Raw genomic sequence first — 115,343 nt, forward strand, 5'->3', positions numbered from 1 at the left:
ACTGGAACTCGCTTCCGAAATTATAAAATCTTTCGGAACTGCCGGAGCAGAACACACCATGACTGCTTTTAACGGGAAATAAACAGTTATTCACAAAGGCAAAAACAATAAAAAAAACTCAAAACCTTACAATCAGTAAGTCTTTGAGTTTTTTTATTGTAATGAACTGCCTAAATAAAAAATAAGGTTGCCATCTCGCATTTTTTAAACATTATGCCATTTCATGTTTTAGAACAATCTGCTCTTCGATTGCATCCCAGAGAGCTATTCTTTTTTCTAAAGCCAAAATTGAAACATTTTGCACATCCGACCACTTTTTTGAATCTTCACCGCAAAGTTCTTTTATCATTGTCATAGCCATTGGACCATGTTCATCTGCATCTAATTCAATATGTCTTTCAAAATAATAAAGAAGTTTATCTAATTTATAATCTGGAAATTTAGACTGAAATTGCTTCAAAATTTCCGTGAACATAGTTGGAATCAAATCTTCTCGTCCAAAAGTAAATGCAGCAGCTATTTCATGGGGTTTTCCCTCTTCAATAACTTTAAACGTAAAATCTAGAAACGCTTTTATGTTTGGATGTAAATCACTTTTTTTAATAGCCACAAATATATTCTGAAGTGAATTAACTTCTGACAAAAACTGTTCTATATAAATTGTTTTTGCCCCGCATTCTTCCATCGCCTCCATATACATTTCAAAATGGCTTAAATGCCTGCCATCAATGCTTAAATCACTTTCTTCTGCCAATACAATTTCATTGATTAAATATCGGGTCTCAGGATATGGTGTCGCAAACCAAGGCGTTGTTGTACAGGTTAATTTGCTTTGTAATGCCTTTAATAGCGACATAAAATCCCAAACAGCATACACATGACACTCCAAAAAAGAATGCAAATCATCAATTGTATTTATTTTTTTATATAATGAATGATTTAATAATTGTTCTTTTTGAGTTTGGATATTATTGTTGATTGTTGCAATATTCATTTGGGGGTTGTTATTTTTGTGTAAAAGTAAAAAAGCTTCCTGTTTACAAGAAGCTTTGATGTTAATTTTATAATTATTTTAGTATTTGTATGATTTTATTTAAAAGCTGAAATTCCAGTAACATCCATTCCAGTAATCAATAAATGAATATCGTGAGTCCCTTCATAGGTAATTACAGACTCTAAATTCATCATGTGGCGCATGATGGAATACTCTCCAGTAATCCCCATTCCACCTAGCATTTGTCTGGCTTCACGTGCAATATGAATAGCCATATCAACATTATTTCTTTTGGCCATAGATATTTGAGCCGTAGTAGCTCTGCCTTCATTTCTTAAAACTCCAAGCCTCCAAGTCAATAATTGCGCTTTGGTGATTTCAGTAATCATTTCAGCCAATTTCTTTTGTTGCAATTGTGTTCCTGCGATAGGTTTATCAAACTGTATTCTTTCTTTAGCATAACGCAAAGCAGTGTCATAACAATCCATTGCAGCACCAATTGCTCCCCAAGCAATACCGTAACGAGCCGAATCCAGACATCCAAGCGGTGCACCTAATCCAGATTTGTTAGGCAGCAGATTTTCTTTAGGAACTTTTACATTATCAAAAATCAATTCTCCTGTCGATGATGCACGAAGCGACCATTTATTGTGAGTTTCTGGAGTCGTAAAACCTTTCATCCCTCGTTCTACAATCAAACCATGTATTCTTCCTTCTTCATTTTTTGCCCAAACGACTGCAATATCTGCAAATGGAGCATTGGATATCCACATCTTGGCACCATTCAAAAGATAATGATTCCCCATATCTTTAAAATTAGTAATCATACTCCCAGGATCTGAACCATGATTAGGTTCTGTTAATCCAAAGCATCCTATCAATTCCCCAGTGGCTAGTTTTGGTAAATATTTTACTCTTTGTTCTTCGTTTCCGTATTTCCAAATTGGATACATTACTAATGAAGACTGTACAGATGATGTCGAGCGAACTCCTGAGTCACCTCGCTCTATTTCCTGCATAATTAAACCATAAGAGATTTGATCTAATCCAGCACCGCCATATTCTACAGGAATATAAGGGCCAAATCCCCCTATTTCTCCCAATCCTTTTATGATTTGTTTTGGAAATTCAGCCTTTTGAGCGTATTCTTCTATGATAGGTGAAACTTCACGTTTTACCCAAGCACGGGCAGAATCACGAACGAGTTTGTGTTCTTCACTTAATAAATCATCTAGATTGTAATAATCTGGGGCTTGAAATAAATCGGGTCTCATGATATTTTTTTTAGTCAATACAAATCTACATAAAGAAATATAACAAAACCAATATATAATGTTATAAAAAATAATTTTACTTAAATTTTTATTTTCAATAAAACCACAACATCCACAAAGGGTGAGTTATTTTAATCATTCTTTTTTTTAAAATAATTTAGCTGATTATTGTTTACGCTAAAAGCTTATTGTTTAAAAGAAATCCCAATTATCATAAAATTAAGAAAAAAATCATTTAAGCTCTAAGATTATTAACCAAAAAAATCATTTTTAATAAAAAAAATATTATCCTTTTACATATTTCATTTCAGTTCAATATTTGTTTCCCCGCAAGGAAAATTATTCGAAACTCAAAAATTGGCCAGCAGATGAAAAGTCTGATTTTTTTAAAGACTATTATCCAAATGCAATCAATAAAATAATAATTGAAACGAACAACTTTTTGCAATTCTACATCAAAAAGGGAAGGGTAAAATATTGGATAGAGTAATACAATTTTGTAATATTGCGTAAATAAATTAATAGATATTAATCAACTGTTTTACCCCAAATCAGTCTAAATTAAAATTATGAAAAAACAAATACTTATTTTATTATTATTAGCTGGGTCAATAGGATACTCACAAACACTGGATTGCAGTAAACTTAAAAACATCAAAGCGTATAATCCTGATTATCCTAAAAAATCTTTTGTGATAAAAGGCGCAACTCAAGAAAGTTTTGACAATGGAGTTCTTCAGCTAGTTTGGAGCGTAAAGTGGCTGAGCGACTGTGAATATGAAGTAACTTGTGTTAAAAAGCTTGTAGAGTCGCAGATGGAGGTCGGAGACAAAATTGTCATGACCATTATTAGCATCGATGGTGATTGTTTTACAATAAAAAGAACTTTCCATGCCAAAAACTTTCCAGATGGCGATGTAGATCCAGAAAACACCTATTGTATAGCAAAGTAACTGACTGCTTCACAAATTAACTTAAATAAAAGTTCCAGTAATAGCGTGATTTTTGAATCTCAAATTACTGGAACTTTTTTATTATTACCAAAGCCACTATTTTATTTTAGTATTTGAATATTGTCCCCAGCTCTTGGTACGCTTTGCACGAGATAAGGGGAATAAAGATTGTCTGCAGCAAATTTATTATAATGAGCTATACTATACACCAATCTAAAATGAGGCCTCGCCCAAACATCTCTTTCCGCAGTTGGAACAAATGTTGGAGCAATTGTAAATTTGGTCATCTGACCAAAGTCTTGCGTACCATCTTTCTTCCAAACCAAATCAAATTCATGGAGTAAATACAACCAATCTTTTATGTACCACGTTCCTCTAGCTCAATGTCATTAAGTTAAGGATTAAATGATAAAATGATTGCTGATTTTTGATTAACGATTTCTGATTTCAGATGTAATACGCCTTGCAAAATCGACAATCTAATATTTAGTCACACCAAATCTGAAATCTGAAATCGTTACCCGAGCCTGAAAGGCGAACAGGCGAAGCAATCCTCAATCTAAAATCCCTTAACTTAATAACATTGGTCGTAAGCTATTCCCGCACGTCCATAACTCCCAAAGAGAAATTTTTGTTAAAAATACTCGGAGCCTGAGCTAATAAATGCAATAAAAATAAACATAAGGATTAAGAAGAAAGAATTTTTTTGGAGGGAGAACGGACTATGTTCGAACAAAAAAAGTCAGCCAACAAGATTTTCACTCAATAAAATTGAAAAATCTACTTTTGCCATAGAAAAAAAACAAGTCTTACATTTTTAAATAAAAATCCTTTGTAAGTTCAACATATTGGGGAGTATAAATATGTCGGGCGGTTTCGATAATTAATTCATCAATAAGAAAAGAAGTAATTTCATTTCGGCTAAAAGCCAATAAACTGCGTTTAGTTTCCGTGATAGGAGTTCCTTTTACACGTGTAATTTTTAGGGGATATAATTCGTATTCTTTTGCAATAGCCCTAAATTTTTCTTCTTCTTTAAAAGGAATTATAACAGAAAAAATTCCACTCTCAGAAAGCAACAAAGCAACTGCCTCAATCAAATCTTCAAAAGGCATCGCCTCTTGAAAACGTGCCAGATCTCGTTGTCCGTTTTCAGATTTATAATCTTCGCCATAAAAAGGAGGATTAGAAACAATTAAATCATACTCATCTTCTGGCTCTTCGACAAATTCATCTAAACCAGCATGAAAACAAAACAAACGGTCATTCCAAGGGGAATTTTCAAAATTATCTGTAGCTTGTTCGTAAGCCTCTTCGTCAATTTCTAAAGCATCAATTTGTTGCGAGGCACTTCTTTGTGCCAGCATTAAAGCAATTATTCCCGTTCCTGTTCCAATGTCCAGAATACTGAAAGGATTGTTTTCTATCGGAGTCCAAGCACCTAGCAAAACACCATCAGTACCAACTTTCATTGCGCAACGGTCTTGTTCAATGGAAAATTGTTTAAATTGAAACATATAGAATTTTGATTTCAGATTTTTTTTAAACTAAATACTAAACGTTTTCTACAAATACATTTCTATAAGACCCTCTGGCAAATCCATAATGATTTTTTTGTTTTCTCTATCAATTTTCACCAAGAAATGATCAATCATCGGAATCAAGATTTCAGCATCTCCTTTAAGAACTTCAAAAAGAGGCTGAGCAGTGGTATCATTGATAGACTGAATTTCTCCAACATAACCCAAGCGTTTGTCCTCTACTTCAAAACCAATTACTTCATGAAAGTAGAATTTATTGCCCGTAAGTTTGGGCAGCATTTTTAGAGGAAGATAAAGATCGCTTCCTAAAAGTGCATCCGCTCCTTCTTCAGTATTTATATCTTCAAAACGAATACGGAGGAAATCGTTTTTGTGAAGTGAGCTGTTTTCAATAAAAAAAGGAACCAGGTGTTTGTTGCATTCAACAAACACTGATTCCAAGTTTTCGTATAACTCAGGTTCGTCTGTGTCTAAATAAGCTAAGACTTCCCCTTTGAAACTAAATTTTTTGGCGATTTTACCCAAATAGAAACAATCTTCTTTACGCATTTTCGCCTACTAAATTATGCTTCAGTTGTTTCGTTATTTTCTTCTGCAGCAGGAGTTTCTTCTGCTTCAGCAACAACTTCTTCTTCTTCAACAGCAGGAGTTGCAGCAGCAATAGCATCAGCTTCTGCTTGAGCAGCATCAGCCAAACGTTTTGCGTTTACAGCTTGTTCTGCTTTCAAAGCTTTAGCTTTAGCATCAGCTTGCGCTTTAGATAAACCGTCTTTTTTAGCATCAACTTTTCCAGCTTTAGCTTCTAACCAAGCTGCTAATTTTGCATCAGCTTGTTCTTGAGTCAAAGCACCTTTACGAATACCTCCATCAAGGTGGTGTTTCAATAAAGCTCCTTTATAAGAAAGAATAGCTTTTGCTGTATCAGTAGGCTGAGCACCATTGTGCAACCATTTTACAGCACTATCAAGATTTAATTCGATAGTTGCAGGATTTGTGTTAGGATTGTAAGTACCAATTTTTTCAAGGTATTTACCATCTCTTTTTGAGCGAGCATCTGCTGCTACAACCCAGTAAAACGGTTTTTGTTTTTTACCGTGTCTTTGTAATCTAATTTTTACTGACATAATCGTATGATTAAATTTTGAGGTACTCGACCTCTATTAATTAAGGGTGCAAAGATACATCTTTTATCGAAACAATCTAAAAAGTTTATTATTTTAATGATTAATAGTTCATTAGCTGTATTTTTATTTTATTTGACATGAGAAAAAGCCCTAATGAAATTAAAAATCCTCTATTTTTGTGATTCAAAATTAAAATATATGCGCAGATTTATTTCAGTTATAATACTTTTATTTAGTTTAGTGTCTTGTGAAGATCAAGTTAAATTCAACAATCCCGCTGTACAAGGATTAAAAGACAACGTCCTTTGGAGAGCCACTTTAATGAATGCTCTTCAGTCTACTGATGGTTCACTAACAATAACTGCTTATCAAAAAAATGATGCTTTAATATTAAAAACTGCAAGTACTACAGTTAAAACCTATCTGCTTGGAATGGATATTACTAATAAAGTAATAGTAAAAGAAAAGACTAATGAAATTATTACTGTTTTTTCAACGGGCAAAAACTGGGGCGATGGCCAAATTGTAATTACAGAATTTGATGCCATAAACCACACAGTTACTGGAGAGTTTAAATTTAATGCAAAAAATGAATCCGTTGATCCTTTGACCGGAACTAATGTGAATTTCCAAAAAGGGATTTTTTACAAAGTTCCAGTTACCATTGAAACTAATTCACCAAAACAACTTTAGCTATTGTTTTTTTTGAATTGTATTGTTTAGGAAATTAAGACATAGCTAAACTCCAAAAGCAAAGTTCATAAAGCTCCTTATTTTATCTGGCAGATTCTATTTGCGTTGATTCTTAAATTAATAATAGCACAGAAGACGGTTTTTAAATGTTAAACTAGAAGAAGAACAACACAACGAAACAGAGCTTTTTCATAAAATATCTGATAAATAAGCTAATTCATAGTTGATTAGAAAAAAAATAGAGTACATTTGTTCTAATTATTATAAATAAGTACTTATGAATATTTTTGTTGGAAGCCTTCCATTCAGTATTGAGGAAGCAGATTTAAGAGAGTCTTTCGAGGCATACGGAGCAGTTGATTCAGTTAAAATTATCACAGATAAATTTACAGGAAGAAGTAAAGGATTCGGTTTTGTTGAAATGACAAATGATGATGAAGCTCAAAAAGCAATTGACGAATTGAACGGAGCTACAGTTCAAGGACGTGCAATCGTTGTTAACAAATCTGAACCAAAACCAGAAGGCGAAAGAAGAAGTTTTAACAACAACCGTGGAGGTGATTCTCGCGGAGGTTATGGTGGAAACAGCCGTGGTGGAGATAACCGTGGTGGTGGAGACAGAGGAAGATATTAATATTTTTTTCAATCATATATAAAAAAGCCGTTTCAATAATTTTGAAACGGCTTTTTTATATATGATTTTGATTAGATTATTTACAAAATATCAATCCAAAAAAATCAAATCATTATCTGAGAAATCCAAAATTTCAGAAACCGAGGCAAACTTAACGATTTCGTCAATTCCTTTCTGAACTCTTAATTCAGTAGTATATTTTCTACTTAAAGCAAAAGGCGCTTCATCTAAAAACAGTCTGAAAAAATATTTTCCTCCTGCTGATTTATGCTTTTCAAAAGTCGCCAAGCCAATATTCCTTTTAAAATATTCAATCGCTTCTTCGCATTCAAATTTAAGCTCATACTTCATGCTCGTAAAAATCACTTTTCCTTTTCTTGAAGTAAACACAAATTTATACTGATCATCAAATCTTTTACTAACTACAAAGGCCCCCATTTGATTTTAGATTAAGAATTAGATTGCAGATTCCAGGATTAAATCATTTGACACCAAACTGATTTATCATCATATTTTTAAATAAAAAAAGCTCCAAACATAGTTTGAAGCCTTCTTGTACTCAGAGCGGGACTTGAACCCGCACGAACATTGCTGTTCACTGGATTTTAAGTCCAGCGTGTCTACCAATTTCACCATCCGAGCATAACACGATGAGCGAAAAACGGGGCTCGAACCCGCGACCTCGACCTTGGCAAGGTCGCGCTCTACCAACTGAGCTATTTTCGCATTTCATTCTTAAAAAGAACCACAACACTTGATTAGTATTGCGGTTGCAAATTTAGAACTTTTATTCAATTACACAAACCTTTTTTTTAAAAAAATTAAAGATAAAAATTAATGTTCTGACAACGATAACTTTAAACCCGTAAAAAATTTATTTTCTAGTCAGCATTCTTTTAATCTCATTAAGCTTCATCAATGCCTCAACCGGAGTAATAGCATTTATATCCAAATTTACAATCTCTTCTTTGATTTCTTCCAACAAAGGATCGTCAAGATTAAAGAAACTCATCTGCATCTCTTCATTGGTCGATTTTACACCGTTCAGCACTTCGCTCGAATGGTTTTTTTCTAGCTTTTTCAGCATTTTTTGCGCTCTTGAAATAACCAATTGAGGCATTCCGGCCATCTTGGCCACATGAATACCAAAACTGTGAGCACTTCCTCCTTTTACCAATTTTCGAATAAAAAGCACCGTATCTTTCAGCTCTTTTACCGATACATTGTAATTCTGGATTCGAGGCATCGTCTCGCTCATTTCATTCAATTCGTGATAATGCGTCGCAAATAATGTTTTGGCTTTGGATGGATGCTCATGCAAAAATTCGGCTATTGCCCAAGCGATGGATATTCCGTCATAAGTACTGGTTCCCCTTCCAATCTCATCTAACAGCACTAAACTCCGGTCGGAAATATTATTCAAAATCGAAGCCGTTTCATTCATTTCAACCATAAAAGTAGACTCCCCCATCGAAATATTATCCGAAGCCCCTACTCTGGTGAATATTTTATCAACAATACCCATTCTAACGCTTTCCGCAGGAACAAAACTTCCTATTTGAGCCAGCAATACAATCAAAGCCGTTTGACGTAAAATAGCCGACTTACCCGACATATTGGGTCCAGTAATCATAATCAGCTGCTGTGTTTCTCTATCCAAGAAAACATCATTGGTAATATATGGGACACCAACTGGCAACTGCTTTTCAATCACAGGATGCCTCCCCTCTTTTATTTCAAGTTCGAATGTTTCGTCAATTTCTGGGCAAACGTATTTATTCTCAATTGCTAGTTGTGTAAAACAGCACAAACAATCCAGTTGAGCTACTAAATTAGCATTCATCTGAACAGGTTTTATGTACGTAGCCACCCAACTTACTAACTGCTCGAATAAATCGCTTTCAATTTTCTGAATTTTCTCTTCAGCTCCCAGAATTTTAGTTTCATATTCCTTAAGTTCTTCCGTGATATAACGCTCTGCACTAACAAGTGTCTGCTTTCTGATCCACTCTCCAGGAACTTTATCTTTATGCGTATTCCGTACTTCAATATAATATCCGAAAACATTATTGAATGATATTTTTAATGAAGAAATCCCTGTGCGTTCCGATTCTCTTTTTTCGATTCCTTCCAAAAACTGCTTCCCAGAAGTGGATATTGCACGTAAATCATCCAACTCAGCATTAATACCTTTAGCAATAGCATTTCCTTTGGCAATTGCCACTGGCGCATCCTGATTTAAGGTTATTTGTATTTTTTCGCGAAGCAGATCACAACTGTGCAAGCTGTCTCCAATTACTTTTACAGCTTCCTGCGGACTTGACAAAGCCAAAGTTTTTATCGGAATAATAGCGTCCAGTGATTCTTTCAAATAAACCACTTCGCGAGGAGAAACTTTCCCCGTAGCAATTTTGGAAATCAAACGCTCCAAATCTGAAATCTGTTTGATTTGATTCTGAATGTTTTTTAAAACATCTTGATTCTCTTTTAAATAAGAAACCACTTGATGACGGCTTTTTATCTTATTACTGTCTTTTAATGGCAAAGCCAGCCAGCGTTTTAACAAACGTCCACCCATTGGCGAAAGCGTTTTATCAATTACATCCAATAGCGTAACGGCATTAGGATTGTAACTATGGTACAACTCTAAGTTCCGAATCGTAAATCGGTCCATCCAAACATAAGCATCCTCAGCAATTCGATGAATTGCCGTAATATGCTGCACTCTATTATGCTGTGTTTCGGATAAATAATAAAGGATGGCACCCGATGCAATGATTCCCTCCCTTAATTCTTCGATACCAAAACCTTTTAAAGATACAGTCTGAAAATGTTTCGTCAACGTTTCCAGAGCATAATCTTCTTTGAAAATCCAGTCTTCCAAGTAAAAATTATGAAAATCCTCTCCGAAAGTTTCACGGAATTCATTCTTATTGTTTTTTGGAACCAAAATTTCACTTGGATTGAAATTCTGAAGCAGTTTATCTATATATTCGGCATTTCCTTGAGCAGTAAGAAACTCACCCGTAGAAACATCCAAAAATGAAACGCCAATCATCTTATTGGCAAAATAAACCGCGGCCAAAAAATTATTGGTTTTAGAATGCAAAACCTCGTCATTCATAGAAACACCAGGCGTAACCAATTCGGTTACTCCGCGTTTAACAATCGTTTTGGTCATTTTTGGATCTTCCAATTGATCACAAATAGCTACTCGAAGTCCCGCTTTGACTAATTTAGGCAAATAGGTATTTATAGAATGATGCGGAAAACCGGCAAGTGCAGTCTCAGTTTCGGAACCTGCCCCTCTTTTAGTTAACGTAATACCCAAAATCTTTGAAGCCCGAATTGCATCTTCTCCAAAAGTTTCATAAAAATCCCCAACACGAAACAACAGGCAAGCATCAGGATATTTCCTCTTGATTTCGTTGTACTGTCTCATTAATGGAGTCTCTTTAACTATCTTATCTTTTGCTGCCAAAATTGTTGTATTTGAGTGAATAAAAAACTCAGCGAATTTATAATTTTATACAGCAAAAAACTAAGGTGAAAAAAAATTAAATTAGTTTTAAGAAAAATTTACGATACAATTTTGTTAATTTGTATAAATTTGTCAATCAAATCTAAAAAGACTATGAAAAAAATACTTCTATTAGCGATGCTAACTGTTTTAGGAACAACAATTTCTAACGCCCAAGAGACTTCTAAAAAAGCAAAAAAAGCAAAAACAACTGCAGTTGCTGCATTACCAAAAGTAGATGGTGCAGGAATGGTTTTTGAAAATGAAACTATTGATTATGGAACTATCGCTCACAATGCAGAGCCTAACCGTCAGTTTGTATTCACTAATAATGGTAACAAACCATTAATTATTACAAATACACAAGGATCTTGCGGATGTACTGTCCCTACTACGCCAAAAGAGCCAATTGCTCCAGGAGCAAAAGGAGTTATTGGAGTAAGATATGCTACAGACAGAGTTGGTCCCTTTACAAAAACAGTAACTGTAACTTCAAATGCTGAAGGACAGCCAACTAAAACACTAACGATTAAAGGTACTGTTTTGCCAGATGCCGCACCAGCTGCGACAAAAAGCTAATACTCTTTTTATAAAATAAAAGAAAGGCTTCCTGATTTTTAGGAAGCCTTTTTTATAAACACTATTTACATGAGAAAACTTGAAAACAGTGAACTGGAGAGAAAATCAATAGATGATTTTAAGAAATCTAAAAAGACCCCTTTAATTTTAGTTTTGGATGACATTCGCAGTTTGCATAATATCGGATCTGTTTTTAGAACTGCCGATGCTTTCCTGATAGAAAAAATAATTTTGTGCGGTATTACCGCTTCTCCACCCAATAAAGAAATTCATAAAACTGCTCTAGGTGCTACCGAAACAGTAACTTGGGAACATCACGAAAATGTACTTGAAGTTATTACAAATTTAAAAAAAGAAAAAATTGTTACTCTTGCCATTGAACAAGTAGAAAGTTCGATTTTCCTGCAAGATTTTAAAGTCGATAAAAATCAGAAATATGCTTTATTATTCGGAAACGAAGTTTATGGCGTGGCGCAGGAAGCTGTAGCTTTATGCGACGGCTGTATTGAAATTCCGCAACTGGGAACAAAACATTCGTTGAATATTTCAGTAAGCGCTGGGATTGTCGTTTGGGATTTATTTAAACAATTTAACAACTAAAAGCTAATTTGTGCTTAAGCAGTATTTTTATCTAATAATCTTTTAACCAAAGTTTTGCGTTTTGATATAAAAGCTTATTTTTATAAAATGAAAATTAGATCTCTCTTCACTATAACACTACTTTTTGTGCTTTTTGTTTACACTTTTAGCTATGCAGTTCCTGCACCTAAAAAAACATTTAAAGCATTCAATAATTCTAAACATTCTTTAGCCAATGCAGCTCCTGTACTAACTGCAACTGGCAATCAAACCTATTGTCCTTTAACAAGTGTCAATATTGTTACCACTATTTCTATAACCGATCCTGACGACACAAGTACAGATGCAATTTATATTCAAATTTCATCTGGTTACATAAATGGGGAGGATCAATTAACCTTAAATAATCCTTTTGCACATTCCACAATTCAAAGTAACTGGAATGCAAACGAAGGTAAGTTAACGCTAAAAAGTCCAACTGGAATACCTGTATCCTATACCGATTTTGAGAATGCTATAAAAGAAGTTCAATTTAGCAGTTCATCAGCTACCCCTAGTGGAGTTCGTAACTTTTCAATCAGCATAGGGCAAGCTAATTATTTACCACGCAATGGTCATTATTATGAATATGTACCTAACATAGGAATTAGCTGGACTGACGCAAGAGTAGCTGCAGATTTAAAGACTTATTATGGATTGAAAGGCTACTTGGCCACCATTACAGCTGCTGATGAAGCTCAGCTAGCAGGAAAACAAGCTCCAGGCGCAGGCTGGATTGGAGGATCTGACCAAGAAACAGAAGGAACTTGGAAATGGATGACAGGTCCAGAAGCAGGAACCATTTTTTGGAATGGCACTTCCAATGGATCAACCCCTAATTTTGCCTTTTGGAACTCAAATGAACCCAATCAATTGGGCGATGAAGATTATGCCCATATTACCGCTCCAGGAGTTGGAATAGCAGGTTCTTGGAACGATTTGAAAAATGCAGGTGATCCCAGTGGCAATTACCAGCCTAAAGGCTATATTGTTGAATATGGCGGAACAGCTGGAGATCCTGTTTTACAGCTTTCAGCAAGTACTACTTTGACAATCGTCGCCATATCTAGCACAACACCTGCATCAAGATGTGATGCTGGAACCGTAACACTTCAAGCAACTACTTCAACTGGAACAATTAATTGGTATGATGCGGCAACAGCTGGAAATTTACAAGGAAGCGGAACAAGTTTTACAACCCCAATATTGACAGCAACTACATCCTATTATGTAGATGCAGGTTGTCCTAACTCAAGAAAAGAAGTAATTGCAACTGTAAAAACAACACCATCTATAACACAAACCAACTCACCTGTCACAAGATGCGGACAAGGAACACTTACTTTATCAGCTACAACTTCGGCTGGAACAGTAAACTGGTATTCACAAAATAACGGCTCCATTGTAGGATCTGGCTCATCTTTTACAACTCCAATTATTACCGCCAACACTATTTATTATGCCGAGACTGTTAATAACGGTTGTGTCAACACCCAAAAAACTGAAGTTAACATAACTATTTATCCGCTTCCCCCTGTGAGTGATCAAACTCGCACAAAGTGTGTTTCTCAAACTATTACTTTAGACGCAGGTATACAAAATATGACTTACTTGTGGTCAACTGGCGCTGTAACACAAACCATAGATGTTATAGACAAAGGGAATTTTACAGTAGATGTAACCAGTCCTGCCCCTGAAAGCTGTACTAGCAAAAAAACAATCGATGTTGTAGAAAACAATAAACCCGAAATAAAAAATGTAACAGTTGATGAAACAACAGTTACTATAGAACTAGTTCAAAACGAAAATTATTTTGAATTTTCTATAGATGGAGTTAATTATCAAAGTTCTAATGTTTTCACGAATGCGCCAAGCGGACTGCAAACTGCGTATGTTCGAGAAGTTAATTTATGCAGTATTGACCAAAAACCATTTATTGTTATTATTGTTCCTAAATTTTTCACCCCAAACAATGATGGCTATAATGATATATGGGAAGTAAAAGGTTTGATAAATTATCCATCAGGCGAAGTAACTGTTTTTGACCGTTATGGAAAATTAATCACTCTGCTTAATAGTTATAACCATACTTGGGACGGTACTTTTAACAAAAATCCATTACCCGCTTCCGATTATTGGTATGTACTAAAATTAGACAAAAACAGTCCAGAGTTAAAAGGTCATTTTTCGTTAAAGAGATAATATTACAGATTGTTTTTCTCCTGAATTTTATTTAAAACAAAAAGATAATCTTCTTGATTGCTTACAAAATCACGATCGGAAACATCAATAACCAAGACATTCAAATCAGTTTGAGTCTTGATGTATTCCAAGTAACCTCTGTTTATTTTTTCCAGATATTCAGCCGTAATATCCTGTTCATAGCTTCTGCCGCGGCTTTTTATATTCTGCAGTAAACGGTCTGTATTTTGGTACAGATAAATATACAAATCAGGTTTTGGCATTTCTTTATAAATGATATCAAAAAGTGTTCGATACAATCTAAACTCATCAACTTCTAAAGTAATTTTAGAAAACAACAGCGATTTAAAAATATGATAATCGGCAATAATAAAGTCTTTAAACAAATCAAACTGTGACAAATCATCTGATAATTGCTGGTATCTGTCTGCCAAAAATGACATCTCAAGTGAAAAAGCATACCGGCTTTGATCTTCATAAAATTTAGGCAAAAAAGGATTATCTGCAAAACGTTCCAAAACGGTTTTAGCATTAAAATCCTGAGCCATTTTTAGCGCCAAAGTAGATTTCCCAGCACCAATATTCCCTTCAATAGCAATATAATTATACTGATTTAAACGAATAGCATTCAATGGGCTTGCTAATTCCTGAACTACTTCACAAATACTATCATCAGGCGTTATCTGAATTAACTCGGGAATTGTTTTTCTCAAAACAGGATGAACCCAATCTAAATTTAAATCCTGAAAAGGCAGCAAAACAAATTTTCGGTTTTGCATCAAGGGATGTGGAATTTGAAGATGATCAACATTAATGATTTCAAAGTCAAAAGCAATCAAATCAATATCAATAATTCTGGATTGATATCCCGCATTTTCATTGCGGATACGGCCTAATTTTTTTTCAACTATCAAACATTTCTCTAAAATCTTCTCGGGTGTTTTAGAAGTATGCAAAACCAAAGCGCAATTATAGAACGCCTCACTTTCAAATCCCCAGGAAGGCGTTTCATATAAGTTAGAAACTTTTATAATAGTCCCAACTTCCTGATGAATTAACTCCAAACACAATTCGATGTTTTTCAATCGGTTGCCCTGATTACTTCCTAGAGATAAAATGACTTGATGCTGTAGTTCCATATTAAGCACAAATTAACTAAAAGAATTTTAGAATAACAGTATATTTGCCCACTGTGTTGCATTTTATTTTCATTCATCACTGTAACAAATCAACACTTTTAAATACTTATCAATAAAATAGAATTTATGAGATTTTTAGGAAATGTAATGGCTACCATCATTGGTATTTTTGTTTTTTTCATGTTGTTTTTCTTTGGCATAGTGCTCATCGGAGCATTTTTTGGAGGTGAATCTGAAGGAATTGAAGTCAAAAGCAATTCGGTTATCGAATTGAACTTGGAAGATATATCAAATGACTATGCCGGAAAATACAAAGACCCTTGGATGGATGTATTTTCAGAGAAAAAAAATGTCGGCCTTACCGATATCATCAATGCTATTGGAGCAGCAAAAACAGACAGTGACGTCAAAGGAATATCTATTTTAAATCAAAATTCTTCTTTAGGTTTAGCCCAAAGCAAAGAACTTAGAGAAGCCTTGAATGACTTTAAAAAATCTGGAAAGTTTGTTATGGCCTACGCCAATGATTATTCCCAGAGAGATTATTATTTGAACTCTGTAGCCAATACCATTTATTTAAATCCGGCTGGAGATCTTGACTTTAAAGGATTATCGACTGAGATAATGTTCTTTAAAGACCTGCAGGAAAAATCAGGAGTAAAAATGGAAGTTATTCGTCACGGAAAATACAAAAGTGCCGTTGAACCTTTCCTTGAAAACAAAATGAGTGATGCCAATAGAGAACAGACCACCGCTTTGTTAAATTCTGTTTGGAGTTCAGTCCTAGCAGACATCTCAGCAAGCCGTAATATATCCATCGCACGATTAAATGAAATTGCTACCGGCTTATTAGCCCGTACTCCAGAAATGGCCAAAACCAATAAACTTATCGACATTGTCGCTTATGAAGATGTATATCATCAGGCTATCAAAAAAGCGTTGAATGTAGCCACTGATGAAGATTATAATAAAGTATACGTTACTGATTATGCTCAGAAAATAGCAACAACTTCAATACTTTCAGAAACAGACAATCAGATTGCAGTAATCTATGCGCAAGGCGAAATTCAAAGCGGTGAAGGTGATGTTGATGTAATTGGTGAAGGTTCAATGCGCCGTTCATTTCAAGAAGCGAGAAAAAACAAAGACATTAAAGCCATCGTGCTTCGTGTAGACAGCCCTGGAGGAAGTGCCCTGACATCTGATTTAATTTGGAGAGAAATTGAATTGACCAAAAAAGTAAAACCAGTTGTGGTTTCCATGGGGAACTATGCAGCATCTGGCGGCTATTATATTGCCTGTAATGCCAACACCATTTTTGCCGAAAAAAACACTATTACTGGTTCAATTGGAGTATTTGGAGTTTTACCGAACTTCAGCCAATTGTCTACCAAAATTGGAATTAACACCGAACAAATAACAACAAATGAAAATGCAAATTACAGCCCATTTGTCCCTTTGAAAGAAAAATATAAAAAAGTAACTCTGGAAGGAATCGAACGCGTATATAAAACTTTTGTAACACATGTTGCTGAAGGCAGAAAAATGACTTTTGCTCAAGTGGATTCGATTGCGCAAGGCCGTGTTTGGACAGGTACAGAGGCTAAAAAAATTGGTTTAGTAGATAAAATTGGAAATTTAAATGACGCTATAAAAGAAGCTGCTTCATTGTCCAAAATAAAAGACTACTCTACTCAAAACTTCCCAGAATATGAAAAAGATTTCGCAGATATATTTGCCAAACTTCCTTTTGCCAAATCAAAAGAAGCTTTAATCAAAGAAGAAATAGGTGAAGAAAATTATTTCCTTTTACAGCAAGTTAAAAAAGTACAGCTTCAAAAAGGAATCCAAGCCAGAATGCCTTTTGAAATTTCGATACAGTAATTTTTTTAAATAATAAAACCCATACCCTTTCCGTTTTAAACGGAAAGGGTTTCTTTTTATGAAAATTTTACAGAGCAACTAATTAATAAACGCTTATTTTTGTAAATAATAACCCAAATTACTAAATCTATATGCTAAAGAAAATTTTAAAAATCGTTGGAATTGTATTGCTTCTGCTTACAATATCTTTATTTGCAATTCCTTATTTCTTTAAAGATCAAATAAAGGCTAAAATTACTGAGGCCATCAATGAAAAAGTGGATGCCAAAGTTTCTTTTGCAGATGCGGACTTGAGCTTATTCAAAAATTTCCCAAAAGCAACTGTAACCTTAGACAAATTACTGATTATCAACAAAGCTCCTTTTGAAGGAGACACATTGGTTTCTTTAGGCGAATTGAATTTAAAAATGTCAATCAAAGAATTGTTCAAAGGCAAGGAAGAAGCTATGGAAATTGAAGGAATTACTTCAAAAAACGGTTTTATCAATATTATATTCAACAAAGATGGAATTGGTAATTTCGATATTGCTTTGAAAGACAACAAACCCAAAGAAGACACCAAAAGTGAACCAATGTCATTGAAAATCCAGAAATATCAAATTGAAAATTTCAAATTTCAATATTTCGATGAAGCTTCACAAATGAGAATGGTCATTGACAGCTTAAATCATGAAGGAACAGGGGATTTTAGTGGTTCTAAATTGGATTTAGACACTAAATCAACGGCTAAAGTTTCATTTGATATGGGCAAAATCAATTACATGAAAAATATTGCCTTGTCACTGGACGCAGTTCTTGGGATTGATTTAGAGAAAAGCAAATACACTTTTAAAGAAAATAAAGCCTTAATCAATCAGTTACCGCTAGAATTTGACGGTTTTATTCAAATGGTTGATGCAGGACAAGTGTATGACTTGAAATTCAAAACACCTACTTCTTCATTCAAGAACTTCTTGGGATTGATTCCTGCTGCTTATTCTTCCAGTTTAGAGGGTGTAAAAACGACTGGAGATTTTACGGTTAACGGTTTTGCCAAAGGTATGCTTACAGACACGACCATTCCTAAATTCAACATCGCCATTGCTTCCAATAACGGATCTTTTCAATATCCTAACTTGCCAAAATCGGTTCAAAGCATTGTAATCGATACTAAAATTGTAAATGAAACGGGTATCATGAATGACACTTATGTTAATCTGGACAAACTTTCTTTTAGAATAGACCAAGATGTTTTTGATGCCAAAGCCAATATAAAAAACATAAGCACCAATGCGTTAGTTGATGCCGCTTTGAAAGGAACAATTAATTTAGCCAATCTTTCTAAAGCGTATCCAATAAAACTGGACAAACCGCTTACAGGTATTCTTAAAGCAAATGTAACTACCAAATTTGACATGGCTTCGGTTGAAAAAAGCCAGTATCAAAACATTAATAATGCAGGAACTATTGGCTTAACAGGATTTAATTATGACGACGGAAACGGTAAAAACATGACCATCAGCAATGCCTTGGTACAATTCAATCCAAGTCAGGTACATTTAAAACAGTTCAATGCCAAAACTGGAAAAAGCGACCTTAGCGTAACTGGAGTTTTGGATAATTTTTATGGTTTTATGTTTAGAAAACAAGAATTGAAAGGAAATTTCAACTTGTCTTCAAACCAGCTTGCTGTTAGTGATTTCATGACAACCAGCACTGCTCCCGCTGCAACAGCTGCAACAACTGAAACTAAACCTGCACAATCAAAAAAATCTGAACCACTGAAAATCCCAGCCTTCTTAAATTGTACGCTTACCGCAAAAGCCAACACGGTTTTGTATGACAACTTAACACTAAAAGATGTTTCAGGGAAAATGATTATCAAAGATGAGAAAGTAACCTTAGAAAATGTAAAAACATCCATTTTTGGAGGAAATATAGGTGCAAGCGGTTCCGTTTCCACAAAAGGAAAAACACCAATTTTCGACATGAATCTTAACTTAAACCAAGTGGATATTCAACAAAGTTTCACCCAATTGGATATGTTGAAAAAAATAGCTCCAATTGCTGGAATCATAAATGGAAAAATAAACACCGCCATCAAATTAAACGGAAATCTTGATGCAGCTGAAATGACTCCAGATTTGAAATCAATTTCAGGTGATTTGATCGGGCAATTGCTTTCTACTACCGTAAATGCTAATAACTCGACATTATTAAAAGCCTTGAATTCAAATCTGAAATTTATTGATTTAAACAAAGTAAACCTCAATGACATCAAAGCAGCTTTGACTTTTAAAGACGGGAAAGTAAACGTAAAACCATTTGACATAAAATATCAGGATATAAAAGCAACAATTGGCGGTACGCATGGTTTTGATCAAAGCATGGATTACAACATTAAGTTCAATGTTCCTGCTAAATACTTAGGCAAAGAAGCGAATGCCTTTATAGCGAAAATGTCTCCTGCTGACGCAGCCAAATTTGACAATATTCCAATAAATGCATTAATGACTGGCTCATTCAGCAATCCAAAAATATCAACAGATATGAAAGCAGCTATGACCAACTTAACTATGCAATTGGCCAAACAGCAATCGGATAAACTGCTTAAAAAAGGAACTTCAGAATTGGATAAATTGCTAAACAGCAGTAAAAAAACAGATGCTGACACTACTAAAACAAGCGCTCAAAAAGAAGATATTAAAAAGAAAGCTGGCGATTTAATCAACGGATTGTTTAAAAAGAAAAAAACGGCAGAACCTACAGAACCTGCAAAACCATAAATTATTAAAACTAAAAGCCGTCTCACAATAACAAATTGGAGACGGCTTTTTAATTTTCACTTTATTTTTCTTTTCCAATTCTATAACACTCCATCAATTGGTTCCCAAAGTTCTATTTTATTTCCTTCGGAATCCATGATATGAATAAATTTTCCATATTCGAACGTTTCCATTTCGTCAAGAATAGTCACTCCATTTATTCTTAGATTTTTCACAAGTTCTTCAATATTTTGGACTCTGTAATTAATCATGAATTCCTTTTTGGATGGCACAAAATATTCGCTTCCGCTTTTAAAGGGACTCCATTGGAGTTGATTTACTTCGTCAGGTTTGGCTATATTTCTAGATTCAAAAGTTGAACCCCATTCATTGACATCAAAACCTAAATTTTTAGCATACCATTCTCTGGTTTCAGCTGGATTGTCCGAAAAAAAGAAAATTCCACCAATTCCTGTTACTTTTGGGATTGTATCTTCTGCTTTATTTTTTGAATCTTCCATAATGTTTTTGTTTTTATTTATTCAATTTTTATTTCTTGAATGTGGTTTTTATTTCTAGAACTCCATAAGGCAAGCTAATTATTATCTGTAATAATAAAATGATTTGAAATTAATTTTGATTGCAGTTTTATTCGTTTCTTCATTTATTCCAAGCAAATTAAATTACCATTATATTTATTTCTTGAAAAATAATCATTAACATTATTTTTTTTATGACTATTGTGAAAATTGACTTTTATCGTTTTAGTGTAAAATGTCCAGAAAGAACATCCTTATCATCAAGATTAGTCTTAAACCAATAATCATCAGACGGCATTTCTTTTCCATTATAAAAACCATTCCATCCTGAATCATTAGAAGATAATACTATCAATAACTTCCCGTATCTATCAAAGATCGATGTTTTAGAATTCGGATATTTTCTTATGCCTTTTATCTGCCAAAAATCATTATATCCATCATTATTTGGTGTAAAGAACTTTGGATAATCAATTACAGTAACTTCTTTTGAATCTTCACCACAACCTCCTTTATCTCTTACAAAGGCAATATAGTTTCCTCCTTGAATATTATAAAAATAATTACTGGCTTGATAGTTTATACCGTCTAAAGAATATTCAAAATCACCATCATCTGCTACAATAATTTCAATAAAATTATTTTCTGATAACTCTTTATATTTTACTTCTGTAATAGTTGGAAGGGCTGACCGAATTAATTCAAATTCAAAACTATTTTCACAAGAAATATTATTTTGAAATTTGCTAACTGTAAGTACATAATTTCCAGCATTAACCAAATCTGCCTGATAAGTATTTGAAATAATACCGCCATCTTGAAATTTCCAACTATAACCATCTAAATTATTATCAACGTTTACATTTAACGAAGTCTCCAAATTACATAAAATATAAGTTTTATCGATTTTTACATTGGGCAAGTCATTTACTATTATATCGAAACTTGTTTCAGCATTACAAAGACTGTTCATTTCGTTCTCAACCTTTACTTTTATAGTTTGGAATTTTGATTGCGTATTTTTAAACACAGTTGGCAAGGGACTTGGCAAATGATTTCCAGTACTATCAAAATACATTATTTTTAGACCTAATTGATTTCCTAAAATTTCAGTTTCTATATTGGACATATCAAAACTGGCAAAACCATTACCTTCGTCGCAAGCGTATCTATTAGCTGGCTTATTAATTCGTGGCTGAGAAGCTGTTTTTAAAACTAATGGCGTTTCTGCATAGCAATTAGTCAAACTATTAGTTACTCTAACGGTAATCGTTTCCTTGCTATTAATAGTGTTTGTGTAAGGATTGGGCAATGGACTTAGTAATTGATTTCCAATGGCATTAAAATAAGAAACTTTCATTCCTGTTTGATTCCCTAAAACTGTCGACTCAATATTTGAAGTATCAAAATATTCTGAAATTCCATCATTATTATTATCACACCCTAGAAGTTCTTGTAAAGGATTTGCTGTTGGCAACGTCCTTACTTTTAATTTAAAAGTTGATTCGTTATAGCAATTTGTATTTGTATTGATGGCTTTTACTTTTACTATTTCTTCTTTAGCAATTAGATTCGTAATTACATTTAATGGAGTTACTATTTTTTGCCCGTTTTCATGATAAAATTCAACTTTTATATCTATTGAACTTCCTATAATTAATTTTTCTAAGGGCTTTAAATTAAATTGCCCAAAACCATCTGTATCATTATCACAGACAATTAAATCAGAAACAGTTGATAAGTTTGGCATTGGATTTACAATTAAATCAAAAGTGGTTTCAGAATAGCAACAAAGATTATCTTTATGACTTACTCTTACCGTTATTGTTTCTCTATCTTTAATAGTATTGGTAAAAGGATTTGGTAATGACGTATATTTATTTCCTTTACCGTCAATGAAAGTAACAACCTTATCGATTTGACCTCCTAAAACCTGTTCTGTAATCGCCGAAACATCAAATGATTTCGAAATCCCTGTACCCGCAACACTTTCGCATGCATGGATATTGTTAATACCATGAGCTTTTGGCGGTTCTTTTGCATCAATTGTTTCAGTTAAAGTTTCAATTGTTCCATCTTTTGCCGTGACAATAGCTGTAACTGTATATGTTCCATCTGCAGAAAAATCATGAAACGGAGATAAATCTGTAGAGGTATTATTTACTCCCGAAGCTGGGTCTCCAAAATCCCAAACAATTGAAGCTACTTTTGACTGATCATCGACACTAAATTCCTTTAAAAATTCAGAACAGATATTTGAAAAATTCATTTCAAAATGGTTAGAAATATTTTTTACATTTCCCGTTACATTGATGTAAAAATTTGCATCGGGTTTTCCAAATAAGGCGGTATTGACATATTCATCATAACCGAATGTTGGACCACCTGCAAGATTTGTACATCCTCTCTGCCATGAAATACCATTATCTTGCGCTGAACCAGATATAAATGCTATTCCTAGTGAATTAGGCACAAGTCCTTTATAAGCTTCAACTAAAATTCTCTCGACACCTGCAGGAATAACTATTGGTGTATTAAAATCTACTTGTATAACTCGAGAATCTCTAGTACTGCCTAAATAGGGAACACTTTGTGTTTGACTACTTCCTATTAAATCTGCAGTCGAAAACGAAGCTGGAAAATTATCGTCTATTTTATAAATATTAAAGGTTACTTCTGTACCCCAGCTTGTGTTATTAATTCCTACTTGTCCAGAAGTAATTACAAATTCTTCATTGTTTGATATACCGAAATCTTTTAAAGCAAAGTCTCTTGCCCAAAACATTGCACCTCCCGAACAAGTATGAATACCTGTTTCTATAACATCATCGCATATATTATGCGACAATCTAGTTACTAACCCTGAGGTCTTTACATCAAAAGCATCACCAGTTACAGTTATAAAAAAATTGGCATTTGGAACAGGAATAGCTAAATTTTTAGTAGAAACTGTAGTATATCGCGTACTACAGCCATAATACAAAGATTCTCCTTTATCTACTTCCGTTCCTGCAACAAGAACTTCTGCAAATGTTGGGTTATAAATGTCTTTAGATTTCGATATAGTTACCAAAATTCTATCAATCCCAGCAGGAACGACTATTGGTGTCTCAAATTCTGCCTGGACAATTTGAGGTGCACCAGTAATGATTGGCGTTTTCCCAAGACTACCAGTTCCCAATATCTTTGTATGATATGGAGTAGCGAGAAATTCTGGATAATCTGCATCAACACTATACACTGTTACATATAAATCTGTCTTAATATTCGATTTACTAATTCCTATTTGTCCCGATTTAATGATAAATTGTTCATTTGGTTTTATGCCAAAATCCGATAATTTAAATACTCTTGACCACCCCTCAGATTCATCACAAGAAACCATATCCGTCTTTACAAGTGTTGTCCCAACATTATTGGTCAGCGTTATTTGAGCATTTATATATTGAAAGGAGAGAAAAATTAGAAGTAAAATTGTATTTTTTAACTTATTTTGGAGATGCATTATCATTCTTTTATATTGTTTTTTGCTTATTTTCAATTTGTATATACACAAAAAATTTCTCGCGTATATAAAAAACGAGTAGTTTAATAAAGATTCATTTTACTTATTACTCCTCAAATATATTAATTTATTCCTACAAATAATCTCGTCATTACCGTAAACTGCTTGAGGGACAGCAATGAAAAGCCCGACCTCGTTAAAAAAAAGTTTTTCCATTTTTTTAACGAGGTCACGCACAAATACTATTACTATTTTCTAAACATCAATCGAAACTACATAGCCCTCAAAACCGCGAACATTGAAAACAGTTCCGTCTTCAAAAATGAGGTACTGTCCTTTGATACCTGTCAGTTTACCTTTGAAATGAGGCGTTTTATCCAGACTTAAGCTGGCTATTTTTTTGGGGTAATTCAAAACCGGAAAATGCATTTCGTACAAGTCGTTTTTATCTAAATGATAAAATTCATGAACCTCAGCTGGAATAAGGTTTTCCACTTTTAATTTCTCGGCGATTAAATCGGTCGGCACGACATCATTCTGGAGCATTTTACGCCAATTGGTTTTATCGACATAATGATTTTTGAGCGCCACCTCGGTAATTCCTGCCAAATATCGGTTGGGTACTTCTACAATTGAAATTGCCTGCGTAGCTCCTTGGTCAATCCATCGCGTTGGCATTTGCGTTTTGCGGGTCACTCCTACTTTGACCTCGCTGGACAAAGCCAAATAAACAATATGAGGCTGTAATTGTACTTTCTGTTCATAGTCTAAATCACGGTCGGCAATACCAAGATGTGCTGTACTCAATTCGGGCTTCATAATCCAATCCCCCACCGCTGGACTTGAATAAAAACAGTCATAACAGAATCCCTGACGGAATATTTTTTTCTTTTTACCGCAGTTCAAACACTGATATCCTTCAAAATGAATTTCAAGCTCTTTGTTTAAAAGCTGATTCATGTTTAAAAAACTGTTTTCGAAAACCAGATAATATTGGATGGGATTCCCAAATTCGGTTTGCATTTTAGAAAGTACTCCTTGGTATGTCATTTTAGATTGCAGATTTTAGATTATAGCCCGCAACAGGCAAATCTATATTTATGAGTTAGAATATTTGACCCAAATAGAATTGTTTTTTATAAAAAAACACTATTTTTGGTATTATCGCAAAGTTAGTATTTGTAAATCTCTTTTCAAATCTAAAATCTACTATCTAAAATCATAGATCTCCATGCCCTTAGCAATTATAAATTCTATCGCTTCTTGGTTCTTGAAACAAAGAATTCACCAGATTGAGCTTTTCCTGAAATATCCTAATGAAGTTCAGGAAGAATTGCTGATGAATTTAATCCGTTCCTCTGAAGAAACAGTTTATGGCAAGCAATATGATTATGCTTCGATAAAATCATACAAAACTTTTACTGACAGAGTTCCTATTTCTTCCTACGAAGATTTGGAGCCTTATATTGAACGCACCCGTCAGGGAGAACAAAATGTGCTTTGGGAAACTCCTATAAAATGGTTTGCCAAATCGAGCGGTACTACTAATGCCAAAAGTAAATTTATCCCCGTAAGCAGTGAAGCGCTCGAAGACTGCCATTACAAAGGAAGCAAAGATTTGTTGTGCCTGTATTTGAATAACAATGAGGAATCTGAAATGTTTGTGGGCAAAAGTCTGCGTTTGGGAGGCAGTTCACAGATTTATGAAAACAACAATACTTTTTTTGGGGATTTGTCTGCAATTTTGATTGAAAACATGCCTATTTGGGCAGAATTCAGCAGTACCCCAAGCAGTAAAATTTCTTTAATGAGCGAATGGGAAACCAAAATGAGCGCTATCATCAAAGAAACCATAAATGAAAATGTAACGAGTTTTGCTGGTGTTCCTTCTTGGATGCTGGTCTTAATGAATAAAGTCTTGGAAGAAACCGGAAAAACAAACCTGATGGAAGTTTGGCCCAACTTGGAAGTGTACTTTCACGGAGGTGTAAGTTTTGATCCCTACAGAGATCAATACCAAAAAATATTGCCGCAAAACCAATTCAAATATTACGAAATATACAATGCTTCCGAAGGCTTTTTTGCCATTCAGGACTTGAATAATTCCAGTGATTTATTGCTGATGCTGGACTACGGAATCTTTTATGAATTTATTCCTATGGATACCTTTGGCACACCAGACCAAAAAGCAGTTCGGCTGGCAGATGTCGAATTATTCAAGAACTATGCAATGGTTATCACAACCAATGGCGGTTTGTGGCGCTATTTAATAGGCGATACTGTTCGATTTACTTCTCTGAATCCTTACCGCGTTCGGGTAACGGGGCGCACCAAACATCACATCAATGTTTTTGGCGAAGAATTAATGGTCGAAAACACTGATCAGGCTATTGCCAAGGCCTGCAAAATTACTCAAACCGAAGTCGTCGATTATACGGTTGCTCCCATCTTCATGAAAGACAAACAAAAAGGAGCTCATGAATGGATAATTGAATTTAAGCAAGAGCCAAAAGATATTGTAGCTTTTCAAAAAATTTTGGACGAGACTTTACAGTCCTTAAACTCCGATTACGAAGCCAAACGCTATAACAACATGACTCTTAATCCGCTAGTACTTAATGTTGCTAGAGAGCGATTGTTTTATGATTGGCTCAAAAAAAATGATAAACTGGGAGGTCAGCACAAAATTCCAAGATTATCTAACAAAAGAGATTATCTCGAACAATTAAAGAAGATGCAAAATTTAATTAACTCCTAATGAAAAAACTATTCTTTCTACTAATGATCATAATCATTGCCTCATGTTCCTCCAATCGCGTTTGTGGCGGAAGCGGTGGGAAACGCTGCGTACAAACAATCAGTACATTCAATTTCCAAAACTTTTCTTAACTATTTCTATCCACTGTTGTAACATTTTTTGATTTTGAAAGTCTTATGCAATCATCAATCAAAATCATTTAATTCATGAAATCAACAGTATTAACGGTATTGCTTCTTAGCACAACCTTTATTTTTGCTCAAGAAGCGACGCCAAATCTAGAGACTTCTCCAAAAGTCGAAAAAGATTCAATCAAAGAGAAAATCAATGCGCTTAAAGATGTAACTGTTACAGTTCAAAAAAAATACATCAAAGTAGATTCAGACAAAACTACAATCAGTGTAAAAGACAACGGTATGCTCAACAGTGGCAGCAGTCTTGAAGCTGTAAAAAAATTACCTGGTGTAATTACTTCACCGACTGGCGGTATCTCTCTAAACGGAAAAGCAGTAACCATTTATATTGATGGCGCACCAAGCACATTATCCGGCAATGATTTACAAAACTACCTGAATACTTTACCTGCCAACGCCATCGAAAAAGTAGAACTCATCTATAATCCGGGCGCTTCATTTGATGCCAGTTCCAGCGGTTCGGTAATAAATATTGTTACTAGCTCAAAAAGAATGAAAGGCATTAACGCTAGTTTCAACATCAATTATAATTTTAATAAATACCAAAAGCCAAGTCCGCAAATCCTTTTAAACGGAAAAGAAAAAGACTTAAGCTGGCAGACTATGCTTGGGTATAATTACATTGACAGCGACTCTAAAACCAGCAATCTGCAGGAGTTTACCGCTTTTAATCCGATACAGAAGCTAATACAGGAAAACTTTACCGTAAATACCAACAGAAACTTGTATTTCCGATTAGGAACAAATTACAAACTGACCGAAAAATCAAATTTATTATTCAACTACAACGGAAACTACGCCAATGACAGATCTGTTTTTGACGCGACAACATTGGGTGACGATATTGATTATTCCAATCAGGGAACAACTAAAAACAAGAATAAAAATCACGAAATCAGTTTGCAGTACAAAACCAAACTTGACACTTTAGGACGAACGCTTGACATTACTGCATTCAGTAATTTATTTGATAAAAAACCAATTACAGAATCGAATGCGGTTGATAATATTGCCAATTCAGGCTCATTTGTGAACAGTAATCTTAATTTTGATTTAAAAAATTATTACCTGAAATACGACTTTGCGATTCCGTTCAAAAAAATGGATTTTTCGATCAATACGGGAGGAAAATTCAATGTACTGGAAGTAAATGATATTGGGAATTATTACACCAATTCAGCAACAAACACTATTGATTTTGATTACTCCGAAAACAATTTGGCCTTCTATGCCGAAACTCGGAAAAAAATCAAAAAATTTAATTTTACAGCAGGACTGCGTTTTGAAGATTACCACGTAGAAAGAATCACGAATACCTTAACGGAGCCTATAAAATTCAAAAACACTAATTTATTCCCAAATGCCAGTGCTATTTATGAAGTGAATGATAATGTAAATATTTCGGCTTCGTATTCTAAAAAAATCAATCAGCCCAATTACAATAATTTAGACCCGAATAACAGCAACGCTTTTGACCAATACAATACTTCACAGGGAAATTTATTTCTAGATCCAACATATTTAAACAATTATGAGTTTAAAATCACGGCGATGCAGTTTATACAATTGGGAATGAACTACACTGCATCAAAAGACAACAACCTTTTTGTATTCAGCGCCGATGCTGACGCAACTAAACCTGTGAGCAATCAGACTTATCAGCAGTTTGACCATTTTAACACCTTTAGTGCTTATGCTAATTTCCCAATTCCATTGGATTATATCTTCAAAGGAAAAGAGGAATTTAAGAAACGAATGGGCAACATCGACGAGATGAATTACATTTTTGTAAACTTTAATTATATCAAATCAGATATAAAAGGCTATGATTTCCCATACCAAAACAAAGCAATCTTTAATTATGCCTTCCAATCGCAGATTATGTTACCTTGGAAAATTAAGAACTCTATGATGTATTTCTACCTGCCTCCTGGAAATTGGCAGATTTACAAAATAACCAAGCCTATTCAGCAGTTTGACATTTCATTCAACCGAGATTTTATGGATAAGAATTTAAAAATTGGACTGCATTGTTTTGATGTTTTCAATCAAAATGAAGTAAACGCATTAATTGCCGGCGAAAATTTAAATACTTCTTTTAGACAAAAACAAGATTCCAGAACGTTCCGTATATCATTAACCTATAATTTTGGAAACTTGAAAATGCAGAATGAAAACACCAATATTGAAACCGAAAAAGTAAAAAGTGGTGGCGGAATGATGAAGTAATTATAAAGTTCAACCATTAGATTCACAAAGCTTTGCGAACCTTGCGGTAAAATTTAAGTGAGCAATAGTTTAAAACAGAAAAGAGGCTATCCAAAAAGGGTAGCCTCTTTTGCTTTATAAAAATTTCAAAATTAAGGTTGGCTTTCCAAAATATTTTTCACATTAGCTAAATTTTGTGTTTGATCCTTTTTGATAAAATCTTTAAACACAAAAGACATCAGATTGATAGGATAATCAGCACGTCCATAGAATTCACTAGTTAGTTTGGTTTGATTATCCGAAAGTGCTTCCACAATTGTGGCCGCTGAATTATCGCCCTTCATCGGTTTTTCAAAATGTAGATCAACATCAATTCTATTATCGGTAATTTTTGTGATCTGCTGTGAACCAACGCCCACATTATCGTCCATACTTACCCAAGACGATTTGGCGCCAACAGTTCCATCAATGCCAGTATATTCAATTTTTACATTTGGGTCTTTCATTACCCAAACACTGTACTTTTCCTGATTTTTAATCATTTTGACATAATCAAAAACCACTACTTGCGGTTTATTGATTGTTGTAGAAACCGATACCGTGTAATCTTTTGGAACAATCATTGCTACAATCAAAAGCAAAGCAATAAGCCCGACTATTCCAATCCCTATAAATTTTAGTACTTTCATATCTAAAGCCTTTTAATTAGCAGGATTTTCATCAAAATTAACCATCCAATGAATCCCGAATTTATCCACAAACATTCCAAAATAAGCACCCCAAAAGGTTTTATTCATTGGCATGAAAGGATTTCCTCCCGCTGACAGTCCGTTGAAAATCCTATCGGCTTCTTCTGTACTTTCTGTATTAATAGAAACAGAAAAATTTGATCCAAAAGCAACATTGCCGCTAGCATCATTACTGTCGCTTCCCATCAAAACGGTATTACCAATCGGTAAGCACACATGCATGACTTTGTTTGCGTCAGCATCTGATAATTTTGGACTGTTCTCGTCCGAAGGCATATCACTAAATTTACCGATATACGGAAATTCTCCTCCAAAAACAGATTTATAAAATAGAAATGCTTCCTCGCAATTCCCATTAAAAATTAAATACGGATTAACTGCTGCCATAAGTGTTTAAGTTTTAAATTGTTTTTATTTAGTCTCCAAGATTCTGAATTACTTAGAAACTAAGATTCTAAGTGTCTTAGTTTCTAGTTTATTTTTTCCTAAAAGTTCTTTTATTTTTTCTAATGCATTGGGGGGAAATTTCCTCAAAGTAATTAACATATATTTCGACTATATCCATGGTTTCTTCCAGCAAAGTTCCATTTCATCTTAATTTATTTAGGTAATTTACTAAAATCCATATACAAAACATTCCAGCGGTGTCCATCCAAATCAGCAAAGCCACAACCATACATCCAGCCTTGATTTTCGGCAGGTTCTGCAAAAACATTACCGCCAGCTTCTCGCACTTTAGCAGCAAATTCATCAACTTCTTCTTTGCTTTGGGCATCAATTGAGATTAACACTTCTGAACTTTTTTGAGTATTTGTCAATCTGTTTTGAACAAACCCTTCAAATAAACTTTCTTCAAAAAGCATCACTACAAAATTAGATTCTCCCACCAGCATACATGCTGAGGATGCTGTTTCCTGTTCAATTTTAAAAACAAAACCAATTTTAGAAAAAAAGGCTTTCGCTTTTTCTACATTCTTTACAGGCAAATTAAGCCAAATCTGTTTTGTCATCACTGTTGATTTTTTATGTTAAAGTCCCTCTGCATATTTTTCGAAATTATCCAAAATCGCTTGCCATCCTTCACGCTGCATTTCTTCAGAATTTTCATTTTCAGGATCGAAGCTCTCAATAATTTCTACTCCATCCTCCAAACCTATAAAATAAATATCTACTTTTCGACCGTCAGCCAATTTATATTCTATAAAGGAATGATTTTTTACTTCTGTGTATTCTCCTTCAAAATCGAAACTCATGGTTCCATCTTTTGAAGCCATCGTTGACCTGAATTTTCCGCCGACTCTCAAATCATTTTCAGCATAAGGAGTATGCCAATCCTCAGAGGCATTATTCCATTTTGTAATGTGTTCTGGAGTAGTCCAGAATTTCCAAACTTCTTCAATTGAAGCTTCTACTTTGCATTTAACCGTTATCATGACAAATTATTTTCCCATAAATTTAACGAATAATTCAAAATAAAACACTTTTTTAAACAATAAAAAAGCCATCTATAAATTATTTAGGATAACAAAAGATCACATTAAATATTATTCTAAGCAACGTTTTATTTGTTCAACTTCATTGCCATTTGCAATTTCACCCGAACCAATAATCGCTGAAGAATGGTAAAATGAAGCATTTATTTTTTGATCCAATAGAACAATATTTGAAGACCTCAATCCGCCACCAGGCATAATCACAATTCTTCCATTAGCTTTTGCAACCAAACTTCTTAAAACTTCTATTCCTTCCATCACATTTTTTCCTTGTCCAGAGGTCAAAACCGTTTTAAACCCACAATCTATCACTAATTCTAGAGATTCATAAACATTTGCAACAACATCAAATGCACGATGAAAAGTACAAGGAAAAGAGCTTGCAAGTGTCACTAACTCCTTATTTCTTAAATTGTCAAAATTATTATTTACATCCAAAATTCCGAACACGAATCCATCCACATTAATTTTTTTGAATAGCCGAATCTCTGACTTCATCTGTTCAAACTCGGCATCATTATAAACGAAACCGCCTCCTCTTGGACGAATCATTACATTCATTTTTATACGCAGCTCAGCACGTACTTTTCGAGCAATTTCAAAATTTGGAGTGGTTCCTCCTTCCAGCATATTATTACATAATTCAATTCTGTCTGCACCATGCTGCTGAGCTATAATTGCAGATTCCAGATTAAAACAGACGACTTCAAGATTCTTATTTTTCATTAATACCAATTATTTCAGAACTGAATACAAAGTACAAAAAAACCTGCTCTATTAACAAAGCAGGTTTTAGTATTATTTATTTATTGTTAAACTTATGAAGCAATCTCCAAACGTTTCAATAAATTTTTATTCAATGTTTCTTTGGCATATTCCATATCAATTTCCAATTTTTTATCATCGGAGCTTGGTAATTCATACATCGCATCGGTTAGGATGGCTTCGCATAAAGAACGCAATCCACGAGCACCCAATTTATATTCCAATGCTTTTTCCACAATAAAATCAAGAGCTTCATCTGTAATGGTGAAATCTACCTCGTCCATCAAAAATAACTTTTGATACTGTTTGATTAAAGCATTTTTTGGCTGCGTCAAAATGGCACGCAAAGTTTCTCTGTCTAAAGGATCCATGTGTGTCAAAACTGGTAAACGCCCAATGATTTCAGGGATTAAACCAAAATCTTTAATATCTTTTGGAATAATATACTGCAACAAATTGTCTTTATCAATATTATCCACATTTTTAGAAGTCGAATAACCTACAGCTTGACGATTTAAACGTTTTGAAATAATGCGTTCCACTCCATCAAAAGCACCACCGGCAATAAACAAAATATTCTGAGTGTTAACCTCAACGAATTTTTGGTCAGGATGCTTACGACCTCCTTTTGGCGGTACGTTAACAACTGTTCCTTCCAATAATTTCAACAAGGCTTGCTGCACTCCTTCACCCGAAACATCACGGGTAATAGAAGGATTGTCACTCTTACGGGCAATTTTATCAATTTCGTCAATAAATACAATTCCTCTTTCCGCTTTAGTAACATCATAATCGGCTGCTTGTAAAAGACGAGTCAAAATACTTTCAACATCTTCCCCAACATAACCAGCTTCGGTAAGAACTGTTGCATCAACAATAGCAAGCGGTACATCCAGCATTTTGGCAATCGTTTTGGCTACCAAAGTTTTTCCTGTACCAGTCTGCCCTACCATGATAATATTGCTTTTTTCAATCTCTACCTCATCGTCCAATTGCTGTTGCATTAAACGTTTGTAGTGATTGTAAACCGCAACGGACATTACTTTCTTTGTTTGTTCCTGTCCAATTACATATTGATCAAGAAATGCTCTGATTTCTTTTGGTTTCTTTAAAATTAAATCACCAACCAATTTCGAACCTCTATTTGTTTTTAATTCCTCCAGAACAATTCCGTGTGCTTGTTCGATGCATTTATCACAAATGTGAGCATCGATTCCTGCAATCAATAAATTGGTTTCTGGTTTCTTCCTTCCACAGAAAGAACATTGTAATATTTGTTTTGCCATCTTTTTAGATTGCAGACTTCAGATTGCAGATTTCAGATTGCAATAAACTGCTATCTAAAATCTGTTACCTGTTATCTAATTTAACTTCTTCTCAATACCTCATCAATCATTCCGTATTCTTTGGCTTCGTCAGCAATCATCCAGTAATCGCGCTCGCTGTCTTTGTGTACTTTATCAAAAGTTTGTCCTGAATGCTGTGAAATAATTTGGTATAATTCATCTTTCAATTTCAGCATTTCACGCAAGTTGATTTCCATATCAGTTGCAACACCTTGTGCTCCTCCTGATGGTTGGTGAATCATTACTCTTGAATGAGGCAAAGCCGAACGTTTTCCTGCAGCTCCCGCACACAAAAGAACAGCTCCCATAGAAGCAGCCATTCCGGTACAGATAGTAGCTACATCTGGTTTGATGTACTGCATCGTATCATAAATTCCCAAACCTGCATAAACGCTTCCTCCAGGTGAATTCAAATAAATCTGAATATCTTTGGAAGCATCAGCACTTTCTAAGAATAACAATTGAGCCTGAACGATGTTTGCAATTTGGTCATCAATTCCTGTACCAAGGAAAATAATTCTATCCATCATTAATCTCGAAAAAACATCCAATTGTGAAATATTCAATTGACGCTCTTCTATAATATAAGGAGTCATATTTTTTGGATTCATCGCAGCTACTATTTTATCATAGTACATTGCATTTACCCCTTGACCCTTAATAGCAAATTTTTTGAATTCTTTTCCGTAGTCCATTTTAAAAAGTTTATAAGTTTATAAGGTATAGTTTCTAATGTTTTTTTCTGTCTAAATGCTAAAGCAAAGGTTGTTCCTTTTTATTTTTTGTGACAAACTGTCTCATTTTTCATCCTTTAATGGACAAACACAACTCTTTTTTCAAACCATTTTCATTAAATCAGTACCTATTCAAACAAAAGAGCGTCAAAACAAAATCTTTTGACGCTCAAATATACTTATTTTTTTATAAATTATTCTCCGTAAGAAGCTGCAATAAATTCTTCGTAAGTCACTTCTTTCGTAGTAGGATTTGCTTTTTCTTTGAATAAATCAAGTAATTTAGCTGCAACCACTTGGTCAGAAAGTCTTTTCACTTCTTCTTGGTTAGACAATACTCTTGCCACAATTCCTTGAACTTCTTCGTCAGTAGGATTTGTTTGTCCAAATTGAGCCATTTGTTGTTTGATAACATTTGTTGTAAACGCTTTCAAATCTTCAAAAGTGATTTGGATATTACTTGAAGCCATTGCTTTTCCTTCAATCAATTGGAAACGCAAACCTCTTTCTGATCTTGCATATTCTACGATTGCTTCTTCTGGAGTCAATTGTTTTTCTCCAACAGTCTGCAGCCATTTGATTAAAAATTCAGATGGCAAATCAAATTTTGTATTTTCAATCAAAAATTCCTGAACATCAGCCAATAATTTTTGGTCTGCTTGTTGAGCAAATTGAGACTCAGCATCTTCTTTGATTTTTGCTTTCAAATCTTCCAATGAAGCAACATTTCCTTCTCCGAATAATTTATCAAACAATTCTTGATTCAATTCAGCTGGCTCAGAAACATTGATAGCGCTGATAGTGAAATCAACATCTATAGCTAAATCGTGTACATTATCGTGACCCACTTTCAGGTAATCCATTAATTGGTGATCGTCTTGAAACAAACCTTTTGTGTTTACTGTCACAACATCTCCAACTTCTTTTCCGATGAATAAATCAGCAGTCGCTTTATCTTTAAAAACATCTAAAGAGAAAGTCGTTTGGTTATCAATTCCATTTTCAGCATTTACAAAAGTACCAGCGATATCAGCATCAGCAGTAACTTTTTCAACTGGATTTGCATTTCCAAATTGTTTTTGGATACGCGCTACTTGACCATCAATTAATTTATCATCAGCAGTAACAACATATTTTACGATATCATTTTTAGCTTCAAGATCCAATTCAAAACTTGGCACTAAACCAATTTCAAATTCAAAAACCAATTCTTCAGCATCCCAGTTCAAATCTTCATTTTCTTTAGCAAGAGGAGTCCCCAAAAGGTTCAATCTTTCAGACTGCACAAAACGCTCCAAAGCCAAATCCACTACTTTTTTAACTTCTTCTTTCTTGATCCCTTTACCATATTGTTTTTCAACAAGATCTTTAGGCACAGCTCCTTTTCTAAAACCTTTTACAGTTGCCAAAGGCATTTTTTCGTTTATTCTTTTCGCTACTTGTCCTTTGTAATCCATGTGAACAACTGTCATTACAATCGTTTCATTCACAGCGTTTATTGCTACTCTTTTGATATCCATCTTCTTCTTTAATTTACATTATAAAATTGGGTTGCAAAATTATGAAATTTTTACAACTCAAACAAGTATTTTACCATTTTGAATTTTATAGTGATTTGTTATGATTTTTAGACGTTTATCCCACAAATCCAATCGTTTAAATAATTTGGGCGTACCCCTGCGTAAAAACTTCGTGTCAAGCTTTTCGCTTCTAACAAAGTTCACTGGATACAAATTAAAATAAAATGTATAATTTTACGCAACCGTTTTGAAATTCAAGCATCTAATTATAAAAGATAATTATGAAAAAAATAATTTGTTATTTCATTCTAGCTTTAGGAATAATTTCTTGCAGTTCTGATGATAAAACTATACAAGGAGAATTTGAATTCATTAGCCAATACACAACAAACGTAACAGTTGGCGGTGTCGTTGGTGTACATGAACGAACTTTTGAAAAAGGAGAAACCTACAAAGGAACAGACGAAGGAAAAAAAACGATAACAATACGAATAACTGACCATTCAGAATTAAATTCTAATTGCCCAAACAGTTTGTGCTCTCAGGAACTTTTAGAAGTTCCCCGAGAATTTTTAAAATTTGTTAAATAATTCACTAAAACAAAGTAAATCTTACAAAAACCCTAAGTATATTTATAAACAATATCTCTAAAAATCAATTAAAATTAAAAGATTGGCTAAGTATTTAAAATATCTCATTTCGTTTTTTCTGGCATTTGGCCTGATGATAAATGATGGTACAATACATTCTCAATCAAATTCAGCAGCGTATTATCAAGTTTCATACGTTAAGACTAGAAATGAATTCAGTCATACGTCTTCCAAATTATACCGATTCCATCAGATAAATTTATCTAAAAGAATTGTATCACCAATTCTTTTGGCACACCTCAAGCTTCAAGATGCTTACAGTATTCAAACCCGAATACTTCTAAAATTACAAATTATACTTTATCAAAATATAAGCGCAACGAAAACACAGCACGTTTTTTTGAGTAAGATAATCACATCAAGCAACTACCATTCTATTTTATACATAGCCTAGAAAATTTTATTTCTAAGCATTTATGCATTCTCAATGCATGGCGATGATAAAAAATGTCTAATCATTTATCATTTACAAAATGTATAAACACAATAACAAAACACGTTTGGAGAAGTCCAAACAACTGACTCATTGGTTAAAAAGAAAAATCATGATAATTATTACGGCATTCATGATCGGAATGTCAAACGGTATGAATACTGGAGACAACATAACTGTCAAAAATCAAAATCATACTGAGCAGCATAAAAAAGATTGATTTAAATTTTACCGCAAAATTCGCAAAGAAAAAAACGCAAGACACACAAAATTTTGTAAACCTTGCGTTTTTTTCGATTATTTTTTATTATGACTCAACACTCTTATTTCATCACCAACTGAAACAATACCTAATCCCAATCCAATCACATTTTGACCAAACAGCACTTTGTTGCCAAAATTTCTATATTTGGCTAACGTTTTCAATGGATCTTTTCCTGAAAACACTCCTTTTTCCTGATCAACTGTGGTCATCACACAGCGGTCACAAGGCTTTACACCAACAAAAGAAACGTTTCCAATTTTAAATTCTCTCCAAGTATCCTCTTCAAAAACCTCCCCATTAGTAAAAACAAAATTCGGTCGAAAGCGATTCATCGAAACCTTAACTTTCAATCGTCCGTTCAAATCATCCAACGAAGATTGTCCTATAATCAAAAAAGGATAAGCATCCGAAAATGAAGTGATTTCATCGCCTGTAATTGCATATCGCGCATCCAATTTTCGTTCGCTCTCATCAGGCATATACACCAACCGCACCGAAAATCCTAAGAGTCTTGTAAACCAGTCGCTAATCGTTTCACTTACTTCACACGCCTCAATCGTATCGTCCCAAACTATAACTTCAATTTTAGAAATTTTATCCGAAAAAACAGGACGAAGCGGAATATCAATCGATTCCAAAAGAACTCGTTGTGTAATTTTCAAAAAGTCTCCCGCAATTTCTGGCTTAAAAAGAGCCAATTCAGGATATTCCCGTTGTGACAAAAATCGTCCATTATCATCTATCAAAAGCCAGCGACGGTCCAATTCCAATCCACGATCTGTAACTTTTGACTCCTGTAATTGAATTCCGCCTAATGATTTTACAGGATAAACCCAAATTTCTGAAAGCTGCTGCATAACATTCTATTTTTTTCAAAACTACAAAAAATAAAATCTTAACCATTCTTGATATAACACACAAAAAAACAGCCTTATTAAAAAAGGCTGTTAGATAAACCGTTGCTATTTATTTACTTTTTTTCAAACTTACTTTCGGTCAGTGCCATTCCGCATTTTGGACATTTACCAGACTTATCCGCCACAGATCTATCCATAGTACAAACATATTTACTTTTTACAGCTTTAATTGCTTGAGTTTCTTTTGCAACTGTTTTGTATATTTTCTCTTTACTTACTACTAAATCCATTCCGCATTCAGGACACTTTCCTTTTTTCTCAATTAATACTTTTGAATGCATTGGACAAGTGTACATTGTTTTTTGAACTTCTTTCTTAGGAGTAACAGCAACTGTTTGAGCCACGGTATTACCCATTGTAAAGAATAATGTTAATGCAATAAATAATGTTTTCATAATTTTTATTTGTTTTTATGTTATTAAAATTTCTGAAATATTATCACCATAATTTAAAAGACTTTTTAAAAAACAAAAGCCGTATTTGATATCCATAAAGAATCCAAATACAGCTTTAATTTATATGACTATTCCTTTTTTTAATTCAATTGAGATTTTCAATAAAGCTATAACATCTGCAATGTTATAAGCAATAATACAACTGACAAATCATAATCTATTTATTTCCTCCTATAACTGAATAAGCAATTGACTGGGATATAGATAATATTATACTAAAAAACATCGCTACCCAAAAAGTATCAACAGTAAAACCTCCAACGATTTTGGTACAGAGTACTATAACCAAAGCGTTTATCACCAACAAGAATAACCCTAAAGTCACTATAGTGAAAGGTAAAGTCAACAATACCATTATTGGTTTAATAAAAATATTAAGCAAACCCAAAACAACTGCTACTACCATTGCTGTAAATGGACCAGCTACATGAACACCCGGCAAAAAATGAGCAATCACAAAAACTAATCCTGCGGTAATAATTATTCTCAAAATTAAATTCATAACTACATGTTTTAAATTTTTTATAAATATAATAAAAATTCTATATATTACTATATTATTTTAAAAAATCACTTACAAATTTATAAAACATCTTAGGGTTTTCGGCATGCAGCCAATGTCCAGCATTAGGAATAGTTACTACTGTTGAAACCGGAAAATGTTTTTCAATACCTTCAAAATCGCTGTCAAGAATATAATTAGAGCTTCCTCCTCGAATAAAAAGCGTCGGTTTTTCAAAAATTAAATCAGGAGCCAATGCCTTGCCTATTTCTTCAATTTTATTATTAAAAACATTCAAATTAAATCGGAAAGCCAATTGCCCAGGTTCTTGCCAATACAAACTTTTCATAAGGAATTGGCGGGTTCCAAAATCAGGTATATGATTTTTCAGTATTTCTTCAACTTCATTCCTGCTTGGTTTAAGCGAAAAATCAACCGCATTTAAACCAGCTAAAATATCCTGATGATGAGGAGCATAATATTTTGGACCAATATCAGCCACTATCAATTTATCGACTAAATTAGGATAAGACGCTGCCAAAAGCATGGCGGTTTTTCCTCCCATTGAGTGACCAATAACATCAATAGATTCAAGACTATTTGCCTTGCAATAATCCAAAACATCCTGAGCCATGACTTCATAACTGAAATTATCTGAATGAAAACTGCGCCCATGATTCCGGAGATCCAATAAATGAACCTGAAACCCATCGGCAACAAATTGAGTTCCTAATGTTTTCCAATTGTCGGACATTCCAAGAAAACCGTGAATTATGACTAAAGGCTTCCCCGAACCTTCTATTTTTGAGTAGAGCATTATAATTTTAGATTGCAGATTTTAGATTTTAGATTGCAGAATTCAAATTCTACATCCCAGAATCATTAATCAATTAAAAAGTATTTAATTCGCTTAAAAGCTGAGCAAAGATATAAAAAATGAAACTTCAAAAAAAATTTAGGAATTTTATTACCATTTTAACATTAATATCACCAAAAGTGGGTATTGTATAACAAATTACAACAACCTATTTTTGCCAACTCAGAGATGGTCACAGTTCATCTTTTAAATTAAAAATAACAAAAAAATACTTTCAAATACAATAAGCTGCTAAACAGACATATACCAAAACAAATTTTCTAAAAACTTTACTTTATTAATATTAAAACAAAAAAAATGATTAAAAAAATTCTTTTACTTTCAGTTGTTATTTCTCAACTTACAATTTCCTGCAGCAAAGAAGACTCACCAGCTGTTTCAACAGAACAAAGTTTAGACACACAAATTGCCGAAATCGTAAAACTGCCTTATTCTTCATTAAAACCGGAGCAGCAAAAAATAAAACTCGAAACTGAAGCAAATGATATGCTGCTTCAAATGGATAAATCAAAAACATCTGGAGCGGTAGAAGCCATTGAAAACTTAGGAAACTTGTTAAGCATAAATACTGTTGACATTTTTGACGGCAAAAACGATAATCAAATTGCAGACGTTTTAAATGTTTCAGGAGTTTATGGTATTTATACTTGGAACAGTACTAAACAAATTTGGGTTAAGTCTGCATCAACAACAGAATTGAAATTTATTTTCCCTGCAAAGAAGAATCAAACAACAAATAACGCCAGCTTATCATCTAAGAGCATTTCATCTGACATAAAAGTAGCGTTTTCTAATACAGATCAGATTTACCTACCAACTTCAGTAGACGCAACTTTAACTATTGATAATGCTCAAGCTGCTACATTTGCAGTAAATTCAAAATATTCAAATGGAAAACAATCTCCTGACGAATCAAGCTATAAAATGGTTTTAAATGACGGATACACATTCGAAATCAGTGGTAAAAAAGCACCTGTAGCAGCTAAATCTGCATTTACATTTAATGGAAAAAACATAATCGAATTTAATTCTGGAAGTAGTGCTAATATAGATGAACTACTTAAAGACAATTACCTTAACAATTATTTAGGTACAGCAAATGGTCTTATCAAATTGATGGACAATTTTGTAATAGTGGTTAATACAGATAATGCAGGGTTAGCAAATGACGAGGCTGCTTTAAAAAAATCATTAGTATATCCAGATTCCCAATCTAAAACGTATTACACTGATTTAAATACTTATAACAAAAAATTCTCAGAGGGAGAAGTTACTGCTAACAACAAAAATGTAAAAATGATTCTTGTTTCTAAAAAAGACGGAACTAAAATCGCAGATGTAATTCAAAAATCAGAAAAAGGAGACAGCTATAACTCTTCCCATGTATGGGTAAATGATAATACAGTAAAAAATTACGGAGGATACTGGAATTGGAGCAGTAACCCTGGAGTTTTAGTTCAAGAATACGATGAAGTTTTATACTTGAAATTCAATGACAGTACAGAAGTTGAAATGAGCACCTATTTTTCAACTGGATTTGATAATCTAAACACAAAATTTGAAGATTTTTTAAAAGCTTTTGGAAACTAACTCTTTTTAATTTTCATTAAAAAAAGGGACAGTCTATAGTTTTAGACTGCCCCTTTTTTATTAGAAACCTATGTAACAATTTCACCAAACAGGTAATACCGTTTATTTATACCAAACAAAAATATAATAAATACCAATTTTGATAATTGTTTTTTTTAGATTACATTTGGACTATATTATAACAGTGATCATGGCACATCCAAAAATTTTGGTAATTAAGGAAACTGAAAAAGAGATTAAAAATCTACTTAAGCAATCTATTCCATTTATTGGACAACGCTTGAGAGTACTTTTAATTTTGAAGCAAAATGAAGAAACAGGGATTTCTAGACGTGAAGTTGCTAAATTAGCAGGGGTTGACCCAAACAGTGTTCAGAAATGGCGGACATTATACCTCAATTCTGGAATTGATGGTTTGATTAAACATGGAAAAACAGGCTTCAAGCCATCTGTTTTTAATGCTGCTGAACACACGATGTTGGAAACAAAACTCAATAACCCTCAAAATGGGCTTCAAGGTTATGTAGAATTAAAAGATTGGATTGAAAAAGAAACTGGAAAAAGCTTTAATTACAACACCTTGCTTTATTACTGCATCAGAAATTTTAAATCAAGTGTAAAAGTTGCCCGCAAAAGTCATGTCAAAAAAGATGAAGACCTAGGAAGCTCTTTTAAAAAGACTTCGGAAGAATCTGTCAAGAAACAGCACTAAATGCTGTAGGCGATTTTAGCTCTGTAAATTTATATTTTCAAGATGAGTCACGTTTTGGCTTATTTACTCGAAATGGAAAATCAGTTACTGCAATTAGGGTTAAACCAATTTGCACTTTCCAACAAGTTTTTAAATCAACATGGCTTTCTGGGGCTTTTTCGCCCATAACAGGGGATCATTTTCAATTAATACTTCCACATTGCAACACTGATAATTTTCAAATTTTTCTAAATAATTTTTCAAAAGAAAACCCCAAAGAACTCAAAATAATGGTATTGGATAATGGGCGATTCCATAAGGCTAAAAGATTGATCGTTCCAGAAAATATTGTTTTGGTTTTCCTGCCACCATATAGCCCGGAACTTAATCCAGCCGAAAAAATGTGGGCAAAATACAAAAGAGAATTTTCTAATAAATTTTATAATTCAATCGAAGATGTAGAAGATTTCATTATTACTGCAGTTAAAAACACAAGTAAAAAAGAGGTAATGAGTATCTGTGGTTATGCCTACGTCTTTTTAGATCAAATTTGGTCTAAAAATTAAATGCGTTTGGTATTAGATGTTTGCATTAAAATTGTACTTTGCCCATAACCTTGCCAAATACCGATTCCTCCTTTAATATTCGATTTCAAGCTAGAATTAGCCGGAAATATAGGGCTTCTGCCATTAACAATTTCATTCTGCCAACTATTCCAAAATTCAAAACCTGCCTTACTCATCGTTCGTAATTTTATATAAACTAAATCGCCATCTGTAAAATAAGGCTTATACTTAGTTTTAGAAAAAACATAAATTCCTCTAGTTATTTGCAACGAAACCGATGAAGAAATAAAATTTTCATCATTCAGATTACCATACAAAGCTGGTACAAAAATGGGTTCAACATTATCCAGGCGAGTCTCTATCTGGTAATAATTCTTTTCTTTAACAAAATCATTAAACTCTATATGAACAAAACCTGTTGTATCTGCTGGATTTACTTTTACATACGCTGCAGATTTTATAGGAACTACTGAAGGAATACTTGTTGTTGCCTCTATAACCCTGTCCAAATACTGCACTTTCAAAACATAGGCCTTCCCTATCTCTCCTAACATTTTTGATCCTGAATAGACATAAGGCGGTATTCTGCCATTCTCATTCTTTACGCTTAAAACCTCTTCATTTTCACCATCTGAAACAGTGACTTTAGCTGAACGGATAAAATAATTAAAAATAGTTGTAGAATCAATAGTAGCATTTATTGGAATACTGCGGGATAGAATTACCTGAGGAACATCTCCCTGTTCAATCCACCCTTCAACAACTATTTTAGATTCCCCTTCTACGCTTTCTACATAATTTTCTCTACTGCAGGAAACCATAATGATTAGCAATAATGGCAATAATAACAAACAAATCTTCTTCATGGCTTAGAATTTAAATCTCCAACTAATTGACGGCAGTATCAAGTACATTTTTTTCTCATCGGTATCAACACTTATTTTTTTACCATCCACAGTTACGCGCAGAACAACATAAATAGGATTATCAATATTAAACGTATTAAAAACAGAAAAATTCAAAACACTTTCTTTTTTTGAAGTCTTCAAAAAAGAATAATTTACCGAAACATCTGTACGGATGTAATTTGGCATTTGTGCATTATTATAGTTTCCAAATTCCCTTACAGGCGTATTATTCACAAAATACCAAGAAGTTGGCATTGTAAACCGATTTCCAGAACTAAAGAGCTGCGTTAAGCCAACATTCCATTTATTATTAAAATTGTAAGTTCCTACAAGAGCAAGATTATGTCTTCTGTCATATTTTGAATAAAACATTTCTCCATTGTTAAGCTCATCAAATTGACGAATTGACCAGCTCAAAGTATAACTTATCCATCCATTAAATTTTCCATTGTCTTTTTTTAACATCCACTCTAGTCCATATGCTTCACCATCACCAATCAAAATATCATTTTTTAAAGTAGTTGTTTCATTAAACTGAGTAAGTCCATAAGGATATTCTATTAAATTATTCATAGAACGAAAATACCCGTTCAAACATGTACTAATTTGTTTTGAAATTATTTTATTGCATCCTATCGAGTAATTATTAGACGATTGAGATGGAATACCATCTGAAGCTGCAATCCAAAAATCGGTTGGAATACCAACACTAGAGGCCGTTATTAAATTAATATATTGATTTTGGCGGGTATAAGATGCAAAAAAGGAAAGATCCTTTTTGGGAAAATAATTAAGCATTATTCGGGGCTCAAAATCTAAAAAAGAAGTTTTTGAATCGGAAGTATAATAATTCATTCTAAGTCCTAATTCAGCACTTAATTTATCCGAAAATTTAGGTTTAGCACTTGTAAACACTGAAATATTAGTAGCCAGAATATTTGATGCTTGCATATCATTTACAATAGAGCTTAAATTATCAGCTTCAATTTTTTGAGGCACTAAATCATGTAAAGCATATTCAATCCCCGACTCAAGAAGAACCTTTTTTACAACATATTGAATTGAACCCGCATAGCCAATATCTTTAATGTAAGATGAAATCTTCATCTGGATGTCCGACTGATCCATAGCTAAAACATTCTCGTATCGAGTAAAATAAAATGAATTTTTCAAAATAGTAGTTTCATTCAGCAAGCATCTCCATGTTGGAGAAATTACTTCATTACTCCATTTTAAATTAGCATTTAAAGAAGATTTCGAATCAACAGCCTCAAATTTATCCCCGCTTAAAAAAGCATCAATCGTTAAGGTGTTTTTTTTAGAAATTTCAGTAATAAAAGTCAAATTACTGTCGAAAAATCCATATTTGAAAACGTCATTTTCTTTTTTTCCGTTTTTACTGTCTGATTTTAAAAGCGGGCCGACAATTTCATCAATATAAGTTTTCCTTCCTGAAATATAAAACCCCGTTTTTTTACCAATAGGCAAAGAAAATGTTACTTGTGAAGACAGTAAACCTAAATTTCCCTGAACCGAAAATTCCTTCGGAACGACTTGATATGGCAGCACATATACAGTAGAACTCAAACGCCCCCCATATTTTGAATTTAAATTATTTCTGTCAAATTGTACCTCAGTAACATGATCTGCATTATAAAAAGGGAAAACACCTAATAAATGAGCCATTCCATAAACTGGTGTATCAGCATACAACATTAAGTTATGTCCTGGATCTCCACCACGAACATATAAATAACCATTTGCATCACCAGAATTTTGTACACCAGGAGTCAATTGCAGTAATTTTATAATATCTGGTGTTCCTGAAAGAGATGGAACATTACTCAATTTTTGAGGACTAAAAGATAATTTTCCTCCAACCCCAATTGTAATTGGTCTCTTTATATCGTTCTTAATTACTACTTCTTTTAATTCAAATTCACTTTTATTCAAATGAAAGAAAAGAGATGTATCTTTTTTTATTTCAAGCTGCAAAAACTCTTTTATATAACCAATATTTTCAACATCAATCTTAACTGTTCCACCAGGAATTACAATTGAGAACTTCCCTAAAGTATCAGTAGCAACATTAAAATTTAGATTATCATTTGTCAAAAAAGAAACATCAGCACCAACTATTGTCTGCTCATTATTATCTTTTACAAAACCATTAACTGTAACTTTTGATTGTGCGGTTAAATTAGAAAAATAAAATAAAAAAATAAAAAGAATGGGTTTCAAAATACAATATTATTTAAGACAAAAAAATAGACAATCCAAAACCAATCCTATTAACTACTGACTCCTCAATCCTCTAAAATACTAATTTATAACTATTTTAATTTTTGCAGATACATATTCACCACATTATCCAAACCAAGGTAAATCGCTTCGGAAATAAGAGCATGTCCAATGGAAACTTCTAATAATCCTGGAATATTTTGTTTAAAAAATACAATATTATCCAAACTCAAATCATGTCCTGCATTAATGCCCAAACCTAATTCGTTAGCAAAAACTGATGATTTAACATAAGGATCAATTCCATTTTCATTTCCTAAACTATACTGATGTGCAAACGCTTCGGTGTATAATTCAATTCTATCTGTCCCTGTTTTTTTGGCTCCTTCAATCATTTCAAGAATTGGATCAACAAAAATGGAAGTTCTAATTCCGTTTCGTTGAAATTCCTGAATAACTTCGACTAAATAGGATTGATTTTTTATAGTGTCCCATCCTGCAGAAGAAGTGATTGCACCAATGGCATCTGGAACTAAGGTTACCTGATCTGGTTTACATTCTAAAACTAAATCAATAAAATTATGCTGTGGATTTCCCTCTATATTATATTCCGTATAAACTATCGATTTTAAATCTCGTGCATCCTGATAACGGATATGACGCTCATCCGGTCTCGGATGAATCGTGATTCCTTGTCCGCCAAACTGCTGAATATCCGCAGCTACTTTAAGCAAATCAGGCACATTTCCGCCACGGGCATTACGCAAAGTGGCAATTTTATTTATATTAACGCTAAGTTTTGTCATAGAAAAAAGTATTAATCGAATGTATTATTTTGAAATGACAAAAATACAAAGTAAAAGGTAGCATATTTAGCATATTTTTGATTATTTTGCGTCGTTTATTGAGCAAAACTTTATGACTGATTTAAAAGATTACATTACTAACGACTACAAAGCGATTGACACCCAAGAAACTATTGGGGCAGTTCAAGATTTTTTTGATGATCTGACCTTTTCTCATTTTCCAATTATTGAAGAAGGAATTTTCATTGGAAGCATTGCCGCCGATGATATTGAAACTTTTGACAGTGACAAAAAAGTTGCTGAATACAGATATGCTCTTGAACATTTTTTTGCCAGAACCAATATGATTTGGTTAGATGTTCTAGAGGTATTTGCTAAAAATCGCACTAATTTGGTTCCAATTTTAGATGAAAACAATAAATATATCGGATATTATGAAATTCAAGATGTTATTAAATTTTTTCATGAAACCACCTTTTTAAAAGAACAAGGAGTCATTATCATAGTAAGCAAAAACACTATAGACTATTCGATGAGCCAAATTACACAAATTGTAGAAAGCAATAACGGCAAACTTTTAGGTCTTTTTATATCAAATTCAGATGTAAACACCACCGAAGTTACTCTTAAAATAAGTGTTGGTTCATTAAACGAAATCATTCAAACTTTCAGAAGATACAATTACGATATCATTTCGGAACATAACGAAGACAATTACATTAACAGCCTGAAGGAACGTTCAGATTATTTAGATAAATATTTGAATATGTAGTTATTGAATATAAAACCCCAAATCAATAACAAACAACAAAATATCAAAAAAAATGAAAGTAGCTATTTATGGCCAATATTATTTGGTAAGCACAGAACCAATTATAAAAGACATTTTTGTGTTTTTCAACAATAATAATGTAGAAATGGCCATCGAATCCGATTTCTTAAACATGCTGTATGAAAAAAAATCATCGAAAAAGAATACAAAACTTTTTCCTCGCATGATGTTTTAGATTCCAGTTTTGACATGCTAATCAGTATAGGCGGTGACGGAACGATGTTAAGAGCTGTAACACTCGTACGGAATTCCGGAATTCCAATATTGGGGATAAATGCAGGCAGATTAGGATTTTTGGCAACGGTACAAAAAGAAAACATAGCCGCCTTTATGCAGCTAGTTATTGACAAAAAATATAAAATTTCAAAAAGAACACTTTTAAGCATAAGCTGTTTACCTGAAAACACAGCTATCGAAGGACTTAATTTTGCATTGAATGAAATATCAGTCAGTCGAAAAGACACTACATCAATGATAACTATTGATACGTATCTGGATGATGAATTTTTGAATTCGTACTGGGCTGACGGCCTAATTATTGCTACTCCTACAGGAACCACCGGTTACTCTCTAAGTTGTGGCGGTCCTATTTTGACTCCAGATGTAAAAAGTTTAGTAATTACTCCAATCGCACCGCATAATTTAAATGCAAGACCACTTGTCGTTCCCGATACAACCGAAATCAGATTAAAAGTATCCGGCCGGGAAGAACAATATTTAGTCTCTTTGGATTCAAGAATTATGAGTCTCAGAAATGATTCTGTTTTATGCATAAAAAAGACTGACTTTGAAATAAATATGGTTGAAATTCCAGGAGAGACATTCTTTAAAACCCTGAGAACAAAACTGCTTTGGGGAGAGGACAGAAGGAATTAAAAAACCACATACCAATTTATCAGTTTTATCGTTACTATTACGAGATTCGTATCCTAAAAAAGAGATCTCGTCTAAAAAAAGACAGTATTCAGCAGATGCGTGCTGAATACTATTGATTATTATTATATTTGCAGGCAACTTATTAATTTTATGAGCAAAATTTTCATTTCTTTTTTATGCATTTTTACGTTTAATTCCATTCATGCACAAATTCATGAAATTGGGATTTTTCTTGGAGGCAGCAATTATATAGGAGATGTAGGCTCGACAACTTATATTGCCCCAAATGAACCTGCTTTTGGAATTCTGTACAAATGGAACAGAAGTCCAAGGCATGCGTATAGATTTTCGTATACCCAGTCACAAATTTCAGGTAATGACAGTGATTCAAAAGAACCAGGCCGTTACAATAGAGGGTATAGTTTTACTAATAACCTAAAAGAATTATCAGCTGGAATAGAATTTAATTTTTTTGATTTTAATTTACATCAGGAAAGACCAAAATTCACACCTTATGTATATACAGGCTTAAGTTATTTTTTTTATGACAACCTATATATAGGATCAGGAGAAACAAAAAAAAACAATTCAAAGAGTACGATTGCTATACCGATAACCTTAGGTGTTAAAACTAATTTGTCAAGGAGTTTTATTCTAGGGTTAGAAGCAGGAGCAAGATATACATTTACAGACAATATAGACGGCAGTAATCCTAGTGATAACAATCTGCTAAAATTTGGAAATATAAATAATAATGATTGGTACGTCTTCACAGGTATAACATTAACTTATACTTTTGGACAAAAACCATGTTACTGTGCAGATTAAAGAAAGATGCTAAAAAACGAAATAAATACAGATAATATTCCCAATCACGTAGCCATTATCATGGACGGAAATGGCCGTTGGGCAAAACAGCAAGGATTTCTGAGAACAATTGGACACGAGAGTGGCTCAGAATCTTTAACGAAAATCATAGAAGAATGCTCCAATTTAGGCATTAAACACCTAACGCTTTATACTTTTTCTACCGAAAATTGGAACAGACCTAAATATGAAGTAGAAGCTTTAATGAAAGTATTAGTACGATCATTAAAGAAAGAGCTCAAATCAATGCTGGAAAATAACATTAAAATGAATGCTATTGGAAATATAAACAAACTGCCCTTAGCTGCTCAAAAAGTAATATTTGATTGTATTGACAAGACCAAAGAAAATACTAAAATGACATTGACCCTGGCTTTAAGCTATGGATCTAGAGAAGAATTAACACATCTAATAAAAGAAATAAGCAATAAAGTTAAAAATAATATAATTTCAATAGACACTATTGACGATTCAATTATTAATGAGCATCTTTACACGCATAATTTACCTGATGTAGATTTATTAATAAGGACTGGTGGTGAACATAGAATAAGTAACTTTATGTTATGGCAGATAGCCTATTCAGAATTATATTTTACTGATGTGTTATGGCCGGATTTTAAAGAAGAAGATTTACATGAAGCTATCATTAGTTATCAAAAAAGAGAACGTCGATTTGGAAAAACAAGCGAACAAATTAAATAATTTTTTAGTGTTACATAAAAGCATAAAACTAGTCCTTACCTTTATAATATTAGGAACTTTTACCCAAATTAAAGCACAGGACAGAGTGCCATTTGACCAAGGTAAAAAATACATATTAGGAGATGTAAAAGTTGTTGGAGATATTAGTTTCAATCCACAAACTGTTGTTACATTTGCTGGTTTAGAAAAAGGACAGGAAATAACAATTCCTGGCGAACAAATTAGCAGTTCAATAAAAAAACTAGGGAAACTTGGTCTTTTTGATGAAATCTCTTTTTATATAAACAGAATAGAAAACGACAGTATTTTCTTAGATTTAAACATCAAAGAGTTACCTAAAATAAATCAGGTAAAATTTGTCGGAGTATCTAAAAGCAAAACCGAAAGTTTTATTAAGGACAATGGTCTTACTAACGGTAAGATTGTGACCGAAAATTTAATTACAACTACCAAAAATTACATTGAGAAAAAATACAAGAAAGATGGTTTTTTCAACACGAAAGTTCACATAACGACAACAAGAGATACCTTAAAGTCCAACGAAGTAAACATGCTCGTAAAAGTAGATGTTGGCGACAAAATAAAAGTATACAAAATTGTTTTTGAAGGAAATAAGGAAGTCCCCAGCAAAAAACTATTAGGTTCAATGAAAAACACAAAAGTTAAAAACTCCATTAACTTTTTAAAAAGATCAAAATTTATTGAAGACAAATACCAAGAAGACTTAGAGAAAATAGTTAACAACTATAAAAAAATAGGGTATCGTGACGCTCGTATTGTAAGTGACTCTGTTGCTTACAATGAGAAAAAAAACGCAATTTACATTAAAATCAAAGTTGAGGAAGGTCTTAAATATTATTTTGGTAATATTAAGTTCATAGGTAACACGGTGTATTCTGATGAGTTATTAAAAAGCTTCCTAGGAATTAATACTGGAGATGTATATAACGGGGTACTATTGCAGGAAAGAATTGCAGACAAGTCAAAACCAGATGGCGAGGACATAACCAATTTATACCAAAACAACGGATATTTATTCTCGAACATTAATGCTGTAGAAACCAAAACTACAGATAATAAAATCGATTTTGAAATCAGAATTACTGAAGGGCCAATTGCCTATTTCAACAAAATTACTGTTGTAGGAAATGACAAGACAAATGATGAAGTTATTTATCGTGAGTTAAGAACAAAACCAGGAGAAAAATACAATAAAGCAGAATTAGTCAGAACCATTAGAGAGATTGGTCAATTAGGCTTTTTTGATCCCGAAAAAATAGATCCAAAATTCAAAAATGTTGATTCTGGTGCTGGTACAGTCGATATTGAATATAATGTTGTAGAAAAAGGAGCCAGCCAAATAGAACTTCAAGGAGGATATGGCGGAGGTGGCTTCGTAGGGACTTTAGGACTGTCTTTCAACAACTTTTCGGCCAAAAACATATTTAATAAAGATGCTTACCGTCCTCTTCCAATGGGAGACGGACAAAAAGTAGCATTGCGTTTACAAGCAAGTTCCTATTACAAAACCTATAGTTTATCTTTTTCGGAACCTTGGTTTGGAGGAAAAAGACCTGTTTCATTTAGTACTTCATTTGCTTTTAGCCAACAATACAGCTCTAATTATCAAACGCAAAGAATTGACAAATCAAAATACATCAACATTATGTCGTTATCTGTAGGTATGGCAAAAAGGTTGACTGTTCCAGATGATTTTTTCACACTTTCTCAATCGCTTAGATTCCAGCAATATGATTTGCATAATTACTATTATGGATTATTTACATTTGCCAATGGCAGCTCTAAAAACTTATCCTACAATATAGGCTTAACGCGTAATAGCAAAGGACTTAACCCAATATTTCCAACTTACGGAGCTGAATTTGGAATAACCGGAGAATTCACGCTTCCTTATTCACTTTTCAACGGCATAGATTATGCAACATTAGGAGAACAGCAAAAATATAAATATATTTACTCTGGAAATTCCTATGTAGATAATAATGACAGAGTTGTAAATGCTGGAGATTATTTAGACAAATTACCTTCATCTTCAGGAACTACTGTAGCAAATAAAGTAGACAATTATCAAGATGCTGTTGCCGATCCTGGAAAAGTGGATCAGGAAAAATACAAATGGTTAGAATACTATAAAGTTCAATTTACGGGAGATTGGTATACTACTTTATATAAAAAATTAGTATTACGCAGTTTAGTGAATTTTGGATTTTTAGGAGCTTACAATCAAGACAGAGGAATGATTCCTTTTGAAAGATATTATCTTGGAGGTGATGGTATGGCGGGCAGTTCTATAGACGGAAGACAAAATATAGGACTAAGAGGATATGAAAATGGATCTTTGACACCAGCTAATACAAATGGTGACTCTTATGGAGCTACCATTTATAACAAATTCTCATTAGAATTGCGTTATCCAATTACTCTAAAAGCATCAGCTTCTATCTATGCTTTGACTTTTGCAGAAGCAGGACAGGCGTATGCAAAATTATCAGATTATCAGCCATTCAATTTAAATCGTTCCACTGGTGTTGGATTAAGAGTATTTATGCCTGCCTTTGGTTTATTAGGAATTGATTTTGGTTACGGATATGATGCAGTTCCCGGAGCGATAAAACCAAGCGGGTGGCAAACGCATTTCATAATAGGACAACAATTTTAAATGAATTTGGTTTAAAATTTCTAAAATTAAAAATTATGAGAAAAGAATTTTTATTTATAATTTTATCCGCAATTGTTTCAATAACAATTAACGCACAAACCAGAGGAAATAAAGTAGGCTACATTGATATGGAATACATATTGCAAAATGTGCCCAACTATATTGAAGCCAAAGCTCAATTAGAACAAAAAGCTCAAAAATGGAAGCAGGAAATTGAAATAAAAAAATTAGAAATTAATAAACTTACGGAAGCATTAAAAGCCGAAAGACCTTTATTAACGGCTGAACTGATAGAAGAAAGAGAAACCGAAATAAAATTTCTTGAAACAGAAAAATTAGATTACCAGCAAAAAAGATTTGGTTCAAATGGAGATTTGATAATACAAAAAGCTGGTTTAGTGAAACCAATACAAGATCAAGTATTCACTGCGGTTCAAGATATTGCTGAAACCAAAAAATACGACTTTATATTTGACAAATCTTCACATCTGACTATTCTTTTCGCTGCAAAAAGATTTGACATTAGTGACCAGGTAATTAGAATATTAAACAGAACTGAAAAAAGAGAACAATTAACTAAAAAACAGTTAAAAGAAGAACAGGCTAAAGAAGAGAAAGAAGATGCTATAGATGAAAACCCTGAACTGGCTACAAGAGAAAAAGCAATATTAGATAAACAAGCCACACGAGAGAAATTAGTAGCCGACAAAAAAGCAGCTCAAGAAGAGGCTAAAAAAAAATACGAAGAAAAAAGGAAACAATTGTTAGCTGAAAGAGAAGCTAAAAAAAATGGCACAGTTGTTGCCCCACAAAACACAGAAACAAAAACAGTTCTTCCTACTGTAAATAAAGAAACTGCTAAAACAACAACTGAAGAAGTTAAGCCAAGTGCACAAGAGGAGCGCAAAAAAGCCTTAGAGGAAAAAAGAAAAAAAATCTTGGAAGAAAGAGAAGCTAACAAAAAAGCACTCGAAGAAAAAAGATTAAAAGAAATAGAAGAAAAAGAAGCGCTTAAAAAAGCGGATGAAGTAAAAAATAAAAAAACATAAATACTAATTAATTACTAAATATTTTAAAACAATGAAACAATTCAAAACTTTACTAATTGCTGCAATACTATTTATAGGAGCTACACAAATTTCAAACGCTCAAACTAAAGTGGCTCATGTTGATGTAAGTGATATTATGGGGAAAATGCCGGCTATATTAGATGCACAAAAACAATTACAAACACTAGGTACAACTTATGATACTGATTACAAAAAAATGGTTGAAGAATACCAAGCAAAATTAAAAAAATACGAAGAAGAATCTACTAAAGTTACTGAAGCCGTAAATCAAGAACGTCAAAAAGAAGTTCAAGACATGCAAAAAAGAATCGTTGACTTTAGAGACAATGCTCAAAAAGAATTACAAAATAAAGAATCTGAAATAATGAAACCAATTATGGAAAAAGTGAAAGCTTCTATCCAAAAAGTTGGTAAAGCTAAAGGATTCCAATATGTACTTGACAGTTCAACTCTTTTGCTTGCAGACGGAACAAACATTACTGTTGATGTAAAAAAAGATTTAGGTTTTTAATCTAAAAGAAAATATTTAAAAACTGCTCACTCTAAACTATTTTAGAATGAGCAGTTTTTTTTTACGCTATAAAATGTAGTATATTTAAACTTAGAAATCTTACTTTGAACAATAGCGATTACCAAAACAAAACAGTATCTAAAAGTAATTTTATAAACAACACTCTATTTTAAATCTAAAAGCATGACAAACAATAGCCCTATTGGTGTTTTTGACTCTGGAATTGGAGGGACCTCTATTTGGAAAGCCATTCATGAATTATTGCCTAACGAACAAACAATTTATCTCGCAGACAGCAAGAATGCTCCTTACGGACAAAAATCAAAAAATGAAATCATTGCATTAAGCATGAAAAACACAGATTTATTGATTAAAATGGGATGCAAATTAATTGTAGTCGCCTGCAATACTGCTACAACAAATGCTATTCAGGAATTAAGAGCAAAATACAGTATTCCCTTTATTGGTATTGAACCTGCAATAAAACCTGCCGCAACAAACTCTAAGACTCAAACAATAGGAATATTGGCCACAAAAGGAACGCTTAACAGTGAACTTTTTAACAAAACAACAGAGAAATTTCAAGACACTAAAATTATCGAACAAATAGGTCATGGGTTAGTTCAATTGATTGAAGACGGTAAAATCGATTCTCCAGAAATGACTGAATTACTGTACTCTTACCTCACTCCCATGATTGAAGCAAATATTGATTATCTGGTATTAGGCTGCAGTCATTACCCCTATTTAATTCCACAGATAAAAAAAATTCTTCCTGAACATATCCACATTATTGATTCGGGTGAAGCTGTCGCCAAACAAACACAAAATGTACTTAGAGAAAAAACAGGCTTTTCGAGTGTTCAAAATAGAAATCCCATTTTTTACACCAATACCAATCCTAAAGTTTTAAACGAAATTTTAGAAAATAAATATAAAGTAGAAGAAAAAGAATTTTAGGCTAATCCATTTTTTTTCGAACAAACCAAATACCGTCTAAGTTAAGATTCAATGTTAGTTTGTGGTAATTTTCCTGAATTAATGAATTGGTTATTTGCCCTTTAGTTCCATAAGTATAGGAAATAAACAAAGCAGAGGACAAGTGATCCAATGGCAAAGAAGCCCCAATAGAAAAATTCTTATCATCTATTTTATTATTATTTACAACTAAGTAACCTGTATCATAGTGAGCTCCCGCAGCAAATTTTATTCTGTCAAAATAGTTTCGGGATGTTTTTGTTTTTAGATATGAGAAACCCAATGAAAATTTTTCCTGATCAGAAAATTCTCCATACATATCGGATTGATTTGTAGCATCCCAAAAACTTTTTTCGTAATCAAAAGTTACATTAAACTTATTCTTGAATGATTTATTAACTCCAAATCCAATATCCAAAGGCAAATAAAAATCGTCTGTATTGGACAGCTCATCTGTTTCCAAATTAGCAGTTCCAGAATCGCTCACAATTGCCACCGATTGAGTTTTGGTCGCATTTACTCTTGTTGGTGATTTTACATTCAATCCAAAAGTTAACGATGGACTCATTTTGAATTGCGAACTTAAAACAGGTCGGATACCGCCATAGCTTATTTTTTTATCAATATTTGTAATCGAATTACCAATGGTATAACTTCTTTCATCTGTAGTATTCCCAAAAAGAACCGAAGCAGAAAAACCTAATGATAATTTATTACTCAATTTATAAGCATACGCTAAGTCCAAATTATTCAAACCTCCTGTTCCCAATACATCCAAATAATAATACTCATTACTGCCGTCTATTATTGGAATTTTTAGTCCATAAATTTTAAAAGAAGAACTGGAATAAGGCATCATCGCTATACTAAATGCTGACTTTTTAGTAATTGGAAAAGCAAAAGCAAAATGTGAAAACTGAAAATTATTTCTGTTTTCTTTTTTGAGATTACTTTCAAAAGACGATTGAATCCCAGTGCCGCCGATTTCAAAAAAGAAATTATTGGCAGGAATATTAATTAAAGATGCAGCATTTTTGTTATTGATAAAATCATCAGACGGAAGTGCTATTCCAGCAGTACCTAAAGCAGACGTTAATCCAAAATTGGATTCATACAAACTCCCCAATCCGTAAAGAGAATAAGGCGAAGTAGCAATACTTTGTGAATAGCACCAAAAAGAAGCAAAAAAAGCTAAAACCAGAAACGAAGCACTTTTTTTCATTTAATACGTTATATAATAAATTTGTAATTTTATTTTACTTTCCTTGTTCGTTTGATCTCCCAGCGCAACCCTTCCAACAATTTTAGATAAAGCAGGTAAAGTAAAGAGCAATCCGCTTTTAGAATCAGACTCTTTGAGCATTTCTTTCTGTAAAAAGGCCCCAAGAGACAATTCATAACCAACGTTTTCATCAAATTCATCATTGGCATTATTCAGAGTCGCAACTACAGTAGCCCCACTAGAATCTGTAAGTGTTGATTTTATCCGATTTAATTTATCAATTACATAAACACTTAGAGTTTGAGGCAATGGAAACATTTCGGAATACGAATTTTTGACAGGTTTTACCATTAGCTTTGCATCAACAATAGCTCCTTTATCCGAGATATATTTTAATTGCTTTATATTAGGAAAATCAATTCTGCAGGCTATCCCTGTACCCGATTGAATGAATCCTGTGTTACCAGTGTACAGGCTAGACAAATTCATCTTCGCCAAAAGTAAATCTTGAATTAAAGTTCCTGTTCTATCCGATGAAACTGCATTGAATTGCTTAGTGGCATCAGATATTGTAAAATCCAATACATAATCATCTCCTGAATCGCCTCCTTTTCCTTTAGAATAATACAGCCGAAGTACACTGGACAAATTAAATCCTATTACACTGGAAGAAGCGCTGGAAGTTGACTTCAACACAAAACCCTTCAAGTATTCATTAAACTCTTCGGAAGTGGTAATTTCATTATTTTTAAATTTATTAAAAAGCTCAAGCCCAAATTCATTGCTTAATTTCATATTGACACTGTCCTTGCCTATGGGTTTAGGACGATAAGATATAGTACCTAAACTGGATTCATTATAAGCTAAACTGGAACTATTATAAAAACTATTATCATTTACATTAGGCTTGAAATTCTTCAATACCCTATGAATATTCAGAGTTTGCACCTTTGTGGTATCGGCATAATAATAATCGTCATATCGCATGATCATTGCAATGGAATCAAAAACATATCCAGTAGCATCAGTATCTGAATTTTGGCTGTACAGATTATATGAAGAAGTAGAAACTTGAAAATAGCTATCTGACTTTACTTTCCCAAAAAGCGGATCATCATAATTCCCCACCAAAATCCTGCTCTCATTTGAAGTAACCAAAGAGTCCATTTTTATAGTGGAAACATCGATTGTAAGTGTATCTATAGAAATCACTTTGTTTTTTAGTGCTAAATAATCTGCCCCTACAACAAAATCCCCTTGATCTGTATCTGAGTCACATGAAACAATGAACAAAACCGAAAAAATTAAAAACAAAAACTTGTACATATCTATTTTTTGGGCAAATATATAAGCCAGCAGTCCAGCAGTCCTAATAACATATACCAGACAGGCTAATATGTCTATAAAAACAAAAAAACAATCTACCTGTTGCAATTCTGTTTCAAATTGAGATTCGGCACGAGTAATAGCCCGTTTATCTATGAAATCAGGCAATGCATATATATTCTTTTTTATTAATTAACAACACAGCTACTTTTGAACCAATAATTAAATAATGAGAATACACAATTTTACTGCGATACTGCTCCTAATCCCGCTATTTAGTGTTTATGCACAAAATGGATACACTTTTGAATTTAATACTAAAACAGAACCAATAGATAATGGCTCTATAAAACAAACTGAAATTGGAATGCAATTTTTTAAAGACATCAGTACCACAAATAAATTGACAAATACTTTTAAATATAAGAGCACAACAATTACTGATGAAGTAGAAACTTATGTCTTAGCAAATTACGCCTCAAATTACAGCAATACTCATTTTAACAGTTTTAGCAATGTTTTTGAGTTTTCTCATCAGTTTTCTGAAAAAACAAAATTGAATTTAAGCTTCGAACCGACTGTTAATTTTCAAAATACTATCAGCATTGCTGATGTAACCCTTTTGGGAGGTGCTGCCATTAGTCAGATAATAAACAGCAATAACAGTATTGATTTGGGGATAAAAAGAATGACCGTTTTTGGAAAACCGCAAATACTGCCAACATTTGCATTTAATCATCAATTCAGCGAGAAAACATTTTTAAAATTAGGATTTCCAAATGCAGCACTATCCTATTCTAGTTCTATTCGTGATACGTTCAGTTTAACAAATGACTTTAGCGGAAGCACTTACAACCTCGATCCATCCATTATTGCAGATGATAAAAGTAGTATAACTAAAGTTGGATTTTCTCAAATGGAGACCACATTACAATATGAAAGAAACATTGACACCTCTTGGTTTGTTAATTTCAAAGGAGGATACTCGACTAACAAAGAATTTAAATTTTCGGATGAAAATAGAACAACAGAAATAAATCAGACCTTAAAAAACGGAAGCGTCTTTTCTATTAGCATTAAATACAAACTTTAATAAACACTATGCACATTATGAAACATTTAAAAAAAGGTATATTTATTACCACATTACTTATCAGCTTAATTTTCATTGGATGCAATAATGATGATGACGATGATGACACACTAGGAAACTGGGTGAAAAAATCAGCCTTTGACGGTCCGGCCCGATCAAGTGCAACTAGCTTTGTTATTGGTACTTTTGCTTACGTAACTACCGGCTATACAGGAGATGAATATCTAAAAGATTTATGGGCTTACAATTCTACAGGCGATTATTGGGAACAAAAAGCAGATTTTATAGGTATTGCCAGAAGTTCTGGAAGCGGTTTTGAATTAAACGGAAAAGGATATGTTGGCCTCGGCTATGACGGAACCAATAAATTAAAAGACTTTTACCAATACAATCCAGACACAAATATCTGGTCTCAAAAAGCAGATTTTGGAGGAACAGCCCGTTATAGCGCAGTAGGTTTTCAAGTAGGCGGAAAAGCTTTTTTAGGTACAGGATATGATGGCAATTATTTAAAAGATTTCTACCAATATAATGACACTGATAATACTTGGACACAAGTAAATGGTTTTAGCGGTAATAAAAGAAGAAATGCCACTGTATTTGTAATTAATGATATTGCTTATTTAGGAACTGGAATAAACAGCGGTGTCAATCAAGTAGATTTTTGGGCATTTGATCCAAGTACAGATGTATGGACCAGAAAAAGAGATTTAGATGATGACGAGAGCGATCACGATACTTATTCAATTGTAAGAGCCAACGCATCTAGTTTTACTATAGACGGATTAGGATATGTTGCCTGCGGTTCAAGCGGAACTACCATCTGGGAATACAATCCTAAAACAGATATTTGGAACGCAAAAACAGCTCTTGAAGGATCAGGAAGATCCGATGCTGTGGGAATTAGCATAAATGGCGAAAGAGGCTTTATTGCCTTAGGAAAATCTGGTACTTCCTATTTTGATGATGTATGGGAATTTAAGCCAAAAGAGGAACAAAATGACGATGATAATTAATAACAGCAACAATAAATTCTTCTGGGAAAAATCTCAGAAGAATTTATCATATATTTTAAATTTAGGCTTGATTCTATTTATAATCGGATTATTGCTCTTTATTTTCTGCAGAAAAGAACATGACCTAAAAATTCAATCCCTAAAAACTATTAATGGCTGGGGGTATATAATCAAAAACAGTGATAAAATAATTATAAGACAAACCATTATACCGGTAATTAGTGAATCCAAAAGCTTTAAAACTGAAAAAGAAGCATTGGCGGTAGGGCAATTGGTAGTCAAAAAATTGAAATCCAATAATTCTCCCACTATTACAAAAAATGATTTAATTTTATTAAAAATAAAAATGTAGATGAACTTTGCGTCAATAAAAAATAGCGGCTCCAATAAAATACTGATTCATATTATCATTTGGTGTTTTTTTATTGGTATTTCCCTTATTCAATTTTACGAAAGCCCATTTCACATCAGTAATGATTTTTATATCCAATGGCTAACTGGAATAATTCTTTTCTATCTTAATTATACTTATCTGGTTACTCATTTTCTTTTGCAAAAAAAATACGCCTATTATATAAGCATCTTATTAATCTTGATTATAATTTTCATGGTTTTCAGGCATGAATTTTTCACACCTGAATTTAGAGGAATTAGACCCCAAAATGGAGAAAATTTCCCTAGAATACCATATAACAATGGAAACATCAATCATAGAATACCTAGAAGAGATCAATCGCTTTTCTTTAAAATAGTGCCATCAGTCTTTTATATATTAATCATTGCCATTAGTACCATCATCAAGACATTATCTGAGTTTTACGATGACCAGCAGAATAAATTGATTGCAGAAAGCCAAAGAACGGCAACAGAATTAAACTATTTAAGAACCCAGACAAATCCTCATTTTTTATTTAATTCGCTAAACAGCATCTATTCCTTAGCTCATAAAAAATCAGATTTGGTACCTGATGCCATTGTTACTTTGTCCGAAATGATGCGGTATATGCTTTATGAAACAGACAATAAATATGTTTTGCTCGAAAAAGAAATCAATTACATTAAAAACTATATCGAATTACAGAAATTAAGACTAAACAATATTGAAAACATTAGTCTCAATATACATGGGAACACTAAAGATAAATTTATTGAACCCATGCTGCTGATTTCATTTATAGAAAATGCATTCAAATACGGAACCGATTATAAAGGAACGGCTTATGTGAAAATTGTAATAACAATTGAAGAAAATGTATTCTCTTTTTGGATAGAAAACAAAATTGAGAACAACAGAAAAGACCCTGAAAATTCAGGAATTGGTTTGGCAAATATCAAAAACAGGCTTAATTTGCTTTATCCAAACACACATCAGCTGGATCTGACATCGACAGACTCAAAATATACCGTTCATTTGGTTTTACAATTAGATCAAATTCAGCCACAAACAAATACTACATTTACACCAACATCATAAATAGAAAAATATGAAATGTGTTATTATAGACGATGAGCCATTAGCTGTAGATTTATTGGTTGAATTTGTTGGAAGAATAGATTCGCTTGAACTGGTGACTACATTTACCAATGCAATAGATGCTATATCGATAATCAACCAGTCTGAGATCGATTTAATTTTTTTGGATATTGAAATGCCTCATTTTTCTGGAATTGATTTCATCAATGCTATCGAAAAAAAACCATTAATCATATTTACAACCGCATATTCTGATTATGCAGTCGAAGGTTTTAATCTTGGTGCGGTAGATTATTTAGTAAAACCAATTCCTTTCAATCGATTTTTAAAAGCGGTAATGCGGGCACAGCAGATTTTTGCACCAAAGAGTCCCCCATCACCTAATCAAATAACAAGTCCGCCAGAAATTGAACATGATTTTATGTTCGTCCGAGCTGAATATGAAAATGTAAAAATTAATTTTTCTGATATTTTATTTATTGAAGGATTGAAAGATTATGTAAAAATCTACACCAGCGATAACAAATACACATTAACCCTGATAAGTTTAATAAAACTGGAGAATCTGTTATCTTCTAAAGGTTTTTCGAGAATTCACCGTTCCTATATCATCAACATTAAGCATGTAAAATCTATTCAAAAAAATAAAGTGCTGATTGCTGAAAAAAGAATTCCTATTAGCGAAAGCTACAAAACTGCTTTCTTTGAAAAAATAAATATCTAAGATGAGCATTTAAATTTACTCTTTGAACCAGCTTGAATACATTACATAATTATTGGATATACGCTCAATCTCTCCGGCAAAATTGGACTGGTCAATATCCTTAACTTTTTTGGCAGGGACTCCAGCATAAATAGAACCCGATTCTATTATGGTATTTTGAGTAACAACCGCTCCTGCAGCCACAATTGAATTGCTCCCCACAACACAATTATCCATAATTATTGCTCCCATTCCAACCAATACATTGTCATGTATAGTACAGCCATGAACAATTGCATTATGGCCAATAGAAACATTATTACCAATAATGGTAGGATGCTTTTGATAAGTACAATGAACGATTGCTCCATCCTGAACATTAACCTTATTACCTATAGTGATAAAATTTACATCACCACGAATTACAGCATTAAACCAAACACTGCATTCAGTACCAAAAATAACATCACCAACAATAGTAGCATTTTCAGCTACATAACAATCTTCTGGTATAATTGGTGATTTTCCGTTAACAGACTTTATTATCATTACAAATATTATAATTAATTAATTGCTGGACAGTTACATTCGTATTTTTGAGGTTTACATAAAAAGTTAAGCCCTAAAGTGATTTGATGAAATCCTGAATTTCCATACTGTATTTCTCCTAACAAATGGGTGTAAGAGTAAGCAAACATAAAATTTTTATAATTAAAACCCATGATAGGATTAATATAATGCAATTTCTGACTACCCGTTCCGCTTCCATTAAGAACTACAGCACCATCAAAACTTTTTCTATAGGACAAACCACCCCACAACTGCCCCATTTCCATATTTTTATAAACTTTAAAATTCATATCCAATGCACTTTCTTTTGTTTTATCCACATATTGATACAACAAAGATGGCTCCCATAAAACCTTATCAGGATTCCCAAAAATATAACCTCCGCTAATAATAAATTTCCTCAAATTATCACTCTCGTATTCTGTATAAAGCGTTTGGCGTGTTTCTAAAACATTCTTAACAACAGCATTTAAACTAAAATCAAAAATATTATAAGATGCCCCAATATCTAAATTAAAATAGGAAGCATGCTGTTGTATATTTCCAAGAGCAGGATCATAATCACCAGAATTCTGAAAATCCGTTTCGTCCAGTTGGCTTTGATTAACTCCAACATTAACACCAAAAGACAACTGATTCAAATCAATTTCATCTCTGGAAAACATAATATGATGTGCATAGGTAGCCTTGAAACCAAATTGAGAATGATATCCATTTACGTCATTAAAAAGTATAGCTCCAACTCCAGATCTCTCACCTACTCTGCCATTATAACTTAATGTCTGAAGGGCTGGAGCATTCTCTTGGTCGAACCATTGTTTTCTTGCGGTAAGCCTTAATTTACTGCAATTTGCCGCACCTGCCATTGATGGAAAAATCAAATAATAATTATCCGATAAATAATCTGAATATACTGGTATTCCTTCCTGGGAAAAAGTACTTAGACTGATAAAAAAAAGAACAATTACTAACTTGATTTTGGTGTACATTTAGGAGGAATTTTATAAAATTAATTGCGAAAAAAAACTTTTGTTAATTTATTCATTAAAAAACCAAATATAGTTAATCGCAGAAAATAACTTTAGTAAATTTGCAAAAAATCGACGAATCATGACTAAAATAACGATAAAAGAAACACAAAACCCGACCATTATAAAATTTGAATTCCCAGATTTCATCACTCAAAATGAAAGTTACGAATTCAAAAACATAGATGAGGCAAAATCTTCTCCACTGGCACAGCAGCTATTCTATTTGCCATTTGTAAAAACGGTGTATATATCCGGAAATTTCATCGGTGTAGAAAGATTCAGCATTGTGGAATGGGATGATGTAAAAGAAGCAGTTGCAGAACAAATTGAAGCTTATGTTAACAAAGGCGGCGTTATAATTATTGCGGATGAAAATAAGCCAAAAAAACAAGCAATCACTGTTTATGGTGAATCGACTCCAAATCCTGCAGCACTTAAATTTGTAGTCAATAAAATGATTACAAAAAATGCAGTAGAATTTAAAAATATCGATCAAAGTGGTGCATCACCATTAGCAACTGAATTATTTAAATTTCCGTATGTAAAAGAAATATTTATTGACGAAAATTATATTTCAGTTACAAAATACGATATTAATGAATGGCAGGATATCACATTAGAAATAAGAACTTTTATCAAGCAATTTATTGAAAACGGAGGAACTGTTCTTGACGAAAATTTAATTCAAACCATTGTTAAAGACGAAAAAGCGAAGGACGAATCATTTGATTCCCTTGACGAAACTTCTCAAAAAATCATCAATATCTTAGAAGAATATGTAAAACCAGCAGTTGCTGCCGACGGAGGAAATATCCTTTTTGACTCCTATGATGATGCTACAAAAACAGTAAAAGTAATTATGCAGGGAGCTTGCAATGGTTGCCCATCATCTACTTTTACTTTAAAAAGCGGTATTGAAAATATGTTAAAAAGCATGTTGAATGATGAAGGAATTAAAGTAGAAGCTGTTTAATTTAATTACAATATATGACTATCCGTAACTAATACCAAACAGATAGAATTTGCCACAGATTAAAAAGATTTACACAGATTTTTTCAAAAAGTGTAATGAAATCTATGAGAATCAGTGTAATCAGTGGCAAAAAAAAATACATGGTACCCTTTGCGGACAGTCATATTACAATAAATAAAATATTAAAAAGCGTTTTCATTTTGGAAACGCTTTTTTTTGACCTCAATTCAATTATTGAAGCACCAAATTTATAAATAAAAAATACTGATTTTCAGCAATTTGAACAAAAAAGCTTATTTTTGATATCCTAATCAAACATAAGTACCTATGGGAGTATCATCATTTTTTAAAAATTTATTTGGTTCAGCCAAAGAAACAGCAAACGAAATAATAGAACATGCAGAAGCAGCTATTGAAGAAACCAAGGTAACTGCACAGCCTTATGTAGAAAAAGCAGAAGCTTTTGCAGCAGAAGCTGTAGACAAAATTAAGGAAACAGCAACTCCACATGTAGAAAAGGCAGAAGCTTTTGCAGCAGAAGCTGTAAACAAAATCAAAGAAACCGTAACTCCTCATATAGAAAAAGCAGAAACCTTTGTAGAAGAAACTATAGACAAAATCAAAGAAACCGCAACTCCTCATGTCGAAAAAGCTGAAGCATTTATAGAAGATGCTGTCGCCAAAGCAAAAGAAGCAGCAACCCCATATATTGAAAAAGCGGAATCAATTATAGACAATGCCAAAGCAAAAGGAAATGAAGATTTGAACAGCCTAAAAGAAAAAACAACTGCTTCTGATCCAAAAGACCTTGAAAACCCAACCAAAAAGGAAGAAGAAAATCCCGAATAGTTTTTATAAAAAATATAAAATCGTATTTTTGCAACTCAGTATACAACTCTCTTATTAGAGAATTTTATGAATTAAAATATGACTTTAGATCCAAATTACATTGCCAATTACGCTAATACTTTTATAACAACGCTTATTAATTATTCCCCCCAGGTTATTTCTGCTTTAATTATTCTGTTTATTGGTCTGTATGCCATTCGAATAATTAATAGGCTTATTCGAAAAATAATGATCAAAAGAAACTTAGACGCTACTCTTAGCAAGTTTCTTGCCGATATTTTACTTTGGGTTTTAAGAGTATTATTATTTGTCACTTTTATCGACAAATTAGGAATTGGAACATCATCATTTGTCGCAATCTTAGGTGCAATGGGGCTTGCTGTTGGTTTGTCTTTACAAGGCTCATTATCTAATTTTGCTGGAGGAATGCTTATTATTCTCTTCAAGCCCTTTAAAGTAGGAGATACAATCGAAGCACAAGGCGTACAGGCTACCGTTTTGGAAATTCAAATTTTTGTAACCAAATTAATCACTTCAAATAATCAGACCATTTTTATTCCCAACGGAACCTTATCAAATGGCACGATTATCAACTATTCAATGCAGGGATCGCGAAGAGCCGATTTAACGATTTCCATATCGTATGAAACCAATTTAAAAGAGGCAAAAGATATTATAACAACGGTCCTTAAAAACAACCCTAAAGTACTTACTTCACCAGCAGCAGAAGTATCTGTAAAGAACATAACCGATAATTCTATCCAACTAGCCGTAAGACCCTGGGCAAAAAACGAAGATTTTAGTTCGGTTGTATCAGATACTTTAGAGAATTGCAAATTAGCCTTTGATACCGCAGGAATTATTTTTCAGCCGTATGTAACAGAGAAGTCCAAAAATAACAAATAACAATTCAGGCTATTTTTTTGGGGCAGCAATTAAAAAGTCTTTCAAATAATAAGGTTCAAAATAGGCGACATCAACAGTGTCGTTTTTTTTGTATTTATCAAAGCTCAAAATACTCATTTCATTAGCCGACGGATACTTAATTCCATCTAAAAACACAAAATTGTCTTTTGTTAAAACCGTTTTGCATTTCTCATTACAGTCTCCAACAAAATATAGTTTCTCAGTAAAATCTTCAAAAGAATTTTCGGTAATGACTTCTGCTAAAACTTCTCGCTTTTTATCAAAAGAAGCCGAAAAAACAGCACTGTACACTTCCATTCTGCGGGCATCTATCATTGGAACAATCAATCCATCCGTCACCTTAACTTTAGAAGCCAATGATTGCAAAGTATCGATTGCTATCATTGGAATATCCAAAGCATAACACAAGCCTTTGGCCGTCGAAACACCTATCCTCAAACCAGTATAAGAGCCTGGACCTTGACTTACTGCAATCGCCGTTAAATCTTTCAATTGAATTCCAGCTTCACTGATAATTTCTTCAATAAAAACATGTAATCGCTCTGCATGAGAATACCCTTCTTCGGCAATTTCTTTGCACAATATAGTTTTTCCATCTTTTGCCAAAGCAACAGAACAATTCTTAGTAGCAGTTTCAATATTGAGAATATAGGACACTTTAATTTAGATTTTAGATTGCAGATTCTAGATTGCAGATTTTAGATTTATAAATCTAAAACTTATTGCGCTTGCAAATTTACACCGAATTTTCAAAAATCCTTTATAAAAAAAGCACTTCCTGAAAACTTCAAGACGTGCTTTTTTTTGTTTCGAAAGAGAAACGAAATCAGTTCAAAATTATTTTTTCTTATCCCCTTCAGACAAAACAAATACCTTATCCCCTGAATTTAAGTCTTTAGAAACCGTAGTATAAGGACCTGTAATTACTACTTCTCCTTTTTTAAGCCCAGATAACACTTCAATATTAGTATCATCTTGGATTCCAGTTTTTATAATTTTGATTTTGGCTTTATCACCCACTTTCACAAAAACACATTCCAGTTTTTTATCACTTTTAGGAGCAGGTTTTTTCTCATCAGATTCAGGACCATCCGCTTTACCAATTTTAACGGCAGTTGTATCAGACTTTACCACAACAGAACTTATTGGAACTTTAACCACATTCGTTTTTGTGGTAGTAATAATATCAACTGTTGCCGTCATTCCTGGGCGAAATGGAGAATAAGATGCTGGCTTGCCTACCACTAAATCTTTATAAGACTCTTTCAAAATTCTAACTTTTACTTTAAAATTAGTTACCTGATCAGCTGTTAAAGCCGTACTGGCAGAATTGGAAATACTGGTAACAACACCTTTGAATTGTTTTTTCAAATAAGCATCCACTTCAACATTGGCCAGATCTCCAACTTTTATTTTTACAATATCATTTTCATTGACATCAACTTCAACTTCCATGTTGTTCAAGTTGGCAACTCTCAAAAGTTCGGTACCCGCCATTTGCTGTGTTCCCAAAACTCTTTCTCCAAGCTCTACATTCAATACAGAAATCGTACCATCTGCAGGAGCGTAAATCACTGTTCTGCCTAAGTTATCTTTAGCTTCATTTACAGTTGCCGATGCACTTTGCACACTATAATATGCTGATTGCTTATTAGCTTTTGCTACTTCAAAAGAAGAAACAGCCTTGTCCCAGTCTGATTTGGAAATAATTCCTTTCTCAAACAACGTTTTATTTCTTTCGTAATTTGCCTTAGCCTCATTAAACGATGCATCAGACTGGCTTAAACCTGCCTTAGAACCTGACAAATTAGCAACGCTTCTGTTCAATCCAGAAGTATATAAATCAGGATTAATTTTTACTAATAAATCTCCTTTCTTAACAACTTGTCCTTCTTTAATAGGCAAATCTATAATTTCCCCAGAAACCATAGAAGCAATTTTAACCTCAATTTCAGGTTGAATTTTACCAGTTGCCGAAACAGTTTCTACTATTGTACCAGTTTCTGTGTTGGCAATTTCCACTTCCTTGCCTTTATCTTTGTTCCCAATAATTCCTGCTTTTGAAAGCCCTATTAATAATCCAATAACTAATACTGCTGCTCCTAATAATATGTAAATTGTTTTTTTTGACATGGTGCTATTTTTTAGTAATTGGGACAATTGGAATTCCAAAATAGAATTCAAGTATTTTTATTTTAAACATGTATTCGTATTTTGTTCTTATAACATCTGACTGCGCATTGGTTAACAATGTCTGAGCCTGCGTAAAATCAAATGAATTCATCAAACCTACATCATACTTTTCTTTTGCGTAGTTGTAAGCTTGCTGTCTTGCCTCTAAAGTTACCGTTGATGACTCATATGCATTTAAAGCTCCTTTTGCATCTGTAAAAGCAGTGTAAACGTTACGTTGCAAATCTAAACTTTTTTGCTCTAAATCTATTTTGGACTTCTCTAAACTTACCTTACTGCGTTCAACATTATTTCTAACTGAGAATCCGTTAAATATTGGAACATTCAATTGAAAACCAAAATTATGTCCTTTATTATCACTAAACTGATCCAAAACAGAATGCGGTCCCGTATAAATCGGATTCCCATTACCATCAGTACCGACAAGTCTATCACTGTAACTCGCACTTGTACCAAACTGATAAAAGCCTCTAAGAGTAGGCTGAAAAGCACCTCTGGCGATAACAACATTTCTCTCTGCAATTTCAAGATTTGTTTGTGCCAGCTTCAATTCTGTTCTTATTTCTTTTGCCTTATTATAAATATCAGTTGGAGTTTGCGCCATGATATTATTCTCATCCTTTGCATTTGTATTATCAACAACATCAAAATCGGTAAACTCTTTCAGCTGTAAAAGTTGTGAAAGGCTTAATTTAGAAATCAACAAACTATTTTCAGCAACTATAATAGCCTGTTGATCAGTTGCTGTAGTCGCTTTCAAATCAAACAAATCGCCCCGAGGAATTGATCCTGCATTAACCATTTGTTCAGAACGAGCCAAACGCTTTTGATCAATAGATAATTGCTCTTTCTTTACTTTTAAATTTTCTTTATTAAAAAGAATTTCTAAAAATGCATTCGCTACATTCAGTGAAATATCTTCCTGCATTTTCAAAAGTTGGTATTGGGATGCTATTATAGAAAGTTTAGCTCTTCTATAAGCATTTTGATTTTGCAGACCTTTATAAATATCAACACCTGCGTTAACTCCTAATGAAGAATACTGTGTAGTTTGAGTTGAAGTAATATTGGTAACTGGGTTAACGTTCAATCCTATATTCCAGGAGTGCGAAGCATTTCCGCTTACTGATGGCAGATAACTGCCAAGAGCCCCTTTTTTATCAATTGCAGCATTTTTAACATCTAGCTCAGAAAGTTTAATTGTGATATTATTTTCTAATGCATAACGCACACATTCCTCTAATGTCCATTGTTTAGATTGCGCTTGAGAGGACAATCCTGTCAGGAATACAAAAGCGATACTTATATAATTTATTTTTTTCATTTGTAATGGAATAAAAACACAGCAAACAGACTGTATATATTGAACTTAATTTGTTTATCAAAAAACTGCTTCAGTGATTAGTTTGGTTTTGCTTCCTCAGTTTTCAAGCCTTGATTCCAGACTTTAATTTTGTCTAAAGCTTTAATACCACTTTTTATTTCAACATAAATTCCATCGCTTACTCCTAGAATTATGTTTTTTCTTATGAATTTTTGCAAACTAGTTTGAACTTCAACATAAGGCTTTAGCGTTTTTTTATCAAATTGAACTAATGATTCTTTTACAGCCTGCACTTTATCTGCTTTCTCTAAGATGATAGAAGCATTGGCACTTAATCCAGCTCTGATAAATGTATTGTCTCTATTGGTTAGAGTAGCTTTAATTTCAAATTGTATCGCTCCATTTTCAGTTTTCCCTTTTGGTGCAATGTAAGTCAAAACAGCAGTGAACTTTTTATTTTCAATAGCTCCAACTGTAATTTCAATAGGCATATTTAACTTTATTTTTCCAACTTCAGACTCATCAACTTTACCAACAAATATCATTCTTCCAATATCTGCAACACTTGCAATAGTAGTTCCTTCATTAAAGTTATTACTTTCTATAACTTGGTTTCCGACTTTTACCGGAACGTCAAGTACCATTCCATTTACAGTTGATCGAATCAAAGTATTAGCATAATTTCCTAATCCAGAACTTGTTCCCGTTTTTACAATATCAAATCCTTGAACAGATGCGCTATAATTTTGCTTAGCTTGATTATATGCTAATTGTGCGGCATCAAAATCATTGGCAGAAATCACTCCTTTATCAAATAATGTTTTTTGCCTTTGGTACAATTTCTCTTGATTATCTAATGTAATTCTGGCTGTTTTTACTTGATTTTGAGAATTACTCAAATTAGAAACATTGGCAACCACTTTGATTTTAGCAATCATATCACCTGCTTTAACAGATTCTCCTGCTTTAATATACACCGCTTCAATAATTCCGGAAATATTCGGTTTGATTAACACTTCTTCATCCGGAACAATATTCCCTGTGGCAAGCGTGCTTTTTACGATAGTTTTCACTTCTACTTTATCAGTTTCAAAAACGATAGGAGATTCCTGATTTTTGGCATATAAATAATATAACGCCCCGAAAAAAACTATTGCAATTAAAATCAATATGGTTATGGTTACTCCTTTTTTCATTTTATAAATTTTTTATTCGATTATTATTTTTTGATTGACTTTTATTCAGTTCGTAATGCTTCTACGGGCTTAACATTTATAGCGGTTTGAGCGGGAATAAATCCTGCCAGCAATCCTGAACCCACTAATATTAACAAGGCTATAAAAACAACCACTAAATCTACGCTCGGATTAACAAACATCATCCCTTCTGACGGCATCGATGATAAGATCATATTCAGAATAGCTATTAAACCGGTAGCTATCGCAATACCAAACATACCTGCAATTATTGTTAAAAAGATTGCTTCTAATAAAATCTGGGATCGAATAGCGCCAGGAGTTGCTCCTAATGCTCTTCTGATTCCAATTTCTTTGGTTCGCTCTTTCACCACAATCAGCATAATATTTGAAATTCCAATAATCCCTGATAACAGCACTAAAGTCCCAACAAAATAGGCAATGAATTTAAGAACCATAAACAAATCCTGGACTTTTTGAAATTCTGCAAATAGATCAAAATTACCAACAGCTCTTTCATCGTCAGGGTGAATAGAATGTCTTTCTCTCATAAACGCCAGAATTCCAGGTCTAAGTTTAGTGATGGAAGCATCATCATTTGCAGTAAGCGCCATCCAGCCAACTTTATCTCCAAAATTAAAAGCCTGCTGAAATGTAGTAAAAGGAATGAATATATTTTTCTGAGCCGATTCAGCATTACCGTTATTCTGCCCTTTTGATTTATAAACTCCGACTACCATAAAGTTGACTCCATTTATTTTAATGTAAGTCCCCATTACTTCTTCGGCATTTTTATATAATTCATTAATTACCCCCTGTCCTATTATAGTTACTTTACGTTTCAAAAGAATGTCCTGCTGATTTACAAAACGTCCTTTTACAATATCCATCTGTTCCTGTTTTACTAATTCCGGATAATCGCCGTAAATAGTATAAGCACCAGTTTTTGTGCCTCGAACCACATTACTGACTCCATTAAAATCACCTAGCTGATTACGGGGAGATACATACAATAAGTCAGGAAATTTTTGTTTTAAAGCATCAACATCACTATTTTTAAAATCATATCTTCTGGTTTTAGGTAATCCCTTATATGGTTTTGAGGTAGTTTGAGTCCACATAAACATGGTATTAGTAGCAATACCGTCAAATCCTTTTTTGACACCGTTCTCCAAACCATTGGATGCCGCCAATAATATCACCAAAATGAATATTCCCCAAAACACCCCAAAAGCCGTAAGCAGCGTTCGGAAGGTATTGGCAGTTAAAGCCTCTAAAATTTCGTTCCAATTTTCTCTGTCAAACATAATTATTCGTCTCTAAGTGCTATAATAGGCCTAATTTTAGCTGCTCTGTAAGCAGGAACAAATCCTGCTAAAGCTCCTGCAACTACCAAAACTATTAAGGTTGATACCGCAACAGTAAAATCGACCTGCGGATTCTGAAAATACTCGCTTTGCGCATGGGGACCAACCAATTCTAAAAGAGCTAATCCTGTTAATAATCCCATGAATCCAGAAATAGTGGTAATAAAAATAGACTCATGCAAAATCATTAGAATAATCGAAACTGGTGAAGCGCCAAGTGCTTTTCGAATACCAATTTCCTTGGTTCGTTCTTTTACAATAATCATCATAATATTACTGACCCCAACAACACCAGCAATAATAGTACAAATTCCAACCCACCAGAAAAACAATCGGATATAAAGGTTCAAATCATAAAACTTCTTGGCTTCTTTAACAGAATTAAAAATTCCAACAGCGCTTTCATCATCAGGAGCAGCACCATTTTTACTTCTCAATAATTTTCCATAATCATTTTTGAATTGTTCGGACTCGGCAACAGCTTCTTCATAAGTGTCTTTCTTTTTCATAGTATAAGCCATATAACTTATTTTATCTCCTAATCCAAAAACCTGCTGTGCTGTACTTAAAGGTACAAATACTCTACTTTCTTCTCTCTCCCCTCCTGGATCAGTAAACACACCAACTACTTTAAAATTGATATTCGCCACAGTAATTTGTTCGCCTATAGGATTTTTTTCTTTAAACAGATCTAATTTGACTTTTTGTCCAATCACAGCCACTTTTACATTGTGTTTCAAATCATTTGCATTAATATACCTGCCTTCTATAACTGATACATTTTCTATTCCCATACCGTCTGTATTGACACCTCTGTATTGATAATTCCCTGATTCCTTTCCATAACTTACGGTAATTCCCCAGCCAGTAGCAGTAGCTCCATTTTTATCCAATTGGTCTCCGTATTTTTGGACTGCAAGATCAAAATCGCTATTTCTAAATTGTATTTCTCTTCCAGGATTTAATCCCTTGTAGGCTTTGGTTGTTGTACCGGACCAAACCTCAATTACACCAGCGGCATCTCTTTCAAATTGTTTTTCAATTCCGTTTTGCAGACCTTTTCCAACACCCAGCAAAATCACCAAAATAAAGATACCCGAAGCAACCGAAACCCCAGTGAGGAAAGTTCTCAGTTTATTCTTGGCGATAGCCTCAAATATTTCCTGCCAGCGTTCTATATTAAACATATAAAGAAGCTCTAACTTGTTCTACCATTTTATCATCGATGATCAATCCATCTTTTAGGACTACATTTCTTTTGCACATTGCGGCAATATCAGGCTCGTGTGTCACTATCAAAATAGTTTTTCCTTCATCATTAATTCCCTGTATCAATTCCATTACTTCATAAGAAGTTAATGTATCCAAAGCTCCTGTTGGCTCATCTGCCAATAATACTTTTGGATTTGAAGCCAAAGCTCTGGCAATTGCAACACGCTGTTTTTGTCCTCCGGAAAGTTCACTTGGCAAATGGTGTGAATGCGTAGACAAACCTACTTTTTCTAAATATTTCATAGCGATCTCATTGCGTTCTTTTCTTTTTATCCCTTGATAATACAAAGGCAAAGCCACATTATCCAATGCACTTTTATAATTTATCAAGTTGAAAGATTGAAAAACAAAACCGAGAAATTGGTTTCTATATTTTGAAGCAATAGTTTCGTTTAATTTTTTGATAGGCACATTATCCAAAGTATAAAGTCCGGAATCGGCCTCGTCAAGTATTCCTAAGATATTCAATAATGTAGATTTACCAGAACCTGACGAACCCATAATAGCAACCAATTCACCTTCCTTAATATTGAAATTAATTCCTTTTAGAACATGCAATTCAGTATGTCCCATTTTATATGATTTATGTAAGTCCTTAATTTCAATCATGATTGCATATAGTTTAAAACAATAATACCTAACTCCTAAAAATCAATAAGAAAAAAAGCACTACTTATCAATTCAATACATAAGACTTATTTCCGACAAAAATGTTACAGCTACATTTAAAAAATATATTTGTTTAGTTACATTTGCTGACAAAAAAACCGAAACAATGCTAAAATCTTTTTTATATCTAATTATTTTCACATCAATTCTATCAGTAACAACAAGCTGCTCTTCTACTTCGCAAAAAATTGAAGCTTTAAAACCCGAACCTGATGATGCCGTACCATTAACTTACACAAGTACTCCTTCGTTTATCAACCTGCCAGTCAGCATTAAACTAAAAGACATTGAAAACCAAACTAACACCTTACTAAATGGCTTAATCTATGAAGACAACAGGATAGAAGATGATAATATTGAAATTAAAGTCTGGAAGCAAGCTCCAATAACTATCACAAATGATCATGGAAAAGAAGGTGAAAAAATAAAAACTGTTTTACCACTAAAAGTTTGGGTAAAATACCGAATTGGCACAAAAACCATGGGTGTTGATTTATACAAAAATCAAGAATTCAATCTAAACGGAGTAATTACATTACTAAGCAGTGTAAATTTAAACAATTGGAAGTTAAGTTCTAAAACAAATTTAAAATCTCTAGATTGGGTAGAGAGCCCTTCGATGACCGTTTTTGGAAAAAATATGCCGGTTACTTACCTTATAAATCCTGCAGTAAGCCTTTTTAAATCGCAAATCGAAAAAAGCATTGATACAGCTATAGAAGAATCTATGGATTTCAAACCGAATGTTTTAGAGGCAATTTCTAAAATAAGTACTCCTTTTGAAATGAGCCAGGAATACAAAAGCTGGCTTAGAATTGTACCATTAGAAGTGTATTCTACAAATGCCAAACTTAAAAGTGATTCCTTTTTGCTTAACATGGGAATGAAATGCAATATGGAAACTCTGATTGGCAAAAAACCAGAATCTAAATTTGAAAAAAACAAAATTGTACTAAAAGCAGTTGATAAAATCCCAGAACAGATAGCCGCTAATATAGCCGCCGTTTCTACTTATCAAGAAGCATCGCGGGTAATGACTGCAAATTTTGTTGGTCAGGAATTTGGATCAGGAAGCAAAAAAGTAAAAGTTCAAAATGTGGCTATCTGGCACAAAGACGGCAAAATAGTAATTGCCTTAGATCTTTTAGGCGCTGTGAACGGAACCGTTTATTTAACCGGAATTCCTCAATACAATGACACAACCAAAGAAATCTATTTTGACAAACTAGATTATGTTTTGGATACCAAAAGCAGATTAATGAGAACCGCAAACTGGCTGGCCCAAGGAATTATTCTGAAAAAAATGCAGGAAAGCTGCCGTTATTCAATCAAACAAAATCTGGATGAAGCCAAACAAAGCATGGCTGCTTACTTAAAAAACTACTCCCCAATGCCTGGTGTTTTTGTTAACGGAAAAATGGATGACATTCAGTTTCAAAAAACAGAGCTGACGAATCAGGCAATTATAGCTTTTATACAGGTTAATGGAGTAATCAACGTATCCATTGACGGACTGAAATAAAGCACACCGTTTTCAGTATTTAGTCGGCAGTTAAAAAAAATCAGTCTCGAAAAAAATATTCGAGACTGACTTTTTTATTGGAATTGCAATTGAATTTTGCAATTGATATTGTTAACCTACTGTTTCTTCTTTTTCATTCTATAAATGTAATACCCAAGTGCTCCAACAAGAACATACGGTATTATCATCAGGTAAACGATTCCGTCATTTACAGCTGCTGCTTTGGCTTTATTTTCATCTCCAGACAAAGCGGCACGGCACATAGCGCATTGTGCATACGATGAAATTCCAATCAAGAAAAAACAAACTCCAAAAATAACCGTCTTAATTTTGAAATTTAGAATTTGAGTTTTGTTATTTCTTTTTTTAAACATAATAAGGCGAAATCATTAAGTACACAATTACTCCTGTTACTGCAACATACAGCCAAATTGGAAAAGTAATTTTTGCAATTTTTTTATGCTTATCGAACTTCTCAGCTAAAGCACGAACATAAGTAATCAAAACCAATGGAATGATTGCGATTGATAGAAAAATGTGGGTAATTAAAATAAAGAAATAAATATATTTCAAAACACCTTCTCCGCCATATTTAGTAGATTCTGCTGTCATGTGATAGGCTACGTACATTGCCAAAAAAGCAACAGAGCATCCAATAGCCATTTTCATTAACAATTCATGACGCTTTCTGTTTCCGTTTTTAATGGCAATAATACCCGAAACCAGCAGTATTGCTGTTATTCCATTGATAGTTGCATAAACAGGAGGCAAGAATGACAATGGAGTCACATTAAACCCAAAATCTTTTAACTTCACTTTAAAAAGAACAGCAACTGCAACAGGAATTGCTATTGATAAAAGCACAATCCATTTATTATATTTTTGTTCTACAGTATTATTTTCCATTATTTATTAATCTTATTTTTATTTATTCTTTTAGCAAAGCCTGAATATCCTGCTGAATTTCTCTAACTCCTTTTTTCTCTAAACCGTCATAATACAAAATAGGATTTCCATAATCATCTTTTCTGCATCTGATGTTACCATTTTTGTCAATCAAAGCAAAAAGACCAGAATGTTCAAAACCTCCTCGAACTTTACTGTTTTCACCCACATAAATATTGAAACCTTTATTCGACAAATTGTAGATGTACTCTTTGTCACCTGTCAGGAAATTCCAATTAGCTGATTTTGCACCCAGCAATTCGGCATGTTCTTTTAAAACAGCTGGTGTATCATGTTCTGGATCTATAGTTATTGAAGCAATACCAAAATTTGGATTCCCAAAGAATGTATTTTGCAGCGTCACCATATTAGCATTCATCTTAGGACAAATAGAAGGGCAAGTGGCGAAGAAAAACTCTAAAACATACACTTTGCCTTTATAGAAATCATTCGAAATCTTTACATTGTCCTGATTTACAAGTTCAAATTTTGGAGCAGAACCAACTTTAACCAACTTTTGATCTACTTCTTTAGAACCGCCAACTTTATCCAGACGATCTCCTTGAACAATACTGTTATTCTGTACTCTATCAACAATTTTCGGAATAGCGTATATTCCAAAAACCAGTACAATAAAAGAAATTCCTATATACGACTTATTTTTCAGCATACTATAATTGTTTTGTTGCGTTATGATTCTTTTTTAAAGCAGCTCTATATTCATAAAGAATGACCTTAAAATCATCTAGCATTTCATTACTTAATTCGGCCGGATGGAATGTACTATATCCTTCTTTATACCCTTTCTTTTCTTTTCTGCCTCTTAAGTTTCGCTCTTTATCTACAATGTAAACATAAGGAGTTCCTAAATCAGCATCCAAAGCACCTTTTAATTTCAGTTCACTATAGTACAATTTAATTTCTTCAGGAGTGGTGAAAACAAAATGCCATTGGCTCACATCTGTAAAAGCACCCAACGCACTAAGCACACTTTTCACTTCATCTTCAGTCCCTAAAGGAGCTACAACGACAAACTGCAGGTCTTTAAAATCATGATAGCGCTGGTAAATTTTTTCGTTTAAATTGAAATAATTCCCTCTGTTTTTAAGAATTTCAGTACCCGAAAAACCAAGAATGGTAATTTTATTATTCAAAGTTACTTTTTCACCATTTAAAGATTTCCATTCACCAAAATCAGGAATCTTTGGTGTTATTACAGGTAATTTTGTAAAGCTGTTAATTCCCGAAGCAAAAAAAAGATAAGCCACGATAGGCAATACAAACAGCACAAAAAGAACAATATTTTTTTTCATTAGATATTATAAATTTTATTGTATTAAAATAAAAAAAGGCATCCGCTAAATACGGACACCTTTAATGTTGAATTAATATCTAGTTAAAAATTCCATTTAATTGTAGAATTTTTAAAAACCTCAAATACATAATCTCCTTCTGTTAACAGAATAAAAAGCAAATAACAAACTAAGAAAATTAAGGGAAAAACAACTGCATTTCTTAATGAGCTTTTTTCGCCTTCCATGTGCATAAAAGCCCATACAATATAATAAGCTTTAACTAATGTTAATATGATAAAAAACCAGTTTAACAAACTCATTGTCAAAAAATTGTGCATATATAAAACATCTGGTCTAATGATACCAAAAGCAACCTCAACAGTTGTGATTAAAGAAAGGATACCAAAAACAGTCCAAATTCTTTTTGTGTTAGAAACATGTTCGTGTGCGTGTGACATAATAATAAATCTAAAATTAAACTAAATAGAAGAATGTGAATACAAATACCCAAACTAAATCAACAAAGTGCCAATATAACCCCACTTTTTCAACCATTCCATAACTGCCTCTTTTCTCATAAGTTCCTAAAAGAACATTAAAGAAAATAATAATATTAATTACTATACCTGAAAATACGTGGAATCCGTGGAAACCAGTGATAAAGAAAAAGAAATCAGCAAAAAGCTTACTTCCATATTCATTATGAGTCAGATTAGCACCCTCAATTACCAATTTAGCCTGATTCAAACGCGCTTGAGATTCTTCTCTTGAAAGTACAATTTTTTCTTTGTTCTTGTTCAGCGTTTCAATTCTAACCAAAACATCAGGATGAGCTTTAAAACCAGCTTGAACCTCAGCTACAGTATAACTAGGAATAGAAGATTCTTCCATAAACCATTTAGCTTTAGCTCTAGATAAATGCTCTCTTTCAACAGGTAATTTAGCAGCAAAATCTTCTAAAGCAACTCGGTGTCCTTCTTTATCAACAAACTGAAGTAAACTTCCCCCAGTTGTTTCAACAGCGCCATATTCACCTTTGATAAAGTTTTTCCATTCCCAAGCTTGAGAACCAACGAAAATAAGACCTCCAATAATTGTTAAAAACATATAAAGGGCTACTTTATCCTTTTTCATTTGATGCCCTGCATCAACAGCCAAAACCATTGTTACAGACGAGAAAATCAAAATAAAAGTCATTAATGCCACATAATACATAGGTGCTGAAACACCATGCAAAAATGGAAAGTGCGTAAACACCTCATCGGCCAAAGGCCAAGTTTCAATAAATTTAAATCTAGAAAACCCGTAAGCTGCTAAAAATCCCGAGAACGTTAAGGCATCTGATACGATAAAAAACCACATCATCAATTTACCATAACTTGCTCCCATTGGCTCATTTCCGCCTCCCCAAGTTTTTTCATTATTTGCAGTAGTAACTGTCGCTCCCATAAAAGTTATTCGTTAAAAAGTTCCCAAATTTACGTTTTTTTCTTATTTAAAGAAATATAAAAATAAAAATAAATAAACCCACAAGAAATCAAGAAAGTGCCAATACATTGCACCTAGTTCTATTCCAAGAGTTTGTGTTGAATTATATTTTTGTTTAAAATGATTATAAATAATAACCAACAATGATATCATACCGCCAGCCAAGTGAAGCAAATGTACAATTACTACAATATACAAAAATGTTGTAGTAATAGAACTGGCACTTCCTGTAAAATAATAACCATTTTCGACTATCTGCCCAAAACCAACGAACTGTAATATCACAAACAAAATACCCAAAACCAGTGTAGCTAAAAGCAGTGCGGTTGTCTTGCTTTGATTGTCTTTTTGAATTGCTTTTTTAGCTAAGTGAAAAGTAATGCTGCATCCTAAAATAGCTGCTGTACTAAAATAAAAAGCTGAGGGCAATTGAAAATCCTTCAGCCAGTCTGCTCTTGACTGACTTACAACATAGGCACTCGTAAGACCTGCAAACATCATTGTCATGCTCACCATGGCGAACAACAAAATCAGCTTATACGATCTTGCCGTTCTTGATTTATAATCTTCGGCTGTCATTGAAACTTCCATAATTATCTTAAAAATTTATCTACTATATATACTAATTGTAATAACGTTATATACGAAACACTAACTAACATTAATGTCCGTGCAGCTTTCGCTGTTTTTATCTGATACAGGCGAACTGCATAAAACAGCACCCATAATCCAAGAAACAATACTAAAACCGCCGCTATTGGCGAAATAAACAAACGTCCAGTATAGCCCAAAGCAGGTAATAATGACGCAATTATTAACCAAACGCTGTATAAAATAATCTGCAGTGAAGTTCCTTTATCTTTCTTGCCTGTTGGCAGCATAAAAAAACCTGCTTTTTCATAATCCTCGTATAAAAACCAGCCGATTGCCCAAAAATGAGGGAACTGCCAGAAAAACTGAATCAAAAACAAAGTTCCTGCTTCTATTCCAAACTCGTTAGTCGCAGCAACCCAACCTAACATAAAAGGGATCGCTCCAGGAAAAGCACCAACAAAAACAGAAAGAGGAGTTACAGTTTTAAGCGGTGTATAAATACTGGTATATAAAAAGATGGAAATCGCTCCAAACATCGCCGATTTTGGATTTATCGTGTAAAGCAAAGCTATACCCAAAAGAGTAAGCAGACTTGCTACAACCAAAGCCAAACGTGGAGACATTCTTCCAGATGCCACAGGACGATTTTTGGTACGGTCCATCAAAGCATCTAAATCTTTTTCTATAACCTGATTATAAGCATTGGAAGCACCAACCATACAATATCCGCCTATAGCAAGTTTTAGCAAAACGAGTAAACTAAATGAATTGGTATCATTAAAACCAAGAACATAACCAGCAATTGAAGAAAAAACAACACTTATAGCCAAACCAGCCTTTGTAATTGCTTTAAAATCAATATAAATAGATTTGAACGAAGTAGGGTTTGATGTTGTACTCAATGCAGATAAAATTGTTGTATTTTTTTGAAAACTGCTGCAAATATACAAATTAGATTCAAAAACAGTCTATGAATTAAACATTTGAAATGACAGTTGTTCTTTTAGTCGGTTTTTACGGCACAATTAATCAATTATTGAGTTTGATTATTTATTTCATAACCAATAAAAAACACTAATAATCAAAATACCAATTAAACACATCTGATCTAAACCCAACAGTAAACCAAGTTGTCTGTTCTTTAAAAACAGCTGCAGTATTAGCTGTTGGATCAAAATTTCTAAATAAAAAATTACCAAAAAATTTAAAATTTGTAGCTGGATTAACTAGATAACCCACTTGAACATCGGCAATAAAAATACTTGTTTTATTTCCCTGTCCAACTTTGACCCCAGTGTCAGCATATCTATTTTCATCATAGTCTCTATAAATATTTCCGCCATAATTAGATTTAGCTCCTGAATCTGCAAAATCGAAACCGCGAGTGCCAATTGTAAACTTAGTATTAGCATAAAATCGGTCTTTATTATAATATCCTAACAAAACCAATTCCTGAAAATTCCCTCCCCATTGGTGACCCAAACTCTGGTTGTTATGAGCATAATTGGTAATTGGCTCACTATGGGAGTACACATAAGGGCGTACATGATTAAACTCTAGCTGCAGGGTTAAATTATCAACATTAAAAGCCTTGAAATATTTTGTCCCAAACTGATAACCTAATTTATTTTTCCAGCTTCCTTTTCCTGCAAAAATATCCCCCGTAGAAAACTCATCAATAAGAAGCTGTGCATAAAGATTGACCTGATTATTCCATTTGTATTTAGAAGTCAGTCCCAAAAGAGCATTACCGCTTTTGGAAGAAGAAGAAAACTCAACAGCACGATAAAACACAATTGGATTTACAAAATTAGCATCAAAACCTCTTCCATTTGTATTGGTCCAAACTACGGATTCAAAGAAGCCTAAGTTCAGTCTATTGGATGCATTCCAGCTCAAATAATGATTCACGGCATATTTTGAAGCATAAGTTTTGTCTACTGTAACTTCGGGACGCACATCCTTTAGCCATATATAGTCAACAGTATATTTTATTTTCCAAAAATTGGCATTAATCTTAAAAAAAGGATAAGGACTGCTTCCGTCACTTAATAATAAAGAACGATAGCCGTCTCCAATAAAATTTTTGCCATAACCCAACTGCAGATCTAAAAACTTAGCCGCATTATATGAAATATTGGCATCTGCCAAAGGAAAATCATAAGAATCTGTATTGTATTGTTTAGCAATACCTATCCCTGGAACAATTGCAGGATTCCCCCCTGATGGCTTTATCGAATTAGCATACACGTTATAATAATCGGCAAAACGCCCTTGACTTTCATAAAAAGTCGTCGTGAAATTAAAACGAGATCCCAAACCTCCTTTAAAATTAAGAGCTCTTGTATTTACATAAGTGTAATCACTTTTACTAGGATTAGAAATTCCGCCTTGAACATTAAATAAAAAATTCACAGCAAACCAATACCCTTCTCCTTGAATTTCTGCTAAATTTTCATTCCACGTTTTTCGTCCCCACCAGCTCGTTTTATTTTTCATTAAACTAGCATTGACTTTTTGAAAATTATAATATTTCTCCACCTCAGAATAAGTGTAAGGCTTTGAGGCTGTATGATTATTACTCCCTACTTTATTCATTTCCTCATCAAATTCAGCATAATAACTATGAGAAAAAGGAATATTTAAATGACTTGTAAATTGAGGATTATCAAAACGCTTGTAAACAATACTGTCTAATTCTGTTAAACCAGCATTGACATTGATATTTTCCTTTTTAGCTTTTGCAACAGCGGCAATTTCTTCGGGAGATAATAGTGGTATCGCAATACTTAGATTAAATTTCGAATAAGTTGGATTACCGTTATAAGTTGGAGGATCAATAGTCGGAAAGTCTCCAAAAACTCTTTTTGTTTCAATTATTAGCTCCTCGTTATTTGAAGTCACAAATAAGACCTTAAACTTCCCAGAATCACTAACTTCAAAAAGCACTTTTACAGTACCTTTATATTGATTTTGCTTCAATTTTTCAGGTACTTTAAAATTATTATACACTAATTGCTGCACTTCATTATAAAAACAATTTTCTAAATCCTGATGTTCTAAATTTTTACAATTTAAAAAAACAGGAAATCGTTCATCCAAAGATTCTGAAGCCTTATTACTCGGAGTTTGTGCATTTATTACAAATGCAGAAAAAATTAAAAGAAAAGTTAGTGCTTTTTTAATCATTTTATTTTGTGTAAAATCAATATTTCGAAGAAGTTTCTTCTCCGTTTGCAATAGCTTTAGCTCCCGATGTGCCTATACGTTTCACTCCAAGCTCAATCATTTCTACAGCTTCTTTATAAGTCCGTACGCCGCCAGCTGCTTTTACCAGAAGCGGTGCCGCATTTTGAAGCATTATTGTAATTGAAGCAACAGTAGCACCATTAGGCAGATCATTTTCTGTTTTATAAAAACCTGTTGATGATTTTACAAAAACAGAATTATATACTTCTGATTTAAAATTGGCAACCACCACATTTCTAATCAATGTAGTTAATTCAGCAATTAGTTTATCATTAAGTGCCGCTACTTCAATAATCCATTTTACCGTTTTATTATTATCAAGTCCAAGCTGAGTCCCTTTTAAAATTTCATCTTTAACCGAATCAACATCACCAGCCTTAAAAGCTTCATAATTACAAACGTAATCTAATTCGTCAGCTCCATTTTGAATGCATTCAAGGGCTTCATCTAGCTTTTTGGCTATAGAAGATGTTCCTTCCGGGAAATCAATAACAGTCCCTATTAAAACTTTTGAATCAGCATCAACGATCATTTTTTTTGCCAAAGCAACCCTCTCCGGACGAATCATTATTAACTTAAATTCTTCGTCTATAGCTTCTTGAATAAAACCTTGTGCCACAGCTTCATTTTCGTTTTCACTTAAACCAGCCTGACTGTTCGTTTTTAAATAGGTAGAATCTAAATAATTTTTAATATTCATTTTCAAAATTTAAGAAATTAAAAGCCAAAATTACATTATTCGAATGAAATGGCATCAAACAAGTCTCAATAGAAACAAAAAACCCACCGAAGTGGGAATTAATTTTTTAATATTGATTTTAAAACATTGAATTTATTACAAATCAGCACTGATAAAACAGCCAATACAGCTCCTGTTAAATTGGCCAAAACATCTGCAACATCAGCATGCCTTGTTATCGTAAACAATTCCTGCAATATCTCGATTAATATTCCAAATACAAACGAAAATAATAACGAAAGCATTAAAGGTTTCAAATCGTATTTAAATTTAAACTGCTTCCTAAAAAACAAAAACCAAACGAAAGTAAACACGAAATGAAAAAAAGTATGAATACATTTATCAATACCCGGAATATTTACAACTGGAAGGTCGCTAGATTTTACCAAGCAAAAATAAGCTATTACTCCTGCCCAAAACAAAGCAACTAAAAACAGAATATATTTAGGCACCTATAAGCTCTTTATATGCTTCATCCGAAAGCAATTCTTCTATTTCAGAAGGATTAGAAATTTTTACCTTAATCATCCATCCATCACCATAAGGATCAGCATTTACACTTTCAGGAGTACTTTCTAAAGCATCATTGAAAGCAATAATTTCTCCAGATAACGGAAGAAATAAATCAGATACAGTTTTTACAGCCTCAACCGTACCAAAAACCTCATCTTTATCCAAAGTCTGATCTAATGTTTCAACCTCAACATATACAATATCTCCTAATTCTTTTTGCGCAAAATGTGTAATTCCCACGGTTGCAATATCGCCTTCAAGACTTACCCATTCGTGATCTTTTGTGTACTTTAAATTTGCTGGTATGCTCATAAAATGATAATTGATAATTAATAATTATTTTTTGCACAAATGTAACAATCTTATGTACAATTAGGATTAGATTTTTGAAAATTAATTTCCAAAATTATAACGGAAAGTAAATCCTGAACTAATATTGGTTAAAGGAAATGAAGTCGAAATAACTGGTTTAGAAAAAGAATGATTATAATAAAATATTATCGTCAAATTTTTACTCAAAGAATAATCCGCTGTAGTATTCAATGTCCATATATTTTGACCGCCTCCCAATTGATTGTTATCATAATCTAAGTAGCGCACAATGGTTTGGCTGTCTCTATAAGTCAAATCGGCTTTTATATTAATATCACTTTTTATAATACCTGTTGGATTGTCCGCCAACTTGGAGGAAAAAACCACGTCTTTAATTCTATACCCCAGCCCAACTACATACTCAACTCCATGCACTTCGGTCAATAAATTATTATCAAAACTCATAGACAAAGCCCTGTCTCTATTTATCTGAGTTAACAATTTAAACGAATTTTTTAGTTCAAAATCGATACGCACTAAAGGATTAAATTGTTCTACCAAAGTAACATTAGACATAATAGTCGGGCTATAATAATTACCGCTGTCATCTAATCCATTAGGATCCTTAGTATAATTAAAATTCGATCTAAAAGAATTAACCGTATATGATGCTTTATAATTTTGAGTCAAAGAAAATCGCTTAAAGGTTTTCTTAAAAAATTCATATCGCATTAATCCATTATATGTAATTCTCCAATTGGGTACTGGAAAGCTTTTAAAAATATCAAAAGAAACTTTATCAGCGCTATTTCCGGAATAGGCAGCCAAAAACGAAGGCAATAAAACCGCCTGGCTTGAGCCAGAAAAACCAAGCGGAAAGCCTTTGGAATCAAGATTGGCTGGGTTAGTAATATCTATTCCTCTTTCTACTGCAAGCCTATTCGCCACCGTAAGCCTGTTATTTCTAAACTCATCAAAAGCTGTAGACCTTACTTCATTACTAGTTGAAAAAGAAGTCTTTATTAAAACCGCTGAAATGGAGAATATTCCATAATTATACGGTGATCTAGAATTATAATTACCATTTGACACATCATACTGTTCTGAAAAATTTTCAGAATAAGAGCGGTCAGCCAACAAATCAATTTTAAGATCCGGAATTATTTCTAAATTAGCAGATCCTTTAAATTCCTGCTTATTTACAGTGGTATAATTTTGATTAAACTCCTGATATGTGGTTAACCAGCCCCTTTTAGCAGCCTCAAAACGCACATCACTTTGACTTCCAAAAACAAAACCTAATGTTGGCTTAGATGATCCGAAAAAACCAACGCTTGGCGTATATCCAGGCAAAACAGTTCCCTGATTTTCTGTAAACGTCAGCTGAATGTTTTTTATACTTGTCAGCACTCCTTTTAAACCTTCAACAAACTGATTTTGATTGATTTTTTTCAGAGGATCAGCTTTTACAATCTTTTCTCCTGGTTTTGGAGGAGCCACAGGCTTAGGTTTACTGGTAACTGCTCCTTTACCGATCCCTAGATATTTATACAGGGTTTCCATGTTGAAAGCGGTATTAAAAGTGCTCGATTTAGCATTTTGCACCGTATTCCCTAAATCATAAGACTCGCCTCCAATAGATATATCACTTAACGCCGTAGAAGATTTTTGCCAGCTGTAATCTCCTGTATAAGAATAATTAGCTTTTACAAAACCTAAAACTGGAATTTTATTCAGCGGTATTTCATAATTCAAAATAAACTGCTGCATATGAAAATTAGCAGTTCCCGTATCCAAATAACCATCCCAAATAGTTACATTATCAATCGGCTCGTCAAATTCGTCCAAATAATTTTTGACTATATTCCTAGAAGCGGCCGTATAATTTATTTTTAAAGATTTAGTCAAATTAAAGTTAAACCCATATTGGTAATTAAATCCAAAATTCCTTCTGAACAAAGGCTCAAAACCAATCCCGATATCTTCAACTTGTCTAAACTGCTGTTCATTATTCTGTCTGACCACATTGGTGCTAAAAGTGACACTGGATGGCAAATAATTAAAATTAAGATCACTTAAAAACTTCCAATACGCGCTTTTTTTCATAAACTTCGTTTTTTGAAAAGGCTCTACTGGTTTTGGCTGAAATGCAAAAGCATAATCCAATGTTGTTCGGGACTGCTGATCAATATTTTTTTCTATTTCAAAATCATGACGCTCTACTTCATTGTAATATTGTGAAAAAGTAAAGTTCTCTACATCATAAGGCATAGGTTTTTTCTCTGCGCTTCTGTCTTTTCGTACACCAATTAAATTGATGCTTTTTCTCTTAGTGTAATCTATAGCCTGCGTCAACTTAGCTTTTCTTTCAGCTTCAGTATCAGCATCGTCCAAAACTTGTTTCAGCTTAATATCTTCATAAAAAGGATCATATTCCGGCTTAATAATTTCTTCTCCTATTGAATAATTAAATGGTAAATTAATCCCCCATTTTTTAGGCAAAAATCTTCCGAGATTAATATTTGTCACTATATTGTACTGCTGAATATCTTCTCTGCTTCTTTCATTTGGACCTTGTTCGATTGTTCCAAAACCAAAGTCTTTTATATTTCCGGTCATTGAAACTGTGGCTAAATCAGCAAAATTAGTATCAATATTTAACAAAGCCGCTATTCCGCCTTTATTATCCATATCAGCTAAACGAAGTTCATTGAACCAAACTTCTCCTTTAATATCCTGATGGGGTTCATTACTTTTAACCCCAAGCATAATATTCCGAATCAAACCTAAATTTGGATTCCCTTTTATCCCTAAACGAAGCTTACCGTCACCGTCTCCTCCTTCTACATTTGGATCATCATCTGAATAATAAATTCCATCAGCCGGCAAAGCAGTCTTGTCAATTTTTAAAGACTTTAATTTTAAATCTGTTAATAACGCTAAAGACAAATCGATTTCATTATCTGTTGGCCAAACTAAATCGGCATTAATCGGCGGACAGTTTTTATCTCCCGAAGAAGAAGCTGCAGTTACCTTTAACGGAATTTCTATTTGATAAAAATCATTCGAATAATCAGCCCCTATACGCAGGAAAGCAACCATTTGATTATCTTTTAATACTGTTTCAAACGGTAAAGATTCGGCGTGCAAAAACATTTTGAGCTTATTATACTGACGCATATCAATATTAAAGCTTTTGAAAGCACCACGACCATCCAAAGGTTCTAAACCTCCTCCAGAAATCCGCATAGACAAAGATTGCTCGTCCTGATTGATAACCGTATTATTATTATATAATTGTTCCCTTTTAACACTAGGCGGGCTTACATAATTAATTGGACATTTATTAGAATTCTCTTCAATATTAACCGAAGCTGTTTCAAAAACAGTTGCATCATCACCAACATTTAAATCATTAGAATCTAATGAATTTGCATAACGTCGCCACTCTCCGCGCATTAAATCCAAAGCTCCAAAACGCAAAGTAACCTTATCTGTAAAATTGGTCATAAACATTCTCATAAAACGGATTGACCTAAAATCTGAAATTTTCCCAATAGTATCCTGAGGCTGAGAAATTGGAATTTTAAACTGAATCCACCTAGCATCAGTAGTAGATCCGTTTGGCAGTGTTATGACTGTATTGCGTTCGTCCGAAATATAATTTTGACCCACCTTCATATCCGGTTTCATATCAATACTATATTCATAATACGCATTAATCGTGTTCATCGTGTTATCTCTATTCACATCCTCAACATCTGGAATTGTTGTAGAACCTCTATTTGGCGAATTGATATTGACAGTTGAATTATTCTCTACCCCATTATAATTTTTATACCGGTCAAGCACACTTCCTTTAGTATTCTGATAATAAGTATAATCATCTGCGGCAGGATCGGAATCAGATGCATAATTGGTGTATACTTTTGCTTCATCTTTTGACGCAAGCCCATCAAAACCAATATCCTGATTAGTTCTATTTCCTTCATTGTTATCAAACGCATAAATTAAAGATTGAGAAGCAGGTGCATTACCCCAAACTGGTGCTGGATTTACTAAAACCTGATCCGGTCCAAAACCGTTTTCATAAACTTTACGGCCGTCTTTCAAAACATCTTCAGAGATTTCTCCTAGATTAAAATAAATTTTACCTGAATTTGTATTTGATGTTTTCCCTGCTCCAACATAAGGATCCATAACCCAAAACTGAATATACTCAACGTTACTTTGCTCAAAATTTGTAGAACTCAACGACCTCACAATTCCCCCATAATTTTCATTAGGCGTATCTCCTACATTCAAATTATTGTTATAAGGACCGCGCTCTTTTGGATAATAGCTCAAATCTAATGTGTTCACAACAAGTGACTGCCCTTGAGCAATATCTGTTAATGGGTACAGCTCTTCACTATAAACTCTCCTTGTTGCGTTCGTAGACAAATCATCATTTGTTATTCCTGATGGTTTTGAAGTGTAAAAAACAGGATCTATAGAATACCAAGACAGTTTTGCTCTTTTAAAACCATAGTCCAGTCCTTCTAAATTACCATTAAAATTATAGGCACTTCTATTACTATTTGCCGGCGTAGAAGATAAAGTCCATGCATAAGGGGAACGCAAATCTATTGAGGACTGAGAACTTTCAAAATCATCAACATATATGGTAGATTCGCCTTGAAACTTGTCACCTTTGGATGCATTGGGCATCAAATAAGCAAACTCACCGCTTACTGCAATAGATGAAGGAGCATCTGTATCTATATTAGGCAGTTTATTAACCAAACGAGTAAAAAATGGAACCTGAGAAGAATAATTTCCATGCAGCCCAAATATGCTGTTATCAACAGATTCTTGACCATAACTGGATTTTTGGGTAAACGGCTTTTCTTTCAGATTCAAAAAAGTAGCGCCGACCATAAAATTTTCTGAAATTAAATGATCTACATTCACACCAAAAAATCTTCTCGTTTGCTGTCCAAAAACAGAATTGTTTTCCAGCGAAATTTCAATTGGAGTATTCGAAGCCTGTAACGAAGGATCAAGAATCTGAACTTTTCCCAATTGATAATTAACACTATAATCTACTCCCTCTACCAAAACCCTGCCTGCCGCTGTAACTTTTACAGAACCTAAAGGAACATTGAAAGCGCCTATTGGAATTCCATCCCCGCCGACAGATTTATACTTTCCACGCAAAAGAAATTTATTCAGCTCTGGGTATTGAATTGCCTTTGCCTGCGTTACTCTGTACATATAAGGGTTCACATATTTTTTTTGATTATCATTATAAGTTGTCACATCATTATAATCCTCCGCAGAACCCTGAGTTTTCAGTTTAGAAAACAACAATTGCCCAAAAGGCTCTTTAGTAGTAAAAATCAATCTCCCGTTTTGAGAATCTACAGTCATACCCGGAATAAAATCAAAAAAGCCATCCCCGCCTGTCTGCGGATCATTATTGTAATTCAGCTTATCTAAGTTAAGCACTTTTAGCAAAGTAGTGTTTTCGACTGTATTTTCGGGAGTTGGGTTTGACGGAAAAGGAGTGCCTGCAACAGGTGTTATATAATTTAATGCCGATGGATTTTTATATAAAATATTAAGTCTAAAATCTTCTTGAACCAACTGATAAGCTCCCTGTATTTGATAAATATTTTTCATCATCAGATTCCAAACAGGATTGGCAACATTTGTCAAACTGCTTTTTAGCATTTTCAAAATTAAAGTCTGGGAAATAACCGTTTGATTGGAGGGTTGATTTCCCCCAACAACAGTGGCTTCAACACCATCATTCCCAAATTCCCCTACTTGGTACACTTTGTCTCCAATAGAATACTGATAGGCAACCGCCAAAATCTCGTCATTTCCTAATCGCTGCTGCAACGAAATATAACCCAATTGTGCATTAAAAGTATATTCGTTAGGCAATAACTTTCTCGCGTTCTCTAACTTTGAATAATCCTGTCCTTCGCTAACACTAATAGAAGAAGAAAATCCTTCCTTAGCAGTTACAATTTCCCTAATATTATCATTCAAATAACCCGCATTAGTCTTAATTAAAGCTGGATCATACAAGTTATTTTTATTATCTGATGGATACGATTTTTTTATATCTGGCGGTTGATTAACAAAAAAACCTGCAGGAATAGGGTTTAGTACTACAACCTCATTTTGTTTGCCGATTATTGGATTACCTTCCGAGTCTGCTAACTCACCCTCACCTAAATCCTGCAGCGCAATAATATTTCTTAAATTATTACTTGTTGTATTTACCCTATTCTGTTTATTTGTAACCCAAACTTCCAATCTCGTGATTTGAACTCTGGAATCGACAAAAGGGTAGTTTTTTAAAGAAGCATCATATTTCTCTCTAAAGTATTGAGACAAGAAAAAGTGCCTGTCATTATCATAATCTAAACCATACATCTCAAATTCCTGAATAGTACCTCCTCCTTGAGCTGTTACTTTTTTGGCTTGAGATTTTTGTTCAGAGAAAACTCCTGTTACCGTAGTTTTACCAAACTGTAATTCGGTTTTTACCCCAAATAAGCTTTGGGCGCCTTGAATCAAAGTACTGTTTAAAGGCATGCTCACATTTCCTACCTCAATTTTTCGAACGATATCATCATCCCCTGGAGTATATTCTAGTTTTAATAAATTTTGAAAAGCAAAAGTCGATTGAGTATCAAAGTTAGCATTCACCTGAAGCCTTGTACCTACTTTTCCTAACAGACTCATACTTATCCGCTGATTAAAATCGAATGAAGTGTTTGTACGGTTTCGCGGTGAAAATGCTGGATTATCCTGTTTGGTATATAATAATCCCAAATCCACTTCAATAGATCCTGTAGGTTTTACATCAATAGTATTACTTCCGAAAATAGATTCAAAGAGTCCTGATTTTATGTAATATCTAGGCAATAAATCTTTTTTTGCCGCATCGCTCCCTTTTTTATTCCCATCAATAGCATCCAGTTTTTTTCCAAAATACTGATTCATGGATTCTTTTAACATCAATTTTTCGTACTCCGCTGGTGTTAAAACAATTGGGTAATTGATATTAAAATCGTCTACCGAATTGGTATAAATATAAGTATTAGTAACAGGATCATAAGTATAAGCTGATAATATGCTTTTAGGATTTGCCATTTGAATCTCGCCAACATCATATCCTTTTTTGATTGTATCCTGCACAGCATTTTGCACTTGGGCCTGAGACACGAAGCCACAAATAAACAGCAGCAAAAAAAAGTAGATTTTATGCATATCGATTAGGCTTGTAAATGACCTCTTATAAATTTTTTAAAGCTTTTTTAATTATAGTTTCCACAGTAGCCTCTGGATCTTCTTTTATAATTTTTTCAATAATTTTTTCAGAAGTTTTCCTAACAAAACCAAGAACTTCCAAAGCAGATAACGCTTCATCTTTGTTAGTATTGCTTTGTGACATAGAAACTTCGTCCAAATCATAAAGTTTTAACACTTTCTCCTTCAAATCGAGAATTACTCTTTGTGCAGTTTTACTGCCAATCCCTTTTATTTTCTGAATAGTTGCCACATCTCCTGAAGCAATTGCATTAATAATCTGTTTGGGTTCCAAAGAAGAAAGCATCGTACGGGCAATACCAGCACCAATACCTGATACTGACAATAACATTTTGAAAATTTCTCTTTCGGATTTTTCAACAAAACCAAACAAAGTGTGCGCGTCTTCCTTTATCTGCAGATATGTAAACAGCTTAATAAAATCAGCATTGGGCAATAATGAATAAGTATGCAAAGATATATTTACATGATAACCGACACCATTACAATCAATCACTACCTCGGTAGGGTTTTTTTCTACTAATTTTCCTTGCAAATGTGCTATCATAAAATAAATTATCTATTCAAATATAATAAAAATTTGAGATTAAAAGACAAATGCATTGCAAATATTGGACTACACTTTTTAGGTATAAACCAATATACTACATTTCAATCTTAAAATCTCAAATTTTAATCTTTGGGTATTTTTGTTTCTATTTTCCCTTTAATCTCATGCTTTTTTCTTGGGCATCAATAACAGCAATTGCTGCCATATTTACCATTTCCTCAACACTGGCTCCCAACTGAAAAACATGAACTGGATGATTCATCCCCATCATAATTGGTCCGATTGATCCATTCTTATTCAGTTCTTTCATTAATTTATAAGTAATGTTAGCTGATTCAAGATTTGGAAAAACCAACGTATTTACTTTTTTTCCTGCCAATTTCGAAAAAGGGAATTTAGCAGATAACATCTCAGGATTCAAGGCAAAATCGGCCTGAACTTCTCCATCTACAATAATTTCAGGATGATGTTCATGTAAATAAGCCACCGCTTCTTTTACTTTTGAGGCACTTGGATTTCCTGAAGAACCAAAATTAGAGTAAGACACCATTGCTATCACAGGTTCAATACCAAACATTTTTGCGGTATTAGCGGTCATAACAGCAATTTTCGCCAATTCTTCCGCCGTTGGGTTTACATTTATTGCAGTATCCGATAAAAACATTGGCCCTCTACTGGTCATCATTATATTAGTTGTTGCTGCCAACGAAACATTTGGCGCTTTACCAATTATTTGCAACAGCGGTTTAACCACTGAAGGATAACTTCGAGAATGTCCAGAAACCATTGCATCCGCCTCTCCTGTATTTACCATCATAGCGGCGAAATAGTTACGTTCTCTTATAAACTTTTCAGCATCATATAGTGAAACACCATTTCTTTTTCTCGACTCCCATAACTCAGTCGCATATCTTGTTCTTCTTTCTTGTTCTTCATCAAGTTTTGGATCTATAATTTGAACATCAGCATCAAAACCTAATTCTGCTTTTAATTCTAGTATAATTTCTTTATTCCCTAATAAAATAGGAAACCCAATACCTTCTTCATAAACAATCTGAGCAGCTTTTAAAACATCTAATTGTTCTGCTTCCGCAAAAACAATTCTTTTTGGATCAGTTTTCGCTCTATTGGTAATCAAACGAATCATTTTATTATCGTTCCCGAGACGTTCTAATAATTCTTCCTTATACTTATCCCAATCTGTAATTGGATTCAAAGCAACCCCTGATTCCATAGCTGCTTTTGCAACAGCAGGAGCAACCTCAGATATCAATCTTGGATCAAAAGGCTTTGGAATAATATATTCTCTGCCAAAAACCAATTTTGTAGCTCCATAAGCTATATTCACTTGTTCAGGAACATTCTCTTTTGCAAGTGCTGCAAGAGATTTTACAGCGGCCATTTTCATTGCCTCATTTATCTTTGTAGCACGAACATCCAACGCTCCTCTAAAAATATAAGGAAAACCAAGAACGTTATTAACCTGATTAGGATGATCCGAGCGTCCTGTAGCCATAATTACATCCTTGCGGGTTGAAATAGCAAGATCATAAGCAATTTCAGGATTTGGATTAGCCATAGCAAAAACAATTGGATTGTCTGCCATTGATAATAACATTTCAGCAGACATCACATCTGCTGTTGACAATCCCAAGAAAACATCTGCACCTTTTAATGCTTCATCAAGACTGACAGAAGCGCCATCAACGGCATAATTCAGCTGTAAATCAGACAAATTAGGATTGTCTTTTGTTAAAAGACCTTTGCTGTTGAACATTAAAATATTCTCTTTTTTTACACCCAATAAAACATACAAATCCGCACATGCGATAGCTGCTGATCCTGCACCCGACACCACCATTTTTACATCTTCGGCTTTTTTGTCGGCCAGTTCTAATGCATTAATCAAAGCCGCTGAAGATATAATAGCAGTTCCATGCTGATCATCATGCATCACAGGTATATTGAGTTCTTCCACTAATCTGCGCTCAATTTCAAAAGATTCCGGTGCTTTAATATCTTCTAAATTAATACCTCCAAATGTTGGTGCAATATTTTTTACGGTTTGGATAAACTCTTCCACATTTTCGGTGCCAATTTCAATATCAAACACATCGATGTCCGAAAATATTTTAAACAAAAGTCCTTTTCCTTCCATTACTGGTTTTGATGCTTCCGGGCCAATGTTGCCAAGCCCCAAAACTGCTGTCCCGTTTGAAATTACAGCTACAAGATTTCCTTTTGCTGTATATTTATAAACATTATTGATGTCTTTAGCGATTTCCAAACACGGTTCTGCAACCCCTGGAGAGTAAGCCAGAGACAAATCTCGTTGTGTTGCATATTTTTTGGTAGGGACTACTTGTATTTTTCCTGGAGTAGGTTTAGCGTGATACAATAACGCTTCACTTCTTTTACTATTATTGTCCATTTTTATTTTTATTTTCGAGTAACAAAGATAAACCACTTGCTTCAAAACTGAAGCTTTTATCACATTCTTTTAGTCATTTTGAGTAATTTATAACTAAAAAAAATAGCTACACCTAATGTAGCTATTTAATAAAAATTTCAATCAACTGTTACTGAGAAATATACGAATCCAAATGTTTGATCGTTTCTTTTTGGACTTCAATTATGGCTTTTACGACATCACCAATAGAAACAAGTCCAATTATCACTTCATTTTCAATCACTGGCAAATGTCTTATCCTTCTTCCGCTCATTAATCCCATGCAGTATTCCAAATTATCAGAAGGCTTAACAGTTATTACATCACTCTCCATAATTTCACTTACTGGCGTTTTCTTAGAAGACTTATCTTTTAAAACAATTTTTCTTGCATAATCCCTTTCCGATAAAATTCCTTTTAAAACTCCATTGTCAATTACAAGAATTGCACCTATGTTTTTTTCTCCCATAACTCTTAAAGCTTCGAATACGGTAAAAGTCGAAACAATAGAATATACCTCTGTCCCTTTTGTTCTTAGTATTTGATTTACAGTCATAATAGATAAATTTTAGAAAGTTAAATTTAGAAAAAAAAGATATACAAAAACCAAAAATTTTAAATTTAATCTTCAAAAACAAAATTTTTATTTGCAATAAAATCTAAATTCGCAATTAAAAAAATTACCAACCTGAATTCGATTTAATCATTTAATAAGTTATTACAATAAATCACTCATTCAAGAAAAGGGTATTCCGCTTTAAGCCATGAAATTTTGATCTTTTAAGAGGAGAATCTTTAAAGATCTTTTTAAAAGTTTCTTCGGTAATTTCTATCCAATCTTTTTTGGACATCGAAAGTAATTCGGGATTAGCGTTTAATAAAGGTTCATTATGCGGTTTCGAAAAACGGTTCCAAGGGCAAACATCCTGGCAGACATCACATCCAAAAGCCCAATCATTAAACTTACCCTTCATCTCTAATGGAATGCTGTCTTTTAATTCAATCGTAAAATAAGAAATGCATTTACTGCCGTCAACGACATACGGAGCAACAATTGCCTGTGTCGGACAAGCATCTAGGCAGGCAGTGCAGGAACCGCAGTGATCAGTGACTGCATGATCATACTCTAGATCAAGATCTATAATAAGTTCTGCGATGAAATAAAAAGAACCTACTTTTTGAGTTAACAAATTGCTGTTTTTTCCAATCCATCCCAACCCGCTTTTGGCAGCCCAAGCTTTATCCAAAACCGGTGCCGAATCCACAAAAGCACGGCCTGAGACTTCACCAATATTTTGTTGAATTGAAAACAGGAATTCGTTAAGTTTTTCTCTAATAACAAAATGATAATCCTGCCCATAAGCATATTTGGAGATTTTATAGGAATCAGGGTTTTGAGTTTCTGAAGGATAATAATTCAATAAAAGCGAAACTACACTTTTAGCATCATCTACTAATAAAGTCGGATCTAAACGCTTGTCAAAGTGATTTGCCATGTAGGCCATCTTGCCATTATAATTATTATTCAGCCAGTTTTCTAAACGAGGTGCTTCCTGCTCAAGAAAGCCAGCCTTTGAGATACCGCAAGATAAAAAACCGAGGCGTTTGGCTTCGGACTTTATAAATTTTGAATATGTTTCTTTTGAATTGATTGTCATCTTTTAGCAAATAAAACTTCTACTCCGACAGGCTTTAAAGTAACCAGCGGATTAAATTGCACTTCTCCGCTAACTGGTTTTATCTCGTATTTTTTTACAATTTTAAAAAGCGTTAAACACATTTCATAAATAGCAAAACCTGTCCCTATGCACATTCTGGGACCAGCACCGAAAGGGTAAAAATACTGCATAGAATGTTTTTTTTGTTCTCCTAAAAAACGTTCTGGATTAAATGCTGAAGGGTTATTCCAATATTTTGGATTGCGGTGCAATTCATATAATGAAATACCAATAAGCGTTCCTTTTTTTATATGATAAGAACCGATAGTGTCATCTGTAACATTCTGTCTGTCTACAATCCATGCTGGAGGATACAAACGCATTGACTCATTCAAAACAGCATTAATGTAAGTCATTTTCTGCAACTGGTCTACAGTTTCACTTTCCAGAGATTCAATTTCTGTAATCTCTTGAAATACTTTTTGCTGGACATCGGGATGCTTTGCTAAAAGGTAAAACGTAAAAGTCAAAGCATTTGCTATCGTCTCATAACCTGCAACAAAAAGAATTTTTATTTCATCTATTAATTGAGTCACCGGCATTGCTTCTCCTGTGTCTTCATATCGTGTTTCAAGAAGCATATTCAGCAAATCATTGGTCTGCACTTTTGAAGCAACTCTCTCCTCTATAATCTCTTGAATAATATTGTCATTTTCTAAAGACAATAGAAAATGTTTTTTAGTTAGCCCGCTTAAAGAAAACCACCATCCTTTATGAGGAAGCCTTACCTCCTTAATTAAGAATTTCTGAACTTCATCGACAATAAATTTTATTCTATTTAATTTTTCTTTTGAAGCAGAAAGATGAAATAATGATTTTGCAACAACATTATAGGCCAATTGACTCATTACAGGAAAAATATCAACAGATTTTTCTTCAGCTAATTCATTCAATTCCGAAACTATAATCTGCTCCATATTGACAACCAATTGATTCATTTTTTGTTTATGAAATGCAGGCTGGATTAATCTTCTTTGCTTTAACCAAAAATCACCATCGGATGTCAAAAGTCCTTTTCCTAGATATTTTGAAAGATATACCGTTTGAATATTGGACTTATAATAGTTTTTATGATTTTTCTGTAAAATATATTCGGCAATATCATTATCTCTTGACAATATCAAATGCTTCGTCCTTCCTATCTTAACAGAAAAAGTATCACCTAATTTGTCAAAATATTTTTTATGAAACGGAATCGGATTCTTACGAATTCCTTCAGCATCTAAAAAGAAATTAACTATTGAAAGTTTTTCAGGATAATTATATTTCTTATTCATTGCAATTGATAATAAATTTTAAAAAAGTCCGCCTTGAATATTGGTTTTAATTTTTCCTAAATGCTTATAAGCTTTTTCAGTTACTTCACGTCCTCTCGGCGTTCGCATAATAAAACCTTCCTGAATCAAAAATGGTTCATAAACTTCTTCGATGGTTTCACTGCTTTCTGAAACGGCAGTCGCCAAAGTTGACAAACCAACAGGCCCTCCTTTGAACTTATCAATGATGGTATTCAAAATTTTATTATCCATTTCATCCAGACCATGCGCATCAACATTCAAAGCTTTTAAAGCATATCTCGCAATTTCAATATCGATGGTTCCATTTCCTTTAATTTGGGCAAAATCACGAACACGACGCAACAAAGCATTAGCAATACGAGGAGTTCCTCTGCTTCTGCCAGCAATTTCAATGGCGGCTTCCATAGTAATCGGCATTTTGAAAATCATCGCGCTACGTTCAACAATAGTTGTCAAAAGCTCAGTAGTGTAATATTGCAATCTGGAAGAGATACCAAAACGGGCACGCATTGGAGCAGTCAAAAGACCTGATCGAGTTGTAGCTCCAATAAGCGTAAAAGGATTCAGATTAATTTGAACAGTTCTAGCATTTGGTCCTGACTCAATCATGATGTCAATCTTGAAATCCTCCATAGCAGAATATAAATATTCTTCGACTATCGGACTTAAACGATGTATCTCATCGATAAACAATACATCCCGTTCTTCAAGATTAGTTAACAATCCTGCTAAGTCACCCGGCTTATCCAATACTGGACCAGAAGTAATTTTGATTCCAACTTCTAATTCATTAGCCAAAATATTAGCCAAAGTTGTTTTTCCTAAACCAGGAGGCCCATGAAAAAGGGTATGATCAAGAGCTTCTTTCCGTTGATTGGCGGCAGCAACAAAAACCTTTAGATTTTCCAATACTTGATCCTGGCCAGCAAAATCATCAAATGACAATGGCCTTAATTTTTTTTCAATATCAAGCTCATCAGGGCTAAAATTATTATTCGTAGGATCTAAGTTCTCATTCATTCGATAAAGATAAAAAAAGTAATCATTGTAATAAAAAAATGCCTCTCATTAATGAAAGGCATTTATATAATTTCTGAAATTCTAGTGATGTAAAACTACTTCCCCTTCTTTCATTGGAACTGTTTGAGGTACAAAATCCTCTTCATGAGCAGGATTACTGTAATCATAAGGCCAACGGTGTACATGAGGAATTTCTCCAGGCCAGTTACCATGCATGTGTTCTACCGGAGTAGTCCATTCCAAAGTATTAGATTTCCATGGATTTTGAACAGATTTCTTACCATAGAATATACTAGAGAAGAAATTGTATAAGAATACTAATTGAAATGCTCCACCTATTAAAGCAAAAGTTGTAATCAATACGTTTACGTTTTGCAAATCATCAAACAATGGGAAATTTGTATTTGTATAATAACGTCTTGGTAAACCAGCTAATCCAATAAAATGCATTGGGAAAAATACTCCGTAAGCACAAACTGCGGTTACCCAAAAGTGAACATATCCTAAATTTTTGTTCAACATTCTACCAAACATTTTTGGAAACCAGTGATAAACACCAGCAAACATTCCGTAAAGTGCAGAAATACCCATTACTAAGTGAAAGTGAGCAACAACGAAATAAGTATCGTGAACATTAATATCTAGTGTACTGTCTCCAAGAATAATTCCAGTTAAACCTCCTGTAATAAAAGTAGAAACCAAACCAATTGAAAACAACATAGCAGGATTCATTTGAAGGTTTCCTTTCCAAAGTGTTGTAATATAGTTGAAAGCTTTAACCGCAGACGGTATTGCAATCAATAATGTTGTAAAGGTAAACACTGACCCTAAGAAAGGATTCATACCCGAAATAAACATGTGATGTCCCCAAACAATTGTTGATAAAAATGCAATTGCAATAATTGACATAATCATCGCTCTATAACCAAAAATTGGCTTACGAGAGTTTGTAGCAATAATTTCAGATGTAATACCTAAAGCAGGCAAGATTACAATATATACCTCAGGGTGACCTAAGAACCAAAACAAGTGTTCGAAAAGCACTGGAGAACCACCTTGATAATGTAAAACTTCACCAGCAATATAAATATCAGACAAGAAGAATGAAGTTCCAAAACTTCTATCGAAAATTAATAACAATGCAGCTGACAATAATACTGGGAATGATACAATACCAATAATTGCAGTCACAAAGAAAGCCCAAATAGTAAGTGGCAATCTTGTCATAGACATTCCTTTTGTTCTTAAGTTAATAACTGTAACTACATAATTCAAAGATCCCATTAATGAAGAAGCAATGAAGATAGCCATAGAAACTAACCACAAAGTCATTCCTAATCCCGATCCAGGTATAGCTTGAGGTAAGGCGCTCAATGGAGGATATATTGTCCATCCAGCTGAGGCTGGTCCGGCTTCAACAAAAAGAGAACAGATCATGATTACACTTGACAAAAAGAATAACCAATACGATATCATATTCATAAAACCAGAAGCCATATCTCGAGCACCAATTTGAAGCGGTATCAGTAAATTACTAAAGGTTCCGCTTAACCCAGCAGTTAACACAAAGAATACCATTATGGTTCCATGTATAGTAACTAAGGCCAAATAAATATCATTAGCCATAACACCATTAGGCGCAAATTTATCACCTAACAAAACATTAAAAATCTTAAAAGACTCTTCTGGCCAAGCCAATTGCATTCTAAATAGCAAAGACATACTTACACCAATAACACCCATTATGATACCAGTTAACAAATATTGCTTAGCAATCATTTTGTGATCAATACTAAAAATATATTTAGTAATGAAAGTGTCTTTATGGTGTTGTTCGTGTTCGTGATCGTGTCCGTGATCGTGACCTTCTGCTGACATATATTTATACTTTAAATTTTCTTAATAATTATTTCATAGCTATTTTAACAACAGCTGCAGTATCTTTTGAAACAGCTGAATCTTTTCCTAAAGAAGCGTCTGGCGCTGCCGGCTCAACTTTAGAAGCTTTTACTTCAGCAACTAGAGCTGTTTTTTCACTCAGCCATTTTTTATAATCTTCAGGAGTATCAACAACAACTTTCATTTGCATATTATAGTGAGAAGCTCCACAAATTTTATTACACAATAATAAATATTCAAAAGTGTAAGGATCTAATCCTGGCTCTCCTTTTGCAATTAATTCAATACTTTTCTTAGCTCTGATTGCATTAATATTAGCAACTTTTTCAACCACGTAAGGTAAAGCTTGATATTCAGCAGTCGTATAAATTGGCGTAAAAGCAAATTCTGTAACCATACCTGGAACACAATTCATTTGAGCTCTAAAATATGGAAAGTAAGCTGAATGCAACACATCTTGAGATCTCATTTTGAAGTGAATCTTTTTCCCTTTAGGAATATGCAATTCTGAAACCACAATATCGTCTTGAGAATAAGGATCTGATAAATCAACTCCAAGAGTATTAATTCCTTCAATCAATCTTACATTTGCTTTACCTAAAACATTGTCAGCACCTGCATATCTTGCAGTCCATTTAAACTGCTGAGCATATAACTCAATCACTACTGTATCCTCATCTTCGTCAACAAACATAATATTTGTCCAAGCATACAGACCATAAAGAATTAAACCGGCTAAAACTACAGCAGGAATTACGCTCCAAATTGCTTCTAATTTATTATTGTCAGCAAAATACAAGGCTCTTTTATCCTTATTACCTCTGTATTTGAATGCAAAATAATGCAATAAAACTTGAGTAATTGCCTGAACAGTAAAAATTAACACCCAAGTAATATTCATCAAGCGGTCAATCAATGCACCGTGCTCAGAAGCTGGAGTATGAAGTACTAAATGACCCCATGTATAAACCCCATATATTGTAAAGATATAAATGAATGCTAAAAATCCAAACATCAAATATCCCTGCACATTATTATCATCATCGGTTGCAACCTGCGAATTGTCCGAAGTCGACGCAACTTGAGTTAAATCGAATATTTTCGTCAATTGCCATATTGCAACGGCTAATAAAACTAAAACTATAATTACCAACAAACTTGTCATCTGTTTATCTCTTTAAATATTAATAATGAAAATGTTTACTCTCTTCTATATATGGATTTCTTTTTGGTAACAAAGGAGCTTTAGTTAATGCTGAGAAGACAACAAAAATAAATAATCCAAGAAAGAATAAAACGGATGCAATTTCTGAAACACCAATAAACCAACTACCGCCAACAGTACCAGGCATAATCATATTAAAGAAGTCAACATAATGACCTAACAATATTACTACTGAAGCCATAACTAAAATCCAAGTGATACGTTTAAAATCAGTATTAATCAAAATTAAAACTGGGAATAAGAAATTCATAACAACTGCACCAAAGAAAGGCAAATTATAAACCTGAATTCTCATTACAAAATAAGTAATCTCCTCAGGAATATTAGCATACCAAATCAACATAAATTGTGAAAACCATAAGTAAGTCCAAAAAACGCTAATACCAAACATGAATTTAGCTAAATCATGAATATGACTAGTATTTACATTTTCTAAATATCCTTTAGATTTCAAATAAATTGTAACCATAGCAATCATAGTAATACCGCTAACGAAGAAGCTAGCAAATACGTACCAGCCAAATAATGTACTAGACCAGTGAGGATCTAAAGACATAATCCAGTCCCATGACATAATAGATTCTGAAACAATGAAAAATACTAAAAACATTGCAGATATATTGAAATTCTTTTTGTAGAAAGAATTATCATCAGCTTCGTCTTGAGCCAAACAATTTTTTCTGGAAAAATAACGGTAAGCATTCCAGCCCAACAAAAATACAGTTGCTCTTACAATCCAAAAAGGGAAATTTAAATATCCTGATTTACCAGCTATAATCTTATCGTAATTTTCACTGCCTACTTTTGTAACACCTTCACCTAACCAAACAAAAATATGGTTAACATGAAATCCAGCTAACAATAAGAAAACAAAGAAAAAGACTGAACCTACTGGTAAGTAAGCCGTAATTCCCTGCATAACTCTAAAAAGAACTGGTGACCAACCTGCTTGTGCAACTTGTTGAATAGCATAAAAAACTAATGTTCCTAAAGAAAGCAACATAAAGAAAATACAGGCTACATATAATGCAGACCAAGGCTTATTTTCTAATTGGTGTAAAACATGAGTTAAATGTTCTGTGTGCTCAGCTTCAGCTTTTACTTCAGCAGAAACAGCATGTGCTCCTTCAGATTCATTACTTACTTCGTGATGACTTCCATGAGCATCAGCAGCAAGTATTTTTTCAACATCTTGAATGTCTTTAGGTGCTGTTAAAAAACCATATCCAATTCCCAAAAGACCAACAGCCATTAAGACGAAAGAAAAAGTTTTTAATTTACTTGAAAATGTATACATATCTATTACGATCAGTTTGTTCAACAATTATTATTGTGCTTTTAGTTTAAGAACATAGTCAGCAACTAACCAACGTTCGCGAGCACTCATTTGATTTGCATGAGAACCCATAGCATTTAAACCATAAGTTTCCACATAAAAAATACTTCCTTCAGTAATATCTCTATCTTTATAATTAGGTACACCAAGAAATTTTTCTCTTTCAACTAATTTTCCTTTACCATCTCCAGCTGCACCATGACAACTAATACAATAAATTTCAAAAAGTGCTTTTCCTTTATCAGAATTTCTGTCTAATGAATCCAACGGAGATTTTAAATTGGCTTTTGCCAAAGCGTATCCCTCTGGAGTATTTTCATATTCAAAAGGTTCAAAACCTCTATTTATTGAACCTACAGCAGGAAGCTGACCTTCTTTGCCGTTTTTAAATACATCAACCGTAGCCGGAGCATACGTTTCAGCACTCACTGCTTCATACATATTAGGCATGTATTGATAATTTGGATTACCATTATTATGACATGATGATACCATTATCATTAAACCAAATACAAGTGTTATTTTATATAAACTTTTCATATCTACAATTAATGCTTATCAATTACTTTAACTTCTACCGCACCTGTACCTTGGAAAAAAGAAACTAATTCTTCTTCATTATCATTCACAGCTACTTCCATCAAAAAATGGTCATCAGTAGTTCTTACATCAGGATTTTCAGCTTCTTTAAATGGCCATAATCTACTTCTCATGTAAAAAGTAATTACCATTAAGTGAGCTGCAAAAAACACCGTTTCTTCAAACATAATAGGCACAAAAGCAGGCATATTATCAATATAGCTAAAACTTGGTTTACCACCAATATCTTGAGGCCAGTCTTGAATCATAATATAATTCATCATCCAAGTACCAAAAGACAAACCACACAAACCATAGATAAAAGCACATATCGCTAAACGTGTAGGTGCAAGTCCCATTGCTTTGTCCAATCCGTGAACTGGGAAAGGCGTAAATACTTCTTCAATATGGTGATGAGCTGCACGTGTCTTTTTTACGGCATCCATCAAAATATCATCGTCATTATAAATGGCGTATATAACTTTATTACTCATGATGTGAATGTTTATTAGCTTCTCTTTCTTTAATATAATGTTCTCCTGTAGCTTTCAATATTGTTTTAACCTCGGCTTGAGCAATAACAGGGAATGTTCTTGCATACAATAAGAATAACACAAAGAAGAATCCTATTGTCCCGATAAAAATTCCAATATCAACAAATGTTGGAGAGAACATAGTCCATGAAGATGGTAAATAATCTCTATGTAATGAAGTTACGATAATTACAAATCTTTCAAACCACATTCCAATGTTTACCACAATTGAAATTATAAAAGAAAACATAATACTTGTTCTTAATTTTTTGAACCACATAAATTGTGGAGAGAACACGTTACATGTCATCATAGCCCAATATGCCCAAGCATAAGGTCCAGTTGCTCTATTCAAGAAAGCGTATTGTTCGTATTCTACTCCAGAATACCAAGCAATAAATAATTCAGTAATATAAGCTACCCCAACAATAGAACCTGTAATCATGATTACAATGTTCATCAATTCGATATGTTGAATAGTAATATAAGCTTCAAGATTAGAAACTTTTCTCATAATGATAAGCAAAGTGTTTACCATTGCAAATCCAGAGAAAACCGCTCCAGCAACAAAGTACGGAGGGAAGATTGTAGTATGCCATCCCGGAATAACAGAAGTAGCAAAATCCATCGATACAATAGTATGCACAGAAAGTACAAGAGGAGTAGCTAAACCTGCAAGAACTAACGAAACTTCTTCAAAACGCTGCCAATCTTTAGCTCTACCACTCCATCCAAAACTTAGTATAGAATATACTCTTTTATTGAAAGGTGTTATAGCTCTATCACGCAACATTGCAAAGTCAGGCAAAAGACCAGTCCACCAGAAAACTAATGATACTGAAAGATATGTTGAAATCGCGAATACGTCCCAAAGCAATGGTGAGTTAAAATTCACCCAAAGAGATCCAAACTGATTTGGAATTGGTAATACCCAATAAGCCAACCAAGGACGTCCCATGTGTATAATTGGAAATAAACCCGCTTGGATTACAGAGAAAATTGTCATCGCCTCTGCAGAACGGTTAATCGCCATTCTCCATCGCTGACGGAATAATAAAAGCACTGCAGAGATAAGAGTTCCTGCGTGACCAATACCAACCCACCAAACGAAGTTAGTAATATCCCAAGCCCATCCAACAGTTTTATTTAATCCCCAAGTACCAATACCTGTAGACACTGTGTATATAATACAGCCCATTCCCCAAAGGAACGCTGTTAATGCAATTGTAAATACAATCCACCATTGTTTGTTTGCTTTACCTTCGATAGGTGCTGCTACATCAACAGTTATATCGTGATAAGATTTATCACCTATAACTAAGGGTTTTCTAATGGCTGCTTCGTAGTGAGACGACATAATCCTTTATTTGATTCTTAATTAATAATTTTTGTACTAGGTATTTCTAACTTTAACGTGGTATACAACATTTGGTTTTGTTCCAACATGTTCCAATAAATGATAACTTCTTTCGTCTTCTGCTAGTTTTGTAACTACAGCTTCTTTATCATTTACATCCCCAAATATCATTGCTCCAGTAGAACAAGCATTTGAACAAGCAGTTTGGAATTCACCATCTTTTATTGCTCTTCCTTCATTTTTAGCTTTCAAAATTGTTGCTTGTGTCATTTGAATACACATAGAACATTTTTCCATTACTCCACGAGAACGAACATTAACATCTGGATTTAAAACCATACGTCCTAAATCATCATTCATATGATAATCAAATTCACTGTTTTTGTTGTATAAGAACCAGTTGAAACGACGTACTTTATAAGGACAGTTGTTAGCACAGTAACGAGTACCAACACATCTGTTATAAGCCATTTGATTTTGACCTTGGCGACCGTGTGAAGTTGCAGCAACAGGACAAACAGTCTCACAAGGAGCGTGATTACAATGCTGGCACATTACGGGTTGGAAAGCAACCTGTGGGTTATCCCCAGCTTTTTCCATTTCATTAAATGTAGATAATGAACTTGATAAACCAGCAATATTATCTTTTCTTTCATTATCCCCTTCGAAAGTACTCTCAGAAGAATAATATCTGTCAATACGCAACCAGTGCATATCTCGGCTTCTTCTTACTTCAGCTTTACCTACAACTGGCACGTTGTTTTCAGCATGACATGCAATAACACATGCACCACAACCTGTACAAGCATTTAAATCAATAGAAAGATTAAAGTGGTGACCAGTTGAACGGTCAAATGAACCCCATAAATCCACTGAAGTAGCTTCAACTTCTTGGTGATCTAAAGAAACCATTGGTTTTTCATTCCAAAACTCAGCATCCTTAGAATTAAAAATTTCCAGTGTTGTTTCTTTAATAATATCCCCTCTACCCATTAGCGTTTTCTGACCTTGAACACAAGCAAATTCGTGTTCTCCATCAGCTTTCACAATTATAGCTGTTTGTATATTATTGAAACCACCATATAAAGCATAGGCATTGATACCTACTTGCATTTCTTCTTTCAAAGCTGCTTTACGGCCATAACCTAAAGCAATACCCACAGTTCCAACAGCTTGACCTGGTTGAACAATTACAGGAACACTTTCAAGTTTAACTCCGTTTGCAGTTAAAGTAACATAACTACCGTTTAATCCGCCGTTAGCAACAATTTCATTTGATAATCCCCATTTCTTAGCATCAGCATTAGAAACAGTAACATAGTTATCCCAAGATACTCTTGTTAATGGATCTGGAAACTCTTGTAACCATGGGTTATTCGCCTGTTGTCCATCTCCCATTCCTGTTTTAGTATACAATACTAATTCAAGACCAGCAGATTTAGCTTGAGCTAATGCATTTGCTGCACTAGTATAGTCAGCAGTACCACCAGCAGAAGCAGGTATAACTCCAACATAAATACCATCATGCAATACTTTATTCCAAGAAGAACCTGCAGTCACTGAAGCTGAAAAAGCTTTCAAATAATCGTAATAAGTTCCAGGAATTCCATTTATAGATAATAAAATATCTTGAAATTGTTTAGTATTGAATAATGGACGAATAGTAGGTTGCGTAAGACTATAAGTCCCTTTTGTTAACGTTAAATCTCCCCAAGCCTCTAAGTAATGAGGAACTGGAGCAGCAATTGTAGATAAAGAAGCCGTTTCATCTTCTTTTAATGACAATGCAACTGATGTTTTTACTTTTTTCAACCCTTCAACAAATAATTTGCTGTCAGCCAAAGTATAAACTGGATTAACTCCGCTCATGATCAAAGTGTGAACACTTCCAGCATTCATATCCTTTACTAATTGAGCTACTTTTTCATTAGAACCTTTACGGATTTGTCTAGTTCCTGAAGTATTAAAAGCTTCACTTGCTAAAACTTGGTTGATAGCAAGAACTAACAATTGAGCATTTTTATCTTGAATACCTGACACTAAAACTCCTTTAGCACCAGCTGCTTTCAATTGCTGCCCTGCTTTAGTAACATCTGCCTTAAATGCCGCATCTAATGAATTAGCAATAGATGATCCTGTAATAATACTATATATAAGAACTAGTGCTTGTTTTTGATTAGCAGTTGACATAGCAACACGCTTATCAGCAGCAGCACCAGATAAAGTCATATTAGACTCTAATTGTATATGCTTTGATATCTTTTTACTTCCAACAGCACCAGATGGGATTCTTCCTTTAGCATAACCTGCATCATATCCTCCACCTTGCCAATCGCCAAGGAAATCAGCTCCAACAGAAACAATCACTGAAGCTTTTGAAAAGTCATAATCAACTAAAGCTCTTTCTCCATAAACAGTTTCAAAAGCATCTAAAGCTTCTGAAGAAGAAACAGCATCATATATTACATGTTTAGCATTTGGATTTTTGCCAATAAAATCAGCAATTAACTTTTCAGTAGATGGACTAGCCAAAGTATTTGTTAAAAACACTACTTGTCCTCCTTTTGCTTTAGCATCAACAATACTAGATTTTATTTTTGAATCAACTGCAGACCAAGAAGCATTTTTAGCATCTAGCTTAGGCTCTTTCAAACGCATATTATCATACAATGACAATATAGAACCATGAATTCTAGCATTAGCAGCAAACTTAGCTCCAGCAATAGTGTTATTGTCTATTTTAATTGGACGTCCTTCACGTGTTTTTACCAAAAGGTTCGCAAAATCAAAACCATCAAAAACCGAAGTTGCATAATAATCTGCTACTCCAGGAACGATTTGTTCCGGTTGCAGCACATAAGGAATTGATAAATGCACAGGACCTTCGCATGCAGCAAGAGAAGCTGCAGCTGTACTAAAACCAACGTACTTTAAAAAGTCACGACGTGTAGTTGAAGAAGAAGACAAAGCCGCTTCATTTCCTAAAAACTCATCCGTAGGAATCTCTTCAACAAATTCGTTATTTCTAAGCGCCTCAACAATAGAACTATTTCCGTCTAGTTCTTCAACACTTTTCCAGTATTTTTTGTTTGATGACATATTATATATAAATATTAATCTTAATAATTTTTTTTTGTTCTATCCTTTAATTTCAATCACTCAACAGCGATAACATTAAATTCCTAATAGTGGCATTTACCACACTCTAAACCACCCATTTGAGCAGCTGTAAGCTTGTCAACACCATATTTTTTAGAAAGTTCTTCGTGTATTTTTGTGTAATACTCATTTCCTTCCATTTTAACATCAGTTTTTCTATGGCAATTTATACACCATCCCATAGTCAAAGGAGAGAACTGTTTCATTATTTCAAATTCTTGAACTGGACCGTGACAAGTTTGACACTCAATTCCAGCCACAGTAACGTGCTGAGAGTGGTTAAAGTAAACAAAATCAGGTAAATTATGAATACGCACCCACTTTACAGGCTCCTGTTTACCAGTATAAGACTGTGTTGAAGCATCCCAACCGACAGCTTTATATAATTTTTGAATTTGTTCATCATAGAAAGCTTTGCTGTACTCTGGAGTAGCTGTAGTTTCAGCAACTTCGCTAATGCTTTTATGACAGTTCATACAAACATTTAAAGATGGAATTCCAGCTGTTTTACTTACACGAGAAGCAGAGTGACAATATTTACAATTGATTTCATTATCTCCAGCATGAATTCTATGAGAGTAATGTATTGGCTGAATTGGCTCATAATTTTGATCCACACCTACCTGCATTAAAAAACCGTATACTAAATAAGCTCCTGTAAGCAACATAAATATAGCTGATACCAGAACTAAAAATTGGTTTTTAACAAATGCTTTCCAAATTGGCAATGTCGGCTCTTTCTTAGCAACTTCAATACCATTTGCGGCAGCTACTTTTCTCAATACTTTATTTACTAAAACCAACATTACAATAAGTATTGCCATTACTAATGACAAAGCACCTAAAATAACATCATTAGAAATACCAGCTTCTTGCGAACCATCTTTTGCAGTAGCTGCTGAACCAGCAGCAGTAGGTGGAGCTTCAGCCTTTGGCTCAGAAGTATAGGCTATAATATTATCAATATCTCCTTCAGATAACTGAGGAAACGGAGTCATCGGAACTTTATTATTCTCTTCAAAAAGTTTCACTGCGACAGCATCGCCAGATTTAATCAAATCGCCACTATTGTGTACCCATTTATAAATCCACGCCATATCATGCTTAGCAGAAACACCTCTTAATGCAGGACCTGTTGATTTAGCATCAAGCTTGTGACATGCAGCGCAATTGGTGTTAAAAAGCTCTTTACCTTTTGCTGCATCACCTCCAGAACTCGCTGCTGGAGCCGCTGTAGTTGCAACCGGAGCAGCATCCTGAGCAAATGAAGCTACGGAAATACTCAACATTAATGCTAAGCTTAAAAATAATTTCCTTGAATTCGAATTATGGTTACCCACCTTTTTCATATTAATATATTGATTATCTACTAAAAATTGTTCGCTTATCACCCTAATAAATTAGAAGATGAAACCCTCCTTATTTAAAAATTTGGACAAAAATACGACTTAAGAACTATTCTCAAAACCTTAAAATAATCTTAATTATAATTTATATTAAATCTAAATAGCAAATCCAATTTCAATTTCCTGCTAAAATGTTATTTTTGTAAAATAAATAATCAGATTATGAGATTTTTAAGATCAGTACACCCATTATTAGCAGTCCTGATATTTTGTTCTATTACAATAAAATTAGGTGCTCAAAATTCGAATTTAACCCTAAATCAAGACCCAAAATTTGAACAATTATTGACAGAGAAAAGAAAATCAAACCAAAATCTGTCTTATAATGACAGATACAAAATTCAAATCTTCAACGGTGTAAGCGAAACAGCTAAAAAAACCTTATCCGAATTTAAGCAGGAATTCAAAGACCTTGACGGAACTATCATTTTTAACACACCAAATTATAAAGTTTGGGTTGGATATTTCAGAACCAGAATGGAAGCGGAACGCAACCTTGTGGACATCAAAAAAAGATATAAAAACGTATTTTTAATAAAACCTAATAAATAAGATTTTAAGCGTTGAAATAATTTGAAAACTTACCATTTAATAAGTTTTTGAATTATTTCAAACCCAAATTTGGATGCAACTTGTGATACAAATTCATTGAAATCGACTACCGAATTTTCATTTGCAACATCAGAAATAGTTCGAATAATTACATAAGGAATATCATATTCAAAACACACCTGCGCTACTGCTGCTCCTTCCATTTCAACGCATAAAACATCTGGAAGGATAGCCAACAGATTCTCTTTTTCAATATTACTAGAAAAAAATTGATCTCCACTAGCCACTTGCCCAACCACTACTTTTTGGCTGGTTAATGAAAATAATTCCCGCTGTTTTGAAGAAAGCAAATCAATTAAACTTCCATTTCCAACTAATTCATCTATCTTCTCAATTGTACTATCCAAAATTTCTTTTGGAGAAAAGAGTTCCGTTATCCCTAAGAGCGGAATTTCAAAACGTTTCATTATAGGACGAGCATCCAAATCATGCTGCACTAAACTATTTGCAATAACAATATCGCCAATATTCAAATCTTGGCTAATAGCTCCTGCAACTCCAGTAAACACTACTTCAGTTATTCCAAATTCAATGATTAAATGTGTTACCGTAGTTGCAGAAGCTACTTTCCCCCAACGAGAAAATACCACTACAACTTCAATATTATTTATTGTACCTGTATAATAGGTTCGCATTCCTTTTACTATCTCTTTTTTATCTTTAAGTAAGGAAACAACTCCGTTAATCTCTTCGGGCATTGCACCCAGTATTCCAATTCGTTTTTCTTTCATTATAAAAATTCATTTTAAACTATTTAGACCTTTAACCTGAGTTTGTCTCCAATTGCAAATAATCATAAAGAAGCAATATATTTATGAGCCCCGATTGCTTCGCTTGTGTGAAGTGAAAATCGTCGCAGCTTTAGCAAAGGGGTTGTAACGGATAGCGGGAAACCTAATTTCCTGAAAATGCCTTATCATTCAGCTCCAAAATTAATAATTGACTTGAGGTTACAAACAAAAAAATCCCAACGAATTGGGATTTTAAATTATATAAATTGATTATTATTTCAATTTCTTTTTGATAGCTACTTCATGGTAAGCTTCAATTACATCTCTTTCTTCGATATCATTGTATCCTTTTATTTGAATACCACAATCGTATCCTTTTGCAACTTCTTTAACATCGTCTTTGAAACGTTTCAATGCAAGAAGCTCTCCTGTAAATACTACCACTCCGTCTCTAATAATTCTGATTTTCGCATTTTTGGCAATTTTACCATCCATAACCATACAACCAGCAATTGAACCAACTTTAGAAATTTTGAATATCTCTCTAATTTCTGCAGTCCCTAGAACTTCTTCTTTCATCTCAGGAGCTAACATTCCTTCCATTGCATCTTTCAAGTCATCGATAGCAGCATAAATGATAGAGTAGTAACGGATATCAATTTCTTCTTTGTCTGCTAATTGTCTCGCATTACCAGCAGGACGAACATTAAATCCGATAATAATCGCATCCGAAGCAGAAGCTAACATAACGTCAGATTCTGTAATAGCTCCAACTCCTTTATGAATAATATTGATTTGAATTTCTTCGGTAGACAATTTAGAGAACGAGTCAGATAATGCTTCAACAGAACCATCCACATCACCTTTTAAGATAATATTTAATTCTTTAAATTGACCTAAAGCTATTCTACGTCCAATTTCATCTAATGTAATATGTCGCTGTGTACGTACAGATTGCTCACGCATTAATTGAGAACGTTTAGCAGCAATTTGTTTAGCCTCTTTTTCATCTTCAAAAATATTGAACTTATCCCCTGCTGTCGGAGCTCCATCAAGACCTAAAACCGAAACTGGAGTTGAAGGACCTGCTATAGTAACAATATTCCCTCTTTCATCATGCATGGCTTTAATTTTACCGTGATGTTTTCCTGCCAACATATAATCTCCAATTTTAAGAGTTCCATGCTGTACTAATATTGTAGAAACATATCCTTTACCTTTATCTAAGAAAGCCTCTACAACAGTACCTTGAGCTGCTTTATTTGGATTTGCTTTCAAATCTAAAATTTCAGCTTCTAATAATACTTTTTCTAATAAATCTTTAACTCCAGTACCCACTTTTGCAGAAATATCATGAGATTGAATTTTTCCGCCCCAATCTTCTACCAAAAGATTCATACCTGCTAAACGCTCTTTAATTTTTTCTACGTTAGCATTTGGCTTATCAATTTTATTAATTGCAAATATAATAGGTACTCCCGCAGCTTGAGCGTGAGAAATAGCCTCTTTAGTTTGTGGCATGATGTCATCATCTGCAGCCACAACAATAATAGCGATATCGGTAACTTGAGCACCACGCGCACGCATTGCGGTAAACGCTTCGTGACCAGGTGTATCAAGGAAAGCTATTTTTTGACCATTATCTAATGTTACTCCATAAGCTCCAATATGCTGTGTAATTCCACCTGATTCACCAGCAATTACATTTTCTTTACGAATATAATCCAGTAAAGATGTTTTACCGTGATCGACGTGACCCATTACGGTAACGATTGGCGCTCTAGTAACTAAATCTTCTTCCTTATCTTCAACTACCTCAATAGCTTCTTCAATATCAACAGTAATAAACTCAACATCATAACCAAACTCATCAGCTACAATAGTTAATGTTTCAGCATCAAGACGTTGGTTCATGGTAACCATGATTCCAAGAGACATACAAGTTCCAATAACTTTTGTAATTGGCACATCCATCATGATTGCAATTTCACCTACAGTAACAAATTCAGTAACTTTAATAGTTTTACTTCCTTCGTCTAAAGCTCTTTGCTCATCATCTGATTTTTGACGGTGCGTATCTCTTTTATCTCTTCTGTATTTCGCAGCTTTAGATTTACCTCCTTTACCTTGAAGTTTCTCTAAAGTTTCGCGAATTTGATTTTTTACTTCTTCTTCTGTTGGCTCAACCTTTGCAACAATTGCAGGTCTATTTCCTTTTACAAATCCAGGTCTTGCACTTCTATTGGCATTAAAACCGCCTCCTCCAGTATTCGGAGTAATTTTATTTGGATTTGGTGCACCAGGAACACTAGGGGTTGCAGGAGGTCTAGGAGCTCCAGGTTTAGGAGCAATTCTCTTGCGTTTATTTTTATTCGCATTACCCGCACCAGCAGCTCCAGGAGCACCAGGCTTGTTAGGCGTAATTTTTGGATCTTCTTTTTTCTTTTTTGGCTTATTGAATTGAGACAAGTCAATCACTTGACCAGTCAAAGTTGCACCCGAAAGCTTTTGATATTGTGTCGTAATTGATTCCTCAACTGGAGTTTCATTAGCAGCACTTTCAACCTTTTTCTCTATTACAGCTTCTGGTTGCTTTTCTACATTTTTAACTTCCTTGAATTTAGGCTTGTCGCTTACCTCTTTTTCTTGAATAACAGGAACTTCTTTTATAACTTTTTCAGCTGGCGCCTCTTTTTTCTCTACAGGCTCAACAACAGTATCTTTTTTTACATCTTCTTTAGAAACAGGCACTTCATTTGAAGTTACATCTATAGGAGCAATTACTTTTTCAGCAACAACAGGAGCTGGAGCAGGAATAGGCTTTTTCGGATTAAGATCGATTTTACCCACTTGAACAGGTCCCGCCAATACAGCTCTAGCTTTAATAATCTCTTGCTGTTTTAAACGATCCTCTTCTATTTTGCGTTTGTCTTCGACTTCTTTTTCTCGTTCTATACGTAAAGCTTCTTTTTCTTTCCTCTTCTCTTCACTAACTTCCTTAGAAGCTTCTTTATTCCCCTTGTCGCCCGCAAACTGACTTTGTAGGATATTAAATTCTTGTTCAGAAATTTTTGTGTTTGGATTTGATTCAATAGCAATTCCCTTATCTTTTAGATAATCCACAGCTCTTTCTAACGAAATATTTAATTC

98 protein-coding genes, 2 tRNA genes and 2 pseudogenes (2 of these 102 cut by a window edge) are annotated in these 115,343 nt (G+C 33.6%); 33 read left to right on the top strand and 69 right to left on the bottom strand.

Annotation, left to right across the window (positions count from 1 at the left end; genetic code table 11):
* On the top strand, window positions 1-82 hold the 3' portion of the coding sequence (pth, locus tag CLU83_RS13400; RefSeq protein ID WP_100432073.1) for an aminoacyl-tRNA hydrolase. 545 nt of this gene lie to the left of the window's left edge; 82 of the gene's 627 nt are visible here — the last part of the coding sequence; the start codon falls outside the window, past its left edge; its stop codon occupies window positions 80-82.
* 129 nt (window positions 83-211) lie between these two features.
* Here the strand turns inward: pth and CLU83_RS13405 are convergent, their stop codons facing one another.
* A complete protein-coding gene (locus CLU83_RS13405) occupies window positions 212-994 on the bottom strand; it encodes a DUF3050 domain-containing protein (RefSeq protein ID WP_100432074.1) in 783 nt (260 codons plus the stop codon).
* Between the two features lie 95 nt (window positions 995-1,089).
* On the bottom strand, window positions 1,090-2,268 hold the full coding sequence (locus CLU83_RS13410) for an acyl-CoA dehydrogenase family protein (RefSeq protein WP_100432075.1): 1,179 nt from the start codon (window positions 2,266-2,268) through the stop codon (window positions 1,090-1,092).
* A gap of 569 nt (window positions 2,269-2,837) precedes the next feature.
* Here CLU83_RS13410 and CLU83_RS13415 point away from each other — a divergent pair.
* The gene (locus CLU83_RS13415; protein ID WP_100432076.1) at window positions 2,838-3,221 is read left to right on the top strand and encodes a hypothetical protein; all 384 of its coding nucleotides are present in this window, start codon (window positions 2,838-2,840) and stop codon (window positions 3,219-3,221) included.
* 101 nt (window positions 3,222-3,322) lie between these two features.
* On the opposite strand, the pseudogene CLU83_RS13420 reads toward CLU83_RS13415, so the two are convergent.
* The 4 genes and pseudogenes from CLU83_RS13420 to CLU83_RS13435 all read right to left on the bottom strand — a co-directional run.
* Window positions 3,323-3,586, bottom strand: a pseudogene (locus CLU83_RS13420) (carbohydrate porin); the annotation flags it as partial.
* Between the two features lie 444 nt (window positions 3,587-4,030).
* Window positions 4,031-4,738 (bottom strand): tRNA1(Val) (adenine(37)-N6)-methyltransferase, encoded by a 708-nt coding sequence (locus CLU83_RS13425; protein WP_100432078.1) that lies wholly within the window; start codon window positions 4,736-4,738, stop codon window positions 4,031-4,033.
* 48 nt (window positions 4,739-4,786) lie between these two features.
* A complete protein-coding gene (rimM, locus tag CLU83_RS13430) occupies window positions 4,787-5,311 on the bottom strand; it encodes a ribosome maturation factor RimM (RefSeq protein ID WP_100432079.1) in 525 nt (174 codons plus the stop codon).
* A 14-nt stretch (window positions 5,312-5,325) separates the two neighbouring features.
* The gene (locus tag CLU83_RS13435) at window positions 5,326-5,886 is read right to left on the bottom strand and encodes a 30S ribosomal protein S16 (RefSeq protein WP_100432080.1); all 561 of its coding nucleotides are present in this window, start codon (window positions 5,884-5,886) and stop codon (window positions 5,326-5,328) included.
* A gap of 198 nt (window positions 5,887-6,084) precedes the next feature.
* Here CLU83_RS13435 and CLU83_RS13440 point away from each other — a divergent pair, with 198 nt between their 5' ends.
* Together CLU83_RS13440 and CLU83_RS13445 are read left to right on the top strand one after the other, a co-directional pair.
* Window positions 6,085-6,579 (top strand): DUF6252 family protein, encoded by a 495-nt coding sequence (locus tag CLU83_RS13440; RefSeq protein WP_157802097.1) that lies wholly within the window; start codon window positions 6,085-6,087, stop codon window positions 6,577-6,579.
* 277 nt (window positions 6,580-6,856) lie between these two features.
* Complete coding sequence (locus tag CLU83_RS13445) at window positions 6,857-7,213, top strand: RNA-binding protein (RefSeq protein WP_100432082.1); 357 nt, start codon at window positions 6,857-6,859, stop codon at window positions 7,211-7,213.
* A gap of 90 nt (window positions 7,214-7,303) precedes the next feature.
* Here the strand turns inward: CLU83_RS13445 and CLU83_RS13450 are convergent, their stop codons facing one another.
* From CLU83_RS13450 to mutS, 4 genes are all read right to left on the bottom strand, one after another.
* A complete protein-coding gene (locus CLU83_RS13450) occupies window positions 7,304-7,651 on the bottom strand; it encodes a DUF1508 domain-containing protein (RefSeq protein WP_100432083.1) in 348 nt (115 codons plus the stop codon).
* Between the two features lie 118 nt (window positions 7,652-7,769).
* Window positions 7,770-7,855 (bottom strand) — tRNA-Leu (locus CLU83_RS13455).
* 11 nt (window positions 7,856-7,866) lie between these two features.
* Window positions 7,867-7,939: transfer RNA gene (locus CLU83_RS13460), tRNA-Gly, on the bottom strand.
* A gap of 148 nt (window positions 7,940-8,087) precedes the next feature.
* Window positions 8,088-10,694, bottom strand: a complete 2,607-nt coding sequence (gene mutS, locus CLU83_RS13465) for a DNA mismatch repair protein MutS (protein ID WP_198512292.1) — start codon at window positions 10,692-10,694, stop codon at window positions 8,088-8,090.
* A gap of 153 nt (window positions 10,695-10,847) precedes the next feature.
* Here mutS and CLU83_RS13470 point away from each other — a divergent pair, with 153 nt between their 5' ends.
* The 3 genes from CLU83_RS13470 (at window position 10,848) to CLU83_RS13480 (ending at window position 14,132) form a co-directional block, all read left to right on the top strand.
* The gene (locus CLU83_RS13470) at window positions 10,848-11,312 is read left to right on the top strand and encodes a DUF1573 domain-containing protein (RefSeq protein WP_100432084.1); all 465 of its coding nucleotides are present in this window, start codon (window positions 10,848-10,850) and stop codon (window positions 11,310-11,312) included.
* A gap of 69 nt (window positions 11,313-11,381) precedes the next feature.
* Window positions 11,382-11,912 (top strand): RNA methyltransferase, encoded by a 531-nt coding sequence (locus tag CLU83_RS13475; RefSeq protein ID WP_100432085.1) that lies wholly within the window; start codon window positions 11,382-11,384, stop codon window positions 11,910-11,912.
* A gap of 87 nt (window positions 11,913-11,999) precedes the next feature.
* Window positions 12,000-14,132: a T9SS type B sorting domain-containing protein gene (locus CLU83_RS13480; protein WP_100432086.1), complete on the top strand. Its 2,133-nt coding sequence runs from the start codon at window positions 12,000-12,002 to the stop codon at window positions 14,130-14,132.
* 2 nt (window positions 14,133-14,134) lie between these two features.
* Here CLU83_RS13480 and folK read toward each other — a convergent pair whose 3' ends face one another.
* A complete protein-coding gene (folK, locus tag CLU83_RS13485; protein WP_100432087.1) occupies window positions 14,135-15,271 on the bottom strand; it encodes a 2-amino-4-hydroxy-6-hydroxymethyldihydropteridine diphosphokinase in 1,137 nt (378 codons plus the stop codon).
* 126 nt (window positions 15,272-15,397) lie between these two features.
* Here folK and sppA point away from each other — a divergent pair, with 126 nt between their 5' ends.
* On the top strand, window positions 15,398-17,155 hold the full coding sequence (gene sppA, locus CLU83_RS13490; protein WP_100432088.1) for a signal peptide peptidase SppA: 1,758 nt from the start codon (window positions 15,398-15,400) through the stop codon (window positions 17,153-17,155).
* Window positions 17,156-17,286: 131 nt separating this feature from the next.
* A complete protein-coding gene (locus CLU83_RS13495; protein ID WP_100432089.1) occupies window positions 17,287-19,920 on the top strand; it encodes an AsmA-like C-terminal region-containing protein in 2,634 nt (877 codons plus the stop codon).
* 80 nt (window positions 19,921-20,000) lie between these two features.
* Here the strand turns inward: CLU83_RS13495 and CLU83_RS13500 are convergent, their stop codons facing one another.
* The 3 genes from CLU83_RS13500 to CLU83_RS13510 all read right to left on the bottom strand — a co-directional run bounded on the left by CLU83_RS13500 (window position 20,001) and on the right by CLU83_RS13510 (window position 24,993).
* Window positions 20,001-20,420 (bottom strand): VOC family protein, encoded by a 420-nt coding sequence (locus CLU83_RS13500; RefSeq protein WP_100432090.1) that lies wholly within the window; start codon window positions 20,418-20,420, stop codon window positions 20,001-20,003.
* A gap of 235 nt (window positions 20,421-20,655) precedes the next feature.
* Complete coding sequence (locus tag CLU83_RS13505; RefSeq protein ID WP_100433737.1) at window positions 20,656-23,949, bottom strand: T9SS type B sorting domain-containing protein; 3,294 nt, start codon at window positions 23,947-23,949, stop codon at window positions 20,656-20,658.
* 249 nt (window positions 23,950-24,198) lie between these two features.
* Window positions 24,199-24,993, bottom strand: a complete 795-nt coding sequence (locus tag CLU83_RS13510; RefSeq protein ID WP_100432091.1) for a DUF2797 domain-containing protein — start codon at window positions 24,991-24,993, stop codon at window positions 24,199-24,201.
* Window positions 24,994-25,174: 181 nt separating this feature from the next.
* Here CLU83_RS13510 and CLU83_RS13515 point away from each other — a divergent pair, with 181 nt between their 5' ends.
* Both CLU83_RS13515 and CLU83_RS13520 read left to right on the top strand, forming a co-directional pair.
* Window positions 25,175-26,701, top strand: a complete 1,527-nt coding sequence (locus CLU83_RS13515; protein ID WP_100432092.1) for a GH3 auxin-responsive promoter family protein — start codon at window positions 25,175-25,177, stop codon at window positions 26,699-26,701.
* A 206-nt stretch (window positions 26,702-26,907) separates the two neighbouring features.
* Window positions 26,908-29,124: a TonB-dependent receptor domain-containing protein gene (locus CLU83_RS13520; protein WP_100432093.1), complete on the top strand. Its 2,217-nt coding sequence runs from the start codon at window positions 26,908-26,910 to the stop codon at window positions 29,122-29,124.
* Window positions 29,125-29,255: 131 nt separating this feature from the next.
* Here the strand turns inward: CLU83_RS13520 and CLU83_RS13525 are convergent, their stop codons facing one another.
* The 8 genes from CLU83_RS13525 to CLU83_RS13560 form a co-directional block, all read right to left on the bottom strand.
* Window positions 29,256-29,792 carry an SRPBCC family protein gene (locus tag CLU83_RS13525; protein ID WP_100432094.1) on the bottom strand — a complete coding sequence of 179 codons (537 nt, stop codon included), beginning with the start codon at window positions 29,790-29,792 and terminating at the stop codon, window positions 29,256-29,258.
* A 12-nt stretch (window positions 29,793-29,804) separates the two neighbouring features.
* Window positions 29,805-30,239, bottom strand: a complete 435-nt coding sequence (locus CLU83_RS13530) for a VOC family protein (protein WP_100432095.1) — start codon at window positions 30,237-30,239, stop codon at window positions 29,805-29,807.
* A gap of 212 nt (window positions 30,240-30,451) precedes the next feature.
* A complete protein-coding gene (locus CLU83_RS13535; RefSeq protein WP_100432096.1) occupies window positions 30,452-30,862 on the bottom strand; it encodes a VOC family protein in 411 nt (136 codons plus the stop codon).
* 18 nt (window positions 30,863-30,880) lie between these two features.
* On the bottom strand, window positions 30,881-31,285 hold the full coding sequence (locus CLU83_RS13540; RefSeq protein ID WP_100432097.1) for an SRPBCC family protein: 405 nt from the start codon (window positions 31,283-31,285) through the stop codon (window positions 30,881-30,883).
* A gap of 111 nt (window positions 31,286-31,396) precedes the next feature.
* A complete protein-coding gene (locus CLU83_RS13545) occupies window positions 31,397-32,071 on the bottom strand; it encodes a copper homeostasis protein CutC (protein ID WP_100432098.1) in 675 nt (224 codons plus the stop codon).
* 92 nt (window positions 32,072-32,163) lie between these two features.
* Complete coding sequence (gene clpX / locus CLU83_RS13550; RefSeq protein ID WP_100432099.1) at window positions 32,164-33,396, bottom strand: ATP-dependent Clp protease ATP-binding subunit ClpX; 1,233 nt, start codon at window positions 33,394-33,396, stop codon at window positions 32,164-32,166.
* 80 nt (window positions 33,397-33,476) lie between these two features.
* Window positions 33,477-34,151 (bottom strand): ATP-dependent Clp endopeptidase proteolytic subunit ClpP, encoded by a 675-nt coding sequence (gene clpP, locus CLU83_RS13555; RefSeq protein ID WP_100432100.1) that lies wholly within the window; start codon window positions 34,149-34,151, stop codon window positions 33,477-33,479.
* 233 nt (window positions 34,152-34,384) lie between these two features.
* Window positions 34,385-35,710, bottom strand: a complete 1,326-nt coding sequence (locus CLU83_RS13560) for a trigger factor (protein ID WP_100432101.1) — start codon at window positions 35,708-35,710, stop codon at window positions 34,385-34,387.
* 281 nt (window positions 35,711-35,991) lie between these two features.
* Between CLU83_RS13560 and CLU83_RS13565 the strand changes: the two genes are divergently transcribed.
* On the top strand, window positions 35,992-36,300 hold the full coding sequence (locus tag CLU83_RS13565; RefSeq protein WP_100432102.1) for a hypothetical protein: 309 nt from the start codon (window positions 35,992-35,994) through the stop codon (window positions 36,298-36,300).
* Window positions 36,301-37,090: 790 nt separating this feature from the next.
* Here CLU83_RS13565 and CLU83_RS13575 read toward each other — a convergent pair.
* From CLU83_RS13575 to CLU83_RS13590, 4 genes are all read right to left on the bottom strand, one after another.
* Window positions 37,091-37,915 (bottom strand): MOSC domain-containing protein, encoded by an 825-nt coding sequence (locus CLU83_RS13575; RefSeq protein ID WP_100432104.1) that lies wholly within the window; start codon window positions 37,913-37,915, stop codon window positions 37,091-37,093.
* 113 nt (window positions 37,916-38,028) lie between these two features.
* Window positions 38,029-38,370 carry a heavy metal-binding domain-containing protein gene (locus CLU83_RS13580; RefSeq protein WP_100432105.1) on the bottom strand — a complete coding sequence of 114 codons (342 nt, stop codon included), beginning with the start codon at window positions 38,368-38,370 and terminating at the stop codon, window positions 38,029-38,031.
* A 217-nt stretch (window positions 38,371-38,587) separates the two neighbouring features.
* Window positions 38,588-38,932 carry a phage holin family protein gene (locus CLU83_RS13585; protein WP_100432106.1) on the bottom strand — a complete coding sequence of 115 codons (345 nt, stop codon included), beginning with the start codon at window positions 38,930-38,932 and terminating at the stop codon, window positions 38,588-38,590.
* Window positions 38,933-38,987: 55 nt separating this feature from the next.
* A complete protein-coding gene (locus CLU83_RS13590) occupies window positions 38,988-39,749 on the bottom strand; it encodes an alpha/beta fold hydrolase (protein WP_100432107.1) in 762 nt (253 codons plus the stop codon).
* A 357-nt stretch (window positions 39,750-40,106) separates the two neighbouring features.
* Here CLU83_RS13590 and CLU83_RS13595 point away from each other — a divergent pair, with 357 nt between their 5' ends.
* From CLU83_RS13595 to CLU83_RS13605, 3 genes are all read left to right on the top strand, one after another.
* A complete protein-coding gene (locus CLU83_RS13595; protein ID WP_100432108.1) occupies window positions 40,107-41,399 on the top strand; it encodes a hypothetical protein in 1,293 nt (430 codons plus the stop codon).
* A 190-nt stretch (window positions 41,400-41,589) separates the two neighbouring features.
* Window positions 41,590-42,111 (top strand): helix-turn-helix domain-containing protein, encoded by a 522-nt coding sequence (locus CLU83_RS13600; RefSeq protein WP_100429852.1) that lies wholly within the window; start codon window positions 41,590-41,592, stop codon window positions 42,109-42,111.
* Window positions 42,090-42,656, top strand: coding sequence for an IS630 family transposase (locus tag CLU83_RS13605; protein WP_100429851.1), 567 nt, complete (start codon window positions 42,090-42,092; stop codon window positions 42,654-42,656). The genes CLU83_RS13600 and CLU83_RS13605 overlap by 22 nt, the downstream gene beginning before the upstream one ends.
* Here CLU83_RS13605 and CLU83_RS13610 read toward each other — a convergent pair.
* The 3 genes from CLU83_RS13610 to CLU83_RS13620 form a co-directional block, all read right to left on the bottom strand.
* Window positions 42,653-43,522, bottom strand: a complete 870-nt coding sequence (locus CLU83_RS13610; protein ID WP_100432109.1) for a DUF4249 domain-containing protein — start codon at window positions 43,520-43,522, stop codon at window positions 42,653-42,655. The genes CLU83_RS13605 and CLU83_RS13610 overlap by 4 nt on opposite strands.
* Window positions 43,523-43,525: 3 nt before the next feature.
* The gene (locus CLU83_RS13615; RefSeq protein ID WP_232727109.1) at window positions 43,526-45,805 is read right to left on the bottom strand and encodes a TonB-dependent receptor domain-containing protein; all 2,280 of its coding nucleotides are present in this window, start codon (window positions 45,803-45,805) and stop codon (window positions 43,526-43,528) included.
* 92 nt (window positions 45,806-45,897) lie between these two features.
* Window positions 45,898-46,611 carry a pyridoxine 5'-phosphate synthase gene (locus tag CLU83_RS13620; protein WP_100432111.1) on the bottom strand — a complete coding sequence of 238 codons (714 nt, stop codon included), beginning with the start codon at window positions 46,609-46,611 and terminating at the stop codon, window positions 45,898-45,900.
* Between the two features lie 112 nt (window positions 46,612-46,723).
* Here CLU83_RS13620 and CLU83_RS13625 point away from each other — a divergent pair, with 112 nt between their 5' ends.
* The 8 genes and pseudogenes from CLU83_RS13625 to murI all read left to right on the top strand — a co-directional run bounded on the left by CLU83_RS13625 (window position 46,724) and on the right by murI (window position 55,112).
* The gene (locus CLU83_RS13625) at window positions 46,724-47,383 is read left to right on the top strand and encodes a CBS domain-containing protein (RefSeq protein ID WP_100432112.1); all 660 of its coding nucleotides are present in this window, start codon (window positions 46,724-46,726) and stop codon (window positions 47,381-47,383) included.
* A 52-nt stretch (window positions 47,384-47,435) separates the two neighbouring features.
* Window positions 47,436-48,319, top strand: a pseudogene (locus tag CLU83_RS13630) (NAD kinase).
* Between the two features lie 150 nt (window positions 48,320-48,469).
* Window positions 48,470-49,147 (top strand): DUF6089 family protein, encoded by a 678-nt coding sequence (locus CLU83_RS13635; RefSeq protein WP_100432113.1) that lies wholly within the window; start codon window positions 48,470-48,472, stop codon window positions 49,145-49,147.
* A 6-nt stretch (window positions 49,148-49,153) separates the two neighbouring features.
* Entirely contained in the window at window positions 49,154-49,891 is a 738-nt protein-coding gene (locus tag CLU83_RS13640) for an isoprenyl transferase (RefSeq protein WP_100432114.1), read from the top strand.
* A complete protein-coding gene (gene bamA, locus CLU83_RS13645; RefSeq protein ID WP_100432115.1) occupies window positions 49,824-52,571 on the top strand; it encodes an outer membrane protein assembly factor BamA in 2,748 nt (915 codons plus the stop codon). The genes CLU83_RS13640 and bamA overlap by 68 nt, the downstream gene beginning before the upstream one ends.
* A gap of 35 nt (window positions 52,572-52,606) precedes the next feature.
* Entirely contained in the window at window positions 52,607-53,620 is a 1,014-nt protein-coding gene (locus tag CLU83_RS13650; protein ID WP_100432116.1) for an OmpH family outer membrane protein, read from the top strand.
* A gap of 31 nt (window positions 53,621-53,651) precedes the next feature.
* Window positions 53,652-54,152 carry an OmpH family outer membrane protein gene (locus tag CLU83_RS13655; RefSeq protein WP_100432117.1) on the top strand — a complete coding sequence of 167 codons (501 nt, stop codon included), beginning with the start codon at window positions 53,652-53,654 and terminating at the stop codon, window positions 54,150-54,152.
* Between the two features lie 183 nt (window positions 54,153-54,335).
* Window positions 54,336-55,112, top strand: a complete 777-nt coding sequence (gene murI, locus CLU83_RS13660; protein ID WP_100432118.1) for a glutamate racemase — start codon at window positions 54,336-54,338, stop codon at window positions 55,110-55,112.
* A gap of 1 nt (window position 55,113) precedes the next feature.
* Here murI and CLU83_RS13665 read toward each other — a convergent pair whose 3' ends face one another.
* Together CLU83_RS13665 and CLU83_RS13670 are read right to left on the bottom strand one after the other, a co-directional pair.
* Window positions 55,114-56,352 (bottom strand): aromatic hydrocarbon degradation protein, encoded by a 1,239-nt coding sequence (locus CLU83_RS13665; protein ID WP_100432119.1) that lies wholly within the window; start codon window positions 56,350-56,352, stop codon window positions 55,114-55,116.
* Window positions 56,353-57,846 carry a DUF4270 family protein gene (locus CLU83_RS13670; protein WP_232727110.1) on the bottom strand — a complete coding sequence of 498 codons (1,494 nt, stop codon included), beginning with the start codon at window positions 57,844-57,846 and terminating at the stop codon, window positions 56,353-56,355.
* A gap of 61 nt (window positions 57,847-57,907) precedes the next feature.
* Here CLU83_RS13670 and CLU83_RS13675 point away from each other — a divergent pair, with 61 nt between their 5' ends.
* From CLU83_RS13675 to CLU83_RS13695, 5 genes are read left to right on the top strand one after another with little or no spacing between them, the layout of a single operon-like run.
* Window positions 57,908-58,771, top strand: a complete 864-nt coding sequence (locus tag CLU83_RS13675) for a DUF6268 family outer membrane beta-barrel protein (protein ID WP_100432120.1) — start codon at window positions 57,908-57,910, stop codon at window positions 58,769-58,771.
* Window positions 58,772-58,788: 17 nt separating this feature from the next.
* Window positions 58,789-59,787: a kelch repeat-containing protein gene (locus tag CLU83_RS13680; protein ID WP_100433739.1), complete on the top strand. Its 999-nt coding sequence runs from the start codon at window positions 58,789-58,791 to the stop codon at window positions 59,785-59,787.
* Window positions 59,771-60,139 (top strand): DUF4907 domain-containing protein, encoded by a 369-nt coding sequence (locus CLU83_RS13685; RefSeq protein ID WP_100432121.1) that lies wholly within the window; start codon window positions 59,771-59,773, stop codon window positions 60,137-60,139. Before CLU83_RS13680 ends, CLU83_RS13685 begins: the two co-directional genes overlap by 17 nt.
* Window positions 60,140-61,261, top strand: a complete 1,122-nt coding sequence (locus CLU83_RS13690; protein ID WP_100432122.1) for a sensor histidine kinase — start codon at window positions 60,140-60,142, stop codon at window positions 61,259-61,261.
* Between the two features lie 10 nt (window positions 61,262-61,271).
* Complete coding sequence (locus tag CLU83_RS13695) at window positions 61,272-61,985, top strand: LytTR family DNA-binding domain-containing protein (RefSeq protein WP_100432123.1); 714 nt, start codon at window positions 61,272-61,274, stop codon at window positions 61,983-61,985.
* A 15-nt stretch (window positions 61,986-62,000) separates the two neighbouring features.
* On the opposite strand, the gene CLU83_RS13700 is transcribed toward CLU83_RS13695, so the two are convergent.
* Both CLU83_RS13700 and CLU83_RS13705 read right to left on the bottom strand, forming a co-directional pair.
* On the bottom strand, window positions 62,001-62,513 hold the full coding sequence (locus CLU83_RS13700; RefSeq protein WP_100432124.1) for a gamma carbonic anhydrase family protein: 513 nt from the start codon (window positions 62,511-62,513) through the stop codon (window positions 62,001-62,003).
* Between the two features lie 14 nt (window positions 62,514-62,527).
* Window positions 62,528-63,523, bottom strand: a complete 996-nt coding sequence (locus tag CLU83_RS13705; RefSeq protein WP_100432125.1) for a type IX secretion system membrane protein PorP/SprF — start codon at window positions 63,521-63,523, stop codon at window positions 62,528-62,530.
* Window positions 63,524-63,644: 121 nt separating this feature from the next.
* Here CLU83_RS13705 and CLU83_RS13710 point away from each other — a divergent pair, with 121 nt between their 5' ends.
* The 3 genes from CLU83_RS13710 (at window position 63,645) to CLU83_RS13720 (ending at window position 66,293) form a co-directional block, all read left to right on the top strand.
* Window positions 63,645-64,538: a NifU family protein gene (locus CLU83_RS13710; protein ID WP_100432126.1), complete on the top strand. Its 894-nt coding sequence runs from the start codon at window positions 63,645-63,647 to the stop codon at window positions 64,536-64,538.
* 327 nt (window positions 64,539-64,865) lie between these two features.
* Window positions 64,866-65,387, top strand: a complete 522-nt coding sequence (locus CLU83_RS13715) for a hypothetical protein (protein WP_100432127.1) — start codon at window positions 64,866-64,868, stop codon at window positions 65,385-65,387.
* A 78-nt stretch (window positions 65,388-65,465) separates the two neighbouring features.
* A complete protein-coding gene (locus tag CLU83_RS13720; protein WP_100432128.1) occupies window positions 65,466-66,293 on the top strand; it encodes a mechanosensitive ion channel family protein in 828 nt (275 codons plus the stop codon).
* A 9-nt stretch (window positions 66,294-66,302) separates the two neighbouring features.
* Here the strand turns inward: CLU83_RS13720 and tsaB are convergent, their stop codons facing one another.
* The 7 genes from tsaB to CLU83_RS13755 all read right to left on the bottom strand — a co-directional run bounded on the left by tsaB (window position 66,303) and on the right by CLU83_RS13755 (window position 74,275).
* Window positions 66,303-66,971, bottom strand: coding sequence for a tRNA (adenosine(37)-N6)-threonylcarbamoyltransferase complex dimerization subunit type 1 TsaB (tsaB, locus tag CLU83_RS13725; RefSeq protein ID WP_100432129.1), 669 nt, complete (start codon window positions 66,969-66,971; stop codon window positions 66,303-66,305).
* Between the two features lie 180 nt (window positions 66,972-67,151).
* Window positions 67,152-68,447: an efflux RND transporter periplasmic adaptor subunit gene (locus tag CLU83_RS13730; RefSeq protein WP_100432130.1), complete on the bottom strand. Its 1,296-nt coding sequence runs from the start codon at window positions 68,445-68,447 to the stop codon at window positions 67,152-67,154.
* 4 nt (window positions 68,448-68,451) lie between these two features.
* On the bottom strand, window positions 68,452-69,831 hold the full coding sequence (locus tag CLU83_RS13735) for a TolC family protein (RefSeq protein ID WP_100432131.1): 1,380 nt from the start codon (window positions 69,829-69,831) through the stop codon (window positions 68,452-68,454).
* A 77-nt stretch (window positions 69,832-69,908) separates the two neighbouring features.
* Window positions 69,909-71,027 (bottom strand): efflux RND transporter periplasmic adaptor subunit, encoded by a 1,119-nt coding sequence (locus tag CLU83_RS13740; protein WP_100432132.1) that lies wholly within the window; start codon window positions 71,025-71,027, stop codon window positions 69,909-69,911.
* Between the two features lie 41 nt (window positions 71,028-71,068).
* Complete coding sequence (locus tag CLU83_RS13745; protein ID WP_100432133.1) at window positions 71,069-72,334, bottom strand: ABC transporter permease; 1,266 nt, start codon at window positions 72,332-72,334, stop codon at window positions 71,069-71,071.
* Between the two features lie 2 nt (window positions 72,335-72,336).
* Window positions 72,337-73,581: an ABC transporter permease gene (locus tag CLU83_RS13750; RefSeq protein WP_100432134.1), complete on the bottom strand. Its 1,245-nt coding sequence runs from the start codon at window positions 73,579-73,581 to the stop codon at window positions 72,337-72,339.
* A complete protein-coding gene (locus tag CLU83_RS13755) occupies window positions 73,574-74,275 on the bottom strand; it encodes an ABC transporter ATP-binding protein (RefSeq protein ID WP_100432135.1) in 702 nt (233 codons plus the stop codon). Before CLU83_RS13755 ends, CLU83_RS13750 begins: the two co-directional genes overlap by 8 nt.
* 166 nt (window positions 74,276-74,441) lie before the next feature.
* On the opposite strand from CLU83_RS13755, the gene CLU83_RS13760 reads away from it, so the two are divergent.
* A complete protein-coding gene (locus tag CLU83_RS13760; protein ID WP_100432136.1) occupies window positions 74,442-75,857 on the top strand; it encodes a DUF4403 family protein in 1,416 nt (471 codons plus the stop codon).
* Window positions 75,858-75,973: 116 nt separating this feature from the next.
* On the opposite strand, the gene CLU83_RS13765 is transcribed toward CLU83_RS13760, so the two are convergent.
* The 27 genes from CLU83_RS13765 to CLU83_RS13895 all read right to left on the bottom strand — a co-directional run bounded on the left by CLU83_RS13765 (window position 75,974) and on the right by CLU83_RS13895 (window position 110,793).
* A complete protein-coding gene (locus CLU83_RS13765; RefSeq protein ID WP_100432137.1) occupies window positions 75,974-76,231 on the bottom strand; it encodes a hypothetical protein in 258 nt (85 codons plus the stop codon).
* A complete protein-coding gene (locus CLU83_RS13770) occupies window positions 76,224-76,763 on the bottom strand; it encodes a DUF420 domain-containing protein (RefSeq protein WP_100432138.1) in 540 nt (179 codons plus the stop codon). The genes CLU83_RS13765 and CLU83_RS13770 overlap by 8 nt, the downstream gene beginning before the upstream one ends.
* A 22-nt stretch (window positions 76,764-76,785) precedes the next feature.
* A complete protein-coding gene (locus CLU83_RS13775) occupies window positions 76,786-77,472 on the bottom strand; it encodes an SCO family protein (RefSeq protein WP_100432139.1) in 687 nt (228 codons plus the stop codon).
* Between the two features lies 1 nt (window position 77,473).
* Window positions 77,474-78,115: a hypothetical protein gene (locus CLU83_RS13780; protein WP_100432140.1), complete on the bottom strand. Its 642-nt coding sequence runs from the start codon at window positions 78,113-78,115 to the stop codon at window positions 77,474-77,476.
* An 83-nt stretch (window positions 78,116-78,198) separates the two neighbouring features.
* The gene (locus CLU83_RS13785; protein ID WP_100432141.1) at window positions 78,199-78,555 is read right to left on the bottom strand and encodes a cytochrome C oxidase subunit IV family protein; all 357 of its coding nucleotides are present in this window, start codon (window positions 78,553-78,555) and stop codon (window positions 78,199-78,201) included.
* Window positions 78,556-78,571: 16 nt separating this feature from the next.
* Window positions 78,572-79,546: a cytochrome c oxidase subunit 3 gene (locus CLU83_RS13790; RefSeq protein WP_100432142.1), complete on the bottom strand. Its 975-nt coding sequence runs from the start codon at window positions 79,544-79,546 to the stop codon at window positions 78,572-78,574.
* A 42-nt stretch (window positions 79,547-79,588) separates the two neighbouring features.
* Complete coding sequence (locus tag CLU83_RS13795; protein WP_100432143.1) at window positions 79,589-80,176, bottom strand: cytochrome c oxidase subunit 3; 588 nt, start codon at window positions 80,174-80,176, stop codon at window positions 79,589-79,591.
* A gap of 2 nt (window positions 80,177-80,178) precedes the next feature.
* Window positions 80,179-81,081 carry a heme o synthase gene (gene cyoE, locus CLU83_RS13800; RefSeq protein WP_369828769.1) on the bottom strand — a complete coding sequence of 301 codons (903 nt, stop codon included), beginning with the start codon at window positions 81,079-81,081 and terminating at the stop codon, window positions 80,179-80,181.
* A gap of 172 nt (window positions 81,082-81,253) precedes the next feature.
* Window positions 81,254-83,368 (bottom strand): gliding motility protein RemB, encoded by a 2,115-nt coding sequence (locus tag CLU83_RS13805; RefSeq protein ID WP_100432144.1) that lies wholly within the window; start codon window positions 83,366-83,368, stop codon window positions 81,254-81,256.
* Window positions 83,369-83,384: 16 nt separating this feature from the next.
* Complete coding sequence (deoC, locus tag CLU83_RS13810) at window positions 83,385-84,128, bottom strand: deoxyribose-phosphate aldolase (RefSeq protein WP_100432145.1); 744 nt, start codon at window positions 84,126-84,128, stop codon at window positions 83,385-83,387.
* 98 nt (window positions 84,129-84,226) lie between these two features.
* Window positions 84,227-84,619, bottom strand: coding sequence for a VanZ family protein (locus CLU83_RS13815; RefSeq protein ID WP_100432146.1), 393 nt, complete (start codon window positions 84,617-84,619; stop codon window positions 84,227-84,229).
* Window positions 84,612-84,992, bottom strand: coding sequence for a glycine cleavage system protein GcvH (gene gcvH, locus CLU83_RS13820; RefSeq protein ID WP_100432147.1), 381 nt, complete (start codon window positions 84,990-84,992; stop codon window positions 84,612-84,614). Before gcvH ends, CLU83_RS13815 begins: the two co-directional genes overlap by 8 nt.
* A gap of 81 nt (window positions 84,993-85,073) precedes the next feature.
* Window positions 85,074-92,261 carry a cell surface protein SprA gene (gene sprA / locus CLU83_RS13825; protein WP_100432148.1) on the bottom strand — a complete coding sequence of 2,396 codons (7,188 nt, stop codon included), beginning with the start codon at window positions 92,259-92,261 and terminating at the stop codon, window positions 85,074-85,076.
* Between the two features lie 25 nt (window positions 92,262-92,286).
* Window positions 92,287-92,868, bottom strand: a complete 582-nt coding sequence (gene ruvA / locus CLU83_RS13830) for a Holliday junction branch migration protein RuvA (RefSeq protein WP_100432149.1) — start codon at window positions 92,866-92,868, stop codon at window positions 92,287-92,289.
* A gap of 148 nt (window positions 92,869-93,016) precedes the next feature.
* On the bottom strand, window positions 93,017-95,302 hold the full coding sequence (locus CLU83_RS13835) for an NADP-dependent malic enzyme (RefSeq protein WP_100432150.1): 2,286 nt from the start codon (window positions 95,300-95,302) through the stop codon (window positions 93,017-93,019).
* A gap of 148 nt (window positions 95,303-95,450) precedes the next feature.
* Entirely contained in the window at window positions 95,451-95,876 is a 426-nt protein-coding gene (locus CLU83_RS13840) for a CBS domain-containing protein (protein WP_100432151.1), read from the bottom strand.
* Between the two features lie 172 nt (window positions 95,877-96,048).
* A complete protein-coding gene (gene queG / locus CLU83_RS13845; protein WP_100432152.1) occupies window positions 96,049-96,978 on the bottom strand; it encodes a tRNA epoxyqueuosine(34) reductase QueG in 930 nt (309 codons plus the stop codon).
* Window positions 96,975-98,315: a cytochrome P450 gene (locus CLU83_RS13850; protein WP_232727111.1), complete on the bottom strand. Its 1,341-nt coding sequence runs from the start codon at window positions 98,313-98,315 to the stop codon at window positions 96,975-96,977. Before CLU83_RS13850 ends, queG begins: the two co-directional genes overlap by 4 nt.
* 18 nt (window positions 98,316-98,333) lie before the next feature.
* Window positions 98,334-99,356 (bottom strand): Holliday junction branch migration DNA helicase RuvB, encoded by a 1,023-nt coding sequence (ruvB, locus tag CLU83_RS13855; protein WP_100432154.1) that lies wholly within the window; start codon window positions 99,354-99,356, stop codon window positions 98,334-98,336.
* Window positions 99,357-99,437: 81 nt separating this feature from the next.
* Entirely contained in the window at window positions 99,438-101,234 is a 1,797-nt protein-coding gene (locus CLU83_RS13860; protein WP_100432155.1) for a cbb3-type cytochrome c oxidase subunit I, read from the bottom strand.
* Window positions 101,235-101,262: 28 nt separating this feature from the next.
* Window positions 101,263-102,420 (bottom strand): cytochrome c oxidase subunit II, encoded by a 1,158-nt coding sequence (locus tag CLU83_RS13865; protein WP_100432156.1) that lies wholly within the window; start codon window positions 102,418-102,420, stop codon window positions 101,263-101,265.
* Between the two features lie 19 nt (window positions 102,421-102,439).
* Complete coding sequence (locus CLU83_RS13870; RefSeq protein ID WP_100432157.1) at window positions 102,440-103,777, bottom strand: quinol:cytochrome C oxidoreductase; 1,338 nt, start codon at window positions 103,775-103,777, stop codon at window positions 102,440-102,442.
* Between the two features lie 30 nt (window positions 103,778-103,807).
* Complete coding sequence (locus tag CLU83_RS13875; RefSeq protein WP_100432158.1) at window positions 103,808-104,356, bottom strand: cytochrome c; 549 nt, start codon at window positions 104,354-104,356, stop codon at window positions 103,808-103,810.
* 8 nt (window positions 104,357-104,364) lie between these two features.
* Window positions 104,365-104,889, bottom strand: coding sequence for a DUF3341 domain-containing protein (locus tag CLU83_RS13880; protein ID WP_100432159.1), 525 nt, complete (start codon window positions 104,887-104,889; stop codon window positions 104,365-104,367).
* Window positions 104,882-106,285: an NrfD/PsrC family molybdoenzyme membrane anchor subunit gene (gene nrfD / locus CLU83_RS13885; RefSeq protein WP_100432160.1), complete on the bottom strand. Its 1,404-nt coding sequence runs from the start codon at window positions 106,283-106,285 to the stop codon at window positions 104,882-104,884. Before nrfD ends, CLU83_RS13880 begins: the two co-directional genes overlap by 8 nt.
* A gap of 36 nt (window positions 106,286-106,321) precedes the next feature.
* On the bottom strand, window positions 106,322-109,384 hold the full coding sequence (locus CLU83_RS13890) for a TAT-variant-translocated molybdopterin oxidoreductase (protein WP_100432161.1): 3,063 nt from the start codon (window positions 109,382-109,384) through the stop codon (window positions 106,322-106,324).
* Window positions 109,385-109,467: 83 nt separating this feature from the next.
* Entirely contained in the window at window positions 109,468-110,793 is a 1,326-nt protein-coding gene (locus tag CLU83_RS13895; protein ID WP_100432162.1) for a c-type cytochrome, read from the bottom strand.
* 219 nt (window positions 110,794-111,012) lie between these two features.
* Between CLU83_RS13895 and CLU83_RS13900 the strand changes: the two genes are divergently transcribed.
* Window positions 111,013-111,402 carry a sporulation protein gene (locus tag CLU83_RS13900; protein WP_100432163.1) on the top strand — a complete coding sequence of 130 codons (390 nt, stop codon included), beginning with the start codon at window positions 111,013-111,015 and terminating at the stop codon, window positions 111,400-111,402.
* A gap of 29 nt (window positions 111,403-111,431) precedes the next feature.
* Here CLU83_RS13900 and CLU83_RS13905 read toward each other — a convergent pair whose 3' ends face one another.
* Complete coding sequence (locus tag CLU83_RS13905) at window positions 111,432-112,193, bottom strand: 5'-methylthioadenosine/adenosylhomocysteine nucleosidase (RefSeq protein ID WP_100432164.1); 762 nt, start codon at window positions 112,191-112,193, stop codon at window positions 111,432-111,434.
* A gap of 273 nt (window positions 112,194-112,466) precedes the next feature.
* Window positions 112,467-115,343: the 3' portion of a translation initiation factor IF-2 gene (gene infB, locus CLU83_RS13910; protein ID WP_100432165.1), read on the bottom strand. The gene runs 42 nt beyond the window's last position; 2,877 of the gene's 2,919 nt are visible here — the last part of the coding sequence; the start codon falls outside the window, past its right edge; the stop codon is at window positions 112,467-112,469.

It is taken from the genome of Flavobacterium sp. 1, assembly GCF_002797935.1.
Classification (GTDB): domain Bacteria; phylum Bacteroidota; class Bacteroidia; order Flavobacteriales; family Flavobacteriaceae; genus Flavobacterium.

Coding starts and splice junctions, on each gene's coding strand:
- CLU83_RS13770 (WP_100432138.1), bottom strand. CDS start 76,763: ATGGAAAATAATACTGTAGAACAAAAATATAATAAATGGATTGTGCTT.
- CLU83_RS13440 (WP_157802097.1), top strand. CDS start 6,085: ATGCGCAGATTTATTTCAGTTATAATACTTTTATTTAGTTTAGTGTCT.
- CLU83_RS13705 (WP_100432125.1), bottom strand. CDS start 63,523: ATGTACACCAAAATCAAGTTAGTAATTGTTCTTTTTTTTATCAGTCTA.
- sppA (WP_100432088.1), top strand. CDS start 15,398: ATGAGATTTTTAGGAAATGTAATGGCTACCATCATTGGTATTTTTGTT.
- rimM (WP_100432079.1), bottom strand. CDS start 5,311: ATGCGTAAAGAAGATTGTTTCTATTTGGGTAAAATCGCCAAAAAATTT.
- CLU83_RS13690 (WP_100432122.1), top strand. CDS start 60,140: ATGAACTTTGCGTCAATAAAAAATAGCGGCTCCAATAAAATACTGATT.
- CLU83_RS13585 (WP_100432106.1), bottom strand. CDS start 38,932: ATGAATTTAATTTTGAGAATAATTATTACCGCAGGATTAGTTTTTGTG.
- CLU83_RS13415 (WP_100432076.1), top strand. CDS start 2,838: ATGAAAAAACAAATACTTATTTTATTATTATTAGCTGGGTCAATAGGA.
- CLU83_RS13765 (WP_100432137.1), bottom strand. CDS start 76,231: ATGTTTAAAAAAAGAAATAACAAAACTCAAATTCTAAATTTCAAAATT.
- clpX (WP_100432099.1), bottom strand. CDS start 33,396: ATGGCAAAACAAATATTACAATGTTCTTTCTGTGGAAGGAAGAAACCA.
- CLU83_RS13695 (WP_100432123.1), top strand. CDS start 61,272: ATGAAATGTGTTATTATAGACGATGAGCCATTAGCTGTAGATTTATTG.
- CLU83_RS13730 (WP_100432130.1), bottom strand. CDS start 68,447: ATGTCAAAAAAAACAATTTACATATTATTAGGAGCAGCAGTATTAGTT.
- CLU83_RS13780 (WP_100432140.1), bottom strand. CDS start 78,115: ATGAAAAAAAATATTGTTCTTTTTGTGCTGTTTGTATTGCCTATCGTG.
- CLU83_RS13785 (WP_100432141.1), bottom strand. CDS start 78,555: ATGTCACACGCACACGAACATGTTTCTAACACAAAAAGAATTTGGACT.
- CLU83_RS13560 (WP_100432101.1), bottom strand. CDS start 35,710: ATGGATATCAAAAGAGTAGCAATAAACGCTGTGAATGAAACGATTGTA.
- CLU83_RS13405 (WP_100432074.1), bottom strand. CDS start 994: ATGAATATTGCAACAATCAACAATAATATCCAAACTCAAAAAGAACAA.
- CLU83_RS13805 (WP_100432144.1), bottom strand. CDS start 83,368: ATGATTAAAAAAGCACTAACTTTTCTTTTAATTTTTTCTGCATTTGTA.
- sprA (WP_100432148.1), bottom strand. CDS start 92,261: ATGCATAAAATCTACTTTTTTTTGCTGCTGTTTATTTGTGGCTTCGTG.
- CLU83_RS13795 (WP_100432143.1), bottom strand. CDS start 80,176: ATGGAAGTTTCAATGACAGCCGAAGATTATAAATCAAGAACGGCAAGA.
- CLU83_RS13610 (WP_100432109.1), bottom strand. CDS start 43,522: ATGAAGAAGATTTGTTTGTTATTATTGCCATTATTGCTAATCATTATG.
- CLU83_RS13850 (WP_232727111.1), bottom strand. CDS start 98,315: ATGAATAAGAAATATAATTATCCTGAAAAACTTTCAATAGTTAATTTC.
- CLU83_RS13870 (WP_100432157.1), bottom strand. CDS start 103,777: ATGTATACATTTTCAAGTAAATTAAAAACTTTTTCTTTCGTCTTAATG.
- CLU83_RS13900 (WP_100432163.1), top strand. CDS start 111,013: ATGAGATTTTTAAGATCAGTACACCCATTATTAGCAGTCCTGATATTT.
- CLU83_RS13890 (WP_100432161.1), bottom strand. CDS start 109,384: ATGTCATCAAACAAAAAATACTGGAAAAGTGTTGAAGAACTAGACGGA.
- CLU83_RS13580 (WP_100432105.1), bottom strand. CDS start 38,370: ATGAAAACATTATTTATTGCATTAACATTATTCTTTACAATGGGTAAT.
- CLU83_RS13470 (WP_100432084.1), top strand. CDS start 10,848: ATGAAAAAAATACTTCTATTAGCGATGCTAACTGTTTTAGGAACAACA.
- murI (WP_100432118.1), top strand. CDS start 54,336: ATGACAAACAATAGCCCTATTGGTGTTTTTGACTCTGGAATTGGAGGG.
- CLU83_RS13510 (WP_100432091.1), bottom strand. CDS start 24,993: ATGACATACCAAGGAGTACTTTCTAAAATGCAAACCGAATTTGGGAAT.
- CLU83_RS13715 (WP_100432127.1), top strand. CDS start 64,866: ATGGGAGTATCATCATTTTTTAAAAATTTATTTGGTTCAGCCAAAGAA.
- folK (WP_100432087.1), bottom strand. CDS start 15,271: ATGGAACTACAGCATCAAGTCATTTTATCTCTAGGAAGTAATCAGGGC.
- ruvA (WP_100432149.1), bottom strand. CDS start 92,868: ATGATAGCACATTTGCAAGGAAAATTAGTAGAAAAAAACCCTACCGAG.
- CLU83_RS13535 (WP_100432096.1), bottom strand. CDS start 30,862: ATGACAAAACAGATTTGGCTTAATTTGCCTGTAAAGAATGTAGAAAAA.
- CLU83_RS13860 (WP_100432155.1), bottom strand. CDS start 101,234: ATGTCAGCAGAAGGTCACGATCACGGACACGATCACGAACACGAACAA.
- CLU83_RS13650 (WP_100432116.1), top strand. CDS start 52,607: ATGAGAAAAGAATTTTTATTTATAATTTTATCCGCAATTGTTTCAATA.
- CLU83_RS13750 (WP_100432134.1), bottom strand. CDS start 73,581: ATGTTTAATATAGAACGCTGGCAGGAAATATTTGAGGCTATCGCCAAG.
- CLU83_RS13520 (WP_100432093.1), top strand. CDS start 26,908: ATGAAATCAACAGTATTAACGGTATTGCTTCTTAGCACAACCTTTATT.
- CLU83_RS13655 (WP_100432117.1), top strand. CDS start 53,652: ATGAAACAATTCAAAACTTTACTAATTGCTGCAATACTATTTATAGGA.
- CLU83_RS13790 (WP_100432142.1), bottom strand. CDS start 79,546: ATGGGAGCGACAGTTACTACTGCAAATAATGAAAAAACTTGGGGAGGC.
- CLU83_RS13540 (WP_100432097.1), bottom strand. CDS start 31,285: ATGATAACGGTTAAATGCAAAGTAGAAGCTTCAATTGAAGAAGTTTGG.
- CLU83_RS13625 (WP_100432112.1), top strand. CDS start 46,724: ATGACTGATTTAAAAGATTACATTACTAACGACTACAAAGCGATTGAC.
- CLU83_RS13775 (WP_100432139.1), bottom strand. CDS start 77,472: ATGCTGAAAAATAAGTCGTATATAGGAATTTCTTTTATTGTACTGGTT.
- CLU83_RS13480 (WP_100432086.1), top strand. CDS start 12,000: ATGAAAATTAGATCTCTCTTCACTATAACACTACTTTTTGTGCTTTTT.
- ruvB (WP_100432154.1), bottom strand. CDS start 99,356: ATGAATGAGAACTTAGATCCTACGAATAATAATTTTAGCCCTGATGAG.
- CLU83_RS13565 (WP_100432102.1), top strand. CDS start 35,992: ATGAAAAAAATAATTTGTTATTTCATTCTAGCTTTAGGAATAATTTCT.
- CLU83_RS13755 (WP_100432135.1), bottom strand. CDS start 74,275: ATGATTGAAATTAAGGACTTACATAAATCATATAAAATGGGACATACT.
- CLU83_RS13635 (WP_100432113.1), top strand. CDS start 48,470: ATGAGCAAAATTTTCATTTCTTTTTTATGCATTTTTACGTTTAATTCC.
- CLU83_RS13745 (WP_100432133.1), bottom strand. CDS start 72,334: ATGTTTGACAGAGAAAATTGGAACGAAATTTTAGAGGCTTTAACTGCC.
- nrfD (WP_100432160.1), bottom strand. CDS start 106,285: ATGTCGTCTCACTACGAAGCAGCCATTAGAAAACCCTTAGTTATAGGT.
- CLU83_RS13575 (WP_100432104.1), bottom strand. CDS start 37,915: ATGCAGCAGCTTTCAGAAATTTGGGTTTATCCTGTAAAATCATTAGGC.
- CLU83_RS13475 (WP_100432085.1), top strand. CDS start 11,382: ATGAGAAAACTTGAAAACAGTGAACTGGAGAGAAAATCAATAGATGAT.
- CLU83_RS13410 (WP_100432075.1), bottom strand. CDS start 2,268: ATGAGACCCGATTTATTTCAAGCCCCAGATTATTACAATCTAGATGAT.
- CLU83_RS13600 (WP_100429852.1), top strand. CDS start 41,590: ATGGCACATCCAAAAATTTTGGTAATTAAGGAAACTGAAAAAGAGATT.
- CLU83_RS13835 (WP_100432150.1), bottom strand. CDS start 95,302: ATGGACAATAATAGTAAAAGAAGTGAAGCGTTATTGTATCACGCTAAA.
- CLU83_RS13675 (WP_100432120.1), top strand. CDS start 57,908: ATGAGAATACACAATTTTACTGCGATACTGCTCCTAATCCCGCTATTT.
- CLU83_RS13640 (WP_100432114.1), top strand. CDS start 49,154: ATGCTAAAAAACGAAATAAATACAGATAATATTCCCAATCACGTAGCC.
- CLU83_RS13620 (WP_100432111.1), bottom strand. CDS start 46,611: ATGACAAAACTTAGCGTTAATATAAATAAAATTGCCACTTTGCGTAAT.
- queG (WP_100432152.1), bottom strand. CDS start 96,978: ATGACAATCAATTCAAAAGAAACATATTCAAAATTTATAAAGTCCGAA.
- CLU83_RS13680 (WP_100433739.1), top strand. CDS start 58,789: ATGAAACATTTAAAAAAAGGTATATTTATTACCACATTACTTATCAGC.
- CLU83_RS13905 (WP_100432164.1), bottom strand. CDS start 112,193: ATGAAAGAAAAACGAATTGGAATACTGGGTGCAATGCCCGAAGAGATT.
- CLU83_RS13760 (WP_100432136.1), top strand. CDS start 74,442: ATGCTAAAATCTTTTTTATATCTAATTATTTTCACATCAATTCTATCA.
- deoC (WP_100432145.1), bottom strand. CDS start 84,128: ATGAATATTAAAAATTATTTAGATTCTACCTATTTAAAAACGAACAGT.
- CLU83_RS13450 (WP_100432083.1), bottom strand. CDS start 7,651: ATGGGGGCCTTTGTAGTTAGTAAAAGATTTGATGATCAGTATAAATTT.
- CLU83_RS13720 (WP_100432128.1), top strand. CDS start 65,466: ATGACTTTAGATCCAAATTACATTGCCAATTACGCTAATACTTTTATA.
- CLU83_RS13495 (WP_100432089.1), top strand. CDS start 17,287: ATGCTAAAGAAAATTTTAAAAATCGTTGGAATTGTATTGCTTCTGCTT.
- CLU83_RS13515 (WP_100432092.1), top strand. CDS start 25,175: ATGCCCTTAGCAATTATAAATTCTATCGCTTCTTGGTTCTTGAAACAA.
- CLU83_RS13595 (WP_100432108.1), top strand. CDS start 40,107: ATGATTAAAAAAATTCTTTTACTTTCAGTTGTTATTTCTCAACTTACA.
- CLU83_RS13505 (WP_100433737.1), bottom strand. CDS start 23,949: ATGATAATGCATCTCCAAAATAAGTTAAAAAATACAATTTTACTTCTA.
- CLU83_RS13865 (WP_100432156.1), bottom strand. CDS start 102,420: ATGACAAGTTTGTTGGTAATTATAGTTTTAGTTTTATTAGCCGTTGCA.
- clpP (WP_100432100.1), bottom strand. CDS start 34,151: ATGGACTACGGAAAAGAATTCAAAAAATTTGCTATTAAGGGTCAAGGG.
- CLU83_RS13740 (WP_100432132.1), bottom strand. CDS start 71,027: ATGAAAAAAGGAGTAACCATAACCATATTGATTTTAATTGCAATAGTT.
- bamA (WP_100432115.1), top strand. CDS start 49,824: ATGAAGCTATCATTAGTTATCAAAAAAGAGAACGTCGATTTGGAAAAA.
- CLU83_RS13590 (WP_100432107.1), bottom strand. CDS start 39,749: ATGCTCTACTCAAAAATAGAAGGTTCGGGGAAGCCTTTAGTCATAATT.
- CLU83_RS13500 (WP_100432090.1), bottom strand. CDS start 20,420: ATGGAAGATTCAAAAAATAAAGCAGAAGATACAATCCCAAAAGTAACA.
- CLU83_RS13875 (WP_100432158.1), bottom strand. CDS start 104,356: ATGAAAAGTTTATATAAAATAACACTTGTATTTGGTTTAATGATAATG.
- CLU83_RS13895 (WP_100432162.1), bottom strand. CDS start 110,793: ATGAAAAAGGTGGGTAACCATAATTCGAATTCAAGGAAATTATTTTTA.
- CLU83_RS13665 (WP_100432119.1), bottom strand. CDS start 56,352: ATGAAAAAAAGTGCTTCGTTTCTGGTTTTAGCTTTTTTTGCTTCTTTT.
- CLU83_RS13710 (WP_100432126.1), top strand. CDS start 63,645: ATGACTAAAATAACGATAAAAGAAACACAAAACCCGACCATTATAAAA.
- CLU83_RS13425 (WP_100432078.1), bottom strand. CDS start 4,738: ATGTTTCAATTTAAACAATTTTCCATTGAACAAGACCGTTGCGCAATG.
- CLU83_RS13700 (WP_100432124.1), bottom strand. CDS start 62,513: ATGATAATAAAGTCTGTTAACGGAAAATCACCAATTATACCAGAAGAT.
- CLU83_RS13435 (WP_100432080.1), bottom strand. CDS start 5,886: ATGTCAGTAAAAATTAGATTACAAAGACACGGTAAAAAACAAAAACCG.
- CLU83_RS13685 (WP_100432121.1), top strand. CDS start 59,771: ATGACGATGATAATTAATAACAGCAACAATAAATTCTTCTGGGAAAAA.
- CLU83_RS13530 (WP_100432095.1), bottom strand. CDS start 30,239: ATGGCAGCAGTTAATCCGTATTTAATTTTTAATGGGAATTGCGAGGAA.
- CLU83_RS13525 (WP_100432094.1), bottom strand. CDS start 29,792: ATGAAAGTACTAAAATTTATAGGGATTGGAATAGTCGGGCTTATTGCT.
- CLU83_RS13735 (WP_100432131.1), bottom strand. CDS start 69,831: ATGAAAAAAATAAATTATATAAGTATCGCTTTTGTATTCCTGACAGGA.
- CLU83_RS13840 (WP_100432151.1), bottom strand. CDS start 95,876: ATGACTGTAAATCAAATACTAAGAACAAAAGGGACAGAGGTATATTCT.
- CLU83_RS13880 (WP_100432159.1), bottom strand. CDS start 104,889: ATGAGTAATAAAGTTATATACGCCATTTATAATGACGATGATATTTTG.
- CLU83_RS13445 (WP_100432082.1), top strand. CDS start 6,857: ATGAATATTTTTGTTGGAAGCCTTCCATTCAGTATTGAGGAAGCAGAT.
- gcvH (WP_100432147.1), bottom strand. CDS start 84,992: ATGAGCATACCAGCAAATTTAAAGTACACAAAAGATCACGAATGGGTA.
- CLU83_RS13545 (WP_100432098.1), bottom strand. CDS start 32,071: ATGAAAAATAAGAATCTTGAAGTCGTCTGTTTTAATCTGGAATCTGCA.